The organism is Bartonella sp. AP88XZML (assembly GCF_042195565.1).
Classification (GTDB): domain Bacteria; phylum Pseudomonadota; class Alphaproteobacteria; order Rhizobiales; family Rhizobiaceae; genus Bartonella.
Genome location: NZ_JBHIOQ010000029.1, coordinates 57672 through 173014 on the forward strand (window position 1 = coordinate 57672; position 115343 = coordinate 173014).

Below are 115343 nucleotides of genomic sequence, written 5' to 3' on the forward strand. Positions count from 1 at the left end.
AGTTGCCCTAGCGTAATCTGGTTTTGAAGAACTGCCTGAGCACCAAAAAAGATAATAAAAATAGTGAAAAGATCACCAAAAATATGGCTCATGGCTCCATTGAGAAGATGCAATTTACTGGTTGTAAGGCTTTGATCTAAACTACGAGCTAAAGTTTCTTGCATGCGTATCGTATGAGCAGATTCTTTTACATGTGCTTTAATGGCTTCAAGATTGGTAAAACTTTCAATAAGGCGCGATTTATGGACAGCTTGCAGAGTGAAAGAACGGCGTAATTGGCGGCGCAAGAAGGGACCGACCAACGCTAAAGAACCCATTTGTAAAGGTAAAATGATAAGGACAATGAAGGTCAGTTTCGGACTAATGGAAAAGAGTGCCGCAAGATAAATGATTGCGAACAGAACATTTAGCACAGTTGTGGCGATGGTTCCTGTTAGAAAACCGCGAATTGTATCAACCTCTCCGATTCGCGTGAATAGTTCTCCCACTTGCCAAGTGCGTAAGACAGGCAAGGAAAGACTTAACAGATGGCTGTAAATGCGCCGCCCAAATTCTAATGTAAGCCGATTGGCTAAATAAGCGCCTAGGTAACCTGATAGAGTGCTAAGAGCCGTGCTAAACAGCATAATAGCAACCATCAAGACAACGATAGCATAGAGACTTTCAATACGTTGAAAAGGGAGAATACGGTCGATAATCGCTTGAAAAATAAAAGGATTCACCAAGCCAAGTAAGCGCAAAACAACAGCAACGCAACTGAGTTCGATGACATAATAAATATATTTCTTTGTTGTTCTTGTAAACCAAGAGAATGATACAGGTTTTTCTTGTGAATGACTCATTTGAATTTATGATTTTGTTTAAGAGAAAGAGCGATGGATGTCGCATATTTAAACAGTATTGTAAATAGTATTATATTTGTACAAAATATACATTTTGTATGTATGCAATACAAACAAAATGTATATTTTATTTATACAGTATTTTTATTGTTATTTATACAAATTATATTTGATATTTGCTAAAATGAATAATAATGAATTTTCCACTGTATCTTTGTGATACAGTTATTTTTAACAATAATTAAAGAGGTTTTATATGTTTCGTTCATTTGGTTCTAGTTTTTCTAATGGTTGGTCTCATGTTTCTAATACGTGGTCAAATATTTCATCAATGAATTTTTCAAGCAGTGGATCACGACCTGGGTGTACTGTTGGAGATTATCTCTCTGCAGGATTTTCAATGGGACATAGGGGACATGATATGGGAGTGGTAATTGGTGGAGTTATGGGGGGGGTAACTGGAGGACCAATAGGCGCTGTGGAAGGTTTATGGTTAGGAGGAAGAGTTGGCTCTGGAGTAGGATTTGCCACAGGTATAGGAAATACAGCCTATGGATGTTATCGCTAATATAAAAATCAGCAGATATTTCTAAAATGAACAAGCTTGTAGGCATAATTATGTGTCTACAAACTTGACAGGAAGGTTTAGGTGCATAATTTTACAAAATTATATATTTAATTTGGATTTTTTTTATGAATGAGATTATTAGTATTATTGTAGAATTATTATTTTCTATAGGTGCTTTATTTATATTTTTCTATACATTGTTTTCATATTATAAATCTAAAGGTTATAGTAAAAAGGAAGTTTGGAAAAAAATTTTGTTAAGAATATTTTTGTTCGTTATATTATTTTCTATAATATTTTTTATTTATATACGTTATTTCTATGAACAATGATTATTCATTATTAATTTATAATTATAGATTAATTTGGAAATTTTATTTTTATATTATTTTACTTTATTAACTTTTGTATGATATAATATATATTAATGTTTATTGTTTTTATATATATTTAATTTGGATTTTTTTATGAGTGATATTATTCGTATTATTGCAGAATTATTATCTTCTACATGTGCTTTCTTTATATTTTTCTATACAATGTTTTTACGGTATAAATTTAAAGGTTATAGTAACAAAGAAATTGTGAAAAAAATGTTGTTAAGCACATTTTTGTTCATTATATTTGTTATATTACTTTCTATAACAGTTTTTATTTGTATACGTTATTTATATGAAAAATGATTATTTATTATCTTTATATAATAATGTTTTTGATATTTTATTTTCAATATTTATTTTTATATTTTCATTTTCATTAATTTATAGATACAGTGGTGACAGTTGGAAAAATAGTATAAAGGAAGCAATTAAGACATTTAGTGGGTTCTTTTTGTTATTTTTGGCGTTTTGTTTTATTTATGTTGCGTTTAAATATATTAGATATTAGTATTTATATTTAAGTTATGTTTGATAAAAAATTATTTTCATTTAAATAAGTTTCTATTATTTGTAATAATATATATTTTTTTTATTATTATGAAATTTCTTTATAAAATTGAAATAATCATTTATTGTAAAATACAGATGAATTTATGTGTATTTTATTGTTTATTTTTTTCTGTAACTATATTACATATGCATCATATTTTATGATAAATGTATTTCATCTTTCTTGATGAAGATATATTTTTCTATTTTCATTGGAAAAATAAGCCTGTAAGAAATGCTTAATTTCCTTATTAGAGAAGTCTTCTTTCCTACTTTTATGATGAGATTTCTGAGCATAAAAAATATATGTAAAATCAATTATAGTATTTAAGTTTAGAATTTGAATTCAAATTCAAATATTTTATCTATATGTCACGCGCTAAAAAGAGTCTATAAGTTGCTTTTGGGTGTTTAAAGAACTTGTCAGTAATGCTTATGGCCGTCGAGAGACGATAAATGTTTTGTGCGTTTCTGCACGTCTCAAAATTTATTTTTGAAATAAGCTAATTTAGTAAATGTAACTTACTATACTTCTAACCTCTACTCATTATCTTCAGAAAGAGGAAGTGAGGCGATTTCTGTATCAAGTGCATCCATAAAATCGATAATAAAAGCAGCATTTGTCCCCAAATCTCTTGGCAAATAACGAGAAGCAGAACGCATATCAACAAAAGTTGTATCCCCTTCATCAGTTAAACGAATAACAATATCTAAAATAAAGCCAAGATAAAAAGTTTTTGCTCTCGTTTCGATATAAATTTCATTTTCTTCGCCTTTGAATTCTCGTTGTGCTACAACAGGCCAATCATACGCAGCTAAAACATTAAGAACGGATTCGCGAATACGGTCAGGTGAGCCATCATAACGGCGCCCCGATATTTCTGGCCATTGTGACATCTGTATTGCTGCTTGTTCAGTCAAAACACTTTTGAGCGGTAAAGCATCGCTGGGACGTATTGTGCGAAAAAAAGCCGGCGGGCTTTGTGTATCGGTAGAAATATCGTAAAGAGCCGGTAAGGTAAACCAAAGTCCAAAAAAGAGCATCAATGGTGTCGCAGTTATGAGTGAATAAACGATCCCTTTTAAAGCTTTCATTCCCCCTAGAGCACCATATAACCATAAACTATGAAGTGCTTTAATAGCCAGAAAAAGAGAAATAATTACACAGCCAGTAGAGATACCTATCAAAATTATGAAGTCGCTTATGTTAATGACGGAAAAACGTTGTAAAATGACTGAAAATAATAAAATAAAGAACGACAATCCACCAAATCGAGGGGACCATACTGCTGCTCTTGAAACGAACCGAACATATCTCTTCTTCATGAAGTTTTTCCCCTCAATTGTAAACTATAAGCCAAGTTTTTTCAGAGTGCTATCTTACAAAAAGCTTATGCTCATAAAACAAAAATAAAGCACTTATTTTTGAGGTCAAGGATGCGTAATGTCTTATAAGTTTCCAGCGATTGTTTTGGCACTTCATTGAAGGTAAACAGTATTTCTTCTATAGTTTATCATGTTATTGATGCGAATTTTATGGGAATGTTTGTAAATAAAAAGAAATAAACTCAAATAACAAGTTTTACAATTGTTAGCAGCATATTTTTTAGAGCTTTACTCTTGATTTTTCTCTTCTGATTGCGGGGAGTTTTTTCTGTCAGATAATGCGTATCAAATAGGATATGATGATGTGCAATAGAGATTTCATTATATCTCAATAAAAAATTGAGGGATTTATAATCAGATAAATTTGAATATTCAATTAATAGAGAAAAAAGATAACCATTTTGATAGGCTTCATGTATTTTGTATAGAAAGTAAGGTGTTGTACAAATGAGAGGTTAGTCGGTTTTTATTCATAAAATATACGGCAGGTCGCAGATGAAAGGAAAGCTTCACTTTCTTTTCCCGCAAGGGAAGAAGGGACAAAAGTACGTAAAATAACAAACCCTTCATTCAAATTTTTAGCAACCAAAACTGAATTGGTATTTTTTTTAGGTTTTGATTTTTTGAGTTCTATGATTTGTATTGGTTTTCCAATGATAAGATCGAGTGTCGCATCAGGGGCTGTTCGGTCATTAAGGCTATAGAAAATAATTCCGTTGTGTGTGTAGGCTGCTAGTGACCAAAATTGTCGTGTTTTCAAAGCTTTTAAATGAACAGGTCCATTTTCAAGGTTAAATCTGCAGACTTTAAGAAGAAAGAGGGGATCAGCAGATTGTTGAATAGGATTATCGGGAGTAAAATCGACAAATTGATAAGAGGTTCCAGATTTTTTTAGTGCTGTCCATATATTATCTTGTGCCCAGGTGGGGATCAGAAAGAGAACGCAAATATGAACAATAATAGCGCCAATGATTGCAAGAAGTGCGATATAAATAAATCTAGTCACAATTTATTTGTCCTGATGGGATTTGTTCTATTGATGGCATTGTAAGCGTTTGTAATGCCGTTGCTGAGATGATTGGGGTATCGTATAAAGTAAGAATAAGCCCGAATTCTTTTTGACTAACTGTTGCAAGCCAATTGCCGGTTTGCGGTGTGGGTGAAATATTAATGCGCAATGAGCCATCATGCTCATATATAATATTGTCAGTGTGGAGTTCAAAAGGTATTTCTTTGGATGAAGTATAGGGTTTTAGGGATTTGTCAGCTGTATAAAGGGTAAAAAGACGGGTTTCAGGGATGGTGCCTTTGAGTAAATAATGACAGTGATGATGAAGTGGACGCCCTTGGTTATCTTGCCAAATCTGGAATTGAATACCTTCAGTTCGTCCGAGTGAAACAATGCCTCGTTTGGTCGTGCGGGCGCGGGTATAAGGATCCATATTGGCGGTTCCCATTTTTGGATAAGCACTCCATTTTCCAATTCTAAAGCGTTCAAAATGAGGAAAGGAATTGAGCACATAATCGACACTCAGTGTTCCACATAAAATGGAAAAAGTGAAGATAAAAAAGAAAATGGTGATATTAAAAAACATCAGTGAATATCTTGAATTCAAAATGTTGAATCTCCAGTTGTTTTCATCTTCAAAGAAATTGCAGATGGTTTTTTCAGATCTTTGTTAATCAATCGCACAATATTCAATGTTTCAGGAGAAAGCGTAGAGGGTATTGGAGGAGGAACTTCAGAATCTGCATGGGAAGAAAGTACTGGGGGCTGATAAGGAGGAAGGAGAGAATCTTGAACACCATAGAGCTGTTTGAGCATGATATTTTGATGTGCAGCAAGCATGATGCGATGCCATATCATGGCAGGAACGCCACCCCCAAAAGCACGATTCATCGGTGAAAAGTTATCATTTCCCATCCATACGGCTCCCGTATAATTGCCTGTAAAGCCAACAAACCAAGCATCACGATAAGATTGTGATGTTCCAGTTTTCCCTGAGACGAGAGTCATGGGCAGAGCAGCACGCTTACCAGATCCTCGTGTCGTGACACCCACCATCATTTGGTTCATATAAGCTGTTGATTGTCTGCTGAGAACTCGGTGTAACTTATTTCCGTTATGTTCGAAATCCCACACAACACGACCATCAATTGTTTTGATTTGCGTAAACCCATGACGATTACCCGCTATTCCTCCATTGGCAAAGACATTAAAGCCTGTAGCTTGATCCATGGGGGTCATATTGGAAGTGCCAAGAACCATTGTTTTGTGTGATAAAATATGCGCGTTAATCCCCATATTCTTGATGAGATCTATGATGGGTTGGGTATCACGGTTAAGATATTGATAGGTGAGATACACAGGGACTGTATTAATAGAAAAAGCTAAAGCTGTTGCTAAATCAATTTTTCCCAAATAACGACCAGAATTATTTTTGGGTGTCCAACCTCCCCAATTGATAGGAGCATCTAAAACAATTGTCGAGGGAGACAGTCCGTGTTCCAGTGCGGTTGCGTAAACATAAGGTTTGAATGAAGAACCAGTTTGCCGTCCGCCTTGTGTTGCTCTGTTAAATTGGCTCTTTTTATAATCGAGTCCTCCAACAATTGCGCATACGGCACCGTTATTATCGAGTATAACGGTGGCAGCTTGGGTTACGCGATATTGTTGACCATATTGATGTAAATGATATGCGATTGATTCTTCTGCTGCTTTTTGAATATTCGGATCAAGGGTTGTTTGAATAATTAAACTATGGCTTGGAAGTTGATTGCGCATTTTTTTGACTTCCTCGAATGCCCAATCAAGAAAATAATCTGGCTGATTATTTTCTATTTGGGGAAGTGCCTTAGCAGGGTGGCGATGCGCATTGATAATTTGGCTCTTTGTCATAAAGCCACTATTAACAAGATTAGAAAGGACGACATTGGCACGTGTTTGAGCAGCAAAGAGATGACTATGAGGAGCATATTTTGTTGGAGCTTTAAAGAGTCCTGCTAACATAGCAGATTCACTTAAAGATACATGACGTATGTTTTTTCCAAAATAAAATTTTGCCGCTGCGGCAATACCAAAATTGTTTCCTCCCATATAGGCTCGGTCAAGATAAAGTTGTAAAATCTGCTTTTTGCTAAAATTTGCTTCTAGCCAAAGAGCAAGATAAGCTTCTTTGATTTTACGTGTTATGGTTCTCTCGTTTGTTAAGAATAAATTTTTAGCCAATTGTTGTGTGAGAGTTGAACCACCTTGCACCACACCTTTAGCTTGCATATTTTGTGAAATTGCCCGTGTAAGTCCTTGAAAATCAATACCCCAATGATCAAAAAAACGACGGTCTTCTGTAGCGAGAACCGCTTTAATGACAGTGTCAGGCATTTCTTCAACGGGGACAGAGATTGCCGGCAGTGCACCACGGTGCCCAATGGAATTTCCATAGCGATCTAGAAAAAGAATGGAAAAGTTTTTAGGAGAAGACCAATCTGTTTTGGTCAGTTCAAAAACAGAAATGCCAAAAATGGTAAAAAGAGTAAATCCCATCAACCCTAATGTTAGTATTTCATCGAGAACTTCAACGATAAAACGTTTCCATCCTTGAAGATGAAAATTTTGTGAGACGATTTTTGCCTTTTTCCAGAAAAAACTGTTAGCAGAACGAATGTGATAAAGCGCTGTGTCTAATCGTGCGTCTAATTCAATGAGAGCAGGACTGTGAAATGGCTTACGATGTTGCCTTTTCTTTTTTTTAAAAAAATCAAACATTTAAAGAGAGCCTATGGCAAAGAAATACAACCAAACAAATCTACAATAATTATATGGAGTAGAAGTATTTTTTTGCTATAGTGCTAACAGAGAAAGAGTTTATTTTAGAATTATTCATTTTTCATAAGATAGTGTATTAAGATTTTATTATTTTATTGAATAAATTTTATTCTCATTATTAAAAATATTTTATTTTGAGTTTTTAAAAATTTGGAATAATATTAATGTGTTCTTCTGTAAGATAGAGGATAAATTATTTCCATTTGTGATTTTTAAGTCGACCCAAAAAAACCATTATTTCTTTTATCCTTTATCAAGGAAAAGAAGAGATGGGTTATTGAAATATTTATGATGAAAAAAAAATTCTTGTTTGTAATAATAGCAGCTTTTTTAGGAGCAGATTCTGTTCGAGCTTCTGGGTGTGCTGAAGTAGGTAAGAAGGTTGCCGCGCAAGAGAGCGGGGTTCTCGTCCGTTCAAAACCGGTTGTTCAGGATGGAAAGGACATGTGTGCAATTGTGGTTGTTGTACCAGCCCGTAATGGTGAAAAGTTACGTCGTGTTGAGTTTTTTGTTCCTGCTGATTAGTCTTTAGCAGATGGTGTTGTGATGCGTATCTTAATCGTTGAAGATGATCGGAATCTTCACCATCAATTAGCAGAAGCTGTAAGACGTGCAGGATATGTTTCCGATAGTGCTTTCGATGGTGAAGAGGCTTATTTTTTAGGTAGCACAGAGTCTTACGACGCGGTGATACTTGATATAGGTTTACCGCAGATTGATGGTATTAGTGTTGTTGAAAAGTGGCGTCAAGAAGGGATCTCCATGCCTGTTTTAATGCTAACAGCGCGAGACCGTTGGTCTGATAAGGTGCACGGTATTGATGCTGGAGCTGACGATTATGTTGTGAAGCCATTTCATTTGGAGGAAGTGATGGCGCGCTTGCGAGCATTAATTCGTCGCACTACGGGACATGCGACGAGTGCATTATGTTGCGGAAATGTTTTGTTGGATACAAAGACATCTCGTGTTTTTGTGGATGGTCAATTGATTAAACTAACATCTTATGAATTCAGACTGCTTTCGTATCTCATGCATCATTGTGACAGAGTCATTTCAAGAACAGAGCTTACTGAACATCTTTATGATCAGGATTTTGATAAGGACTCGAATACAGTGGAAGTCTTTGTAGGTCGGTTACGGAAAAAGCTTGGAGTGGATTTGATTGAAACTATTCGAGGAATGGGATATCGCGTGAGAACGCGAGGTGATTAATGAATGTTTTTGAAGAGAATAATTGGTATAGGAGGTTCTTTTTTGTAATTACTCGATCTCTCAGTTTACGTGTTATGATCTTATCAACATTATGGGTTGTTATTTCTCTTTTATCGATTTCTGCAGTAAGTATTTTATTTTATAAGCGTTCGACTGAACAAAGCCTAGAGCGTATCCTTTCTGCTCAACTCTACAGTCTTATTGCAACAGTGACGGTGTCATCAGAAGGTACTTTAAGAGGAGGGGCTGGGATTGATGATATTCGTTATTCTGATCCAACAACAGGATGGTATTGGGAAGTTGTTGCGATATCCCATAATTTAAAAGGAAGATTGACATCCCCCTCATTGGGAACAGGCGAGATATTTACACCAAGTGATGTTGATATACCTTTTAACAATAAATTCTTTCGCTCTTATCGGATAACGGGGAACAATGGTCAAAAGCTACAAGTGATTGAGAGTGATGTTGTTCTTGATAATAAAAATCATATTGCACGTTTTCGGCTTGTTGGGAATATCGATGAAGCTCATGCCCAGGTAAAGGAATTTAAGCGAACTTTGCAAATTTTTCTTTGGAGTTTCGGTATCGGGAGTGTTCTTATTAATATTGCTATTATTTTCTTTAGTTTTCAACCGTTGAAGCTTATTCGACGTGCATTGAATGATATTCGCGAAGGAAGAGTTCATTATGTGAATACGGATTTAGTAAGCGAAGTGATGCCGCTTGTACAAGAGATGAATGCTCTCATTAATAATAATCAGCGTATTATTGAGCGATTTCGCACACAGGTTGGTAATCTCGCGCATTCATTGAAGACGCCTCTATCCGTGATTATGAATGAGACAGATAAGATGCGCGGAGAAAAGGCTAGTTTGTTGAGAGAGCAAACGCAAATAATGCAAGCTCAAATCAATCATTATCTTCAGCGTGCGCGGATTGCAGCACAATGCGATAGTGTTGTCTATCATACGTCTGTTCGCAGTGTGCTTGAACGCTTGGTGCGGGTTATGAAAAAGCTTAATCCTGAAAAACAAATTCAATTTATTATGGATGTTGATGATATTGTTTTTTCTGGAGAGAAGGAAGATTTAGAAGAAATTATAGGGAATCTGATTGAAAATGCTACTCAGTGGTCTCGCGCAAAGGTTTTGATCTCTTGTTGTTTAGAAGAAAATGCTGAAGAAACAGAATATTTTAGTATCTTTGTAGAAGATGATGGTCCTGGTTTAACAGAAGACAAAATTGATGAAGCATTAAAAAGAGGGCGGCGGTTTAATGAAAATAAACTAGGGTCAGGCTTAGGGTTAGCAATTGTTTCAGATATGGTCAGTGAATATGGTGGCAATCTCTTTTTATCACGTTCTGATTTGGGTGGATTGTATGCAAAAGTTTTATTACCTAAGATGGGAGAATAACATATTTTCTCCTTAAGCAAGAAATGTCTATAAAGTTTTTAAAGCAGTATTTTCAGACAATACATCAAAGAGTAGGGAAACATTGTTTTTAGTTTCTTTGTTTAATTGATGTATATAATAGATTAATATTCTCCATGAAAAAATGAATTTTTATTAATTCACATCATTTTTCTCATGAAGAGGATAAAATGTAAGCGAGTTATTCTCTGTTCGTATTGGAAAAAAACGATATGCTCTTATTAATTTCTGCAGCATTTTTTCTGATTTTTCTGGCAAGTGTTCTTTTTCTTTCACTACGTTTTGACGATGAGATAAAAAAAGAATGGAAAGTTCAAACCGTGGATGGTTACAGAAGCCATAAGCGTATGATTGAGTTTAACAAGCTTTATATGCATTATAAAAAAAGAAATATTCTTAAGGCTTTAAGTATCTTGTTTGTTCTCCTTATGACATGGAATATTTATGGGCTGACAGGCAATCCAGAAGTGAAAAGTTATTTTTTTAGCGAATTAATGGATAAAAATCCTCAAACTCTTAGTAAGCAAGAAAAGCTTATTCGTTTACAAGTGCTTTTTTTCCGTGCACCTCATGATGGCAAGCTAGCAGATGCGTTAGCGGTAGGGTATCTCGAAGAAAGCCTTTTTCAAGAAGCAGTGAATACTTATTTAGATGCACTTCGTTTGAATGGAGAAACAGCTCCAAGGCTTGTAGGATACGGTTTAGCATTGGTTGGTTATGAAGGGGGAGTGATAACGCAAGAAGCGCAAAATGCTTTTCAAAAAGCAGCAGATTTAGCGCCAACAGATTTTTATCCACGTTTATTGTTGGCAGATGCATTGCATCAAGCAGGAAAAACTGCGCAGGCAGTGCAATTTTTACAAAGCTTTCTTGATACAATGCCTGAAAATTTTTCAGGACAATCACGTGTTAAAAAAATGATGATTCAGTTACGTGATTTATCGAGTGATCATACAAAGAAAAGAAATCTTGCACCTATGTAGAAGATGTGCAAAGCTCTTAAAAAATAAAATATTGATACTTAGTTATAACGTATTTAAAATTTTTTCGCAGAGTGTCTATGAACAGTCAATCTTTAAAGAATTCTACCTCATGGAAGGTTATTTTAGAGCAGCGAAAAAAAAAGCGCTTACTGATCATATTATTATGTTGTTTGGTTATAACAATTGCAGCAAGTCTCATAGTGTATGCAATGCGTCATGCGGTCAGTTTTTTTAGAATGCCCTCTGAAATTACAAGAGAAGATATTTTAACGGAGCGCCCTTTGCGTTTGGGTGGCTTTGTTGAAAAGGGAACTGTTCAATATGTTGGAGAGAGAGGCGTTGTTTTTTTTGTAACGGATAACAAAAAACATGAAAAAGTAGTTTTCAATGGTGCCTTACCGGATCTTTTTCGTGAAGGTCAGGGGGTGATCGTAGAAGGGCATTTCGATAAACAGGGATTTTTTATAGGGATGCGTATTTTAGCAAAACATGATGAAACTTATATGCCTAAAGAAACAGCTGATCGTTTGAAAAAACATTACATTATGGAGAAATAATTCGATTGTGCTTGTCGAACTGGGTCATATTTTTTTAGCTGCAGCATTTTCAGTAAGCTTATTAGGGGCATTTTTACCTGCTTTAGGTTTTTGGTGGAGAGAGCGTTTGTTAATGCAAACAGTTGTTCCTCTAACATATATTACTTTTACATTACTGCTTTTATCTTTTTTAGTGATAATTTATGCTTATGTTGTATCTGATTTTTCTGTTTTGAACGTTGTTGAGAATTCTCATTCAGAAAAACCGATGCTCTATAAAATTACAGGTGTTTGGGGCAACCACGAAGGCTCTATGTTGTTGTGGGTTTTAAGTCTTGCTTTTTTTAGTGCATTGATGGCTTTTTTTAGCCAACATTTGCCAGAAGATTTTAAGACGCTTGTTTTAATTTGCCAAAGTTGGATTACAACTGCTTTTCTTTTATTTATTCTTTTTGTATCCAATCCATTTTTACGCGTAAATCCACCAGCATTGCAGGGAAATGGTCTCAATCCTCTTTTACAAGATATCGCATTAGCAATTCATCCACCGCTACTTTATTTAGGTTATGTCGGTTTTTCACTTTGTTTTTCTTTTGCCGTTGCGGCATTGATTATGGGACATGTTGATAGAATTTGGGCGCGTGGGATTCGTCCGTGGCTTTTACTTGCTTGGTGTTTTTTGACATTGGGTATTATGGTTGGCTCTTATTGGGCTTATTATGAGCTAGGATGGGGAGGCTATTGGTTTTGGGATCCTGTTGAAAATGTTTCGTTTATGCCTTGGCTTTCAGGAACGGCTCTTTTACATTCTGCTCTTGTTCTCGAAAAACGAGAAATATTGAAAAGTTGGACTCTGTTTTTAGCGCTGCTTACTTTTTCCCTTTCTCTGATGGGAACTTTTCTTGTGCGTTCTGGGCTTTTAGTTTCTGTTCATAGTTTTGCTGTTGATCCAGCACGCGGGCAAGCAATTCTTGCTCTTTTATTTTTTTTTACGGGAGCTGCTTTTCTTCTTTTTGCTTTGCGTATCCCTATTTTAAAAACAGAAAGATTTTTTCAACCAATTTCACGTGAAGGGTTTATTGTTTTAAATAACTTGTTACTGACAACAATAACAGCAACAGTATTGATTGGTACGCTTTATCCTTATTTTATTGAGATATTAACAGGGCAAAAAATTTCTGTAGGGGCTGCTTTTTTTAACCTTACCTGTGGACCGCTAATGGTTTTGCTGTTGTTGTTTGTTCCATTTGGGACAATGATGGCATGGAAACGCGGTGATTTTCTTGCAGTTTTTGAACGGTTGTGGTTTGTTTTTGTATTGGTTGGTATCGTCTGTTTTATAATATTCTATGCGGCATCTGTGCGTGATATTTTTGCAGTTTTAGGGATTGGGCTTTCAGCGTTTGTTTTTTTAGGCAGTTTAGCGGATCTATGGGGAAAGAGTGGATATGGCAAGAGAGCTTTTTCAGTACGCGTTAAGAGATTTCTTGGATTGCCATGGTCTACTTTTGGTGCAGCAATAGCACATATGGGATTAGGCATTACATTATTTGGTATTGTTTGCGTGGTAAGTTTTGGGCAAGAACGTATTTTAATCATGAACGTAGGGGATAGGGTGACGATAGCGGATAAAACGCTTCATTTTGATGCAGTGCATGATGGTGTTGGTTCGAATTATTCGACAATGGAATTTTATTTTAAAATATATGAAAATAAAAACATTGTGGGTCATGTAACAGCCTCAAAGCGATTTTATTCAAGCCAAAATACATCAACAACAGAAGTTGGTCTTAAAAATTATGGCTTATCGCAGCTATATATTGTACCGGGACATATCGATAATCGGGGTCTCGTTGTGCACGTATGGTGGAAGCCTTATGTAATATGTATTTGGTTAGGGGCATTCATGATGGCTATGGGGGGATGTTTTTCTCTTTTGGGGTATTGGTTTCGCATTGGCATGTACAATAGGATAGTGCTTGCTTTAAATTTTTGGAAAAGACATTGAGATGAAAAAAATTCTTTGGATTGTATTTTTTTTAATTGCAACGTTTCCTTTTCGATTAGCAATAGCAGTAGAGCCGGATGAGATTTTAAAGGATAAGATTCTTGAAGCGCGAGCACGCCATATTTCATCGCATTTACGTTGTCCGGTTTGTCAAAATCAATCAATTGATGATTCAGATGCTGCTTTAGCAGGTGATTTACGGCTTTTAATTCGGGAAAGGCTAAAAATGGGCTATAGTAATCAGCAAGTCACTGACTTTCTTGTTGAGCGATATGGTGAATTTATTCTCTTGAAACCACCATTGAATAAAATAACTTGGTTTTTATGGTTCTCGCCTTTGATCATTATTATCATTGGCGTAAGTATTATATTTTTCCACTTCAAACGGAATAATCATGCGTTATGTGAATGAAAAAGAACAGTCAAAAATGTCATTGCATTAAAAAAAATGTTACATAAAAGAAAAAAATCAGATCATCTGCAATAAGCAGACAATCTTATTGTAATTATATTAGGGAATACTGAAACCTTACAAAACTTTAATAATTTAGACAGAAAACGGTAAGGTCTGGTATTTTATAAGTGATCGGAATTGAAATATAGGTATGATTGAATAGGAGCATAGAATAAATGGTTAAAAAGGCTTTCTTTAAAACATTTGTCGCAGTGAGTTTTTCTGCGATATTGGAAAGTGCACTGTTTTTTAGTGGATGTACATCAAGCTTGTGGATGACAAAGGCTCATGCAAGTTCTGTATTTACTTCGTTAATGCAACAACAGGGATTTGCCGATATTGTTGCTCAAGTGAAACCAGCCGTTGTGGCAGTACAAGTAAAGAGCAATAAAAAGAAAGAAGATAGGTTCTTTAGCAACTTTTTTAGTGGTCCAGGACTTGATCAATTACCAGATCAGCATCCTTTAAAAAGATTTTTTAAAGAGTTTTATGATTTTGATAAACCTAAAAATAAATTTCCGCACCAATCGCAGAGACTCCGTCCTGTTGCTTTTGGATCGGGTTTTTTTATTTCGTCTGATGGTTACATTGTGACCAATGATCATGTGATTTCTGACGGAACAAGTTATACTGTTGTTCTTGATGATGGTACAGAATTGAACGCAAAGCTCATTGGGAAAGACCCAAAAACCGACCTTGCCGTATTAAAAGTGAATGATAAAAGAAAATTTTCTTATGTTGATTTTGGTGATGATTCAAAGCTTCGTGTTGGGGATTGGGTTGTTGCTATTGGGAATCCATTTGGTCTTGGTGGAACTGTGACAGCAGGTATTGTTTCTGCACGTGGACGTGATATTGGCACTGGTGTATACGATGATTTTATTCAGATTGATGCTGCTGTTAATAGAGGAAACTCTGGTGGTCCAACGTTTGATCTTAATGGAAAGGTTGTTGGGGTTAATACAGCAATTTTTTCTCCTTCTGGAGGAAATGTTGGGATTGCTTTTGCTATTCCAGCAGCGACTGTAAAACAGGTTGTACAACAACTTATTGAAAAAGGTTCAGTTCAACGTGGTTGGTTAGGTGTTCAGATTCAGCCGGTAACAAAGGAGATTTCCGATTCAATAGGATTGAAAGAAGCCAAAGGTGCTTTGGTTACTGATCCGTTAAAAGGACCGGCAGAAAAGGCTGGTATTAAAGCGGGTGATGTAATTATTTCAGTGAATAATGAAAAAGTTGCTGATGCGCGTGAGTTGGCGAAACGTATTGCAAATATTAAACCAGGAGAAATGGTAACCATAGGGATTTGGAGATCAGGTAAGGAGGAGAGTATAAAGGTTAAACTCGCTTCAATGTCTGAAGATGAAAGTAAGAAAGAGACTTCAAAATATTCAAATGGACAGAGTGATTTAGATGAAACATTGGAAGATTATGGTTTGATTGTTATGCCTTCTGATGATGGTGTAGGGGTTGTCGTAACGGATGTCGATACCGATTCAGATGCTGCAGATAAAGGGATACGCCCTGGTGATATCATTGTGACAGTAAATAATAAACCGGTTAAACGAGTCTCTGATATTATTAACACAATCAAAAATGCTCAGCAGTTAGGACGAAAGGCTATACTCTTACAAGTGCGAACAAATGATCAAAATCGTTTTGTTGCTCTTCCAATTTTCAAAAAATAAGGCTTTAGTTGTAGGACAAATGTTTATTAAATATTTGTCCTACAACATAATAAAATAATGGAGATACGTTTTATGAAGATACTCGTTATTGAAGATGATCATGAGACGGGGCATTATCTCGAAAAAGCATTTTTGGAAGTAGGGCATTCTGTTGATGTTGCTTATGATGGGGATACGGGATATGCTTTAGCAACCACGGAAAATTATGACGTTATGGTTGTTGACCGAATGCTTTTGCATCGTGATGGTCTTTCTATTATTGCTGAATTGCGCGCTAAAGGCAATGAAACACCGGTTCTTATTCTGTCTGCTTTAGGGCAAGTTAATGATCGTGTAACGGGGCTGCGTGCAGGGGGAGATGATTATTTGACAAAGCCTTATGCTTTTTCTGAACTTCTTGCGCGTGTTGAAGTTTTACAACGGCGGAAAAATCCTAAAGAAGCAGAAACTGTTTACTGTGTAGGTAATCTTGAGCTTGATCGGTTAGCACATACGGTAAAACGAGGTGATAGAAACATTCTATTGCAACCACGAGAGTTTCGTTTACTTGAATATTTGATGCGTTATGCGGGGCAGGTTGTTACACGCACTATGCTTTTGGAAAACGTTTGGAATTACCATTTTGATCCACAAACGAATGTCATTGATGTCCATATCTCTCGTTTGAGAGCCAAAATTGAAAAAGATTTTGATGTTCCCCTTCTCCATACAGTGCGTGGAGCTGGATATATGCTGAAAGTACCAGATAACAAAGCATGAATCGTTTGATTAATATAATGCGCACGACGGCGCTAAGGCTTTCAGCACTTTACATTTTATTGTTTGGATTGGTGGCAACAGGACTTTCTATTTATATGACGGCATTTTCTGCTTCATTGTTAACAGAGCAAACTGAACAGGCTTTACATGAAGAATTAAAGTATATTGAAAATGCTTATAATTATGGGGGATTATCCTTATTAATGCGCACTATTGATTATCGTTCAAGACAACCAGGAGCATTTCTTTATCTTGTTACAGATTCTATGGGGCGTATTTTAGCAGGAAATGTAGCACGTATTGAATTAGGTCTTTTGAATCAGAGTGGTTTTATTTCTACCTCTTTTTTGTATTCCCGTTTTGGAGAACATGGCAAAACAAGTGAACATCGCGCTTTGGCGGTTATTGTTGATTTGCCTAATGCTATGAAGATTCTTATAGGACGTGATTTGGATGAGCCAGAACGTTTTGCTGTTGTTATTCGCAAAGCTGTGATCATTGCACTTGCTGCAATGGTTGGAGGCGCTTTACTCATATGGTTTTTTGTTGGCAGGAGAGCTTTACAAAGGATTGATCATGTAACGGCTGCATCACAGCGCTTGATGGATGGTGATTTCAGTGGGCGTTTACCTGTTTCTGGAGTAGGGGATGAGTTTGATCGATTGTCAACCAATCTTAATGTTATGTTAGACCGCATTGAAGAGTTAAATATTGGTTTACGTCAAGTATCAGATAATATTGCTCATGATCTGAAAACGCCGTTAACGCGTCTTAGAAATCGCGCTGAAGAGGCACTTTCAGGAAATAAGACAAAGCTTGAATATCGTCAGGTCCTTGATAGGGTTATTGCAGAGTCAGATCAACTTATTTGTACGTTCAATGCGATTTTAATGATTTCACGTATTGAGGCCAGCAGTGCAATTGAACATCTTGAAATGATGAATATGAAATTGATCATTGAGGATGCTGTTGAGCTTTACGAACCTTTTGCTGAGGAGTCAGGTGTTTTACTTCAGTTGGGAGATATATTTGATAAAGAGCTAAAATTGAATCGTGAGCTTGTTGCACAATCAATTTTTAATCTTATAGATAATGCAATTAAATATGCGCCTAAAGGTGGAAGGCAAGCGAAGGTTTGCTTATCAATGGAATATCGTGATGAACATTTATTAGTTGTTGTGAGCGATAATGGACCAGGAATAGCAGAGGATAAACGTGAAAAAGTGACAGAACGATTTGTTCGTCTTGAAGAAAGCCGCACACAACCTGGGTTTGGGATTGGTTTAAGTATAGCAAAAGCGGTTATGAAGCTTCATGGGGGTGAATTGTTACTTGAAAATGCAAATCCAGGGCTTAGGGCTATTTTGTTATTTCCTTAAAGATATTTTTCTTCACTTTTCTCTTTTCATACGTAACAACTATTTTAAAAGTATAAAGCAATAGAAAGGAAAGAAAAATGCTTTTCAAGGGAGCGCAGACGAAACAAGCTTTTTTTAAAACACAGCTTCTCCCTTTATGTCCTCTCGATAAAAGTGGTTCCCAATGGTTAAAAGACATGGAAGAACAAGCAAGGAAAGAAGGTTTAGAATCGCTTGTTTCCATCATTTCAGAGAGTGGAACGCAGATTGATTTTATCAGTTCGGTTATGACCTTATCTCCTTTTTTGCGTGAGGTTTTAATTGCCAACCCATCATATCTTAGTGCTTTATTAAATGTTGATATAGAAACAAGGCTGAGCGAAATTATAGATGATATTACAGCTATTGATAAGGATGAAGCTATAAATGAAACTTCATTGATGGCTGCTTTAAGGCGCAAAAAACGAGAAGCGCATGTTCTTATTGCTTTAGCTGATTTGGGTGGTGTTTTTACTTACGAAGTTTCATGTGCTTGGTTGACACGTTTGGGCGAAGCAGCATTAAGTGTAGCACTACGTTTTCTATTAAGAGAAGCGCATGATCATGGTAAGATCAATTTATTAAGCCGTGAGAATCCAGAAAAAGACTGTGGTTTAATTATTTTAGGGATGGGAAAGTTAGGAGCAGGGGAACTTAATTATTCTTCTGATATTGATCTTATTGTTTTCATTGATGAAACATCACCTCATATTGGTAATCTTTCTGAAAGTGTTGACATATTTTCTAAAATGGTACGCCGATTAATCCGTATCATTCAAGAACGCACTGCGGAAGGATATGTTTTTCGTCTTGATTTTCGTCTTCGTCCAGATCCAGGATCAACCCCTTTGGCCTTACCAGTAAGGACTGCATTGCGTTATTACGAAGGGCGTGGGCAAAATTGGGAACGAGCAGCCATGATTAAAGCACGTCCAGTTGCTGGTGATAAGAGGGCAGGTTTTAACTTTCTCAAAGAGCTTTTTCCCTATGTGTGGCGGAAATATTTAGATTACGCTGCTATTGCTGATATTCATTCGATCAAACGTCAAATTCATGCGCATAAAAATTATGGTCAAATTGCAGCTTATGGGCATAATATAAAGTTAGGTCGTGGTGGTATTCGTGAGATTGAGTTTTTTGTTCAGACACAGCAGCTCATTGCTGGTGGACGTTTTCCTCAATTACGTGGACGTCAGACAGTTGCAATGTTAGCAGAACTTCACACGCTTGGTTGGATCAGTGAGAAAACGAGAAATAGCCTTATAAAAAGTTATGCTATTCTTCGAAATGTAGAACATCGTATTCAAATGCTTTTCGATGAACAAACACATCTTCTTCCAAATGATACTGCTCAATTCACGAGTGTTGCCTATTTAATGGGTTATCAAGACAGTAACAGTTTTATCCGTGATTTATTAAAAACACTTCAGGTTGTTGAAAAACATTATGCTGCACTTTTTGAGAATGAGCAAGAACTTGGTTTAGAAATTGGTAATTTAGTTTTTACAGGTGAAGAAGATGATCCAGAGACATTAATAACGTTAAGCCGTTTAGGTTTCGAAAGAGCAAGTGATATTTGTCGTATTATGCGCACGCTCCATTTTGGTCGTTATAAAGCAACGCAATCAGCCGAAGCACGCGAGAGATTAACGGAATTAACACCAGCTCTTTTGAAAGCTTTTGGTGGGACAAAACGAGCTGATGAGGCGATGTTGCGTTTTGATGGTTTTTTACAGGGCTTACCTTCAGGAATTCAGCTTTTTAGTCTTTTGCAGTCTAATCCTTCTCTTTTGGATATGCTTGTCCTTATTATGGGGGCTGCTCCACGTCTTGCAGAAATTATTGCACGCAGGTCCCATGTTTTTGATGGAATGTTAGATCCGAATATTCTTTCAGAATTACCGACCAAAACGTACTTAGAAAAACGGCTTGAATATTTTCTTGAAAATGTTCTTTCTTATGAGAAAATTCTTGACCATTTAAGGATTTTTGCAGATGAACAACGTTTTTTGATTGGTATTCGAATTTTAAACGGTACAATTACAGGAGAAAGAGCGGGTTTTGCTTTTACTGCGCTTGCTGATCTTATGATTACAAAAACATTTGCTACCGTTCAAGAGGAATTTTCTCGTCTTCATGGTCGTATTAAAGGGGGGCGTGTTGGCATATTGGGTATGGGGAAGCTTGGAAGTCGCGAATTAACAGCAGATTCCGATGTTGACCTTGTTTTGCTTTATGAACACGATAATGATGCAGAAATATCTGATGGAGAAAAGCCTCTTTATATCTCTCAATATTATACGCGTTTAGCACAGCGCCTCGTTTCTGCTTTATCCACTCTTACAAGCCAAGGTATTCTTTATGTCGTTGATTTAAGGTTACGGCCATTAGGCAATAAAGGACCTATTGCTGTTTCTTTTCCATTTTTTAAAAAGTATTACCGCCAAGAAGCATGGATATGGGAATATCTTGCTTTAACAAGGGCTCGAGGCATTGCAGGAGACCCTGATTTTTTACAAAAGCTAGAAAATGAAGTGTGTGCAATTATTGCTATTTCTCGTGATAAGAAGGAAGTTGCAAAAGAAGTATGTGAAATGCGTGCCTTGATTGCAAAAGAAAAGCCGCCAAAAAATCAATGGGATTTAAAAACGATGTCTGGTGGCATTATGGATTTGGAGTTTATTGCTCAATTTTCTCTTATTACGCATGTCATTGAGTTTCAAATTGGAGCGACGACAGCGGATATTTTAGATCACTTACCAAACAGTTTTCTTAATCAGTCATGTATTGCTGATTTACATTATGCCTATCGTCTTTATACAAATTTGAGTCAAATTATACGGCTTTGCTTAAATGATTCTCTTGATCCCAATGATATGCCACCTGGATTAAGTGACCTTTTGTTGAATAGTGTTGGGGAACCTGATTTGCTTCGTGTTGAAAAATTAATTGCAGAAACTGGGCAATTGGTCTGTTCAGTTTTTTCAAAAATCATGAAACATTAAAATAATTCTATAAGAATAAATAAAAATTATTAATTCCATTTTTATATATTAATTTTTTGTCTTTCATTTCATAGACGCTTGAGATGGTTAGAGTGAAGTTCTCTACTGGTTTTTCAAGTGTGATGAAAAAATTCTCCATTCTAGGTATCATTCTTTATACAAAAAACGATGAGTGATTAATTTAGTGAATCATATTTTTTATGAGCGTTATCTCATTTTTTCAAAAAATTGACATTATAATTATTTATATTATTGAATATAATGATGATCAATATGAAGCTATAAAAGCTGCTATAGATTAATAGTTTCTGGAAATTATAAATAATATTTAAGCTTTATTTAAAACTAATTTTAATTTTTTAACTGTGTCATTTTTGCTATAGATTTTTTCAAAAAATTGTGAAACGATTTACCGTTATTTATGTATCACATTAGCTTTTAGGGGAGCAATTATGATTACAAAGTATTTAGCCTCAACATCTCTATTTTCTTTAATTTCAATTTCTGTAGTACAGGCGTCGGATATCGTTATTCCTGAACAACCTGTTCCTGTTATTCCAGCGCCTGCTTTGTCTTGGACAGGATTTTATCTTGGAGGACAGATTGGTAACTTTTCAGGTAAAACAACTGCAAGTTATTTAAAACATGAGACAGGGATATGGAATCCAATTGGAAAGGAGAATTTACCTAAACTTTCTGGTTTTATCGGGGGAGTTTATGCGGGTTCCAATATTGATATCGATAATAGTTTTATTATAGGTGTTGATACAGATATTATGTGGTCTGGTAAAAAGGATTCTAAAGATGTCAATCTACCGAAAAAAAGTCCAACTGAAGAAACACCAAAACCTATAGAAGAAACAAGTCTAACAAGAGATTTGCAGGAGAATGATTCAACAAGGCGTATTAAAGCTGTACGTCATACTTTAAAACAAAAATGGGCTGGTGCTACACGGGTGAGAGTTGGTTTTGCGATTGAGCGTATGATGCCTTATATTTCCGGAGGGATTGCTTATACGCAGCTTCAGAATATTTTTGCGGCAGTAGCTGATAGCAAAAATGGAGAAGTTGATTTTTCTGATTGGTTGCATGATGAAAAAAAGACCATGATTGGTTATACCCTTGGAGGTGGTATTGATTTTGCAATGACTGATAATGTCATTGTGCGTGCAGAATATCGTTATTCAGATTTTGGCAAAAAGAAGTTCATACAGGATAAATTTGAAATGGGCTACAAAACAAATGATTTCCGCGTGGGTGTAGCTTATAAATTTTAATTTTTTGCAGAATAAAACACTTCAAAAGTCTCATTTTCGAATGAGGCTTTTATTTTTCAGGTATGTTCTAGTAAATATCCTTTACTCAAAAGGGCTACTATTTTATTCGAACAATACTTTGATTTATAAATATAAATTACTTTTTGTCATGTTGAGTGAGAGACCCGAGTGTCATAAGATTTTCTCATTTTAAACCTATACTATATTGAACCAATCAAAACCATGTCTTTTGCACGTCAAAAAGAGGGGGAGTCGTGAGATAAAAAACATTAAAGAAAGAATAAAAATGCTTCTTATGAACTATCTTAAGTGCTAAAGGCTGTTGCTACATTAGGGGGTGGCAAAGTATGAGATTTGATACTAGCTTGCTTTTCCATAAACGTGAAGATGGTGTTGCTAAATGGACTTATCATTACATCATTCATAGGTGCCGTCGGGAAATGGGTTTTGGTGCTTTAAAAGATGCTTTTTAAAACCAACATGTGAATTGGCAAGCTAATGGCATTTTATTTTATTTGAAAGATCTCTCATACAATCAACTTTTCTGTTTTGCGGTATCGTAAAATATTTTATTTAATAACAAAAAGATCGCAAAAAAATTCTAAAGCACGTAAAATTACATCCGCAATGTAACTCAATAATAAAATAATTATAAAGAGTATTATAAAGTGATTTATAGGAAAAAATAGAGAGAAAATTAGGAATTTATTGAGACATAAAAAACATTATTACCTATGTCTGTTATCGAAATATAATCTACTATTTTTTATAACTTTTTTAATGTACGATAATAAATGTCGAGTGAAATAGTAATGGATCATTTCAAATCTATTTACGATAAATCAATCAACATCATTTGTTTATGAATCACAAGTAGGTTGGGTTATTGAAATTATATACTTTAGTTATTATTTGGCTTTTTTAGGCATTGATTTTCAGGTATAGACGCTGAATGAGCTTCTCTATTATTCTATAAAATATCATCATTGTAATAATATAAGGATTTTACGCATTAGATGCTTTTGGAGGAGTGTATGATGAAATTCAAAGCAGGGTTTATGTGTAGAGCTTTGTGAAGTAAATCACATGCGCAATTAGCAGCTGGAACCCGTGAGACAAGAATCCGGATTATTTATAAATCAGATGTGGTAGAATTTTCGTTCTTTAGGGCGGGAAGGAAGAAAACCGATAAGTTTGTAAAAAGCTAGTCACATAAGTGGGGCAGCAGATGGAACTGTCTGAGAAAAATTGATCTATTGACAGAGAAGGTGAAACTTTGTCTTTTAAGGAGAAAAAGGGAAATAAGAATTATGATTTTCAAAGGAATATGAAATAAAAATATTTTCGTTTTTTGTTGTTTTGGCAACTATGAAGGTGTTTAAAGATTAATTGTTTCAGTACATGCAATCTCGTTTTGAAGATTGATAATGCTATAACGTTGTAATTGGCAATGCCATTGATTTTGTAAGCGTTCAATGGAAAATAAATTAAAGCCTGCGGGTGGTTTTTTATCACCAAAAGCTTGTGATGCGGAAGGAACACCAACAATAGGAATTTTTTTAATTGGTCCTTCAATGTAATTCAATGTGGGTAAATGAGTATGTCCGTGAAGAATAAGCTCACAACCGTGATATTTGATAACGTCTAGAAAACGTTTTATATCCCGTAGTTTTTTATGCCAAGACGTTGCCTTTGGAAAGGGGGGGTGGTGAATCATGACGACACGAAAAAGGTTGCGCTGTGCTGCTTCCTTTAAAAAGAGCGGTAAAGTTTGCGCTTGCATTTTACCAAAATAGCCAGAAGCTTGAAAAGGCAATGTCGCAATGGCTGAAGAAGCTGCTATGATGGCAACATCTTTGCGAATGCGCATATAAGGAAAGACGCTTTTTTGAGGGATGTCACCTGTAATCCAAGGTTTAAAAAGAGTGCATGCTTTTTGTAAAGCGCCGCGGACATAGGCATCGTGATTTCCAAATGTTAAAGAAATATCTTGAGGTTTTCCTAGGTTAAGTAGCCAACGATGAGCTTGTACAAATTCTTTATCGAGAGCAAGATTTACAAGATCACCAGAGATCACAAGGTGATCAGGTTTTTTTTTGTTCAAGGCATCTATTACAGTTTCTAGGACATCTGTTGCCATCTGACTCTTACGTTTTTTTTGCCAGTTCAGATAACCGGTAAGACGCTTCCCAGAAAGTTCAAAAAGGGAAGGTTGCGGGAGAGGGGAAAGATGTACATCCGATATATGGGCAAGATAAAACATAAAAGCTCGTAGAGGATTAAAAACGATTTAAAGAATAAACATAAGATAAGTTAGTGCTTAAAGGCAAGAAAGATTGTAAAATGAAAATTAGCTTGCAAAAAAGAACGTCTCAAGCGGAATGTTCCAAATAGAATATCCCTAATAAAATATCATTGTGTTGTAGATTCACATATTTGTAAAAAAACATTTCTCAATGCGTTTGAGCTAACTTCACGACGGTACTCGATATTATAATGGAAAGCTTCTGTGAACTATATAGGGCTTACTGTACACTACCATCTCTACACTTATACAAGGTGCAAATAAAAAACATCATACTATTTTCCCCCAATTTTATGAAAATCCTTGCTTTGCTTTAAGAGGATTCATAAGAGGTATTTCACTCTTTTCTTCAATGGTTTCTATCCATACAGCATCTCTTCTAATAATACGCAAGAGAATGTTTTTTATTGTTTTAATATGAGGATATTAGAAATAAGGAGAATTCCACTGTATTTTGAGTTATAAATCAATACGTTATCTAATTACAAAAGACAAGTAGATACGTAAAAAGATAAGCTGAATTTTAAAACTATTATACGAAATCTCAGACTTTTTAACGGCCTTCATAATACCACATGCTGCTCAACAGTAAAAGGTAAGCAAGCAGTGCAAAAAAACCAGAAAATATCGAAAAATAAAAGGTATTGATTAAACGGGTTTCTGTTGCTTCTTTCAGAACAATTGAATGTGCTGGGGAAGAGGACGGACTTGTTTTTGATTGAATCAGCTTAAATGGAGGAAGATGAATGTTTTCTTTTCCTTCAGGGTGTAAACGTCCGATGTAGCCACCAGTGTGCTTAATAATGGGGGCTAGTTTTTCTTGTGTTGAAATCAAGTCAAACAACTCAAGATTATCGAGCATCCCTACAGAAGAAAGTATTGTTAAACCGCCATTTTTAATGGTAAAAATTCCTGTCTCATCAGTGGTCACAGTTGCAGTAAAAAGGCCTTCTTGCTCTTTGGTCAGAGTAATATTTTCTTTTTTTCCAGAGGGAAAGATTATTTCAGCGGGTTCTGGATGGTCTTTTAGAGTTTGGCGGCGAATTGTTAAATGATGATGGCTGCTGGTCGCACTTAATTTTTCTTCCTCAAGTTCTGGTTCTTTCATGAGCCAATGGGCAATACGACGATAAAGAGCAGCATAAGGACCACCGCCTTCGAAACCTCGTGCCCAAAGCCAACTTTCATCAGAGAGCAACATGCCTACACGTCCTTTATCAACATGCGAGAGAAGTAAAAGTGGTTGTTCATCGGCTCCTTTCATGAGGGCGATTCCGTTATTTATGTTTTGAATAGCAATTTGTCGCAACCACTGCCCCCATTGAGAAGCGGGAAGGTTAAGTGTTGCAAGACCCCTTGTGACAGGATGGCGCTCACCTTCTTTGGTTAATGTGGGGCGAAAAGGTTTTTCAATAATAGTTCCATTGGGCAATGCCGGTAAAATGCTTATTAAAGGTGTTTTCGCAAGTGAGTTTTTTTGGGTAAATTCAGGTCCTGTTACCATCAGCAATGCACCACCCTTTTGTACATATTGGGCGATATAATCATAGTAGATTAAGGGGAGAACAGTAGAGTGCTGGTAGCCATCAAGGATGATGAGATCAAAGTTATTAATTTCTTCAACAAAGAGTTTTCTTGTGGGAAAGACCACTAAGGATAATTGGCTTGAGGGCGTATTATCTGCTTTGGTGGGGGGACGCAAAATAGTAAAGTGAACAAGATCAATATTAGAGTCACCTTTCAAAAGGTCTCGCCATGTCCGTTCTCCATTATAAGGAGCACCTGAAATAAGAAGAACGCGTAAATTTTCTCTGATTCCTTCAATAATTGTTATGGCGCGGTTGTTTTTAAAGCTTAGTTCACCTTTGTGTGGATCAGTTATAACTTGGATAATATTTTTTTCAGCATGAGGAAGGCTAATTTCAGTTTGAAAAATCACGCCAGGAGTCACAGAATAATGGCCAATGTCTTGTCCATTGACGCTTAGTGTAATATTTGCTTTCTGTGGTATTGTTTTTTTGGCGGGGCCTTTATCTTCTACCAAAATGGAGAGCGTTTGTGGTTTGTTGACAAGGGCAAAGCGTGGAGGAGAAATAAACTTGATTTGGCGATCAAATTCATCTGAGTGCCCTGTAATCAGGGCATTGAGAGGTGCTTCATGATGAAGGTCTGATAGGTCAGGAATGTCATGCACTTGTCCATCGGTGATAAAAATGGTTCCTGCATAACGAGAGAGCGGTACATCAGATACTGCTTGTGTTAAAGCCTCAAACAAATTCGTTGAGGGCGCATACTGATTATCAGCAAGTTTTCCAGCTTCAATAAAGCGTGGTTCAAATTGTGGATAATGCGCCAATGCTTGAGTTAATTGCGCGCGCGCTTCATCACTGTCGTTTGTACGTGTTCCAAATGTTTGGCTTTTGCTGCGGTCAATAACAATTCCTACTGTGCTTTTCAGTGGTTCACGCTGTTCTTTTATGATCATTGGATTGAGCAAAGCAAGGATGAGGGCGCTTAATGCCATCAGACGAAATAAAGAACCTTGCCGTTGCGTAACAAGACCAACAACGACAAAAAGAATCGATATTCCACTTAAGAACAGAATCCAAATGAGTGGTAAAAAAGGCTGAAAAGTGAAAAATGATATCATTGCCTTCTTTCTCTTTTAAAGCGTTCCAAGAGTGCTGGAACATGAACTTGATCCGCTTTATAGTTTCCTGTAAGAACATAAAGGACAATATTTAAACCTGCACGAAATGCCCATAGACGTTGCATTGGATCATTGGGAACAAGGGGATATTTCCATGACCCTTTTTTATCGAGTGCCCAAGCACCAGCAAAGTTATTGGCAGTAATGAGAAGAGAACTTACATTATCGCCGCTGGCAAGGGAATTTTTATTTTTTTTGTTTGTTGATGAGGATTCAATCCATAAAGGTGAACCACGGTAGAGACCAGGAAAATCTGGCATAATATAAAAAGAACGTGCAACAACATGATCCGTTGATGCTGGCTCAATGGATGGAATATTTAACTCTTTTAAGATATCTCGTAATCTTTGCGTTTCTGGAGTAGCATCTCCTTCAAGATTAAGATTGCTCTTTATCTGATCGCGCGTGTCAAATAAAATTGTTCCCCCATGTTTCATAAAGTTATTTATTTTTTCAAGGCTTTTGGGGGTTGGTATAGGACTCTTAACATCAATTGGCCAGTAAATAAGAGGATAAAAAGAGAGTTCATCTTTATCGAGATCAAGTGCTGTAACAGAGCCGAGGGTAAGCATTGTGCGCTCTGCGATAAATTGACTTAATGCTTCTAGACCACTTTTACTCGTTGTATCAATTTCATGATTATTGGTTATAACATAGGCAAGATGTGTTGCACCAGCAGCTTGTACACTATCATATTGATTTTCTTTCGTTTGTGCATGAAGAGTTGGATCATATGAAAACAAGGCAATAAGACTTATAAAGGGGAGGAGAAACATATTACGCCGTTTCATGAAAGAAAAAATATCTCCTATCCATAAAATGAGAAAATTGTCAAAGGCGAATAATAAGATGGCTAATCCTAAAAGTGGGCCGATAAGATTTTTTTCTTTTGTATCGTAAGATAAAGGTTTTTTATTAAGAGAAGTTGGCAATGATGATTGTTTCATCAAGTGCGACGAATGAGTTAAGAGATTGAGTGCATAAAAATCGTTTTTGACACCATAAAGTCCTGGGGGAGTATGGTAGGAAGGATGGGGTGGATTTTGAGAGTCAAAGATCAAAGGAACAACATCAGAGGGTGGTACTTGTAATTGTCCGTCAACGGCTATAGTTCGCCAAGGGTTTTGTACCACTGTTCTTTTTTCTCTGTGTGTTAGGTTTGTGTTTTCGTTAGAACCTAATGTGATTAATTTTTGCAGCATTTGTGCAAAAAAGCCAGAAAGAGGAAGGTTAGACCATGTTGGGTCAGGAGCAACATGAATGAGAATGAGGGTTCCTTTACCACGTTTTGCTGCGGTAATAAGAGGAGTTCCATCCGAAAGGCTAAGCCACGTTTTTTCAAAAAGATCTGGGGTTGGTTCTGCGAGGATTTGGCGCGAGACAGTAACATCTCCTGGAAAGGGAAGACCAAAGAAAAAGCTATTTTTTGCAAAAGGGGCAAGCTTTTGTGGTTTTGTCCAAGACATAATACTTCCAAGGGAACGTTGACCTGGGCGTAGTGGTATCGGAAGAAGGTTATCGTAATGTTCTGCGCTACTGAGTTTTTCTCCTGCAAAGCGGATGAGTGTTCCCCCTTTATTCACAAAATCAGAAAGTTTTTTTTCTGCTTTTGGGGGTATGTTAACAATGTCACCCATAATCAAAACAGATGGATTTTGTTTAAGCAAATGATCAATATCCGTTGAAAGTTCTCTTCCACCGGCTGTTATAAGCTGTGTATGACCTTGTAAGGCTTTGATAATGTAATAAAATGGAGCAAGTAAAGGCTGTGCCATTTCATTGGTATCGGGTGAGAGAAGAGCAACACGGCTTATCCTGTTATGGCTGTCTACCAAGAAGGTTGCAGCAGCATGGTTTTGATTGTTTATTTTTATCCAAGCGATATCATTGCGTAGTTCAAGTGGTACATTAAAAGGAACAAGTGCTGTTGTTTCTCCTTCAGAGAAATTGTTCGTAAATTGTCCGAGAAGTTGATTATTTGAATCGTAGAGGCTGAGTATAGCGGGAGTGTTACTGTGTGTTGTTGAGCGGATAATACGCGCGCCCATGTTTCCATTGTTATTTTCTATGGATGTTATGCCGGTTAAATCGGAAATATCAGTCAAATACCACAAGAAGTTTCTAGGTTTTAATTCTTCAAGAAGAGCAAAAGCTTGCTCATCTTCATTTGTTTGTAATCCATCACTTAAATAAGCAATATCAAGAGGTTTTCCTTTGGTTATTTTGCTGAGTTTTTTGAAGGCATGCACGCGGTTGACAGGCCAAGGACGCGGTTGCAAATGCATTAAATGCTGTTTTATAATCTTGGCTGGTTGGGGCTCTATATTGGAGATATTATTTTCAGCCGTTGCAACAAGATAAATATTTTTTTGCTGTTTTTCTGCCTGTGCAAGGAGCATTTCAGCGATAGAGATGCGCTGTTTCCATTCTTTTACAGAAACCCAACCATTATCAATAATGAGTGCAAGGGGTTGAGACCCGGAAAAGCTTATTGGTTTTTGATTCCAAGTGGGGCGTGCTAGAGCTATGATAACAAGTGCCGCTATGGTTAAACGCAACAAGAGCAACCACCAAGGTGTATGTTTTGCTGTTTCTTGTTGATGAGTTGGTTTGGGTAAGAAGCGAAAAGGAGGAAAAAGCTCTTTACGCGGAGATGGAGGAGTTATCCGCAACAGCCACCAAATGACCGGTAGGAACAAAAGCCCTAGTAACAGAAAGGGAGCAGCAAAACTCAAAGTGCCCTCCTTTTTTGCAATGGAGAGTCGCTCATTGTATTTGCAAGATGAAAAATGGTCTCTGTTAAAGGTTGATCTGTTGTACTAACGTGATAAGACCATCCTTGGCGTGCGCAAAAATTTACCAATTCTTGTCGCCTTGCGTGATATAGTTTACAATAGTTCTTACGAAGATCTTCTGCTTTAGTGGAAACATGTTTCTCTTTCGTTTCAGGATCCAAAAATTCTGTGTGACCTGTGTAGGGAAAGCTTTCTTCTGCGGGATCAGAAATTTCAATTAAATGAGCTGTCACCTGTTTTGTAGTTAAAACGGTTAAATGTTGGATGATTTTTTCAGGATAGTCGAGAAAATCACTCATTATAATGACATGTGAAAAGCGTGTAATCGTTGAAAAATCCGGAAATAAATTTTCATCTGAATGATTTTCTAAAGCAAAGGCTATTCGTTCTACGACATTGGATGTCATTGTGGGGGACATTAAGTTGGGAATAGCAATATGTTCGCCACTGCGTGCAAGAAGGGATGCCAAGGTAAGGGTAAGAATAGTGGCATGATTACCTTTAGAGATTTTAGAAAAGCGCGAACAGTAATGCATTGATGCGCTCTGATCAGGACAAAGCCAAACGGTTTGTGTCGTTTGCCATTCGTGTTCACGGAGATACGTATTTTCATCACGCGCTGAGCGACGCCAATCAATGCGGGTAATGGATTCTCCTTCCATATAGGGACGAAATTGCCAAAAGTTTTCCCCATTACCGCTTTTACGTTGTCTATGCCACCCGGTGATCAATGTATTAGCGATATGACGCGCTTGTAAAAGGAAATATGGCATTTTGCCAGTATCCTTATGCAGTTCATTTGCCAGCGACAATGGAGGCTTTTGTAAAACTTTTTTGCCAAGAGCCATTCAAAGAGCATCTTTCACAAGGTTATTGATAATATCTTTTACGGTTATATCTTCAGCACGGGCAGAAAAATTAAGAGCCATGCGGTGTTGTAATACGGGATAGGCCAATGCTTCAACATCATCAAGTGAAGGAGCTAAGCGTCCATAATAAAGAGCACGAGCGCGAACACAAAGTGAAAGGGCTTGTGATGCCCGTGGACCAGGTCCCCAAGAAACATAAGTATTAGCAAGGCTATTGTCTTTATGAGGGCGAGATGAGCGGACAATTTTTAAAATAGCTTCAATCACATTTTCTGAAAGAGGCATTTTGCGAACGATATTTTGAATTTTTTGCAATTTTTTGCCGGATAAAATTGGTTTTGCATTTGATTTTTTTTCTTTTGTTGTTTCTAAAATAATCCGTCGTTCTGTTGTAAGGTCAGGATAGTCAATATCGATTTGCATCAAAAAGCGATCCAGTTGTGCTTCAGGAAGTGGATATGTCCCTTCTTGTTCGAGAGGATTTTGCGTTGCAAGAACATGAAAAGGTTGTGGCAAATCATAACGGTTACCTGCAACAGTAACATGATATTCTTGCATAGCTTGTAAAAGGGCTGACTGTGTCCGTGGGGAAGCACGATTGATTTCATCGGCCATGAGAAGTTGCGTGAAAATAGGACCTTGAATGTATCGAAAAGAACGTTTACCGTCTTTATCGGAATCCATAATTTCAGAACCAATAATATCCGATGGCATTAAGTCAGGAGTGAATTGGATGCGTTTTTCATCAAGCCCTAAGACTGTTCCCAATGTTTCAACAAGACGTGTTTTTGCAAGTCCTGGAGCACCGACAAGAAGGGCGTGACCACCAGCGAAAATAGCGATTAAAGCATATTCGATTACCTGATTTTGCCCAAAAATAACTTTGTCAATTTCTTTTTGTAAAATATCCAATTCTTTGTGTGCCGTATCAATATCATCAATAATGACTTGAGCTTCATGATTGATATTGACCTTTTTTATAGAATTGGATGATGGATCATGTTGACTCATATTTCTTCCTTAAGGCGTTTGTCGCAAAAATGGTAATTTTCTCTGCATGATAATGGATATCTTATTGTTTGTAACAGAAAATGAGAAGAAATGAAGTATCATATGCCGTTTTTTTATATTCGTATATAAGAAGAGAAAAGTTTCTTTGGAAGAAATAGACGTGCTTTATAAGGGATGTCTTAAAAAAATTGTTTTATGAAGAGAGTTTTTTAAAGCAATGAAGACAATTTTTGAAAGGTTAAAGGGTGAGTATAAGACAGAACTTCAAACAGGTTGCGTGGTTACAACAAAGTGATATCCAAACACTTCTTCGTGTTTTGTCTGTGGAGGGGGAAGAGGCGCGTATTGTAGGGGGAGCAGTGCGCAATCAACTGCTAGGGCAGCCTATTAGTGATATTGATATTGCAACAACCTGTTTGCCGCAACAGGTTATTGCACGTGTAGAAGAAGCAGGATTTAAAGCTATTCCTACAGGGATTGCTTTTGGTACAATAACAGTAGTTGCTCATTCATGTTCTTATGAGGTTACAACGCTTCGCTGCGATATTGAAACAGATGGTCGTCATGCAAAAGTGGCATTTGGTCGTGATTGGAAAAAAGATGCTGAACGGCGAGATTTTACGATAAATGCGCTTTATTGTGATGCTGCTGGCAACCTTTATGATGATGTGGGAGGTTTGAGTGATATTGCTAGCCGAACAGTTCGTTTTATTGGGGTTGCAGAAGATCGTATTGGCGAAGATTATTTGCGTATTTTACGGTTTTTTCGCTTTTTTGCGTGGTATGGAGCAGGGCGACCTGATGTGCAAGGATTGAAGGCATGTGTTCGTTTAAAACACGGTTTAAAAAAGCTTTCTTCTGAACGTATTTGGGCAGAAATGAAAAAGCTTCTTGCTGCGTTTGATCCAACGCGTGCTCTTTTATGGATGCGACAAAGCAGAATTTTGCCACTCATTTTTCCTGAAACAGAACGATGGGGTATTGATGCAATTCACGCATTGGTGAAGACAGAACAGGCTCTTGGTTGGAAAGTTGATCCATTGTTACGGCTAGAAAGCCTTCTTCCTCCTGATCCCATGCGTCTTCATGAAATGGCACAGCGCTTGCGTTTTTCTCTTAAGGAAACAACGCGATTAAAAGAATGGGCAGAGTTAGAAATAATAAACCAAAACTGTTCTGATCATTTTGTGCAAAAACTGATTTATTTTCATGGACGACAGCCAGTTTTAGATCAATTATCGTTGTCTGTCGCTGCATCACATCTTGATCATCTGGAAAAAAGTGATGCTTTGCAAAAAGCAGAGGGTTATGTCAAGCTTTATCAATTTGCCAAAAAATGGCAAATTCCAACTTTTCCTATTAATGGTAACGATTTAATAAAGAAAGGTTTTACGAAAGGTGTACTTTTAGGAAAAAAGCTTAAAGAGCTAGAAATGATATGGATTGAAAGCGGATTTTTAATGGATCGTCATGCACTATTAGAAAAAATTGATTTATAATATTTCTGTTTATAAACTCACTGTTGTTTATATTTTTTAAGTCAACATATTAATTTATAATAATCATTATTCATGTGAAATAAGAGTTCACAATATTGTAAGGTTATTTCAAACCTGTTCATATTACACCAATCAAAGTTATTGCCTTACACGCCACAAGTGAGGAAAAATGATTACAGAGAGGAAAAATGTCTCTTATGAATCATCTCAAAGATAAGGATTCTCGAAAATGAGAACGAATAAAGAGAATAGTGATAGCGGTTTGCACCTTGTATGACCATAAAGAGGGGGATGTTCACTGGATTTTTACTATGAGGAGTATTTAATCATTCATAGGTGGTGATATGAGGTGATATGAAATGGATGTGCTAGGCACTAAAAAATGTTTATTTTATCAGCACTTAATTGTTGGAAAATAATAGGCATTATACGCTCTAACTATTCTTTATATGTTGTATTATTGTTTTTCGTGATAATTTATGTTTTTATAGGTTACAGTTTCTTTCATGATAACCAATTTGGCGTAATGCTTCTCCTGTTGTTATGGCTACGCTCATGGCGAGATTTAGAGAGCGTGCCTGTGGTTGCATGGGAATTTTCAATGTGTAATCGGCCGCTTCATGAACATAATCGGGAACGCCAGCTGTTTCACGACCAAAAAGTAAAACATCATTTCTTTGATAGCATATCTGCGTATAGCATGTTTTTGCTTTTGTACTTAAAAGCAACAGGCGGCGTTTAAAGTGTTTCATGGAGCTTATAAAATGTTGCCAATCAATGTGTCGTTCTAAGGAAGCATATTCGAGATAATCCAATCCTGCGCGTTTGAGATTACGATCCGACAGATTAAAGCCTGCAGGTTCAATAATGTGCACATGTAAACCAAAGCAAGCGCTAAGACGTAAAATCGTTCCAGTATTACCAGCAATATCAGGTTGGAAAAGAGCTATATGAAGTGTCATGTTCTCTGTAATATGATTTTTCTTTCGACTTTGTAAAGAAGCACCACCGACTTTGTAAAGAAGCACCACCGACTTTGTAAAGAAGCACCACAATTTATTCGAAAAATATGCTTTGAGAAATACATGTTTTTTACGGTTCATTTTTATTCCCTTTAAATTTCAGGGAAAAAGTTATGTATACAGGTCTGTTTGGGATCAGAGAGAAGCTCCCTATTAGGGGCTTCATTTTATTGAGCAATCCATGAAATGAATTGGCTCATTATGTTGAAAAGTGGGATATTTAATGAGGTTAGATCATCAATTTTAATTAAAATCAACAAAATATGCTTTTTATGCAAAAACAGAAGCGAAAAAAATACTCATGCAACCAGTTGGAATTGAGGGAGGGAGAGATGCTGTAAATGTGTTAAAGAAATAACCGATAAGCTCAACTTGTTTACTGAGATATGGTCATAACAAGACTATGTTTCTTTCTTTAGAAGTGTTTATTTACATGCTATCTCTGATTTTCACGGGCGGGGGAGTAATTTTGATTGATTAATATGAATAGGTTTGAAATGAAAAAACCTTACGGTGTTTAGGGATTTCATTCACTCTGTAAAACGATGAATTATCATTATAAAACAGTTTTTTGTATAAACCATACAAATGGCAGGAGTTTTTTACAGGGATGTTTTTATGGTTGAGGTAACGGAGTGATCAAGCATTGTACAATGGGAGAGGGTATGGTAAAAGGATGTTTTAGCAAAGTGTCTCTTTAAGTTAAGTCCATGGGTGAGCAAACGAGGCGGGATTTTCTGTTTTTGGTAACAGCTGTTGCAGGAGCAGTTGGAATGGGAGCGGTTGTGTGGCCTTTTATCCGTCAGTTGCGTCCAGATGAAGCTGTTTTGGCATCTTCCTCTGTTGAGGTTGATCTGTCTAGTATTGAAGAGGGGATGTCGGTAACGGTAAAGTGGCGAGGACAGCCTGTTGTTATTCGAAATCGTACGGCAAAAGAAATTGCTGATGCGCGCGCTACTGAATTGAGACTTCTAAAAGATCGTCAAGCGCGCAATCCTAATCTTGAAGGTGAAAAGGAAGCAACAGATTTTGCGCGTTCAGCAGGTAAAGGACGTGAAAATTGGCTTATTGTTATTAATCTTTGTACGCATCTAGGCTGTGTAACACTTGGGCAATCGGGTAAATTTGGAGGATGGTTGTGCCCCTGTCATGGGTCTGTTTATGATACTGCTGGAAGAGTGCGGTCAGGTCCAGCTAACTATAATTTGACTATTCCACCTTACCAATTTCTTTCTGATACTTTGCTCAAAATAGGATAAAGTCATGATAAGGTTTCCTCCTTATTGTCCTAAAAGTGCTCTTGTCCGTTGGTTTGATAAGCGTTTTCCTCTTCCTCGTTTTTTTTATAATGCATTTGTGATTTTTCCTGTTCCACGTAATCTTAATTACTTTTACACATTTGGCGGTATTTTAACCATTATGCTTTTATCACAGCTCTTGACTGGTATTGTCTTGGCTATGCATTATGTTCCGGATATTCATTTGGCTTTTGAAACTAGTGAACGATTTCGGCGTGAAGGGCAGTTTGGTTGGCTTTTTCGTCCATGGCATTGTGTAGGCTCTTCGTTTTTTTTTATTGCTGTTTATATCCATTTGGCACGTGGACTTTATTATGGTTCTTATAAAAATATGCGAGAAATGGTATGGGTTACAGGTATTTTTATTTATATCATCATGATGGCAATAGCATTTTTTGGTTCTGTGCTTGTTTGGGGGATGATGTCTATTTCAGCGGCTTCAGTGATTGCAGGGCTTTTAAAAACGATACCTTTGGTGGGGATATGGTTGCATGAGACACTTCTGGGTGGTTATGTCGTAGGACAACCAACGTTGAATCGTTTTTATGTTTTCCATTATGTTTTATCATTTATTTTGCTTCTTTTTGTGGGGCTGCATATTTGGGCAATTCATTGTGTTGGGCAAGGCAATCCAACAGGTCTTGCTATACAATCAGATAAGGAAACAGTTCCATTTTCGCCTTATGCGCTTATCAAAGATATTTTTGCTATTACTGTTTTTCTCATCTTCTTTGCCTGGTTTTTGTTTTATATGCCCGATTATATGGGGCAGGCTGAAAATTATAGTGTGGCAGATCCTTTAAAGGCACCTCTTCGTGTGGTTCCAGAATGGTATTTTTTGCCTTTTTATGCGATGCTTCGTGCTATAACTTTTGATATTGGTATTTTCTCTTCAAACTTTGTTGGTTTTGTTTTATTCGTCAGTTCGATTTGCATTTTAATTTTTGTGCCATGGTTAGACCGCTCTAAAATATGTTCAGCAAGATATCGACCTGTTTATAAAATTTTCTTTTGGGCGTTGGTTATTGATATCGTTTTTCTTGGTTGGTTGGGGTCAAGAGAAATAAGTGACAAAATTCTTTTATGGACACAATTGGCTACGGTTTATTATTTTATATTTTTTTTGGTTATTTTGCCGATTTTGCCAGCGTTTGAAAAAAATTGTTCTCTTCCTTCTTCAATTATGCAAGATTTAAAACAGAAAAAAAAGAGACTATGGTAAATGTTTTTGTCGGGCTGGTTGTTATTGTTGCTATGAGTTTTTCTGCTCAGAGTTTAGCGAGTGATGCCTCTGATCAGGAAGAGGGATTTATTTCTTTTCCTTTACAGGTTCCTAAAAAACAAGAATGGAGTTTTTCAGGTCCATTTGGGCTTTATAATAAGGCGCAATTGAGGCGCGGATTAAAGGTTTATAGACAAGTTTGTTCCAGCTGCCATGGGCTAAAATATGTGGCTTTTCACAATTTAAAAGATCTTGGGTATGATCAAGAACAGATCAAAGCTTTGGCGGAGCAATATGAAGTGCGCGATGGTCCTAATCGAGAAGGAAAATTTTTTAAACGTGCTGGGATTGCAACGGATTATTTTCCTTCTCCCTTTTCACATGAAGAAGAAGCAAGATTTATTTTGAATAGTGCTTATCCTCCAGATTTGACATTGATGGCACGTGCACGTGGGGTATCTTTGCCGTTTCCTGCTTTAATTACTGATGTATTGACTCATTATGATACAGCTGGTCCAGATTATATTACGGCTCTTTTAACAGGATATCAGAAGGCACCGAAGGAGATAAAAATTGCGAATGGTTATTGGTATAATCCTTATTTTATTGCCGGTAATTCTTTAACTATGGCTCCTCCTTTGAGTGATGGTATGGTTTCTTATGAAGATGGGACCCCAGAAATCATTGAACATTATGCGCGCGATGTTTCTGCTTTTTTGATGTGGGCTGCCGATCCTCATATGGAAATTCGTAAAAAAACCGGTTTTCGTGTTATTTTATTTTTAATCATTTTTGCAGGGTTTGTTTATATTTTAAAAAATCGTATTTGGTGTGGTTTAGAAGAAGAATTAGAGAAAGAAATAAAAGACGAAATAAAGAGAAAAAGGTAAAGCGACAAGGCTCAAAAGAGTATAGAGTATAAAGAGCATAAGGAACAAATCTTTTTATGATGCATTGAGGTTTTATAAAGTAAAAGCAAAGTAAAAATGGAGATGTTAAAATGAAAAAAATTGCATGTACTACTCTTATGTCAATTTTGATGGTTTCTAGTACTTATGCTCAGTCTTTTGAAGTGCCTTCAAAACCTGAAATGATCTCTTCGACGGGTATTGTACAGGTAGGGATAGATAAGTCTGTGCGTTATGTGACACCTTTAGCAACGGATTTTGTTGCTTCCAGTCTTATAGGCGCCAATGTATATAATATAGAAGATGAAAATATTGGTGAAGTAAAAGATATTATTTTACGTGAAAATAATATTGCAGGATTTGTTATTGCTGTTGGTGGTTTTCTTGGCATAGGCGAGAGTTATGTGGTCGTTTCTCCAGAAACAATCCAGATGACAAATGATTATGGTAAATGGAAACTCATTACAAATGTGACAAAAGATTCTTTAAAGAACGCTCCAACATTTAAATACGAAGGGCGTTGGACACGCTAATTTTATATTTCTATTCTTTAATGGATCAAGCTGTTGCTATCACAATCATATGCTAGCAACAGTTTTTTTGTTCTAAAAACTCTTGAGAATTTTTGCGACAAGATTCCAAGGAGCTATTACCAAAGTTTTCAAGATAAACTATTAAGACAGAGTGAAGATTTAAGTATTATGTTTAAATAACATGATATCGCCATCTTGCACAATGTATTCCTTTCCTTCATCGCGGGCTTTTCCTGCTTCCTTTGCACCGCTTTCTCCACCCAAAGCAATATAGTCATTATAGCTGATGGTTTGGGCACGAATGAAACCGCGCTCAAAATCTGAATGAATAACACCAGCTGCTTGGGGAGCTTTTGTACCACGCGTAATTGTCCATGCTCGTGTTTCCTTAGGCCCACAGGTGAAGTAAGTAATGAGATCAAGTAAATGGTAACCAGCGCGAATGAGGCGATTGAGACTCGGTTCAAAGAGTCCTAGAGCATTGAGATATTCTGATGCTTCAGCATCACTCAGTTGTGTAATTTCCGCTTCGATAGAAGCAGAGATGATAATGCTTTGCGCATTTTGCTCTGTTGCCATTTTTTCAACTGTTTGGGTAAAGCTATTTCCATGAGCGGTGTCATTTTCGCTTACATTACAAACATAAAGTACAGGCTTGGAGGTTAAAAGATTCAAACTCTTAAGAATGTGGTGTTCATCGGAAGAAATATCTTTGAGTAATAACCGGACAGGGTTTCCCTGTTGCAGTATGTTTAATGCTTTTTCCATAATAGGTAAAATTGTGAGAGCTTCTTTGTCTTTTCCGGTTGCTCGTTTACGGATTTGTATGATTCGTCTCTCAAGACTTTCAAGATCCGCAAGCATGAGTTCGGTTTCAACCGTTGTCGCATCACAAACAGGATCAATACGTCCCTCTACATGGGTAATATCTTCATTTTGAAAACAGCGTAAAACGTGGACAATGGCATCGACTTCGCGAATATTGGCTAAAAACTTGTTTCCTAAACCTTCACCTTTTGAAGCTCCTCGCACAAGCCCCGCAATATCGACGAAGTTAATGCGTGTAGGAATCATTTCTTTTGAACCAGCGATTGATGCAATTTTTTCCATTCGTAAATCTGGAACAGCAACTTCACCGGTATTGGGTTCAATGGTACAAAAAGGATAATTGGCAGCCTGTGCAGTGGCTGTTTTTGTTAATGCATTAAAAAGAGTTGATTTCCCGACATTAGGTAATCCGACAATACCGCATTTAAAGCCCATGAGAGTCTTTCTTTTCTATTGATTTTATGGTCAAGATAAAGCTTCCTTTTTATAGCATATTTTCAGAAGAGTTATAGTCCTTGTCTTGCGATAAGTGAGAAAAAAGTCTAAAGTAGTAGGTATCTACTTTTTTACCTTAGTTCTTCTTACCTTATTGTTCTCCTTAGTTACAAGGATAAGAAAACTTCGAATTAATGTTAATATTGTGCTAAGTTTTTCATGGTATGCAAATCTGCATAAATAATTAATCGGAGAAAATAGAAGAGTGTTATCTCGTTGTGCCTTTTTAATTGCAGCACTTTTGGCTTTGGCTGGATGTGCTACACGTCAGTCAGATATGTCATCGGTACCTTTTCAACAAGTTCGATACATTCCACCAGAAATACAGGCTTTGTATGGTCCTGTAACGAATGAGACCTATTCGTTACCTGCTGTTGATCTTGCGACAATTGATCCAAAATATTGGCGACAAGAGGTGATTTATTATACATCTTATGCGCCTGGAACATTGGTTATCGATACGCAAGAGTGTTTTCTTTACCTTATTGGTGAAAATGGAAAAGCTTTGCGTTATGGGATTGGTGTCGGTAAAGAAGGACTAGCATTTGAAGGTGAGGGGGTTATACAGCGCAAGCGTCGGTGGCCAAATTGGGCTCCTACTGCAGCTATGATGGCTCGAGAACCAGAACGTTATGGTCATCTTGGGAAAGGAATGCCACCAGGGCCCGATAATCCATTAGGTGCGCGGGCACTTTATTTGTTCAAAAATGGGAAAGATACACTTTTCCGTATTCATGGCTCACATGAATCGTGGTCAATTGGGCGTGCTATTTCAAGTGGGTGTATCCGTTTGCTTAATCAAGATATTATCGATCTTTATGATCGTGTTCCCGTTGGTTCGCGTGTTGTGGTATTGCAAAACAATAGGAGTATTCCTACAGTTTATAATCAACAATCAAATGGTTACGATCCGCTACAGTCGACCATTCAGCCAAATGATTTTTTTTAATTTAGGGGAGAAGATTGGAGAGAGCCGTTTGAGTATTTTGGTTTGCTGTTCAATCTTCTCTTTCTCTCAAAAGAGAATAAAAGAGAATATAAGCCTTTCTTTTTCAAAGGTGTATACAAGCTTGTATTCTGTTCTATTTTCTAGCTTCTCACGTTGCCAACAGATTTTGCCTTAAGTTTATAAGAGGATTTTTTTAAGAGTTCTTATTCATATTCTTCACGCGACTGGGACACGCAAGCCAATGGTTCTGATTGTTTTTTATCGTTTGTGAAACTTCATTCATAAAGAGGGATTTATCATCTTTTATAAGGAGAGCGATATTTTTTGCGATTGTCTCTAAGAGAGGGGATAACCATTCTTGATCAGATTTGGTAAAATTTCCCAGGACATGCTGATGAACAAGTTCTTTGCTTCCAGGATGACCAATTCCTATGCGTATACGACAATAGTCAGTACCACAATGGGCATCAATAGACTTAATGCCATTATGCCCATTATTTCCTCCACCAATTTTTATACGAACTTTCCCCGGTGACAGGTCTAGCTCATCATAAATGATGATCAAATTCTTTAAATCTAATTTATAAAATCGCAAAGCTTCACCGATAGCTTGACCAGAAAGATTCATGAAAGTTTGTGGTTTTATAAGAAAAATTTTCTCATTATTTATGAAACCATTGGAGATTTCTGCTTGAAACTTCTTTGACCATGGAGAAAAAGAGAAGGACTGATAAATGGCATCAACAGCCATAAAACCGATATTATGGCGGTTATTTTGATATTGTAAACCAGGATTGCCAAGACCAGCAATAAGCCACATGTGTATCTTCAGTCAAAGTATGAGTAAGGGTAATGTCTCATAAATTAAGGCGGAAAAAATTCCCGCCTTTTGAGTTTTATGAAGTTTCCGTGTCTTCTTCATCATTTTCTTGTTCAGAAGTTTCATCGCTGACATCCATGCCAGCAGGAGCTGCAATGGTTGCAATGGTAAAGTCTCGATCTTGGATGATGGGAGTCACATCTTTTGGCAGTTGCACTGCTGAAATGTGAATAGAATCACCAATAGAGTAGCTGGAGAGATCAATTTCAATAGCTTCAGGAATAGCACTTGCTGGAGCTGTACATTCAATTTCGTGCCGAACAATATTGAGGACACCACCCTTTTTAAGTCCAGGTGCCGTATCTTCATTGAGAAAGTGGACAGGAATATTCACTTCTACAACGGATTTTTCTGAGATGCGCAAAAAGTCTACATGGAGGGGAAAGTCACGCACGGGATCTAATTGATAATCTTTTGGCAAAACCATAATTTTTTGCTTGTCAAGAATAATCGTTGCAATGGTGGTACGAAAGCCACCGGCATGAATTTTGTAGAAAATTTCTTTATAGGGAACTGTTATTGCCAAGGGTGGTTGTTTTTCACCATAAATGACAGCAGGAATAAGACCGTTGCGGCGAAGTTCACGGGAGGACCCCTTACCAACCCGCTCGCGTTTTTCGGCCTTAAGAGTGTAGCTTTTGCTCATAATTTAAGTCCTTTTTACATGATTGGAGATCCTTCAAAAACAGTAATAGTTTTTGCATGGATATGAAGATATGCGCTAACCAACAGCGATCACTCCATTCTGCGTTGCCTCCAAGGGTGTCTACGCAGAAGTTTGTTCTATAGTTCAAACTATTCATAGATGCAAGAGTTGTGGGAAAAATCGATGATTTCTACCGTTAAAAAGGAGGAAATGTTACAAATTACGGTGTGGATGGAGAATCAACCAATATGTGCTGGCGCTGATATGTTCAAAATCAAACACTGGAGATGTTATGAAGGTTGAGATTGCCTTGGGTGAGATGTCAGAGAGTCGTGCTTTGCATAAATCGATGCCAGCACTTCTTGACTTGGAAGAATTATTGGCGACACGTCTTCTTGTACAAGGTAATTCCGGTTCAGGAAAATCACATCTTTTACGCCGTCTTTTGGAGCAAAGTGCTAAGTGGGTGCAGCATTGTGTAATTGATCCAGAAGGCGATTTTGTAACTTTGGCAGATAAATTTGGTCATGTTATTGTAGAGGCTCAACGTAGTGAATTAGAATTGACTCGTATTGCCCATCGCATTCGACAACATCGAGTTTCAGTGGTATTTAATCTTGAAGGCTTGGATACTGAACAACAGATGCGTGCTGTAGGGGCTTTCCTTGGGGCACTGTTTGATGTAGAACGTGATTATTGGTATCCTATGCTTGTCGTTGTCGATGAAGCACAATTGTTTGCTCCAACTGCAGCAGGAGAAGTTTCTGATGAAGCGCGTAAAATTTCTTTGAGCGCTATGACCAATCTTATGTGTCGAGGACGTAAACGTGGTCTTGCTGGTGTTATTGCGACACAACGTTTGGCTAAGCTTGCCAAAAATGTTGCTGCGGAAGCTTCAAACTTTTTAATAGGGCGGACTTTTTTAGATATTGATATGGTGCGCGCTGCTGATCTCTTGGGAATGGAGCGTCGCCAAGCGGAAATGTTTAGAGATCTTGAACGGGGAAATTTTATAGCTTTAGGACCTGCTTTATCACGACGTCCCTTACCAATCATTATCGGTTCTGTTGAAACTTTGGCACGCTCTTCTAGTCCTAAATTAATGCCACTTCCAACAGAGCGGGATGATGTGCAAGAGCTCGTTTTTACTGCTTCACCAGAGGAAATTTTAACGCCATTTAAACAAACACGAGAGCCGATGAGGGAAAAGTCAATGCACGAGATGTTAGAGGAGGTAGTGCATAAAAAACAAGAGTTGTTGGAAGAAAACCCGAGTTTATTTCCTGAACTTTCTGATGTTGAGCGTGACGGCCAAGCAGAACATATTATTCGGGAGATTCTTGAGGATTCTGAGGCTTTTTATCGTTCAACAGCGGTGCTTTATCAAGATTTTTCAGTTCGTTGCCGTATCCATGGTATGTCAAAGGTTCCTTTTAATCTTTCACAATTTCGGCGTAAATTGGCTATTGCTCAGGCTTTTGTTGATGAACAAACGGCTGTCAGTGAACATTGGAAACATATTTTGCAGATATCAGAAAGTTTGGAAGAAGATGTTCAAGGAGTCTTCTTGAACGTGGCACAGGCCGCATTAGGGGGAAAATCATGTCCATCTGATGCATTTTTAGCACGTCTTTATGGGACTCATTCTTTAAGCCGTGTACGCCGACTTTTAACCTACTTTGAAGAGCGTGGACTTATTGTTATTCACACGCATTTTAGTGGTCGACGTATTGTTGCATTTCCTGATCTTGGTGTTGAAACAGCACCAGGAGACCCCAAGGAACCACTTTAACCAAATAAGCTGGAAACCGATTGTTCTGCTGCTGTCCTTGCTATTGCTTCTCCCATAAGGTCGGCAATGGGCAAAACACGAATATTATGGGTTTTCTCAATAGCTTGTGTTGGCATAATTGAATCTGTAATAACCAATTCTTTCATCTCTGAATTGGCAATTCGCTCGATTGCATTACCAGAAAGAACACCGTGCGTGATATAAGCCGTGACACTATTGGCACCATGTTTAAGCAGAGCACTTGCTGCATTGCATAAAGTTCCACCTGAATCAACAATATCATCAAGCAAAAGGCAATCTTTTCCCGATACATCTCCAATGATATTCATAACTTCTGATTCACCGGGGCTTTCGCGACGTTTATCCACAATAGCGAGCAAACTGTTCAAGCGCTTGGCGAGTGCGCGCGCACGCACCACACCACCCACATCAGGTGAAACAACGATAACATTTTCAAGAGAATAATGCACTTTGACATCGCGAGAAATGACAGGAACAGCATAGAGATTATCCGTAGGGATATCAAAAAAACCTTGAATTTGTCCTGCATGAAGGTCCAATGTTAAAACACGATGGGCCCCTGCTTCCGTAATTAGGTTGGCAACAAGTTTTGCAGAAATAGGAGTCCGTGGTCCTGGTTTTCTATCTTGGCGGGCATAGCCAAAATAGGGGATAACAGCTGTAATACGACGCGCAGAAGAACGACGAAGGGCATCAATCATGATGAGTAATTCCATCAAATGATCATTTGCGGGATAGGATGTAGATTGCAAAACAAAAACATCTTGTCCACGTACATTTTCATGCAGTTCTACGAAAATTTCTTGATCAGCAAAGCGCTTTACAGTTGCTTTGCCTAAGGGGATGTTCAAATAATTTGCAACATCTTCAGCTAGGCGTGGATTAGAATTTCCGCAGAAAAGTTTCATAGTAGAACCTCTGAATCATCATGGTGGGAATGCGACACGGTTTTTAATTTCTTTTTATTAAATTGCAAGAGAACAATTACAAAAGCCTTACAATTTTATTGATTATTATTAAAGAGCTATGCAGTATGTTTTCTCTTTTTCCAAAAGTTTGTTACTTTTAGAGCAAAGTTTTTTCTCCATGCGGCAAAGAAATACATATTGATTAAGCTTTTTAGTTATTACTTTATAAAAATACTTTCAATATGGGGAATGTTTCATATTTAAGATGAATGAAGGGGAATAATAAAAAGAAGTATCATCTTGCCTTCAATCATTATAACCAAACATTGAAAATGATCATAGCGAAGGCTATCATATTTTATGGGCTGGTAGATAATTTCGTGAAAAAAGCAAAGTACAATGGGGTTTATTTTTCCATTTTGGTAATTTCCATTTGGGTAAAAAGTTTAGTTTTGCAGTTTTGGTATTGTTCTCAAGCATAAAAGGGGCTCATCTTTTGTTTTTCAGCATAATAGCAGAAATTTGCCGTCCGTAATCGGGTTCGTTGCGGTGTATTGCACGGCGATAGGAGAAAAAACGCTGTTCATCTTGATAGGTACAAAGCTCTACACAAGAAGCATTAACACCTGCTTCTTTGAGTTGATTTATAATAAATGCCCATAGATTAAAATAAAAGCGATTTATTTTGTTTGTTTTTAAAAAATATTTTTGGTATTTGCTGTGGTAATCAATAAATTGGTCGTAAAATTCATTTGTTACTTCATAGTGATAAGGGCCAATACAAGGTCCCAGGACTGCTGTTATTGATTGTCTTTTGGCTCCTTGTTTTTCCATAACAGCAATTGTTTTCTCGATAATTCCATTTAAGCTTCCACGCCAGCCAGCATGAGTTGCAGCGATGACTCTAGCTTGTGGATCAGCAAACAGAATGGGTCCGCAATCTGCTGTAAGAACCCCAATAACGAGTTCTGGGGTGGTTGTAACCAGAGCATCAGCTTGAGGAGGTGCACCGATAGTTGCTTGATGAGCTACGACAACGTTACAGGAATGTATTTGATTAACTGTGACTAAATTTTGTGCTTCAATAGAAAAATAATTGGCAATCAAAAGACGATTCTGTACAATATATTCAAGTTGATCATTTGAACCTTTCCCAACATTAAGACTATGATAAAGATTTTTTGAAACACCACCTTGACGTGTAAAAAATCCATGTTTTATTCCATGGGTGTGTAAAGTAGAAAGATTTTTTGCAAGAATGGGATGAGGGATAGATTTCATAAAAGTTCCTTATGGAGATTATTTAAAGTGAGGATGGAGATGTTCATATTTGTCAATGAATATTTCAGATAATGATGTGTTTATTGACAAAAGCGCCGATCACTAAAATTGGGGAGGTATGGAGATATTTTTATCACTGAAATGTAAAACTTTAAATAATTTTCCCATCTGATCTGGACCAGCGAGCCGTTCGATGTCTTGGCGGATTTTGTCTTGCAAAGGAGCACTTTTGCCAACTCCAAGCTGGTTTGCGCGCTCCAGTAGCCCCATTTTAAAAAGAAATTCTCCTTGCTCTAAGATTTCAGCAAAACAGCCCTGTTCAAGAGCTATGTTTTTTAAAAAAGAAAAATCAACATGGGATGTTAAATCATGTTCACCAGGGGCATCAAAAACATCACGAAATCTATGTTTTGAGAGTGCTTGCAAGGTATCGCCAAAGGCAAGTTTACAAGCACCATAGTCGATAAGTAAAGCAGAACCCGTCACTTGCACTAAATGGTGGCTGATTTGTTGCATGAATTGATGCCGTAAGGGGGCATGTTCAAAAATTGTTCCGTCAGGCACTTTAGAACAATAGGTTTGTAGACAAGAAGAGGGAAGTTTATGCGGGGCAGCAATAAAGATGAAATCTCCATTTTGATTGACTGTAATGCGGCGCTCTTTCCATTCTCCATTGATTTTAATATATTGGTTGATAGGGAGTGTATCGAGAAATTCATTAGCAATGAGGAAGAGAGGTTTTGAAGGAATTTGATTAAAATTTTCAATGCTATGGATTTGTTTTTGATAAGAGCAAAGGCGCTTTTTTTGTTCTTTTGCAAGTTTTTTGCTTATTTCGATCAGAAAAATTTCAGCAGCATTAAATGCTCTTGTAGAAAGCTTTTGGATAGTTCGCAAAATGTCATCCATCAAAGTTCCACGTCCTGGACCTATCTCAGCGAGGATAAAAGGATGAGGATAACCTTGAGCTTTCCAGCTTGCAAGAGTCCAAATGCCAATCATTTCTCCAAATAATTGGCTTATTTCAGGTGCTGTAATGAAATCACCAGCACGTCCGAAAGGTGTTTGTGTTTGATAATAACCAAATTGAGGATCTGTAAGTGCCAACGTCATATATTGGCTAACAGTGATTGGTCCATTAAGGACAATAATTTCTTTAATTTTTTCTTTGAGATTGGCCATTTTCTGTCGGTTTATATTTAAAGGCGTGGAGAAGAAGATAAAACCCTACAAGAAGCATGGGAAGAGATAAAGCCATGCCATAGGTAAAACCAGTAGAATGGAAAAGAGTCGAAAACCATTCTGGATCTTCTTGAGGCGCACGGTAAATTTCAGAAATGCTGCGTGTTACTGCGTAGCCTATAATAAATGTTCCTGATACAGTACCGGGACGTTTTAATGCTTTGAACCCAAAAATAAGAAGACACAGGATGATGAAGAGAAGAAATCCTTCCATAAATGCTTCGTAAAGCTGGCTTGGATGGCGCGGTAAATAGTAAGGATCGAGAGGAAAACAAACAGCCCAAGGACGTGTAGTAATATTACCCCATAATTCTTGGTTAATGAAGTTGCAGATTCGTACAATGCCGATACCAATAGGAGCACCTGCAGCAATGATATCAAACATGGCTCGTATGTTAATACGATTTTTACGGGCAAACCAGATCATAGCAATGATAATACCAATAAGACCGCCATGAAAGGACATTCCCCCATCCCATACGGCAATAATAGCACTTGGATGATTAAAATAGTAAATGGGATCCCATACAAGAACTTGTCCTAAACGCCCTCCGACAACAACACTTATGGCAGACCAGACAACAAAATCTCCGATCTTTTCTTTATCCATAGGAGGATAGTTTCTATACCATAGAGATGTTTCTTTTAATAATTTTTGCGCATACCACCAAGCAAAAAGAATACCCAGCACGTAACCAAGTCCATACCAATGAAGTGTTATGGGACCTAGCTGGATAATAACAGGATCAAGAAAAGACGGAAAAGCAATGGCTGGACAAGACAAATTGTTCATGAGTTAAGCATCTTACATTATACGAGATGAATATGAAGTGACTCTGATGATCAGAAATGACAGATGAATACACAATGGTCAAGTCAGTAGGGAGGCTAGTCAGAAAGGGGGGTAGATTTCCACTGATTTATCGCGGTAAAAAATATGGTGATAAAAGGAATATTAAAAAATCTTAAACAAAATCATTATGAAAAATCTGCACAGTATGTAAAATATAGAGTAAAAGGAACAAATTACAGTATCTAAATGTTATGAGAATACGCTATTATGAGAATACGCTATAATGCGTGCGTCAATAATTAAAATTTAAGGAAAAAGGTTATGCGTAATGGATCAAATCGTATTCTTGATGAATTAGCAAAATTAGCAACGGATGCTGCTGACGTTGCGCAAGGCATACGACGTGAAGCTGGAACAGCTTTTCGTGTGCAGGCTGAAAAGATAGCAAACAAACTTGATCTTGTTTCTCGCGAAGAGTTTGAGACTTTTAAGGAGATGGTGCTGAAAATCCATGCTGATAACGCTGATTTGAAAAGACGCCTTGATGATTTAAAAAAAGATGATTAAAAAAACGCAGACACAAAAAAGTAAAATAGTTTAAAAAAAAGAATCTTCAAAAAAATATCCCCAATTTTTCAATATGATGCGTGAAACTAAAAAATGCTTAATCTTGAGTCTGTTAGAGCGGAGCATTTGTTTATTTTTGATTTTTTTTGGGGGTAAAATACATTTTTTTGAATCAGGGGGGCTGGCGCTATGAAATTGTATCAATACACTGAAAAGACTTGATGATTCGTTTTATGACTATCAGGTTGCCCTAAACAGCGCGATTGTGTTCTGGGTGTTTGTGTACTGTCGATGTTTTTATGTGTATTTGTTTGGTGTAAAGGTTCTGATTGTAGCAAAATGTTGTTACAGTTTAGACGGTTTATATTCTGTTGACAATGTTTTAAGATGATTGAGGATTGTGATGAGGCTTGCATTTTGCGCCACAGAAAGAAAAGAGCACCCTGTCGACTTTATCGAACAGATTGCCTGTGAATATGATTGGTCGTTTGAGCGGTATGCAGAAGATGAAATTAGCGTTTGTGTGGAAGGAAAACGCGCAAACTATCGTCTTGCTTTTTCATGGATGGAAGAGCATGAAGCACTTCATTTAGCTTGTTCGTTTGATCTTTCTATTAAAAATGCTCGAACAGCTGAAATACAGCGCTTATTGCTAGCAATTAATGAAAAGTTGTTGTTGGGACATTTTGATTACTGGCAAAGAAATAATTCAGTTATTTATCGACAAGGTCTTCTTTTGGCTGGTGGGATGCATCCATCTCATATACAGGTTGAAACATTGTTGATACATGCACTTAAAGCCTGTGAAAGCCATTATGTTGCATTTCAGATGGTTGCTTTGTCGGGAGAAAGTGCTTACAAGGCACTACAGTACACTTTGTTTGAAACTGTAGGGAATGCCTAAAATATACAGTCTGTTATTTTTACAGACGGTTTGCTGAAATATTGCTCATAGGGGGACATCAAGAATAGCGCGCACTCCCCCGAGTGGGCTCTCATCTAATTGTATATTACCACCATGGCTACGTGCTATGTCTTGAGCAATAGAAAGACCAAGTCCTGTTCCACTTGCATCTTGATTTCGCGCTTTATCAAGTCGAAAGAATGGCTTAAAAACTTCTGTGCGCATATCTTCATGAATTCCAGGTCCATTATCATCGATTATCAATATAAAAGATTCTTGTTGAGAGTTAGCGGTTAGTTTAACAGTCGTGCCGTAACAAAATGCATTTGATACAAGATTGCTGACCAAGCGTGTAAAAGCACGGGGACGTACTTGTATTTCTGTAGGACCTTCAATAGTGTAAGAAAATTGACGTTTGTGAAGACGAGCATCGGTGGAGAATTTTTGCATAAGAGCATTTAAATCAAAAGTCTTGACACTTTCACTTCCTTCACCACGAGCAAAAGCAAGATAATCTTCTAACATATTTTGCATGTCACTTACATCTTGCTCAAGCGGTTTAATATCAAAGTCAGTATTTACTAATGCCAGCTGAAGTTTAAAGCGTGTAAGAATGGTTCTTAAATCATGACTTACTCCTGAGAGCATCATGGTACGTTGTTCAATTTGGCGTTCAATACGTTCACGCATGCGTAAAAAAGCGATGCCTGCACGACGGACTTCATCAGCTCCTTGTGGTTGAAATCCTTTTGGTAAAGGACGACCGCGTCCAAAGCTTTCTGCTGCTTCAGCCAATTGTTGAATCGGTTTGATTTGATTGCGTAAAAAGTAAATTGCTATCAGCAATAAAACAAGAGCTGTTCCTACCATCCAGCTTAAAAAAATAGCAGTATTGGAAGCATAGGCTTGGCTGCGTGGAGCAAAGACGCGTAAAATGTTGTGACCAAGGTGGATACGGATTTCAACAAGATCAGAATCTCCTACGGTATCGATCCAGAAGGGACGGTTAATTTGGCGGGTGATTTCTTCACTTAAAAAATAGTCAAGAATTGCAAAAAATGGCTTAGGTCCTGGAGGGGGTAAGGAGGTAGGAGATAGAATAGAAATATTTAATCCCATACGTTGTTGTGCAATACGCTTGATATCTTCATAGTTATCTTGTTGGGGATATGTTTCAAGAATATCAATAATGGCTGAAATATCATGCACGACAGCCGTTGAAAGACGCTCGGTTACCATTTGCCAATGTCGTTCCATAAAGACATAAGCAATGACCGTTTGCAGAAGCACCATGGGAGCGATGATAATGATCAAAGAGCGAGCATAAAGCCGTTTAGGCATTTTTTTCGTTAACCATCGAAGAAAAAATCTTAAAGGTTTGATCATTCTTGTGCCTATTCAATAGAGAGTTTATACCCTATTCCTCGCACGGTTTGGAGCCATATAGGCAGTGCTGGGTTTTTTTCGATTTTACGACGAAGGCGGTTGATCTGCACATCAATGGCACGTTCACTTATATTGCTGTCATCGGTTGCGAATTTATGGCGCGGAATTGTATCGCCTGCATTTTCGGCAAACATGACCATCATTTCTTGTTCTTTATCTGTTAATTTAATAATTTCTCCTCCTTTTTTGAGTTCGCGTCGTGAAATTGAAAATATATAAGGACCAAAAACTATTTGCTCAATTTTAGGTTGGTGAGGGGGAAAACCACGTCGTAAAATGGCGTTGATGCGAAGGAGAAGTTCACGAGGGTCAAACGGCTTAGCCAGATAATCATCTGCCCCTGCTTCTAATCCACGGATACGATTGTCTATTTCTGATAAAGCTGTTAACATAAAGATAGGGACATCTTTTGTTTGGCGGAGTGAATGAGTGAGATCAATACCGTTTTCGCCAGGCATCATGACATCAACAATAAGAAGATCAAAATCTAAACTTGCTAACAGTCGTCTTGCTTCATTCGCATTAGCTGAAACTGAAACACGAAATCCATTTTTAATGAGAAACTGAAATAAAAGATTGCGAATACGTGTATCGTCATCAATCACAAGAAGGTGAGGGGCATCGTCACACAAAACTTGAACGTGATTGCTCATTCTTAAAAAACCTTGATAAAAATTTAGTTTACACAAAATGCAAGTTTACATAAGTTGTATAAAGCTGTCGAGCAGCACCTTTACCTTAAAGGAAAGAAAGTTTTATTTATAAATTTAAAAAAGTTATTTTTGAAAAGGATATTATGGGTAGTCTTAATATACATATTATTCCAGTTACGACATTCCAACAAAATTGCACTTTGCTTTTTGATAGTGAAAGTAAAACGGGGGTCCTCGTTGATCCTGGTGGTGATTGGCCACGAATTCAAGACGTAATCGAAAAGAATGGTGTTATCGTTGAGGCTATTTGGATAACACATGGTCATTTTGATCATGTAGGAGCAGCAATGCAAGTGAAAGAAGCGCTTAATGTAAAAATTATCGGTTCACATCGCGATGATAAGCCTGTGATGGATGCCGTGAGCGAAAGCGCAAAAAATTATGGCATCACTGATGCTTGCATCTGTATTCCTGACCAATGGTTAGAAGATGGTGAGTGCGTTCATTTTGCTGGACATGTGTTTAAGGTTTTTCACACCCCAGGACATTCCCCTGGTCATGTTATTTATTTCAATGAAAAAGAGCGCTTAGCCCTCTTGGGTGATGTTCTCTTTCGTGGTTCTATTGGACGTACGGACTTCCCCTTCTGTTCTTATGAAAAATTGATGCAATCTCTTCGAGAAAAAGTTTTACCCTTAGGCGATGATGTTTGTTTTATCTGTGGGCATGGTCCCAAAAGTAGCATAGGCTATGAGCGCCAAAATAATCCTTTTCTTCAAGATTTTAATATATGAGCAAATAAAAAAAACGCTTTGAAGCGTTTTTTTTGCCATTTAAGACTTTTTAGTAGGGCAGAACAGAAGTTAATTTATTGGGGCATAACAAACGTGTTCCAAACCATTACGGTCTCGGAAAGTTCCTGTTTTAGGGTTGAAAGAACGGTATTTTTTCTTGCAATAGTTAAGCCAATCAGATTCTAATGATTGTTGTACTGGCTCATATTCCACCGTTTGCGGAGCTTCATAAATTATCTGTTCCTGTGGAACCTGTTGATATACAATTTGATGCTGTGGTGCGGTTTGATAAACCACTTGTGGCTGTTCTGATTTTTTAAAAATTTTGCCGAGAAGTGCACCTGCTGCAAGAGCAAGAATGCCCATTGCTAAAGCTTCTCCTGAGTTATTTATATTAATACTACTGTGTTTTGTCTTTTTGCGCTCGACATAATGATATGTCTTGTGTTCAACATGATGGTGTTGTTGTGCTCCCCATTTATGGCTAACATAATGACGCGTGTGGGGATTATCAAAAGAGTGATGTTCACTATGAGAAAAATGGGAGCTAAAATTGTGAGACGGTAAACCAGCCTCCCTTCTCATGTCATAGTTATGATACCATGCCATATCTGCAAGCGTTGGATTTAATGGCATCAAAACGGTTGCAGTAGACATTGCTGATAATACCGCTAATCTGATCACTTTTTTCATAATGATGCTCCTTGTGTAAATTCGTATTTTTCACATCCTACACGTTTCAAACTGAATAGAGCCTGAACAATTTTGGACTTTATTGTGACAAAAAAATAAAAATTCATTTAGTTAAAACATTGCCGGTACAGTAAAATAAAATCATGACAGAATTTTGATTTCAATTAATGTACTCTTCTTAAGGTTAATTAAGCAGCTTGTATTTAGAGCACCAGATTTTTTACTATTGGTTATAAATTATTTATTGATGAGTACTTTTTTATTGCTTGATACAATATGAATTGAACAATAGGTGTATGAACAAAAGTTATCGTTTTTTATTATAGGCTTATGGTGCTAAGATAGAACCTTATTTGTGTGATTGAATACAGTCCTGTTTGACTACTCTCTTGTGAGGCTAAATATTGAGTTCGATATCATATTATAACTGTATAAATATAATATATTGCGGGAACTTTTTTGATATATGGGAAACATTCTTGTTGGGATATGGCTGTTAGTTTGACAGTATTGGCATGACAAAATGCATTTGACACAATATTGCTGATGAGACGCGTGAAGGCACGTGGACGTGCTTGTATTTGTGTAGGGCTTTCAATGGTGTAGGAAAATTGGCGTTTGTGAAGATGTGCATCGGTAGAGAATTTTTGCATAAGAGCATTTAAATCAAAAGTTTTAACACACTCACTTTCTTCACTACGGGCAAAAGCAAGGTAATCTTCTAACATATTTTACATGTCGCTCACATCTTGTTCAAGCTGCTTAATATCAAAGTCAGTATTTGCTAATGTTTGCTGAAGTTTAAAACGGGTGAGAATGGTTCTTAAATCATGGCTTACACCCGAAAGCATCGTGGTGCGTTGTTCGATATAGTTAGAAGATGGTGAGTGTGTGTATTTTGCTGGACATGAGTTTAGGGTTTTACATACACTGGGGCATTCCCTTGGTCATGTTATTTATTTCAATGAAAAAGAGCACTTAGCCCTTTTGGGTGATGTTCTCTTTCGTGGTTCTATTGGACGTACGGACTTCCCCTTCTGTTCTTATGAAAAATTGATGCAATCCCTTCGAGAAAAAGTTTTACCCTTAGGCGATGATGTTTGTTTTATCTGTGGGCATGATCCCAAAAGTAGCATAGGCTATGAGCGCCAAAATAACCCTTTTCTTCAAGATTTTAATATATGAGCAAATAAAAAACGCTTTGAAGCGTTTTTTTTTGCCATTTAAAACTTTTTTAGTAGGACGGAACAGAAGTTAATTTATTGGGGCATAACAAATGTGTTCCAAACCATTACGGTCTCGAAAGGTCCCTGTTTTAGGGTTAAAGGAACGGTATTTTTTCTTGCAATAGTTAAGCCAATCAGATTCTAATGATTGCTGGAGTGGCTCATATGCCACTGTTTGCTGCACTTGATAAACTCTTTGATTTTGCGGAACTTTTTGATAAATTACCTGATTTTGTGGTACTATTTGATAAACCACTTGTGGCTGTTCTGGTTTTTTTAAAATTGTACCAAGAATCGTACCTGTTGCAAGACCAAGAATACCCACCGCTAAAGCATCTCCTGAGTTATCTATATGAATATTACTGTGTTTTGTCTTTTTGCGCTCGACGTAATGATATGTTTTGTTTTCAACATGATGATAATGGTGGTGGTGATGATGATGTTGTTGTTGTTGTTGTTCCGTCTTACTCTGTTTGGCTACAGACCTTTCATGTTTGGCTTTAAATCTTCTCTTGTCGTCATCAGAACTCTTGTGGAAATCATCAACAAACTTTTGGAAATCATCAGATAAAAAGCTACGTTTTTTATCAGAACAATGGGAGCGAGAAAAACCGCAAGGCAGAATATCAGCTTTCTTCCTCATTTCCCTTATCGCATCATCTGTTTCTTTACGCATCTTCCTCATCATATCATCTATTTCTCTCGAGATAGAGTCACTACGATTCCATGCCATATCCGCAAGCGTTGCATTTAGCGGCATCAAAACGGTCACAGTTGACATTGCTGATAATACCGCTAACCTGATCACTTTTTTCATAATGATGCTCCTTGTGTAAATTCGTATTTTTCACATCCTACACGTTTCAAACTGAATAGAGCCTGAACAATTTTGGGCTTTATTGTGACAAAAAAATAAAAATTTATTTAGTTAAATCTATCGCGGAGACAGTAAAATGAAATCATAACAGAATTTTGATTTCAATTAATGTACTCTGCTTGAGGTTAATTAATAAGTTTGTATTGAGAGTCCACGATTTTTTACTATGGAATATAAACTCTTTATTTAGGGATAATTTTTTATTGTTTGGTACAATATGAATTGAACAATAGGGATATGAATAAAAGTTATCATTTTTTATCATAGGCTTATGGTGCTATGATAAAGTCTTATTTTACTTTATTTGTGTTATAGGACAGTGTCCTATTTGAATATTTTCTTGTAAGGATAAATAATATTGAGTTAGATATCAGAGTATAACTGTATAAAGATAATATATTTTAGAAATTTTTTATAAAATGTTTCCACTCATGTTGTTTTAGACAAATTGAAGCACCCTTGATGTTGGAGGTTGTCTATTTTTCGGATAACGCTGTTTGCTTTTGAGCTTTCGTCTTTTTTTAGAAGAGCTGAAGATTATTTTATGCGGTTTGAAATTTTTTGCTCCTTCATTGATTGCGTTTTTTTCGTTTTATTGTTGCTTGATTAGGGGTGTTTTTACGAGATTTTCCTTTTTGATTTTCCAAAATACCAGTGTCCATGGTTGGTCCCATGTGTGCAAGGTCTGGTTTGGAGAAAAGACTTGGTTGTAATACGCGCTCATGGGTGGATTGTTCGCTATGATGTGTTAAGGGATTTTCCGCGAGTTCTAGTTCTATCTTTTGTAATTGTTTGATTTCATCGCGAAGGCGTGCTGCTTCTTCAAAATTAAGATCAGCAGCTGCTTCATGCATTAATTTTTCGAGGTGTTTAATATGAGATGCTAAATTGTTGCCAACCATATTTTTTTTCTCGATGACATCAGGGATATTTGTACGAATATGGTTGTTTTCATAGCCTGAATTGAGAATATCTCCGATATTTTTTTTGATACTTTTCGGTGTGACATGGTGTTCTTCATTATAGGCTATTTGTTTTTGTCGACGTCTTTGTGTCTCCTGTAAGGCTCGTTTTATGGAACCAGTGATCGTATCTGCATAGAGGATAACACGGCCATCTACGTTACGTGCAGCACGTCCGATTGTTTGTATGAGGGAAGTTTCAGAGCGCAAAAAGCCCTCTTTATCGGCATCTAGAATGGCAACAAAACCACATTCTGGAATATCTAAGCCTTCTCGGAGCAAGTTGATACCGATGAGGACATCAAAGGTGCCAAGCCGAAGATCGCGTAGAATCTCAATGCGTTCTAATGTATCAATGTCAGAATGCATATAGCGTACACGAATACCTTGTTCGTGGAGATATTCCGTTAAATCTTCGGCCATACGCTTTGTGAGAACTGTCACCAATGTACGGTAGCCTTTTTGAATTGTTTTACGAATTTCATTCACAACATCATCGACTTGATTTTTGGCTGGACGAACCTCTGTTGGTGGGTCAACAAGCCCTGTGGGGCGAATAACTTGTTCTGCAAAAGTACCGTGAGATTGTTCTATTTCCCACCGTCCAGGTGTTGCGGAGACAGCAATCGTTTGTGGGCGCATAGCATCCCATTCTTCAAAGCGCAAAGGACGGTTATCCATACAAGAAGGGAGGCGAAAACCATATTCTGCTAAGGTTGCTTTTCTACGAAAGTCACCTCGGTACATGCCACCAATTTGGGGAATGGTTACGTGGCTTTCATCGATAAAAACAAGAGCATTATTTGGAATGTATTCGAACAAGGTTGGTGGTGGTTCTCCGGGTTTTCGTCCCGTTAAAAAGCGTGAATAATTCTCGATTCCAGAGCATGAGCCGGTAGTTTCCAACATTTCTAAATCAAAAATTGTACGTTGTTCTAAACGTTGTGCTTCTAAAAGACGTCCAGCCGCATTTAATTCATCGAGGCGTTGAACGAGTTCCATTTTGATCGATTTCATCGCTTGGTTAAGTGTTGGGCGTGGTATTACGTAGTGTGAGTTGGCATAAATTTTAATCGATTGAAGATCGCCTGTTTTTTGACCCGTTAGAGGATCAAATTCTGTAATTGTTTCCACTTCATCACCAAAGAGCGAAATACGCCAAGCACGATCTTCGAGGTGGGCAGGGAAAATTTCGATTGTATCCCCTCGAACACGAAAGGAACCACGAATGAAATTGATATCTTGTCGATAATACTGTTGAGAGACTAAATCAGCCAAGAGTTTTCGTTGATTGAGTTTGTCCCCTTTTGCTATTTGGAAGGTCATAGCAGTATAAGTTTCTACTGAACCAATCCCGTAGATACAGGATACAGATGCGACAATAATGACGTCATCACGCTCTAAGACAGCACGTGTTGCAGCATGGCGCATACGGTCGATTTGTTCATTAATTGAGGATTCTTTTTCAATATAGGTATCAGAGCGTGCAACGTAGGCTTCTGGCTGATAATAGTCATAATAGGAAACAAAATATTCGACGGCATTATGGGGAAAAAAACTTTTAAATTCCCCATAAAGCTGCGCTGCTAGAGTTTTATTGGGAGCTAATATTAAAGCTGGACGCTGTGTTTTTTCAATGATATTGGCCATTGTATAGGTTTTTCCTGAGCCGGTAACACCCAAAAGCACTTGTGTACGTTCATTTTTTTGAATTCCCTCAACCAGAGTTTTAATGGCTTGAGGTTGATCCCCCGCTGGTTTAAAAGATGTTTCGAGTTGAAATGGAATGCCACCTTCAGATTTTTCAGGACGAATAGGGCGGTGAGGTGTCCATAATGCACCATTCTTAAAAAGAGGATTGCCTGAAGCAATAAGAGCAGAAAGAGCTTCTACTGTTGCAGTAACACCATTTTTCATTGTTGTATCCTTTGATAGAAAAGTGCTGGTGATTTTAAAGAAAATACTAATTTTTACAATTTCATTACGACAACAGCAAAACGTTATTGAACAGATTTGTTTTGGTTTATTGGAGCCTTCATTAGGATATTGATCAAGTTTTTTCTATGAGACAACTTCTTCGAAGTATTTCTTTGGAGGGAGCATATTTGTGGTTGTTCGTGAACACTATTGCATTTTTACCATAATGATATTCAAGAGGGCATAAGTTATTATGGCTGTTATGGAGAATAATCGGTACGTTTGGGCATTAAAGACATTGTATATGTGTGATAAAGATCATTTCCATCTTTAAATGAAAGATAACGAGATGACACCCAACCTATTTGAGTGTTATATCGGATATGGCACCAATTTCCTTCACAGTTTTTAACAAAAACTAATTCTCCAGCAGAGATTAAGCCGCAAAGTGCATACTGAGTGCTGGGACCTGTTCTAAAATTAAGATTTCTCGTAACAAAAGCATCTGCTGCCTCTGATATTGTTGTGGCTAAAAAGAAAGAGCCAAACATAAAAAAAATGACGATTTTTTTCATTTTTCTGTAAAGAATTTCTTTAGAGATTTTCTATCCTTCTCTCTTCATATTCCATATAATTTCTTTTACTAGATTATGATAAAACAGAAAAAAATACAATTCTTTCTTCTTTAGGATACTTTAAAGAGAAGAGTGAAGTTTAACGTTTTAAACACCAAAATGAGATGTTTTAATCACTATTTGTGCATGTTTTGTTTCCTTTATTTATTTTTGTATGGAAAACAGCGATACTGTACTATATAATAAAAAAGATCGTAGTTTTCGGATTCCAAAAGTAATTTTGGAAGCCGTTTTTTGTATTTTTATTAAACCTTCCGTGTAATAGAAAGGGACGGATTATGGAAAAAGTTCCGATGACTACAGCTGGTTTTGAGAGTCTTAAAGAAGAGTTGCGTTGGCGTCAACAACAGGAGCGTCCGCGAATTATTGAAGCAATTTCTGAGGCGCGTGCGCATGGTGATTTATCTGAAAATGCTGAGTATCATGCAGCTAAAGAAGCGCAAAGTCATAATGAGGGGCGTATAAATGAGCTTGAAGATTATATCGCACGAGCAGAAGTTATAGATGTCTCGCGTCTTTCAGGTGACAAAATAAAATTTGGCGCAACCATTAAACTCTTGGATGAGGACACTGAAGAAAAAAAAGTGTATCAGATCGTAGGAGATCAAGAAGCTGATGTAAAGGTTGGTAAAATCTCTATTTCTTCGCCTATCGCACGTGCACTTATTGGCAAGCAAGAAGGTGATGTGATTGAGGTGAATGCACCAGGTGGTGCGCATAATTACGAGATCATTAAGGTTCAGTACATCTAAATAACATATGGATTATTATGCGTGTATCTTTGGACGAAACTGAGATTATTGCGCCTCACTTGAAAAGGCGTTTATCGGGAGTAACATCTACGATTATTCAGCTTATTCCACTGCAACGCGAACAAGGTGTGCGTATATCCACTTTGGGGTTTGGTTTACCACGAACTTTGCCAACTCTTGCCTTTAGGGACCTTTTCGGACTTTGGAAAAGTCCGAAAGGGAAGCCATTTCGTATTTGGCATGCACGACGCAATATTGAGATGCTTTGCGGGATCTTTTTGCGCGATGTTTTGCGAATGAAGCTGAAACTTATCTTCACATCGGCTTCACAACGTCATCATAAGCCTTTTACCAAATGGTTGATTCGCTGTATGGATAGGGTTATCGCTACCAGTACACGTACGGGCGTCTATTTAGAAGTGCCTCATAAGGTTATTATGCATGGGGTGGATGTGAGGCGTTTTACTCCACCACACACTCTTGATGATTGCTTTTCTTCGACAGGATTTCCAGGAAAATATGCGGTAGGATGTTTTGGGCGTCTGCGCTACTCAAAGGGAACAGATTTATTTGTTGATGCCATGATAGCATTATTGCCTGACTATCCTGAATGGACAGCACTTATCGCTGGTCGTACGACAGAGCAATATTATCATTTTGAAAAAGAATTACGCCAAAAGATTGCTAAGGCTGGTCTGGATGATCGCATTATTTTTCTTGGTGAGATTCTGGACATCCCTTTATGGTACCGTCGTTTAACACTTTATGTTGCACCCTCTCGTACAGAAGGTTTCGGTTTAACACCATTAGAAGCAATGGCATCACAGGTTGCGGTTGTAACGAGTGATGCAGGAGCTTATAAAGAATTGGTTGTAGAAGCGACAGGAACAGTTGTAAAAGCAGGAGATGGAGCGGCTTTAACGGCAGCAATTGAACCTTATTTTGCTGATGTAGAAAAAACATTGGCAGCCGGAAAGAAAGCTTTAACCCATGTTCGTACGCACTTTCCTTTGGAAAAGGAGACAGCGGAGATTGGGCGTGTCTACAAAGAACTGTTTGCAGAAAAAACACTTTGATATGATATCAAAAATCTTCTTGAGGGATGATAAAAGTATTTTTCTTAAAGGTTTTTCATAGTCATCAAGAAAACAGCTCAATGATATAAATGTTATTTTACAAAATTTATATGTCTTTAGTAGAATGCTATAAGAAGTTCTCAAAATTTTGGATAAAAGATTAAAAATGTATACGCTTGAGAGCGATGTAGTTTATGATAAAGCATACTAGGAGAGAGGGAAGCTACTTTTATTCATTGATATTTTATAATAAGAAAATAATGCTTTAACTCAAGTCTGGGGATTTATGCACTATCTTATACGGTGTCGTACTGATATTGTTCGTTTTGTAAGACTTAAATAGATAGCAAAAAAACGTTTTCTTGTCTTAAAAAGATAATGATGGTATCTCCATGAATAAAATAGTCGTACATATTTTCAATAAATTCATAATAAGATGGATTTAAGATCAATATATATGATTTTTATAGATAAATTACCTTTTCAATTTGAATAAGAGCTTTGAGTACCGTAAGATTTTCTCATGTAAAATCTGTTGATATTAAATTAATGAGAGCTATCTTCTTGCACATCACAATTGGAAGAAGGCATGTGGTGGATAAAAACTATTGAAGACAGGGTGTAAAGAGATTTCTTATAAATTGTCTGAAATGCAGGCTGTTACGATATTAGCAGAAAGAAAATAATATGGTGGTACTAATTTATATCTTATTTTGTAGTAGCGACTTGCACCTTATTATTATTTAAGTAAAAATGATGGTGCCCATTTTATATCTTTCATAAGGGCTGTCGTGAAATGGGGGTGATGAGTATTGTGAGATGTTTTTTACAAGCTTGTGAGTTCGTAATATAATAGCATTTTATTTTCTATAAGGGTGTAACTCTATTAAAAAGAAAAACACTTTTATCAGCAAATGTTCATATTTTTGCATGAGAGATTATTCGTAAAAAAGAATGTTCTATGCGTCCACTTTATTTGATAAAGAAGATCAATAAAGTGAAGTTTTATATGTTATGGCTTTGAGAATATCGGTATTTGATTGTTTTTGTTGAATTATTTTTATATCATTGATATGATGTTTTGTATGAAATTTTAGGAAATCTTCAGTAGATTGGGTGAGGAGTGAATATTATGACGCATACTGTTCTCGCCTTTTTATCTTGTCAATTTTTTATCATGGTAGCATAAAATACTCTATACATTAGAATTGTTCACGCCAGAAAGCGGGAATAAAAAGGACGAATATTGTTATGATTTCAAGGCGTCCAGCTAACATTAGAAAACTTAAAATCCATAAAGCATGATCGTTGATTGTAGAGAAATTACCAGTAGGGCCAATAATATCTCCAAAGCCTGGACCAACATTTGAAAGTGCGGTTAAGACCCCCGTAAAGGCAGAGGTAAAGTCAAGACCGGTTGTAAGCAAAAGTGCAGTGCCGATAACAAGGCAAAACATATAAAGACAGACAAAAAACAAAACGGCTTGAGCAACATCATTTGATATATTTGAGTGATCGTAGCGCGCTTTTACAACGACATTAGGAGAAAGAAGTTTTTCTATATTTGTTTGTGTAATACGCCAAAGAATAATGAGGCGATTGATTTTCATGCCACCAGAAGTAGAACCAGCACATCCGCCTGTAAAAGAAACAATAAAGAAAATTCCAAGCGCAAACGCTCCCCAAAGTTGATAATCTTCAGCGCTGTAACCGGTGGTGCTAATAATGGATGAAAGGTGAAAAATGACATCAAGAAAAATCAAGTAGAACGCGCGATGATCATAAAACCGTAGCCATGCCGCTAAAGCAAAGCTGAAAAGGAGAACGATATGGAGAAAAACAATCACTTGTGGGTCAAGGAAGCGTTTGGAGTGTCCAGGAAGGACTAATTTAACATAAAGTACGAAGGGTAGAGCAGAAAGCAACATGAAGATTGTTGAAATAATTAAGATGGCTGGTGTATCAGAAAAATAGCCAAAAGAAGCATCATGCGTTGAAAAACCAGCTGTTGCTACTGTACTCATTGCATGGTTAATGGCATCAAATAAATTCATGCCTGCAGCAAAATAAGAAAGCATACAAGCCAATGTTAACCCAACATAAGCGATGATAATTCCGTTAGCAATTTGGTTGATGCGAGGCAATATTTTTTCAGATTTATCAGATGATTCCATATGAAAAAGCCGCACGCCACCCACACGCAGTGAAGGCAAAATTAAGAGGGCTAAACCGATAAAACCAATGCCCCCAATCCAGCATATAAGAGAACGCCATAATAAAATACTTCGCGATAAATTATCAAGATCAGAAAGGACTGTGGAGCCTGTTGTTGTAATTCCAGAAACAGATTCAAAAATGGCTCCTGCTAGAGAAATGGGAAGAGGAGAAAGATAAAGAGGTAAGGCACCTACGATGCTTCCTGTAAGCCAAAGACAAACAGTGAGCATAAAGCCAAGCCGTGCTGAAAAACGACAAGTAGCTCCCTTAGTTGCTAGAAGAATCAGCGTTGCTAACATGGTGGTTATGGCACAAGAATAGAGAAAGCTTATCCAATTACGATTGTTGTCGTGCAAATCCACAAAAATTGGCAAAAGCATTGCTCCTCCCATGATTAAGGCAAAACGTGCACAGACATTGATAATAAATTGAAAAATGATCGTTCCCTATCTTTGTATCTCTTTTTATTATGGTTTTGTGCTCATAAGAAGTTACATTTTTCTCTTTATAGGATAAGGATTAATTCTTAACATTAGCGTGCCTTGATGAATTAGTAATCAGACCTTTTCATAAAACTTGAAAAGAAGTATACATAACATAATTAGGGCTCTTGAAAAATATTTTTTTAAAAGGCTGCATTCCGTTATCATTTATAGAATAATTAAGTTATAATAAAGTGAAGGGGATTTAATGGTACAATCGCATATTCGTCTGCTGATTATTGGCTCAGGTCCGGCTGGTTATACAGCGGCGATCTATGCAGCAAGAGCAATGCTTAAGCCTGTTTTGGTGACGGGCTTGCAGCAGGGGGGGCAATTGACAATTACAACTGATGTTGAGAATTATCCAGGTTTTGCAGATCCCATTCAAGGACCATGGTTGATGGAACAAATGGCGAAACAAGCTGAGAATATGGGGACAAAAATTGTCTATGATACAATTATAAAGGCTGATTTGTTGAAGTATCCTTTTGTCTTATATGGGGATTCAGGAACACAATATTCTTGTGATGCACTGATTATTGCAACAGGAGCTCAAGCGCGCTGGCTTGGTTTAGAAAGTGAACAGACCTTTATGGGCGGAGGTGTTTCTGCTTGTGCTACATGTGATGGCTTTTTTTATCGTGATAAGGACGTTATTGTCGTGGGAGGAGGAAATACGGCTGTTGAAGAAGCACTTTATTTATCGCATTTGGCTAAAAGTGTAAGCGTGGTTCACAGGCGGGGGCAGTTTCGGGCAGAAAAAATTTTGCAAGATAGGTTGCTGGCTTGTAATAATGTACGTGTTCTTTGGGATCATGTGGTTGAAGAAATTGTGGGGCTGCCAGCTCAAGATTCAATGGGCGCTGTTGTAACAGGGGCACGTCTGAAAAATGTTAAGACAGGTCACGAGATGAAAGTGAATGCAGAGGGCATATTTATTGCCATTGGGCATGATCCTACTGTTTCTCTGTTTGAAGGACAGCTGAAACAAAAACGAGGCGGCTATTTATGGACAGCACCGGACTCAACAGCAACAAGCATTGCTGGTGTTTTTGCTGCTGGGGATGTGACAGATGAAACATTCCGCCAAGCTGTAACAGCTGCGGGAAGAGGATGTATGGCAGCGTTGGAAGCAGAACGGTTTTTGGATATACCCAAGCGTTAGTCACTCATTGAGAACATAGAGAATATAGAGGTAGAATTAATTGTGGCGCCACCGTTGGATTGGGATAAGTTAAGGGTTTTTCACGCTGCAGCAGAAGCGGGATCTTTTACGCATGCTGCTCAAAAACTTCATTTATCTCAATCAGCCGTTTCACGACAGGTTTCGGCTTTAGAACAAGAGGTTGGGGTATCCTTATTTCAACGTCATGCGCGTGGTTTGATTCTTACAGAACAGGGAGAAACTCTTTATCGTACAGCTCATGATGTTTTGATGAAGCTTGAAAGTGTGCGTTTGCAATTAAGTGAAAGCTATGCAAAACCAACGGGGCACTTGCGTGTGACCTCGACCTTTGGAATGGGGGCAGGGTGGATTGCAGAGCGTATGCCAGAATTTCTTAGTCTTTATCCTGATATGCAGGTTCAGCTTTTGCTTTCCGATGAAGAGCTTGATTTGACAATGTGTCATGCGGACTGTGCTGTTCGCTTGCATCAACCCAAACAACCTGATCTTATACAAAGAAAACTCTTTACAATTCATATGCATGTTTATGCTTCGGAAAAGTATATTGCAAATTATGGAAAGCCGGAAAAATTGTCTGATCTCGATGAGCATCGTATTATTTCGTTCGGTGAACCTGTTCCACCTTATTTGTCTGGTTTAAATTGGTTGGAAAAGGCTGGTAGAAGTGATGGATCATTGCGCGTTTCAGTTTTACAAATCAACAATATCATCTCAATAAAGAATGCGCTTATGCGTGATCTTGGGATTGCTGTGCTTCCTGATTATATCGTCAATAATGATGAGCATTTAGTGCGTCTTTTTCCTGATATGGTTGATATTCCTTCTTTTGATACTTTTTTTTGTTATCCTTATAATTTAAAGAATTTGGCAAGGTTAAATGCTTTTCGAGATTATATTTTTTTAAAAGCTCGCCAGTGGTCTTTTTAATATTAATATCTTAATTTATAAGGAATAATTAGCTGTGCGGGTAAATATTTTTGAAAAGAGGGATAAATGTTTTTTATGAATACTAGCAACCATGAGGGTTATTATATATTGAAAAATGGACAATCGTGTGATGGTGTAGTTAACATTTTTACTATTTAATTAAAGAGAGTGGTACATGATGGAGACAAATTTAAAGCTATGTGTTTATTGCATAGCAGATACGCTTAAGTCTTTGTTGTGCTTTTCCTTATAAAATGACATAGAATATTATCTCTTGATTATGTTGCCTCCCAGTTTCGTTTTCTTGAGTGTTCCCTTACGAAGATCTATCAGATTGATTTTATCTCTGAGGATTTTCCAAATTTGCCGGACATATGTCCGGCTTTTTTTTAATTTTTGAAAGAGTCCCTAGAAATTGCAATATATGGGAAGATGATAAAGAAAAAATTTCGAAACTGGTGGATATCCAACAATTTTTTAAGAATACTAAAATTCAATGAGGAGTTTGAGAGGGGGTATTCTATTGTACTGTAAAAGTCTGTCTTTTAGGGGCGTGATATAAAATATTTAAAACCTTATACATGAAGTGCTTTTTATTAGAATGTGAGGTGAATATTTAAGGCAGGTCTTGTTCATAAAGCCTATGAAGTAAATCAAGTAGTTATTAAATAGAACTTAAAGGAAACTGGATTGTTTACACAACGATGGGAGGTGGCTTCTTCTTCGTTTTAGGACGAAGAAGAAGCTGAGAAATAGAAGAGATTTTATTGTAAGGGCCTTTGATTATAAGGGCAATTGTGTTTAAAAGTGCTCGGTCTTTTTTAGAGTTATAAATTGAATGGAGAAAGTAGAATAGGCTTGTCATCTCTTATGATAATAGACCGATTCATTTATTTGATAGCTAAATTTTTTTGATCTTTATCTACAGCATCTATTTTTGTGTTTATTCATAGATATTTTTGCTGAATCGATAGATTTAGACCATGACACAGTTTCAGATATTTTCTCGGATATACTAACATTCGGCAAAAAACAATCACAAGAGATGATATTAAAAATTTTAAATTAAACTGTTGCAAAAACGCTGTATACGTATACAAGCTTTTTCAAGTAATTCTTCTGATGTTGCATAAGAAATACGAAAAGCTGATCCAAGTCCAAAAGCAGATCCTTGGACGACAGCAACAGCTTCTGTTTCTAGAAGCGCTATGGCAAAGTCTTCATCATTCGTAATACGTTGACCATTGGGTGTTTTCTTTCCAATAAGTCCGGTGCAAGAAGGATAAACATAAAAAGCACCCTCAGGCGTTGGACAGTGAATGCCAGGAGCTTGATTTAGCATGGAGACAACGAGATCACGGCGTGCTTGAAAAATATTTTTATTTTTAGCAATAAAGTCTTGTGGCCCGTTGAGTGCTTCAACCGCAGCCCATTGTGAAATGACACTTGTTCCAGATGTTTGCTGTCCTTGAATGGTATCCATGGCTTTAATTAATTCTTGTGGTCCGCCTGCATAACCGATTCTCCATCCCGTCATCGCATAGGCTTTAGAAACACCATTCATTGTGAGTGTACGCTCATAAAGCGCTGGTTCTACTTGAGCTGGAGTCACAAAGGTAAAACCCTCATATGTGAGATGTTCATATATATCATCGGAAAGGATATAAACATGAGGATATTTTACTAAAACATCTGTGAGTTTTTTCAATTCATTATGTGTATAAGCGGCACCTGATGGATTTGAAGGAGAGTTAAAGATGAACCATTTGGTTTTGGGGGTAATGGCAGCTTCTAGCTCTTGTGGTTGGAGTTTATAAGAAAATTCGGCTTTTGTTTCTAAAAAGACAGGCGTACCATCGTTGAGTGCGACCATTTCTGGATAACTAACCCAATAAGGGGATGGAATGATGACCTCATCTCCTTTATTCAAAGTTGCCATGAATGCATTAAAGAGAATTTGTTTTCCACCAGTACCAACAATAATTTGTTCTGGTTGATAAAGAAGGTTATTTTCTCTTTTAAACTTTGCAGAAATTGCTTGGCGCAATTCTGGAATTCCAGATATGGGAGGGTATTTTGTTTTTCCCCTTCGAATAGCTTCAATAGCCGCGTTTTTGATGTTGTCTGGGGTATCAAAGTCTGGCTCTCCAGCACTTAAAGCAATAACATTGCGCCCTAATGCTTTTAAATGACGGGCCTTTTGAGAAGCAGCAATTGTTGCAGAAGGTTTGATACGAGACAGTTTGTCGGCAATAAAAGCCATAATTTTAAATCCTTATATTATATCAACAAATGGTTATTGCTTTAAGGATATTCTATAAGAGATTATATTGTATGCAATAAAAAACTTCCAAAATACTCTTACACGGGCTTTATATTCTTCTTTTTTGAGATATTTTACAAGATAATCTCTTCGTAGATTTTATGAAAGTTTTTGAGGAAGTATAAAAGAGGTTTGATGAATTGTGCAAAGGAGATAAACAGTCTTTTATTTTAACAAGGTAAAATAATGCTTTATACAAAATAAGAAATCTTCGTCTCTACAGACGAAGATTTCTAAATAAAATATTGCAGAATTTAAACTTTAAAGTGCTGCAAGGTTACCAGCGGCAAATTTTCCTGAACGACGATCTTGAAGAACATCATAAGAGATTTTTTGCCCTTCATTAAGACTGTTTAGACCTGAACGCTCGACGGCAGAAATGTGTACAAATACATCTGCACTACCATCACTAGGCTGAATGAATCCGAAACCTTTTGTTGTATTAAACCACTTAACTGTTCCTGTAGACATAGGAAACTCCTTAGAATATATAATTATATTGAGCATTGAAGCTTTTATTCCTTCAATACGGTTGTAGATCGAAATTAGGTGGGAGAAGTTTCGTCGAAAGTGCAGATTGCACAGGAAAGAAAGTCACGTAACCGAAAATTCGATGAAACCTCTATAAAAGTTTTTAGAACAAAAAGCAAGTCTTAATCAATTTTTATATAAAGAAAAAATAAGAAAACAGTGTACATTTTGCTAAGTAGAAAAAAATTCAACTAAAATAACTTTGTAGTGAACGTACCTCAAGGTGCCTTTTTTTGAGTGCTTTGATCGCTTCTACGACGGCTTCGGCTCCAGATATTGTTGTATAATAGGGAACATTTTGCATGAGTGCTGCATAACGTAATGATTTTGAGTCTGAGATGGCACTGGCAGTGCTAGTTGTATTAAAAATCAATTGAATTTGGCGATTACGAATAGCATCTTCAATATGGGGGTGTCCCTCTAGAACTTTGTTGATTTTTTTTGCTTCAACGTGGTGTTCGGTGAGAAATTTTTGTGTTCCACTTGTGGCGACAACAGAAAAGCCAAGCTCAGTTAAACGTTTTACAGGATTTAAGATGCGTTTTTTATCTTCATCCCTTACAGAAACGAACAAAGTTCCCTCTTTAGGGAGTTTTACACCAGCTCCAAGTTGGGCTTTAGCAAAAGCAAGCGAAAATTCATAGTCAAGACCCATAACTTCACCGGTTGAGCGCATTTCTGGACCAAGAAGTGTATCAACACCTGAAAAACGAGCAAAAGGAAATACTGCTTCCTTGACAGCAATATGTTGTTTTTTCTGCAAAGAAGGTAATCCACCATAAGCTTGAAGAGCATCATGAAGCGTTTCTCCTGCCATAATACGTGCAGCCATTTTAGCAATAGGGCGACCAATCGTTTTTGCAACAAATGGGACAGTACGTGAAGCACGGGGATTGACTTCTAAGACATAAATGGTGTCATCTTTTATAGCATATTGTACATTCATTAAGCCGCGAACATGAAGTGCTTGTGCTAATGCTTTGGTTTGGCGCTCTAATTCAGTAACTATTTTATTTGAGAGCGTATGGACTGGTAGAGAACATGCTGAATCACCAGAGTGGATACCAGCTTCTTCAATATGTTCCATAATACCAACGATTAGTGTTTCTTTGCCATCACATAGACAATCAACATCTACTTCAATTGCTTCTGTTAAATAGGTATCAAAGAGAAGCGGATTTTTACCAAGCAATATATTGATTTGTCCTGTTGTGTCGTTAGGATAACGGACTTTGATATCTTCTGAAATTAATTCGGGGACACTCTCAAGTAAATAATTTTGTAAGCTACGTTCATCACGGATAATTTGCATAGCACGTCCTCCTAAAACATAAGAGGGACGTACAACCAAGGGAAAGCCTAGTTCGTGGGCAATGAGGCGTGCTTGTTCAATGGAGTGGGCAATACCATTTTGAGGTTGTGTTAAATTAAGTTTAAATAACAGTTTTTGAAAGCGATCTCTATCTTCTGCTAAGTCGATAGCGTCAGGTGAAGTACCTAGGATGGGGATGTTGTGTTTTTCTAGAGCGCTTGCCAATTTCAAGGGTGTTTGTCCGCCAAATTGGACGATGACTCCAACCAAATCTCCTTTTTCCTGTTCTGCTTCTAAAATAGCGATAACGTCTTCTGTTGTTAAAGATTCAAAGTAAAGGCGATCAGAGGTATCATAGTCGGTTGAAACTGTTTCAGGATTACAGTTAATCATAATCGCTTCAAATCCTGCATCACGCAGTGCAAAAGCAGCGTGGCAGCAACAGTAATCAAATTCAATACCTTGCCCAATGCGGTTTGGTCCACCGCCTAAAATAGCAATTTTTTTGCGTTCAGAAACGTGTGCTTCCGAGTGCTCTACACCTGCAAAGGGAACTTCATATGTTGAATACATATAGGCTGTAGGAGAAGAAAATTCAGCGGCACAAGTATCAATCCGTTTGAAGACGTGTTTAACATTCAGTGATTTGCGTAAAGCTGCGATATAATCGGGTTCTTTCCCTGTAAGGGAGGCTAATCGCGCATCTGAAAAGCCCATAGCTTTTAACATACGTAAGTTATCTGCGTCTTGGGGTAATCCATGAATGCGGATACGCTGTTCCATTTCAATGATGGAGGCTATTTGTTCTAAAAACCACGGATCAATTTTGCTAATTTGGTGAATCTCATTTAAGGGTAAGCCTGTGCGCATGGCTTGAGCAATATAGCGTAGACGATCAGGGCTTGGTATGGCAATGGCGGAGCGTATAGAACTTTTTTCATCCCCTTCAGCATGCTCTGGAATCACAATTTCATCAAGCCCCGTAAGCTCTGTTTCAAGTCCACGGAGTGCTTTTTGTAACGATTCTTGAAAAGTGCGTCCAATTGCCATGACTTCTCCTACAGATTTCATCGCAGTTGTGAGGACAGGTGATGAACCGGGAAATTTTTCGAACGCAAAACGAGGAATTTTTGTCACAATATAGTCAATAGAAGGCTCAAATGATGCTGGTGTTGCACCACCCGTGATATCATTTTTTAATTCATCAAGTGTATAACCAACAGCCAGTTTAGCCGCTACTTTAGCAATGGGAAACCCCGTTGCTTTTGAGGCAAGCGCTGAAGAGCGAGAAACACGCGGATTCATTTCAATAACAATGAGGCGCCCATTTTCAGGATTGACAGCAAACTGTACATTGGATCCCCCCGTTTCAACACCAATTTCACGCAAAACAGCAATCGAAGCATTACGCATACATTGATATTCTTTATCGGTTAAGGTGAGAGCAGGTGCTACAGTGATCGAATCACCGGTATGAATCCCCATCGGATCAATGTTTTCAATAGAACAAACGATGATACAATTGTCGTTCTTATCACGAACAACTTCCATCTCATATTCTTTCCACCCTAAAACACTTTCTTCAATTAATACTTCTGTTGTTGGTGAAGCTTCAAGCCCACGTTCAATAATTTCATAGAATTCAGAGCGGTTATAAGCAATTCCACCACCAGTTCCACCAAGGGTAAATGAAGGACGAATAATAGCTGGAAGCCCGACAACATCAAGAGCTTGAACTGCTTTTGCTGTTGCATGGGCGATATAATGTTGTTTGCGATCAGCTTCGGTATGTCGCCAGTTGCGCTCAAGTTCTTCGAGTGCTTTGTCAAGCGCAGCACCAGAAAGCTTGGCTTTAAGTTCAGCACACGTTTTTGCGTGTTGTTGGCGATTTTCTTCTTTCAGTTCTGTTGCATTGGCTAACATAGAGCGTGGCGTTTCCAAACCGATTTTTGCCATCGCTTGGCGGAATAAAGCACGATCTTCAGCTTTATCAATAGCATCAGCATTGGCTCCTATCATTTCAACATGATAGCGGTCTAAAATACCCATACGCTTTAATGATAAAGCAGTATTGAGGGCTGTTTGTCCTCCCATAGTGGGTAAAAGGGCATCGGGACGCTCGTGGGCAATAATTTTGGCAACTATTTCAGGAGTAATGGGCTCTATATAAGTTGCATCAGCTAGATCTGGATCTGTCATAATCGTGGCAGGATTAGAATTTACCAAAATAATTCGGTAACCTTCTTCTTTTAATGCTTTACAGGCTTGAGTGCCTGAATAATCAAATTCACATGCCTGACCAATGATAATAGGTCCTGCTCCGATGATAAGAATAGATTTTATATCTGTGCGTTTGGGCATGACTTTTTCCTATGACAAATATCTATGTGCGATTGTTGCGGGCAAAATATTTCAGTTCTGAGGCTACAATCATTTTATAAGTTAAGTGACAAAGAAAGTAAGCATTAAAATACCTTTTCCATGCTTTTTTTCATAAAATTGAAGATAAATTTCTTTTTTGAGTTGAGTCATCTCATCAGTCTATCAAAAGTATGACCTTTGATAAAAAAATAATAACAGTGCTCCAACAAATTAGAATATTCAAGCATACGTGGAGCATAAAAAGCCAGAACATCTTTCCAATCCATTGCCGGCATATTTTGTGTTTTATGACGTTTTTTGCTTAAGAGAGCACGCGCTTTTTCTGTTGCTTGTAAAACATAAGCCATTATTTATGGTTCGATGGGATTTCGTAAAATGAAATGGGAAGCTTATCGTGTTTTTCCGTAAAATACTGCCGTTTAGAGCTGTGATATAAGGTATGAAAATTTACCACATTAAGGTGTTTTTTGTTAGAGTGTATGATAGAATTCAGGACAGGATTTGTCTGTAGAGAGCTTATGAAATAAACCATATAAAATGGTTTCAGTTGGAATCTGTTATATAAAAAGCAAGATTGTTGATAGATCGGCTCTGGTCGAAGTTTCTGTTTTAGGGTAGGAAGACAGTCAATCTATGTATCTTTCCATTTCATAAAAGGGTGAGAGTGTATTTTAATACAATGGCTAAGGATATAATTTCAGAATGATTTTGTTTGTTTTTAAAAGATAGTGAATACTCTCCTTTTACTTTATTGATGATGTTCAAGACTTATTTAAAATATAAAGAAGGCTAAAATGCTGAACATTTCCCAAACAAGAGTATTCTGTTTGAAAGATGTATCAATAGGAAAGCTTTTGGTGGCTAGGTCTCAAAAAGGGATTTGTCATATAGCGTTAGGAGACACTATAGAGCAATTATTACAGGAGTTTACGATACGCTTTGGTGATGCACAACAAGTTGTAGGTGACAATACATTTAAGAGAGAAGTTGCCCATATTATAGCCATGATAGAAACACCTAAGCTGGTAAAAAAATATAATTTTCCCTTAGATATAAATGGTACAGTTTTTCAACGACAAGTATGGGCAGTATTATGTGATATACCATGTGGTGAAACAATTTCCTATGAGATCTTAGCGTGCCGTATTGGTATGCCGAAAGCTTTTCGTGCCGTTGCTAATGCCTGTGCACGTAACGAATTGGCTGTTATCATTCCTTGTCATCGTGTTGTGCGTAAAAATGGTTTTATTTCAGGGTATCGTTGGGGGGACAAACGGAAACAGATTTTACTACAACGAGAACAAAATGGAGAAATTTAACTTTGTGTGATGGGCATTATAATCGTTACAGTTGTTCCTTTCATTTCTTTTGAAGTAATTTCAAGTTTTCCTTTGTGGAGTTCTAGCAAGGAGCGTGAAATGGCTAAGCCAAGACCTGAGCCCGTATGAGATTTAGTAAGCTGATTTTCAACTTGTTCAAAAGGTTGCCCAAGTTTTTTAATTGCTGATTGGGGAATACCAACACCTGTATCTGTAATTTTAAAAATAAGATTATTTTTTTTCTTGAAAGCGCAGACATCAATATTTCCACCAGAAGGCGTAAATTTAACGGCATTAGAGATGAGATTAAGGAAAATCTGTTTCATTGCACGACCATCAACTTCAGCATGAAGTTCTGGGGTAATGTTTGTTGTAACAACAATATTTTTTTCTTGAGCTTGAGGCGTTAATGTTCGTACTGCTTCACTAATGATGGGCTCAAGATCGGTATTTTTACAATCAAGCGTAAATCTTCCTGCTTCGATTTTTGACATATCAAGGATGTCATTGATAAGGGTTAGAAGATGGGTTCCTGAATTGTAAATATCATGCATATATTCCTTATAGCGTTGTGAACCAAGAGGACCAAAAGTTGATTGCAACATGATGTCTGAAAAACCAAGAATAGCATTCAGAGGCGTGCGCAATTCATGAGACATATTGGCTAAAAATTCTGATTTAGCCTTATTAGCACTTTCGGCGCGTTCTTTTTCTGCTTTCAAACTTTTATTAAGTTTTTCAACTTCTGTTGCGCGTTGTTGAGCACTCCCTCGCGCGCGCTTGAGTTCTTGAATGAAAGAAAAAAGACGCCTTTCACTGTCTTCAAATTTTTCCTGTTGTTGTTTAAGCTCAGAAATATCAGTACCAATACAAACCAATCCTCCATCTTGGGTTCGTCGTTCGTTAATTTTGAGCCAACAACCATCTGCCGTTTGGCGAATACTGGTTAAGTTACCAGTACCATCATCTTTAAGGGGATATTCACTGAGTGCAGGGCGTGCCATGGCTTCGACGGTTGCACGTTGGATACCTGATTGTAGAATTTGTTTAGGAATAGCGGCATATTCGCAAAATTTGCTGTTGGACATGACTAAACGTCCTTCAGCATCCCACAAGACGAAAGATTCTGAAATGTTTTCAATCGCATCACGGATACGAAGGTCGGCTTGCGCCGTTTGTTCAGCCAATTGTTGCTGTTCACTAATATCGAAGGAAATACCAACCAAATGGGGTTCTTCTTCTTCAGTCACTTCGGCACGAATGCGCATCCATACATAATGACCATCAGCATGACGCATAGGAACGTTAATATCGATATGCTTTTTTTTACCGCTCATTAATTCCTGAGCAAGGTCAAAAAAATTCGCATCATTTGGATTGATAATGGCGCTAATTTGGGAAATTGAGAGCAATGCATCTTGAGGGACATAGCCGAGCATTTCGTACATTGCTCGTGACCAGTAGACGCGTCCACTTGCCATATTCCAATCCCATAGTCCACAGCGTCCACGCATCATTGCCATATCAATACGGTTTTGAATTTTTTCTGAAACAAGATCTGTTTTGCGTGCTCGTACAATTTGGTTATAATAAGCATAAAGAAGAGCGAGGATAACGCCACTAGTTCCAATGAACATGGTTATATTTAACGAGAGAGCTTTCCGCCATTCCATGTAAATATGTTGCATTTTTTTACTGATGAATACCCCATATTGTCCATTTTCTGTTTGCTGAAAGGAAGCAAGAGCAGGAATATCTTTTCCTATTGTAATTTTCATGATTCCAGCATGTTTTCCTAGAGCTTGTAAAGTAATGCTTTCAGAGGTAAAATCCTGTAAGGGTTTTCCTAAGACAATCTCGGAACTTGATGAAGCTAGGACATTGCCTTTTTGATCGACAATAGCAATAACAGCGCTGGTTTTTATAAAACCTTTGTTACGAAAATTGGTTAGGATATTTTGTAAATGATTATGAGAAAGAGCAGCAGCTTTTCCTTGTCGAGTGGCGGCAAGTAAGTCACGGTCGATTGTATTGGTAATATGAGAAGCTAAGAGAGTGATGGTAGAATGCGTGTTTTTATCAATTGTGTTGCGCCAATCATAGATTGATAGGAAACGGATTGCTGCTAGTATAACAAGAAATGCAAGAATTACAAATGGGAGTGAACGTCGCAGCCAAGGTTCAATAAAAAGAAGTTTTTTATAGGCAGAACCAGAAAATAGATTGGTACGCTCTGTCCGCTTCTTGCGACTTTGAGCGCTTGATTTTGAATCAGCATACACCTCCCTTGGCGCATTATATGCGTCCAATTTAGCCATCTCGCGTTCCTTTAATTCTGGAATAATGTGATTTAAAAACTGCTTCGATATTCATAGTAACCCCATCGAGTGCAATGAATCAAAACAGGAGTCTTCTGTCCAGTCTTTTTTTTAAAAAAAATAATTTTACTTTTATGATTTTGGAATATGAAAAGAAAAAAGTACTTTAAACGTGATCTATAAACAGGCTTAGATTGCCTGTTTATAGATTTAATGATGATCGAATAGTTTATAGAATTTATTTTAAAAAATATTATAGCATATTGATTTAAAATATTTTTTTGTTTCAAGTGAGCAGACGGTTGATGATATCAGCAACATCGCTTGATAATTTTGGCGCAGCAGCAATCATTTTTAATTCAGTTTCAAGTTTTTGTTGTCGAATAGGTTCTAATTGTCGCCAAGAGCGCATCATTGTTAATAATCGTGAAGCAAGCTGTGGATTTTTTTTGTCAATTTCCAAAATGACTTGGCAAAGAAAATGATAAGACGCTCCATCCATCCTATTAAAGCCCGTGAGATTGTTAGAGGCAAAAACACCGATTAGGGAACGTACACGATTAGGATTATCTTGTGAAAAAAGCGGATGTTGCATGAGCTTTTGAACATTCTCGAGTGTTGATGTGCCAGCAACCATTGCTTGAATAGAAAACCATTTATCCATGACCAAAGGGTCATGCTGATAGCGGTTTTCAAAATCATTTAAGGCATTTTGTGCCTGCTCACTTTCATTAAAACGCTTCACGAGAACAGCGATACTCGCCATACGGTCAGTCATATTATCAGCTGTTGCATACTGTATAGCAGCTCGATTTGGATTGGCTTCAGCAATGGAAAGGTAATCCAGTATGATATTCTTTAATGCTCGCTTTCCAGCTTGTGCTGTGTTTGGTGAATAGGGCTCTTGGGTTTGCATTTGTCCATAGAATTTTGTTAAGAGCTCTTGATGAGTTTGTGCAAGTGAAGCTAAAAACTGATGGCGGACATAATGAATACGATCTGGATCAATATTTTTACCGATTGTATGAGCAAGCTCAACTTCACTAGGTAAATTTAAACAGAAGGCACGAAATTCAGGCTCTAAGGTTTCATCTGTTATGATCGTTTCAATCAGCTTTAGCAAAGCAGAAGGGAGTGTTGCTTTTTCTTGTGTTTTATCTTGAATGCTGTGAATCAAAGCTTGCGTCATTAAATGATTAAGAGATTGCCAGCGATTGATGTGATTGTCATCATGTTGTGCAAGAAAAATAAGTTCTCTTTCATTGAATGGAGTGTGTAGAATGATTGGTGCTGAAAAGTCTCGCAGCAGTGATAAAACGGGTTTTTCATGCAGTCCCTTTAATGTAAACGTTTGGCTTTCCTTGGATAAAAGCATAACATTTGATTGAATATCTGTATCTGCTTCATAGGTGAGGTTTTCTCCGTTAGATCCTAACAAGCCAAATACGATAGGGATAAGCATAGGCTTTTTTGTATTTTGTTGTGGGGTTGCGGGAATATGTTGCTTTGTATGAATTGTTAAAACACCATCGCTATAATGACTATCGATTTCTACATTGGGTGTTCCTGCTTGTTCATACCATAGCATGAATTGGGAGAAGTCTTGACCAGACACTTCAGCAAAACAGGTAATAAAATCTTCAATTGTACAAGCTTGTCCATCATGACGTTGAAAATAAAGATCAGTGCCTTTACGAAACAGAGTAGGACCTAAAATAGTTCGTATCATGCGAACAACTTCAGCACCTTTTTCATAAACAGTTGTGGTGTAAAAATTATTAATTTGGCTATATTGACGAGGACGTACAGGATGCGCAAGAGGTCCTGCGTCTTCTGCAAATTGCGTCGCTTTTAATGCTTTTACATTTTCAATTCGCTGTAGGCTGCGTACATTTTGATCTGATGAAAATTCCTGATCACGATAAACAGTGAATCCTTCTTTTAAACAGAGTTGAAACCAATCGCGACAGGTAACACGATTACCGCTCCAATTATGGAAATATTCATGTGCAATGACACGTTCAACATTTCTATAATCCTGATCGGTTGCTGTTTCAGGATCGACAAGAACATATTTATCATTAAAAACGTTAAGGCCTTTGTTTTCCATTGCTCCCATGTTAAAGTCGGACACAGCAACAATATTGAAAACATCAAGATCATATTCGCGTCCGAAACATTGTTCATCCCAACGCATGGAACGTTTAAGAGCATCCATTGCATAGGTTGCGCGTTCGGTTTTTCCTTTTTCTACATAGATACCAAGCTCGATACGTCGTCCAGATACAGTTGTAAAATGGTCTTCTAACTTATCAAGATCTCCACCTACTAAAGCAAAGAGATAAGATGGTTTGGGATAAGGATCTTCCCAAATGGCAAAATGGCGATTATTCTCTAAAGTTCCTGTTTCCACCAGATTACCATTTGAAAGCAAGATTGGGATTGTTTGGGTATCTGCTTCAATTTTCACTCTATAGGTAGAAAGAACATCTGGGCGGTCGTAAAAATAAGTAATACGACGAAAACCTTCCGATTCGCATTGTGAGCAATAAACACCATTTGAAAGATAAAGCCCCATAAGTTGGCGGTTGCTTTCAGGATTCAGTTCCGTAACCAATTTCAATGTAAAAGGAGCCGTTGGTGGCGTTGTAATTTCTAAACGTGAAGGCGTCACTTTATAAGTGTTTGGGGCTAATATCTCATCATTAATAGAAACAGAAATTAAAGTAAGATCATCACCAGAAAGAACAAGAGGTGCTAATTCTTTTGTATCGTGACGGGATTCAATAGACAATATGGCTGTAACATAGGTTTTTGTCGGTGCTAATTGGAAAGAAAGTTGTGTTTTAGGGATAACGTAAGGGGTTGGTTGGTAGTCTTCCAAACGATAAATAGATGTTATTGGCTGTTTCATAGTTTTTTCCCATTTGTATTTTAAGAGTTAAAGAAGGGTGTGTTAATTTTAGAAGCAATATAGGATTAAAGAATTACAAAAGGCTGTCGAGGCGATTTTTTACTTCTAAGAAGTCTATCCATGTAAGCTTCTTTTGACTAGGGGTTCTAAGAAGGTAAGCTGGGTGGAAAGTTGGCATAACAGGTATTTTTATATTATCCTCGCTTTCATAGATATGCCATTTCCCTCTTGTTCGGATAATCCCATTTTGAGATCCAGTAAGAAACTGTGCAGCAACGCCTCCCAGTGCTATAAGAACACGAGGACGCGCTAAATAAATGTGCCGTTCAATAAAAGGGCGGCACAAGGCAACTTCTCTTGGTGTTGGTGTACGATTTCCTGGTGGACGCCAAGGAATAGTGTTGGCAATGTAAACATTATTTCTTGTTAAGCCAATTGATGCGAGGATTTTATTAAGCAACATCCCAGCTTTTCCCACAAAAGGAATTCCTTGTATATCCTCGTCTCGTCCTGGTGCTTCGCCTATAAGCATCAGGGGGCTTCCTGCTGTTCCATCTGAAAAACAGGTATTTTTTGCTGTCAATTTTAATGAACAGCCATTAAATGCAAGGAGAGCAGATTTTAATTCATCAAGTGTCTTTGCACTTTTTGCACTCTCTATAGCTGTGGATTCATTTTGTATAGTCCTAGAGTTATGCAGCTGATGATGATCTAATTTTACGGTTGGAGATGTTTTGGGAGATGCTTGTTGATTATGAGAAATGTTAACAACAGGCGTTAATTTTCTCTCTGAACAAGCAGACTGCTTAAAACGATCAATAGGAAAATCTGTCAGAACGGCATCCGCACCACTTTCTTTATAAAAGTTTAAGAGTTCTTCATAGGAAATTGAGCAAGGCGTTTGATTTAACATTTTACTTTTTCTAATGATCTAGCGATTATAGATCAAACAAAATTATCCTTCAAGTTTTATTAAATGTATTCGCTAGCCATTAATGTATAAGAACGCTGATAGGCTTCTCTCTTTTCACAAAAAAGGCAAATCGTAAAATGCGAGTGTTCGCGATTATATGCATCTTTAAATGTATAATTTGTTTAAATTGCGCTATTTTAACTTTTTAAACAGACTAAACTCACTCATAATAAAAGAATTTTTTACTGAATGCAAGTGGTGTGATAATATTTTTTATCATTATATTCTATATTCAATACTTAATGAAAGTGAATTTTGTAGTATTTTATTTATAAAATTAAGTATAAATTTTATATTATTATATTTTTTAATAACTTTTATTAAAAATATTAAATATATTAATTGAAATATATAAATATTACTTTTATATAAGAAAATACTAAGACGTTATAAACTATTTTTACAATGGGTTAAAAGCAATGTGTGGATATATGCTTTTGCTTTTTTTACAGCTGAAATGAGAGGTTCATTTAATGCTAAATGCGCTGCAATAGCGCTTGAGAGAATGCAACCTGTTCCTCGCATTGTTCCTTTTAAACGTGGAGTAGAGATATTTATGACTTCAGTTTTGTCAATGAAGCTATCAATTGCAAGAGGACCTTCTGCATGTCCCCCTTTTACTAAAATAGAGCGAGCTCCCAATGACAAAAGTTTTTTTGCTTGTTGTATTGCTTGCTTATCATGAGATGCCAATGGACTTTGGCTAAGAAGAGCGAGTTCTTCTCTATTCGGTGTTAAAAGATCAACATGAGGAAGCAGTTTATCGATCATAGTGTCGATGATTGTTTCCGTTATTAGTTTTCCTCCTGATGAAGCGACAAGTACAGGGTCCAAAATAACTGGAACATGGGGATAGTCTTTGAGTACGTTACAGATTACTGCTATAATTGCTTTTGTCCCCGTCATACCGATTTTTATTGCGCTTATTGGATTTGCTTCTAGGGCAGCACGCATTTGCGCAGCGACGAGGTCTCCACGCATTGGAATGATTTCGACAACGCGATTATCATCTTGTACGTTAACACAAGTAATTGCTAAATTTGCTTTTATTTGAAAATGCGCAGTGGTTTCTATATCACGAACAATACCAGCACCTCCTGTTGGATCAGTGCCCGCAACAATAAGAATGGAAGGTATCAACGCCATGTTTGTGTCACTTTTATCCACTGCTGTACACGTTCTTCAGGTTTTTTATGGAGGATAATATCAGTCACAACAGCAGCACTATTTGCTCCTGCTTTTAAAACACCAACTGCGCGTTCTGGTGTTAAACCACCAATACCCACCAAAGGTAAAGCACCAATCCGCTTTCTCCATTGTTTGATTTTCTCTAGTCCTTGCGGCATCCATTTCATTTTTTTTAAGATTGTCGGATAAATAGGACCAAGTGCAATATACTCAGGATTAGCAGAGAGTGCGGTATCCAATTCATATTCATCATGTGTACTAAGACCAACTTTTATACCACTTTTACGAATTGCGTGAAGATCAGCATTGCTCAGGTCTTCTTGTCCCAGATGAATAAAATTACACTTTTCATCAATTGCTATTTCCCAATGATCATTAATAATTAATTGTGCTCCCAATTTATTGCATATGTTTTTTGCACGCTTAATATGTTGACGGATTATTTGTTGATTTTCATGTTTCATACGCAATTGTACGAGCTTGATACCAAGAGGAAGCAAACGTTCAATCCAATCAGCGTTATCAACGATGAGGTAAAATGGATCCAGTTTCATGAAAATACCGCTTTTCCAATGATTGGTGTTGAAGGGACTGCTACATTGCGTGCTTCGATCATGCCAGCTTTATATCCCATACGTCCTGCTTGAACAGCTTTAGAAAATGCTTCAGCCATTAAGACAGGATCAGCTGCTTTAGCAACTGCGGTATTAAGCAGTACTGCATCATAACCTAGTTCCATCGCAATGGCGGCATGTGATGGGCGTCCAATGCCGGCATCAATAACAAGAGTAGCATCAGGAAGGTAAGCACGGATAGAACGCAATCCATCAGTATTATGAGGTCCTTTGGCAGAACCAATAGGAGCACACCAAGGCATAATAACACGGCAACCAATGTCGAAAAGTTTTTCAGCAACAATGAGATCATCCGTTGTATAGGCAAAAATTTTGAAACCTTCATTGTTTAAAATTTGAGCAGCTTCGATTAAGGAAAAAATATTTGGCTGTAAGGTGTCTGAATTACCGATAATTTCGAGTTTAATCCAAGCTGTTTTAAAAAGATCTCTTGCTAATTGCGCTGTGGTTACGGCTTCTTTAACAGTATAACAACCAGCAGTATTAGGAAGCACTGTTACCCCAAGATCTTGAAGAAATTGCCAAAATTGTCCGCCTTGTTTTCCTCCTGCAGTTTCACGGCGCAAGGAAACAGTTACAATTTCCGTATTCGATTTATGAATAGCATCACGAAGGATTGCTGGTGAAGGATATTGCGCTGTACCTAATAGAAGACGGGAAGAGAATTGTCGTCCATAAAGATTCAGCATAATTTTAGCCTCCTTGCATTGGGCTTAAAATTTCAATTTTATCTCCTTCATGCAAGACAAATTGGCTTCGTGCATCTATAGGAACAACTTCAGCGTTAACAGCAGTTGCAAGCCAATTCCCTTCATACCCCAATTCTTCAAGCAAGAGACCGAGAGTCATAACTTCTGTTTGGACTGTTTCACCATTAACAAATATTTGCATGCTTTATTCCAATGCCAATTTCATTGCTCGTTTTGCCATTTCTGGAGACAACAGAAAACCATGTCTATAAAATCCATTAATAGAAATAAAGTTACCATCTTTATGCACAGAAGGGAAGTTATTAGGATAACATGGACGAACACCAACGCCAGATTCAATAATTTCTGCTTCAGCAAAAGCAGGATGTAAAGTATAAGCCGCGTTGAGCAGTTCCATCATTGATCTTACAGAGATTGCACCATCAAAGTCACTTTCAATCATCGTTGCACCAATCATAAAAATATTATCTTGTCGAGGTACAATGTAAAGAGGAAACCGTGGGTGAAGAAGACGAATTGGACGCGAAATTTTAATATCGGTGCAGCGCACGAGAAGCATTTCACCGCGTACGCCCCGTATATTTTTATCTTTTCCTAAACGTGCTATTCCTGTCGCATCAATAACAATATCAAAATTTTTTTCAGCCTTCTCTACATCAACAAAACAGGCTCCATTGTTGAGAAGCTTTTCTTTTAAAGCCATAAGTGCTTTGCGAGGGTCAATATGGGCTTCATTTTCATAAAAGAGTGCACAGTTAAAACGTTCAGCAAGATCTGGTTCAAGATGAGCTATTTCTGTATTATCTATGGTTTTGTGATTATGCGTACGCACAGAAAATCGTTCAAGCTCTCCTCTATCTCGTGTAGGTGCAACCACTAAAGTGCCTTTTTGTATGACAAGGTTGGGGAGCGTTTTACGCCACCATTGTATAGCTTGTACACCAAGATCTTCAACAATTTGTTCTGCACTTTCCCTTTCACAGTAAGGTGCGAGCATTCCTCCTGCATACCAACTAGCACTTCCTATAGGTGAATGAGAGGGGGCTGATACAGTAACAGAAGCACCTTTTTGCTTTAACATAAAGGCAGCTGTTAAGCCGCCTACACCTGCACCTTTGATAAGAATGTTCTTCAACTATTTACTTTCTTTTTTTGAGGAGGAACAATTTCCATATAAAGGTCACCATTTTTCTGATATTTTTCGGCCATGGCGATCATACCTTCCCCTTTTGTTTTTCTTATTGCGGCTGCCTCACGAATATCATGGGAAATACGCATAGAACAGAACTTTGGTCCACACATGGAACAAAAATGCACCAATTTATGGGCTTCTTTAGGCATTGTCTCATCATGAAAGGCACAGGCTGTTTCTGGATCAAGAGAAAGGTTAAATTGATCATGCCATCTAAAATCAAATCGTGCACGCGAAAGAGCATTATCGCGCAATTGTGCTCTAGGCAAACCTTTGGCAAGGTCTGCGGCATGAGCAGCAATTTTATAAGTAATCACACCAGTTTTTACGTCATTCCTATCGGGCAGTCCTAGGTGTTCTTTAGGTGTTACATAACACAACATAGCAGTTCCAAACCATCCAATCATAGCGGCACCAATTGCTGATGTAATATGGTCATAACCAGGAGCAATGTCTGTTGTAAGAGGTCCCAAAGTATAAAAAGGCGCCTCATGACAAAGATCTAATTGTTGCTCCATATTTTCTTTAATTTTGTGCATTGGGACATGCCCAGGGCCTTCAATCATAACCTGTACATCTTTTTTCCAAGCAATTTTTGTCAATTCTCCCAAGGTTTTAAGCTCTGCAAATTGGGCTTCATCATTGGCATCGGCAATAGAGCCAGGACGCAATCCATCCCCCAATGAAAGAGAGATGTCATACGTTTTTGCAATATCACAAATTTCATCAAAATGTTCATAAAGAAAACTTTCTTTATGATGATGCAAACACCATTTTGCCATAATAGAACCACCTCGTGAAACAATACCTGTTACCCGATCAACGGTCAAAGGGATAAAAGGTAGTCTTAATCCCGCATGAATGGTAAAATAATCAACCCCTTGCTCTGCTTGCTCAATAAGGGTATCACGGAAAATGTCCCATGTTAAGTTTTCGGCAATACCCTGTACTTTTTCGAGTGCTTGATACAGAGGAACAGTCCCGATGGGAACAGGGGCATTTCGAATAATCCACTCACGAATATTGTGAATGTTTCGACCTGTTGAGAGATCCATAACTGTATCTGCTCCCCAGCGAATGGCCCAAACCATTTTATCAACTTCTTCTTCCATAGATGAAGTCACTGCTGAATTGCCAATATTGGCATTAATTTTAACACGAAAATTACGTCCAATAATCATGGGTTCGCATTCTGGATGATTAATGTTTTGTGGGATAATGGCGCGTCCACAAGCAATTTCATTGCGAACAAATTCCGCAGTATAAATTTCTGGTATTGATCCAGCAAATGTTTCATTTGATGGTACATTCTGCCGTTCTTCTACTGCTAATCCTTCATTTTCTCGTATAGCCACATATTCCATTTCTTCGGTAATAATGCCTGCGCGTGCGTAAGCCATTTGTGTAATTGCTTTGCCATTTTTTGCTCGTAAAATAGAACGTTTTTGCTTAAAGGCTGGTGTAAGGTTTTTATCAGAAGTCAATCCATTATCTTCAGGTTTAACTAATCGTGCAGGATAAGTTTCAGTATCATCCCGCTTAGAGAGCCAAGGCAAGCTAATTGCTGGCAGGCCTTTTGTAATATCAATGATCATATCTTTATCTGTGTAGGGGCCAGAAGTATCGTAGACGTTTAAAGGTTTTTCACCACTGCCATCAGCCAGTGAAATTTCACGCAATGGTACGCGCACATCAGAAAAGAGAAGGCTCTGTTGATAAATTTTGCGTGAAGCGGGAAAGGGGCTACAACTGATTGATGGAGTATTTTTCTGCACAAACTTTTTCCTTATAGACACAGAGTTCAAAAATAGGTTGCGATGTTAATGGAGTTATGATGTTAATGGAGATGTATTCAAATTATCAATTACGAGCATTCAGAAGAATAGGGATAGTATTGCTTTATAGCAAAGAAAACCCAATACATCTCAAGAAAAATTATTTTGAAAAACTAAAACAATATCTATTCTAATATTTGCATGCCTCCTCCCACTTGAAGTATTTTTGTTAATACGAATATGGTTGGCTTAAATATCTATATTGTCAATCATAAAAATATATTTTAAACAATTTTGGTTTGTTTTTAAGAGTGAAAATAGATATTATGAAGTGATAAACTATGATATTGAAGCTTTTATAAACCAGAATAAAGTTAAAAACGGACTATCAGGGAAAAGTAGATAGTTTATGGCTCTGATTGAGATTTTTTTCATATTAAAATAATAACTCAGAATACCATAAGATCCTCTCATCATATATCTTTTCATATAAAAACATTTCCTTGCACGTCATAAATGGGAGCGTATGGGGCAAAGCACTTGAAGAAAGGAAGCCAAATGTCATTTAATGAACATTCTAAGATGTGAGGCTGTCAAAACGTGGGGGACAACAAAATGTATGATGGATTCCACTTGTATCTTCAAAATCTTAAAGCTGATGATCTATAATGGCTTGCTATTGTATCATGGACGTGCGCTGTCGTAAAATGAAAGGAGTATATTTTGAGCAATATTTCTTAAAAAGTGCGTAATATGCAATATCATTATATTTTGTTTGGGGCATTCTATTCTTCATGAGGGGGATGTTCCCATTAAGAATGCGATAAACAAAAGCGTGAAACAATACCTAATCTTTATTATTAAAAATAATATTGTCTTGAATTAAGAAGAACACCAATAATTGCAAGATGTTGTTTAGAATGATTTATTGTTCTTGCAAAAAAAATATACATATAATAATATATAGAGGTAGATGTGTTAACTGTGGGAGGGGAAAAGTTGGTTATGGGGCGTTTAAAAAACAAGGATATTGTTCATAAAAATTGGGGGAGAGGCTAGGTTATGCTTTTTAATTTTTTCCGGATCGGATACAACCTTCAAATTTTGTGAAGGTGTGTGATATTGAATATTTCAAAGTATTTTATTTCCAGTTTAATGAAAGTGTGGAGCAAATGTCCATATTGAATATATTCTCTGTGATACATTTAGATTGAACAAAAGCTTATTCAAAAAAAACATTGGTGCTAATCTTGTGACACAATTTCAGAAATAAATTGAATAAAATAGAACAAAGTATGTGCGTGGGAATAAAAACATAATGAAGCATATAAAAAATTTGAAGCTAATTTTTAAAATTTTAATACAAATGATAGCTAAAAGATAGAATTTCTTTGTTTAAAATATATGGTATAAAATATCGACGAGATAGATTTAAGCTATTGAAAAAAAAGATAATGTTTAAGTCAGAAACTTTCTATGTGGATGATAAGTTATTACATTCAGTAATGGTTATATGAAATCCATAATAAGGAAAAATTTGAATAGTATTTATAAATTTTGCAACAAGATGCAAGATTTAAAAAATAATTATATAACAACAGCAAAGCAACAAAACAAGATATTAAGTAACATAAGATGAGTTAGTTAGATTATACATTAGAAGAGAAAGCATTAATACTAATGTTATGAAAAGCGTCTGGTGAATTTAGGTTATAAAATTGGAAGGAGTGAAGAGAGATAAAATACGTAAATAAGGATGGTGCAGTGGTTATGATGTACCAATCAACAGCGGCAGCACATTTTAGTGCACAGAACGAGAAGTTGTTAGAAAAACTATGAAAATAATGGGGGATTTAAAATGTCTAATATTTACGATTGGTCTCTAAAGGCTGATGAAAATGCTTATTCAGATAGTATCATTAATTGGGCAGAAGGACAGCCGCCTAGTTCTGTTAATGATAGTGCACGGGCGATGATGCAGCGCGTGCGCGAATATCTTGCAGATAATGGTGGATCTATTAATTCAAGCTTTATAGTAAATTTGGAAGATAAAACAACATTAATTACCTTAAAGACAGTTTCGCCTATAAAGAAATACAACAATGATATCGTCATACGTTTTAAAGCTTGTGGTGTAAATATTGGCGTGACAACAATAACTGTTAATAATATAGGAGAAAAGCTTATCTATAAAGCCACTGATACGGGGGTTATACCATTAGAAGGTGGAGAATTTCAAACAGATGGCATTTATGAAATGGTATACAATAATGGTGTTTTAATAAAAGAGCATGAGGGTTGGTATTTATTAAACCCTACACCACCTAAGATAGAAAGTTTCCCCTCTGGATTCATTGCAACATTTGCTATGCAAAATGTGCCAAATGGTTGGCTTTTATGTGATGGTAAGGCCTATAAGCGTGAAGATTATCCGCAGTTATTCGAGGCAATAGGTGATAAATGGGGAAAAGACAGCAATAAAACTTTTAAAGTTCCTGATTTTAGAGGTATGTTTTTACGCGGCTTTGATAATGGTCGGGGTTTAGATGGTGGTAGAAAGTTTGCAGATGAACAACAAGATAGCATAAAATCACATACGCATATTGGGAGTATTGAAAACGCAGGCGAGCATGCGCATAATTTTGAGTATCAAGGGGTAGGATGGCCCGTTGGTGATATTGGGAGACTCCCGAATCATTATACTTATAATGCGACCCTGAAAGGGAGAACAGCTTCTGCTGGTGCACATACACACAAGGTAACTCTTTCCCATACGGGTGAGGCAGAAACGCGCCCTGTTAATACAACCGTTGTCTATGCTATAAAATCATGAGTATGTTTAAGTAATAATAATAATCTATACACCTTGATAATTTTGTTAACGCGGAGCAATTCCGCGTTATTTTCTATGCATATGAAAAGGAAATCTATATTGTTAATAGGATACTTGAGAGAGTGAAAAAACAATTTTAAAATGATTGAAAGAAAGAGTTAAGGATATAATTTATTATAAAAAAAAGAAAATCATAACTTTTTTATAATTGTACGATAACATAGGGAAAATGTGTAAAAATCATTTAAACTGTGCCGTGAAGAGATCTGGAGATATATTTTTTCATAAGGTGTTTTGATAGGGGAAGGTAGTAAAATTATTCAACCTGAGGCATAAAAAAGTACAATATTTTTAGCGTTTTTTGTGCAAAAATAGCATAACCCTGTATGAGTTAATTCATCTTATAAAGATATTTTTCACCTTGTTGTCGATTTCATTTCTTTGCATTGCCATGGTAGGAGGCTTTATCTGTAAATGATAGTGTACCCCTTTGAGTGGAATCATCGTTATGCTTGTGAAGCAGCAGAGCAACGCTATTTCTATACTCTCTCCTCATCCCTATATTCCGTATTGTTTTTGCATTAGGGGGCTTACAAGAAGCGTTATTGAGTTTATTTTAAAGTTTTTATTCAATAGGTTAATTCTTTATGATATGCCAATAAACAATTTTTTAATAGAGAGAGAAAAGTAAAAATATCATTGTAAATCAATATTTATTTATAAAAAAAGCTAAAGTATATGTGTTATAAAGAAAACATTACCATTAAAGCTACAAATAAATCTTTTATGGAGGGGAGAAAGGTACTTGATTTCTATATAGTCCTTAGAAGATATAAATAATACACCCGTTATTATAACAAAGGCATTTGTATGTATTTCTTGAATCATTTTTATAAAGATAAAAGTGATAGAAAGAGTGAGAAAACGCATATTTATGTTGTATAAATTCGTATTATCTAAAAATTTGATAACAAAACAAAACTTCACATGTTTTTAGTTACGTAAAATCTTGAAAGATTTTAAACTGGTATTTTTTTCAAAAAATATCTTTAGGGTAATTGGTCTTCTTTTTTTATGATAGATGACAAAAAGGAATTCATATAAAAATAAAAAAGATTCTTGAATATTTGCGTGTTTTATTTTGCTATGGACTTTAGTTTTTAGATTGAAGCCGATAGCTTAGAGATCTAATTTCATAGGAGGATGTCGTTTGAGGGAGTATAAAAGGGATATCTTCTTTAGGTAATTCAGAAACGTTTAAAGAACAATGATAAACATTGCGGAGATTTTGTGTTGTCAAAACATTAGTTGCATTTCCTTCGCAATAAATCTTACCTTCCTTGAGCAAGATCATGTTATCTGCATAATGTGCCGCGAGATTGAGGTCATGAAGAACAGCAAGAACACCGCCACCAGAATGAGCAAATTGTTTAGCAATATCCATAACGATGATTTGATGTTGAATATCGAGGCTAGCAATAGGTTCATCTAATATCATCCAGCGAGGAATCCCATTATGAACAGGTTTCCAGACTTGGCAAAGTACACGGGCAAGTTGCACTCTAGCTTGTTCTCCGCCTGATAATTGGTGATAATACAGGTTGCCATAATCAGAAAGGTCAACGCACTCTAAAGCTTTCTGGATAAGATTTTGCAATTCGGCTTTGGCAATGCTAAATTGGTTTACAGAAAGGCCAAGCCCTACAACTTCATGGACTAAGAATGGAAATACGAGCGTTGTTGATTGTGGTAGTACAGCGCGCATTTTTGCCATTACATGAGTTTTTGTTTGGCATACATTATAACCATTTAAGGTTATTTTTCCACTGTAAGGAATTTCACCACTCAGAGCTTTGATAAAAGTACTTTTTCCTGATCCATTAGGACCAATAATAATGGTAAAAGCACCACTTTTAGCTTGAAGATTAATGTGTTTAAGAATCTGCTTCTTTCCGCGCTGAACACAAATATTTGTCGCTTCAATCATGAAAAGTCTGTTCCTCGTTTGCATATAAGGATCCATAGAAAGAAAGGTGCACCAAAAAGTGCTGTTACAATCCCAATCGGCAATTCTGCGGGGGCAACAATTAAGCGTGCAAACATATCAGCAAAAATAAGTAATGCTGCTCCCAAGAGAGCAGAGCAAGGAATGAGATAGCGATGATCAGGACCAATGAGCTGACGTAAAATATGAGGAACAATAATACCAATAAAACCAATACCACCACTGACAGCAACAGCACTGCCGCACATAAGAGCAACAAGAGGAATAGCAATATTTTTGACGCGTTGAATATGGAAACCAATATGGCCAGCAACAGCTTCTCCAAGAGCAAGGGCATTAAGTGCTCGTGATAAAAAGGGAGAGAAAAGAAGACCAATAACGATAAAAGGGAGAACGAGCCATACTTTCAACCATGTAGCGCCCGCAAGAGAGCCCAGACTCCAAAAAGTGATATCACGCAGTTGTTGGTCATTTGCGACAAAAATCAATGTTCCGACAACAGCACTGCTTAATGCACCAAGAGCAATGCCAGCAAGCAGCATGGTTGCAATAGAGGTAAAGCTGTTATGCGTTGCTATTATGTAGAGAATAATCGTTGATAAAAGTCCACCAAAAAAAGCACCTATGATAACTTTATAAGGCTCTAGAAAAGGTGCAAAAGAAACAGGAAAAGCAATGCCGACAACAATTGCTAAGACTGCTCCAAGTCCAGCACCTGCTGATACACCTACAATTCCGGGATCTGCAAGAGGATTACGAAAAAGCCCTTGCATAAGAACACCGGAGACAGCTAAAGCTGCTCCAATCAATAATCCCAAGATAACACGGGGAAGCCTTATGTCGATGAGCACGAGGTAATCACGCGTTTTACTACTTACCGAAAAATCTTGTGTAAGCATCACATGGAGGAGATCAACGAAAGAAACCTTTGCTGCACCATTCAAGAGCCCACCAAAAATACTGAAAATAAGGAATATTATTAAGCTTAATAATAAAATCTTCCCCTGTTTTGAACGGTTTATTTTTTTACCTTCTTTTTCTTTAGGTAAATGCATCCTGGATGTACCGTCTACCATTTTTATCAGCTCTTACCGTTTTGATGTGCACCATAAAGTATCTCAATAAGTTCTCTTGATGCGTCTGCAGTACGTGGACCAAATCCCAAAAAATACATAGCATCCATCTGTTTTATGGCATGATTTTTCGCTGCAGTTGTTGCTTGAACTGCCGGTATGGCTAAAATCTTATCAATGCTGGTTGATCTTGCACCATGTTTTACAAGCAAAATAACATCAGGATCTGATTTCAATAATGCTTCGCCGTTGAGAAGTTTATATCCTTTATAATCGGTGATAGCATTGATAGCGCCTGAAAGTTTGATCATACTATCAGCTGCAGTACCTGTTCCAGATGCCATGACGCGTCCATTTTGCACAGAGAAAACAAAAAGAACACGCTTTGGTGTTGTTACTTTCGCCAAAAGCGCATCGTTGTCTAAAAAATTACGCTTCAATTTCTCAATTAACGCCGCGGCTTGCACTTCCCGATGAATGGCTTGACCAACGAGGCGAATCTTTTCTATCACATTTTCACGGGAGTAGTCTTCTGGTATGATCACCAGAGGTATCGATGTTTTTTTGAGAATATCAATTGTTGAAGCGGGACCACTTCCTTCAACAAGCAATATACCCTCTGGAGCAAGTGATAAAACCCCCTCAGGTGAAAGAGCACGCATATATCCAAGCACAGGAAGCTTGAGCGCTTCTTGTGGGTAGACGCTTGTACTATCACGGGCGACAAGTTGATCTTGGGCTCCCAATGCATAGACAATTTCTGTAAGTGCTCCGCCGATAGAAACAATTCGAGCATTTTCAGGAAAACGCGTTGCAGGTTCAGCAATTACTTGTTTAGAAAAACAAGTAAGAGAGAGCAGTAAACACATAAGAAAAAGGTTTGATAACCTATGTAAAAGAGATATGAACATGTCTAACCTTATCTTAGTTACTGCTGTTTTCTTGGCATGATGGCAAACTATTCAATAAAGAACGCCAATCTTCACGTTCTTTTTGACCCTCCTTGCGTACGCCAAAGAATTGAATAACCATCTCATCATCTTTATCGAAAACTTCAAGTGAACTGACATAACCATCACGGGTAGGTTTGCGAACATGCCATACTCTAGCAATTCCGGACGTGAGTAAATGAAGGTCAAATCTTGGATCAAGAACATTAAGCCAAGGTCCCATTTGCTTAATATTTTTTACAGTCCCACTAAAAATTTGAATACACCCTTTATTCCCAACAAAACACATGATTGGCAGTTCTTGTTGTGCGACTTGGTTAAGCATTATTTCAACAGCATTTACCTGTAATTCATCGGCAAATTCATTACCAACATATTTTACAGCATGATGTCGATTAATTTTAAATTCGGAAATAATTTTGTGAAGTTGGTGTACATCTGTCATTTTGCGCCAACGATCCCGAAAACTCTCAATATCCAATTCTGTTATGTCACATTGGGCTGGGAGAAAAACGGGAAGAATGTTAAGAACAGGAGACTGATCTTCAAGAAGGAGCTTTTCAACAAGTTTATTCCACTCTTCCATATTTGTCATATCTTTAGAATAGACCTTTAAAATAGCAACGCCATGTTGATCAAAGAATTGCAGACTTTTTGTAGGTTTTCCAAGAATAACGACATCATATTCAAAACCGAACTTCCATTGTTTTGTAAAAATACGCAAATCAATTTCACCAAGTGTGATAGGAATATGTTCGTTTTGAACAATTTTTTCAAAACGTCCCGTTATTTCGTGAACAGCATATTCATTGCGAGTTAAGACCATGACGGTTCCAAGTCGAGGTGCATTTTCTAAGAGAGTAGCAACATCAGTTTGTAGCCTTTTTGCTTTTCCAATGGTACAATAAGCCGCAATAAGCTCTGCTTCAGATATACCAATCGAAACCGCAAAATCGCGGTTTCGCATTTCTTTTTTTTCTTCACGCAAACGAAGAATCATTTCAGCTGTATGTGCCATGAATTTACCTTATGTTACTTAACTCAAAAACTAACTTTCAAATTTTACAATTCCAAGGCAATAAATTAAATTCTTTTAAGAGTTCAATCTATCACAAAATAACACTCTATCGCCAACAGCTGAGCAATCAAAAAACGATAAAACAGAAAGAATTAAAACTTTTCTACCAAATCTTTGTAATTTAAAAGATGTTGAAAATAGAAACACAATAATTAATCCTTTTATCAATACGATTTTATTGACCGAATAATTAACAGAAGTGACTAAAACTTTTGTACAAACGACACCTTAAAGTTACGACCAGGCTGGCTATAATAATCTTTTGGTGTTGAACTTTTACCTGAAGGAAGTTCAGATACATTCCAATATTTTGTATTGAAAAGATTATAAACACCGGCTCTTAGAATAGGTCCCGTTTCACCGAATGGTTTCCACCACCCTGTCATATCAACGACATGATATCCTGGAATTTTTTGGTAATCAGATTCTCCGGCTACTTTGTCACGTTTAGCTGCCAAAGTAAGGATAATATCGCTTCCCCAAACCTCTTTTGCATATCCTAATCCGATAACTGCTTTCAAAGGAGGAATTGAGTTAAGATACTCCTTTTTATCAAGATCTTTTCCTTGTGAATAAGCAAGAGCAACATTGCTATGAAAACCATTTTTAAGAACTAAATGGGCTTTTGTTTCAACACCAAAAATTTGCACGTGAAAACGATTCATGTAATGCCGACGCGCAAATCTAAATTCCTCTGATGGCCCTCTATCCTCAGTATCTATGAAATTCTTATATTGATTGAAAAAGGCATTGAAGGAACCACCGAAATTTACATTTCCATACCGTAGACCAACATCATACCCATTGCTTGTTTCTGGTTGAAGATCAGGATTCCCTTTCACATAATAAGCAGAAGGTTTGATATAAGAGACGTAAAGTTCTGAAATACGTGGTGCACGAAAAGCCTGTGCCCACTGAGCATAGAGCGTTACTTGATTACGAACATCCCACTCCACGCGTAATTTAGGAGAAAAGCGTGAACCACTTCTTTCTGGAGGGAATTTATCAGAAATCAATGCTTTCTCATAAGAAGGTGTTTTCTGAGGAACATATTTGTACCAATCATACCGGATTCCCGGTATTACACGAAAACGATCATCAACCAACCCAATTTCATCTTCAAAAACAAAACCTAAATTGTAACCATTTGTGTCTGGTGAATCTGATCGATTAGCAGGAACAAAAAGACATCCCCGAGCGTATTCTTTTATATGACAGTTGTCTTTACCTAACAAATAGTGATGAAATTTAGATGACGAAACATTCATTACAAACTTTAACGTATGGTTTATAGTGCCAAAATCCACTTTTTTAAGGGCATCAGCATTGAAACCATAATTGATATTACGCAAGAAATTATCTCTCAAATAATCCCCTTTGGGTGCTGAAACACGAACGCCTGTCATAACGTAACGACTTGATTGCCTTTGCCAATAAAGCTGCCCATTAAACACATCAAGAACTGCATCACCATTACCATTATAATTATAAGAAAGAGAAAAGCGCTCACGAAGTTTATTATCCTGCTCATAAACGGAACCTGGAGCGTATCTTTTAGACGAATTTAATTCATGTGTGTTACTATTATGACCAAAACGCTCTGCGGTAAAACCAAGGCGGTGATTATCACTCAAATATTGATGAATTTTAAAAAGCAAGTTATTTTTATCAAAGTGAGAAGGGTTTTTGCGCGTGCGTTCTTCATACCCTTCTACTGTTCCCATATTTTTGCGCTCATGACCTTCTACATAAGATCCTTGAAAAAGTAAAAATGTCCGGTAATTACGCACAGCAAAAGTTTGATCGATGCGCCAGCTGTTATCAACAGAATTATAACCACCTTTTATAAGGCTTCCCCAATTCTTTTCTTCCACGATCAGGTCTTCAGGATCAAGAGTACGCAACGCAATGATTCCCCCTAAGGCGCCAGAACCATAAAGACTAGAATCTGATCCTTGAATAGTATCAAACGTAGAAAGAGCATTGAAATCAAAAGTTGTGTTTCCACCTCCACCACGGAATATATCATTAAACCATGGAAGAGAAATACCATCCATTGTCGTAAGAACACGGTTTGCATCTAAACCCCGAATAACGAAACTGTTATTTTCTGAGTTATAGGATACGGAAGGATTAAGACGACTCACATCATAAACATCAGTTATTTGTCTTTCATCAATATTCTTGTTGGTCTTACGATCAGTCAGAATGGTTATTGAATTTGAAGCATCTTCTATTTTTTTTCCTTTAATAAGGATTGGTTTAAGTTCAGTGACAGCACTTCCATCTTTATTTTGTGCAAAAACAAATGAAGGTATACAGACCGATAATGCACTTAAAATTACACAGCTTTTATAGATATTTTTTCGTCTTATTTGCATAACACATCATAACCCTTTTAACCATCCCCTCTCTGTTTTGAAATTTTTTTAATACAAAAAGGCTGGACTCACTGATTAAAACTTGCCAGCCAAGTAGGAATGATTTTGACAACGGCACAAAATCATTAGAAGACCATATTAAACATGACAAAATCAGTCAAGAAAAAAGTTGCAATTTCAAAATAGCCTGTTTTAATGAGATTGAACACCAATATTAAGCTTAAAATAGTGGCAGAAGAAACGATGAATTTTGCAAATACGAAACAATTATTAACTCTTTGGATTGGTGCATTTATTGGGGCTTTCTTTTTGCATGTATTATTAGCAGCACAGTTTTATTTTCAAAGTACTGGTATAAGTAATGGTTTGCTCTCGTCGGAGATTATGCTGAATTTTGTGCAAGAAACTGTATATCCGGATGTTGATACAGATTTGCCAGATATTCATAGAGAGTCGGATATTAATACAGAGCAAGAAGTATTACAGTCTGATCTCCTAGAGCAGGAGTCAGAAGGATTGGAATCCGTGGATGAAGTTCAATCGGAAGAACCTCAGCATATAGTAGAACAAGATGACTTAAAGCCTTTGGAAGAACCCCTACCTCAAAAAGTGGAGCATAAAGCGTTTATCAAAAAAACAATACCGATGCCAAAGGCTGTAGTAAAGCGCTCCAATGCAAAGGCGGTACGTTCTTCTTCCATCAACAAGGGCGGTGGTACAGCAGGGCTTGAAGATATGTTGTTAATGGAGTGGTTAGCAAAGGTACAGTCACAATTAGAAAGGCAAAAAAATTATATTGTGGGACAGCGCACCAATCGTACAAAAGGAACGGTGAAGTTAGAATTTATGGTGCATGAGCAGGGGAGTATTTTTTCTAGTCGTGTAGCAGTCTCTGCTGGTGATCCGGAACTTGATCGATTAGCGATGGCAGCCCTTCAACGCGTTGGTTCTTTTCCACCACCACCACCATCAAAAGTGAATAAAACAATTAGAGTATCCCTAATATTTAGCTGATTTTTTATGCGGGGCGCTTTTCTTATAATATATTGATTTATAATGATTGTTTATAATTTTGATGAAAGTTCAAATATAATTTATTCGAATTTTTTTGATGTTGAATCAATCAAAACCATCTGCTTACTTATGATACAAGTTGAGGAGGAGCATGAATAAAAAACTTCTAAAAAGCAGTGAATATACTTCTTATGAGTGCTCTAAATGAAAGGGCTTTTGCAACATTGGGAGTTAAGGGATGATAGAGCTATAGGTTTTATTAATTAAAGGTTAATCGTGTCTAATCGATTTTTATACCATTCGTGAGAGGATTTTCGTAAGTACTTTTCAGATACACCGTTGTGAAATGGACTTAGAAACATTAAAATAAAACAATAATATAAATAAGAAAAACATACTATTTGGGGATGCTCTGTTTTGTGTAAAGGATGTGAGCTTATATGTAAAAATGAGAAAAAAGCAAAGATTCATCTTTATTATTAAAAGATATTGACATATTTAAAAGTCGTAAAACCGAATGAAAAGGGAAGGGGCAGAAGAGAATTGTTTGTCTTTAAGGCTTTCTAACTCAATGTGTCTCTCTTTCTGTTATCAGAGATAATCTAAACGATATACACAATAATGCGCCCCTATTGGGTATAGAAATATTGTAAGCAGAAAAAATAGTCTTAAAATAAGCTGTTTCACAAGATTTGAATATTGACTAATAAGCAACAGTAAAAGGATGAGCTATTTGTTTCACTCTTCTCTTATATTTGTAATCTCTATGATATTGTCATCTATGTTGAGAAGAAATGAATTATTTGTACTACCTGTTGATTTATAATGATAATTCATCATTTCGAATTTATTAATACTGAATCAATTAAAATTACTTTCTTATACGTCCTAAGAAAGTGGGTATGGTACTATTTAAAAAGGAATAAAAACACTTCTTATCAACGCTTTCAAATGCTATTTGGGAAGTTAAGGCATATTATTTCCGTCGACCAGAAAGCAAGTCGGTTTTTATATCTATTTTCCCAGTGAGTCTTGCTTTGTAGACACCATAATTTTCCATGACACGCATCACGTAATTACGTGTTTCTGTATAAGGAATACGTTCAATCCAATCAATGACGTTATCGAGAGATTGACCTCGAGGATCGCCATAACGTTTTATCCATTCATTGACTCGACGGGGACCCGCATTATAGCCAATAAGAGTTAGTATATAGGATCCATTAAAACGTTCCAATTGTTCATTGAGAAAATGGGTGCCTAATGTCACATTATAACGCGCATCACTGCTAAATCTTTTAGGAGACCATGCGATTGAGTATTTTTTTGCTAGTGCTTCTGCAGTTGTAGGAAGCAATTGGAGTATCCCTTGTGCACCTGCTTGTGATATGGCTGTTGGATTAAATTCGCTTTCTTTGTGTGCAATGGCATAGATAAGCGATTTTTCTTCTACAGAAATATGAGCAGAGTCTGGTATAGCTCCCAGAGGATGAGAGAGTGCTCCGACATTTTTTCCTAGGAAAGCAGCCATTTTTCCGATTCTGAGGCTGGTATAATAGTCACCATTTTTTTCTGCCATAACAGCCAGAAGAGCTAATTCACCGGGGCTTTCTATTTTTTTTCCGAGTTCTCTATAAAAAACTTTAGCAAACTCAGCATATCCAGCTTCTTCAAGACGTTGAATTGCTTTGATCGCTTTTCGTGCACTAAAATGTTGTCGCTCAGCGATTGTTGGTTTAGGAAAAGAGATATTAATTTTTTTTTGGTTGAGTCGCGCAGCGGCTAATTGACCATAATACGTTGCGCCAAAATGAGCGGCGCGATGAAAGTATTGCTGGGCATTTTGATGTTCTTTTAGCGCTTCTGCTGTTCGTCCCATCCAGTAATATCCACGTGATGCATAAAAAGGTAAAGAAGAGAGTTGAGGAATACGTGAAAAATGCTGCATTGCCAACTTAGGGTTATGAAGAAACCGTAGTGCATACCATCCTGCGTGAAATTCAGCATCGACGGCTAATGCAGATGTCATACCAGTGTGCCTTGCAACGAGTTGATAAGCTATTTGGGGTTTGTTTAAATCAAGCATTTCACGAGAAAGGGCGCGTTGCTCTTTCCACAATGATTGAGGGTTCATAAGATGGAATGCATCTTGTGATGTTTTCATCATGAGTGTTGCGGCTGCATCATATTGTTCTGTTCGCCGCAGATGGCGCATTCGAGCAAACTGGAAGAGAGGATCTTTTTTCCATGATCTCTCTACAGCTTTTAATTTTTGTGTAGCTCTAGGATCATTTTTTTCAACGGCTACAAAAGCATCAAAAAGAGATTGAGCATGGGCTAATTTTGCAACGCGTGCCGCTGAATCAAAACGATGTGCATACAACATAAACTGCATGCGTTTTAAATGATCAATAGGTTTTAAGGCAGCACTTGCATTTTTAAGAACAAATACTTCTTCTTGTGCATTAAGCCGTGTTTTATGCCACCATGGTGCAATAATGTGTTGAGCACGGGTGATTTGTCCCGTTGCAATGAGTGCTTTAGCAAAGAGAGCCATGCCTTGTGCTGTAAGGGGGGGATGATGAGAAAATTTTTGGATAATGGCGTGTGTGATATTGGTTTCGTTAAGAAAAGCACGTTCAGCATTGCGTTGCATCGTTTCTATACCAGGCCATCCTTTTAGCATGTTAATTGCATTAGATATTTCAGAGCTTGGTATATTATTTTGCTTTGATAGTCCTAGCGCCCATGTCAAAATATAACGATCAAGGCTATGTTTTTCCATTGAATTACGAAGATTTATTGTTTTTGCAATATTGTTGTTTGCTAGTGCATCTAATCCAGCTTTTAGTTGTTTGAGTGTCGCAGTATTGTGCGATGTCGTGTGTCTCTGTTGAAGAGGTTCTTGAGCTTCTTGTTTTATGGCAATGGGGGTAGGACGTGTCGAAGGGATTGGTACTTTCCCATGTAAAAGCGGTGTTTGTGCAAGTGCACTTGAAAATAAAATTCTTATTGCCAGTATAAGTGCAGTAAAGGTTGATACGAAAAGAGAGGTGGAAAATACACGCATAGAGAAAAGACCTTGAGACCTTGCTTTTTGTAAAAACTTAAGGATTTATAGAACACAAGCATGAAAAACGCGTTAATATAGACGGCTTATTTTAAAGAAATGTTTAACATTTAAGGAGGGACATTTTCATCTTATGGGGGCTTTTTTTGAAATTCATCTTGCTTCAATGATAGAGCAAGATTATGCTCTATTTAAAATTTATAAAAGGCGATTATAAAAAAAATAAAAGCAAACATTATAGGGAGTTTATCATGCTCAAGGGAGCTATAACTGCGCTTATCACACCGTTTGATAACAAGGGCGCGATTGATGAGAAGGCGTTTTGTGATTTTGTTGAATGGCAGATCACACAAGGGATTAACGGTGTAAGCCCTGTTGGGACAACAGGTGAATCAGCAACGTTAAGTCATGAAGAACATAAGCGGATTATAGAATTGTGTGTTGAGCAGGTTGCAAAGCGTGTTCCTGTTGTTGCTGGAGCGGGATCAAATAGCACAAGTGAGGCCGTAGAGCTTGCACAATACGCGCAAAAAGCTGGTGCAGATGCAGTTTTGGTTGTCACTCCCTATTATAATAGACCAAATCAATCTGGTTTATACAAGCACTTTTCTTCCATTGCCAAAGCTGTTTCTATTCCAATTATAATTTATAATATTCCTGGTCGTTCTATTATCGATATGGCTGTAGAAACGATGAAAGACCTTTATCAAGATTTTAACAATATCATTGGTGTTAAGGATGCAACGAGCAGAATTGAGCGCGTTAGTGAACAAGGTGAAAAGTGTGGAAAAGATTTTGTGCAGCTTTCCGGTGATGATTGTACGGCGTTAGGTTTTAATGCACATGGAGGTATGGGGTGTATTTCAGTTTCCTCTAATGTTGCTCCAAAGCTTTGTGCAGAGCTTCAAGCCGCTTGTTTTCGTGGTGATTATAAAACAGCACGAGAATTAAATGATCGCTTGATGCCTCTTAATCGTGCTGTATTTATTGAACCTAGTCCAGCAGGTATTAAATATGCTGCTGCAAAATTAGGATTTTGTGGTGATACTGTGCGTTCTCCTATTGTTCCATTAACAGAAAGAACAAAGAAGATTATTGATGCAGCCCTCAGTCATGCTGGTCTTTTAAAAGCATAAAATGATATTGACAAAGCCATGAATAAAAAAAAGAACGCGCCCGTACGGAAAATAATTGCTGACAATCGTAAAGCACGTTTTAATTTTGAAATCCTTAATAATCTCGAGGCTGGTCTTGTCCTTCAGGGAGCGGAAGTGAAGTCCTTACGTTCTAATCATGCCAATATTGCTGAAAGCTATGCGAGTTTTGAGAATGGGGAATTATGGTTAGTAAACAGCTATATTCCTGAATATACGCAGGCTAATCGTTTTAATCATGAACCACGACGTTTGCGCAAATTATTACTTTCAAAACGTGAGATGGCACGTTTTTTTAATGCAACGTCTCGTGAAGGAATGACACTTGTTCCTCTCAAACTTTATTTTAATGAACGAGGGCGCGTTAAGTTGGAGATCGCTCTAGCGCGAGGGAAAAAGCTTCATGATAAGCGCGAAACGGAAAAAAAACGCGATTGGGGACGTGAAAAAGCAAGACTTTTAAAAAGGTATGGCTAATGGATGCGATCTAGATATTCTTTATTCATAGCACTGTTTAAAACAGTTTTAGCATTGATTTAAGTATGTTTTTGCTGCTTGAAAGATTTGATGAAACATGGCGTCTGTCAAACGTCCAGTATTTGTATTATAACGAGAACAGTGATAGCTCGAAAAGATGCGTAATCTGCCGATGTTATTGATTTCGCCGTGTCCAAAAGGGTGAGCTAAAACTTTTGCATTAAGGGCACGTATCGTTGAATGGTGCGCAATGGTGCCTAAGGTAATAACGGCTTTAAGTTTGGGAAGATTTGTTAAAAGAGGTGAGAAGAAATAGCGGCACGTGTTAATTTCTGCACCGGTGGGTTTATTTTCTGGTGGAACACAACGAACAGAGTTAACAATTGCTGCATCAATAAGTTCAAGAGTATCGTCTGCTCTTTCTTCAAAGGTTCCTTGGGCAAAACCAAACTTTTTTAAAGTTGAATAAAGTAAGTGCCCAGCATAATCACCAGTAAATGGACGTCCAGTTCGATTTGCTCCGCGTAATCCAGGAGCAAGCCCAACAATAAGAAGGCGTGTTGTATCTGGCCCTTTATAAGGAAAGAATGGGCGCACCGGTGCGTTATACCAACTTGGTTCTTTTGCACGCCAGCCAGCGATAAATTGATGAAGCCTCGGACATAAATTGCAATTTTTGGGTGGTTCTGGGCACAGTGATGTTAATTGGCTATTCATGGTGTTAGGCATCAATCGTTTTTCTATTTTTTGAGTCTTTATAGCGTATATGACGGGTTATGTTTTGATAAACAATCTATAATGAATATAAATAAACTTTTTTAGAAGAAAGTTTAATATAAACTTATTGCTCATTATTGTGTAAAGAGAGGTCATTTTTCAGTAATTTATTCGATGAATAAGAGTGCGATACACATGACGTTCAAAGAAAAAAGTTCTCTCTTTAGATGAAGATATTATCATAAAAAGTATGTATAAGGCTGCTGTTATTGCAAAGGGTTTAAACAGCAGGTATTCCTTTTAAAAGGATAAGGACTCCAGACAAGTATTTTGTCAAGAAAGACCTCCCTTTGTTTGAAGTCAATCTATTGGAATGCTTTTAAAAGAAATTTTGATAACGAGCATGGATAGGTTATACATTTTTATAAATTTTCCAAGAATTTTTTTAAATAAGTTCTTTAATCAAAAAATATAAAAGTTTGTGTTGTTTTTCTTGTGTTTTATTTTGATTATTGTATATACTCCTTTATCCGCTATTATTTTTTTATTTGAGAAAGAGGCATAAATGGCCCGCGTAACGGTAGAAGATTGTATTGATAAAGTTGACAACCGCTTTGAATTGGTACTTTTAGCAGGTCATCGGGCGCGTCAGATTTCACAAGGAGCGCAGATTACGGTTGATCGTGATAATGATAAAAATCCAGTTGTTGCTTTGCGTGAAATAGCAGAAGAAACATTGTCGCCTGCTGATTTAAAGGAAGACCTTATTCATTCGCTGCAAAAGCATGTGGAAGTAGATGAGCCAGAAATGGCAAGTGGATTTATTACCCATTCAGGTGAAGCTGAAAGTGTTTTTAATACGTCGTCGCAAGAAGAAGGTACTTCATTTGATCATATGTCAGAAGAAGAGCTTTTAGCGGGTATTGAAGGTTTGGTTGTTCCAGAAAAAAGTGACGATTATTAATTGCAGCAATTTATGTTAAAGGGGTAAAGATACTTTGTCATGTGAGGAGCAATTATTTTTCGTGTCTTTTATTAATAGGACGTGTTCAATAAAGATTAGGGGTGTGAAAAGATAAAGGATATGCTCGTATGATGCGTCAGTGTGAGCTTGTTGGACGTGTTCAACGTTACAAGTCTGACGTAGATGAGGCTCTTTTAAACAGGGCCTATGATTATGCAATGAAAAAGCATGCACATCAAAAGCGTGCGTCAGGTGATCTTTATTTTTCTCATCCTTTAGAAGTTGCTGCTATTTTGACAGATATGCGGTTGGACGAGGCAACGATTGCTGTTGCTCTTTTGCATGATACAATTGAAGATACAAGCGCTACACGAGCAGAAATTGATCAGCTTTTTGGTTCTGAAATTGGAAAGTTGGTTGAGGGGCTTACAAAGCTTAATAAGCTTGATCTTGTATCAAAGAAAGCCGTACAAGCAGAAAATCTTCGTAAACTTCTTATAGCTATTTCTGATGATGTTCGTGTTCTTTTAGTCAAACTTGCTGATCGTCTTCATAATATGCGTACCCTTGGTGTTATGCGTGATGATAAACGTCGGCGAATTGCTGAGGAGACGATGGATATCTATGCGCCACTTGCAGGTCGTATGGGTATGCAGGATATGCGTGAGGAATTAGAGGATCTCTCTTTCTTTTATTTAAATCCAGAAGGTTATCGTACGATTACCAATCGACTTTCTGAATTATTGAAACACAACCGTGATTTGCTTTCCACAATTGAAAATGAATTGACAAAACTTTTTTTCGAGCATGGCATTAAAGCAGATGTTAAAAGCCGTCAGAAAAAATCTTATTCAGTCTTTCGCAAAATGGAAAGTAAAGCATTATCTTTTGAACAATTATCGGATATTTTTGGATTTCGTGTGATTGTTGAGTCCGTGAATGATTGTTATCGTGCTCTTGGTGTCATTCATACGACATGGCCAATGGTTCCTGGTCGTTTTAAAGATTATATCTCTATACCAAAGCAAAATGATTATCGTTCTATTCATACAACAATTGTTGGTCCTTCAAGACAACGTGTTGAGTTGCAAATTAGAACGGCTGCTATGGATGAAGTTGCTGAATATGGGGTTGCTGCTCATTCCATATATAAAGAGCACGGTTCCAATTATTCGACTGTGAAGTTATCAAGTGAAACGAATGCCTATGCATGGTTGCGTCAAACGATACAATCTTTGTCTGATGGAGATAATCCAGAAGAGTTTTTAGAACATACAAAACTTGAGCTTTTTCAAGACCAAGTTTTTTGTTTTACGCCGAAAGGTCGATTAATTGCTTTTCCTAAAGGAGCTACGCCTATTGATTTTGCTTATGCCGTCCATACAGATATCGGTGATTCTTGTGTTGGTGTAAAAATCAATGGTCGTATTATGCCTTTAATGACCAAATTAAAAAATGGTGATGAGGTTGATATTATTCGCTCACACGCTCAAATTCCGCCAGCAGCATGGGAATTTCTTGTTGTCACGGGTAAAGCACGTTCAGCTATTCGACGAGCAAGTCGTGCAGCGGTACGTAAACAATATTCGGGTTTAGGATATCGTATTCTAGAGCGTTCATTTGAATATATGGGAAAGCAATTTTCAAAAGACCTTTTGAAGAAAGTTTTGCCACGTTTAGCACGTAAAGATGTAGAGGATGTATTGGCTGCTGTTGGGCGTGGAGAGCTGTTTTCCGCTGATGTGATTAAAGCGGTTTATCCTGATTATCAAGATCACCGTGTGGTACAAAAGTCATCTTTTAAGCCTGGGGAAGAAGGTTGGTTTAATATTGAAAATGCTCAAGGTATGATTTTTAAAGTTCCAGAAAATGAAAAGAATGGAATGGTCGAGAATCATCAATCTAAAGCCTTGCCTATTAGAGGAACCCGTGGAGATATACCCGTACGTTTTTCACCGGAAGGAGCAGTACCTGGAGATCGGATTGTTGGTATTATGCAGCCAGGAGCTGGGATTGTTATTTATCCAATACAGTCTTCAGCTTTGATGGCGTATGATGATCAGCCAGAACGATGGATTGATGTCCGCTGGGATATTGATGCCCAAATGAATGAACGTTTTCCTGCACGGATGAATATTTTAGTTGTAAATAGTCCTGGTTCTTTGGCTGAAATTACACAAATAATTTCTGCTAACGATGCCAATATCCAAAATTTATCTTTTATCCGTACAGCACCAGATTTTACAGAAATTATGATTGATTTGGAAGTGTGGGATTTAAAACATTTGAATCGTATTTTTTCTCAGTTAAAAAAGGCAGGTTCAGTAAGTACAGTACGGCGGGTTCATGGATAAAAAGAAAGATTTTGCAATGAATACACAAGATGTCATTGATATTTTTAAACAAGCAGATGCTATTCTAAAAGGGCATTTTATTTTAACATCGGGGCGCCATAGTGCGACTTATATGCAAAAAGCGAAAGTATTCATGCATGCTGACTTGACGGAAAAGTTATGTCGTGGATTGGCTGAAAAAATCAAAAAATCTATCGAGGGAAAAATTGACTATGTTGTTGGTCCCGCAATTGGGGGTCTTATTCCTTCCTATGAAACTTCACGTCACCTTGGTGTTCCTTCTCTTTGGGTAGAGCGTGTAAATGGCATCTTTGAATTGCGTCGTTTTGAAATCAAGAAGGGTGCACGGGTTGTTATTGTTGAAGATATTGTAACAACGGGTCTTTCCATTCGTGAGACTGTTGAAGCGCTTGTTACAGCAGGAGCAGAGGTATTGGCCAGTGCATGTATCCTTGATCGTTCTGGTGGTAAGGTCAATGTTGGAGTTCCATTGATTGCGCTTGCTGAATACGAGATAACCTCTTATGCTAGTGATGCACTTCCTGCAGAGCTTTCTGTTCTTCCCGCGATTAAACCAGGCAGTCGAAATATTTAATTGTCGTTCTATTTTTTTGTGCAAAAGCTTAAAAAGATTAATTTGGATGATATAGATTATTTCATCATCAAAAGATGTATATTGAGAGTCATATGCTTTTTCGTCGTCGAAAACCAATAGATTTTGTAACGCGTATTCGACTTTGGTTATGGCCACGTCGTTCATTTTCTCGCTCATTTTGCTACATACATAAACGTATTTTGCGTATATCAGCAACACCGCATGAAGTAGCATTAGGGGTTGCTGTTGGCGTTTTTTTAGCTTGTTCACCTTTCTTTGGGTTGCATATTATTTTGGCAATATTTTTTTCTTGGCTTTTGCGTGCAAACTTTGCTGCCGCAATCATTGGGACAATTTTTTCTAATCCACTCACATTTTTATTGATTGTCATGGCTGATTATAAAGTAGGGTATTTTTGTTTATCACTTTTTAGCGATGTCAAAGAGATTTCTCTTTCGCAAATTCGTGCTCTATTTAATGGTTTGACATTGTCAAATCTCTCTCTCCTCTTTAAAGGCGCATGGGATACAATTATGAGTCCTATGATTTTAGGGGGAACTCTTTTAGGTATTGTTTTTGGTGGTTTATCTTATATAGGTGTTTACAGAGCAACGGTTCGTTTTAAACAAAAGCGATATCAAAAGATTATAAAAAAAGGCGTTTAAAGAAGCGCTCATCGTAAGAAAGATCGGGTAATATCTTATGATTATTGGTCTTGGAAATGATCTGGTTGATATACGACGTATTGAGAAAATGTTGGTTCGTTATGGTGAGCGTTTTATCCAACGGATTTTTACGGATATTGAAAGAAATAGATCTGAAAATCTCAAAAAAAGCTCCTCTTCCTATGCAAAAAGATTTGCTGCGAAAGAAGCATGTGCTAAAGCCTTAGGAACGGGAATCGCTTGTGGTATCAATTGGAAAGACATGGGGGTAGTTAATTTGCCATCTGGTAAACCAATAATGCAATTAACAAATTGTGCGCAAATGCAACTTCAAAAGTTATTACCTCCTCATCATGATGCAGTTATTCATCTTAGCATAACAGATGATTTTCCTTGGGCACAGGCATTTATTATTATCGAAGCACTTCCACGTGGATAGATGGCGTGAGAGATTGTGCTTTTGTTATTTGAATATTATGATGAAAAAAATTATATCTGTGATGAGAAGGCAGTTGGTGATGATCCCAAAAGATAAAGTGCATAAAAAAGAAAAAAAAGGTGGGCTTCTTGAATTTATTTCTGTTTTAATACAGGCTTTGCTTTTAGCAGCGTTTATTCGGACACTTTTTTTCCAGCCGTTTAGTATTCCTTCCGGTTCAATGCGTCCTACTTTGTTGGTGGGAGATTATCTGTTTGTTTCTAAGTATGCATATGGGTATTCTCGTTTTTCCATCCCCTTTTCTCCTCCTCTTTTTTCTGGACGGATTTGGGCATCTCAACCTCAACGTGGAGATGTGGTCGTTTTTCGCTTACCAAGTAATCCGAAGATTGATTATATAAAACGCGTCGTTGGGCTACCAGGTGATCGTATACAAGTCCGTCAAAGTGTCCTTTATATTAATGATGAGGCTGTTTCACGTCACTTTATGGGGGAGATTGATAATTCTGATATAACGGAAGTGAACTATCCTGTTGAGGTTTATCGCGAGACAATGCCTAACGGTGTCAGTTATGATACACTTGATTTAGCTTTCATCCCGAAAGTTGATGATACAGAAGTCTTTGAAGTTCCTCAGGGACATTACTTTATGATGGGGGATAACCGCGACAATTCAGATGATAGTCGTTTAGATGTAGGCTATGTTCCAGAAGAAAATCTTATTGGTCGCGCGAGCGTGATTTTCTTTTCTATCAGTAATGGTTCAAGTGCTTGGCAGATTTGGCGTTGGCCATTTGATGTGCGTTGGAAACGTTTGTTTTCTTTCATAAATACGGTTCATGATTTGCCGCTTATCAAGCAAGGAAACAACGATGAAACGTCTCATGATTGATCAGCTTTTCAAGCTGACGGGGCATCGTTTTAAAGATGAAGAGAGGTTAAAGAAGGCATTAACACACTCGAGTGTACAAGATTCGGAACAGGGGAATTATGAACGACTAGAGTTTCTAGGGGATCGGGTTTTAGGGCTTTTGATTGCAGAGATGCTGTATCAACTTTTTCCTCAGGCAAGTGAAGGTGAATTATCAGTCCGTTTAAATCATCTGGTCAATGCACAGACATGTGCTGATATTGCGCGTGAAATGAGACTTCCTGATATGATCCGTGTTGGTTTTGAGATGAAAAATTTTGAGGGGCGTCGACTTATCAATATGCATGCAGATGTCGTGGAAGCTTTGATTGCCGTAATATATCTCGATGGAGGATTGGAAAGTGTTCGCCCTTTTATTCAAAAATATTGGCAAAGTAGGGCAAAGAAAATGGATGCTGGTCGACGTGATGCCAAGACAGAATTACAGGAATGGGCGCATATCCAAGGCAATGCACAACCACATTATCAGGTTATAAAACGTTCAGGTCCAGATCACGATCCTGTTTTTATGGTAGAGGTCAGTATTTCTGGGTTTGCTTCAGAGATTGGGCAGGGAAGCTCCAAAAGATATGCTGAAAGAATGGCAGCTGAAAAAATTTTGCGACGAGAGGGTGTATGGAAAACAGTGGGAAAAAATAATCATGAGTGACGTTATGAAAACGCGTTCTGGGTTTGTTGTGCTTATTGGGATGCCTAATGCCGGTAAATCGACATTGGTTAATCAATTGGTTGGAACAAAGGTTTCAATTGTAACACATAAGGTACAAACAACACGAACTTTAATCCGCGGTATTGTCTTTCATGATGATGTGCAAATTGTGTTGGTCGATACACCGGGTGTTTTTCGTCCCCATAAGCGCTTAGAACGAGCCATGGTCTCTGCTGCTTGGGGAGGGGCTAAGAGCGCTGATGTTCTGCTTGTTTTAATTGACGCTCAAAGTGGTCTTTCGGATGAAGTTGATATGATGTTAGATATTGTAAACAATATGAAACAAGAAAAAGTTCTTGTTCTTAATAAGGTTGATACAGTTGTTAAATCATCTCTTCTAGCGTTAACCACTAAAATAAATGAACGTGTAAAGTTTGCGCAAACATTTATGATTTCTGCTCTAAACGGTTCTGGTTGCAAGGATTTACTTCATGCGTTGAGTAACATGATGCAGGAAGGACCATGGTATTATCCGGAAGATCAAATTTCTGATATGCCTATGCGTCATCTTGCTGCTGAAATTACGCGTGAAAAACTTTTTCTTCGTCTTCATGATGAACTTCCTTATTCCTCAACGGTTGAAACAGAAAACTGGGAAGAGCGTTCAGATGGTTCCGTTAAAATTAATCAAGTTATTTATGTCGAGCGTGAGAGTCAGAAAAAAATTGTCTTAGGAGCAAAAGGCGATACAATTAAAGCGATTGGTCAAGCAGCACGTAAAGAACTCATGGAAATTATGGATCAAAAGGTTCATCTTTTTCTCTTTGTGAAAGTGCGCGATAATTGGGATACCGATCCAGAACGTTATCGTGAAATGGGATTGGATTTTTTAAAATAAGATTTTTAAAAATAATTAAAGTAAAATGAAGTGGAAAGAACAAGCCGTTATACTTGGTACGCGCCAATATGGTGAAACAAGTGTTATTCTTGAGATTATGACACGTGAACATGGTCGTTATATGGGAGTGGTAAAAGGGGGGCGCTCGCGTCGCATGGCAGCTCTTCTTCAACCTGGAAATTTTGTGGAGGCTGAATGGTGGGCTCGTTTAGACGAACATTTGGGACTTTTTCGGCTTGAAGCTCTTGATTTACATGCGGCACGATTAATCTGTCTACCAGAAGCACTTTATGCTTTGCAATTGATAGCTTTTCATTTGCGGCTTCTTCCCGAACGTGATCCGCACCCCATTTTATATGATATTTTACACCTTTTTATGCAGAATTTTGATGAACCATTTGTAAATGCAGAATTGCTTGTACGTTTTGAAATGCGGCTTCTTGAAGAACTTGGTTTTGGTCTTGATTTATCTTGTTGTGCTGCAACAGGTCGTCAGGAAAGGCTTCATTACGTATCACCAAAATCTGGTCGGGCTGTCTGTGAAGAAGCAGGAGAACCTTGGAAAAAAAAACTTCTTATTCTACCACAGTTTCTTGTACAAAGAATGACTCGTCCTGCTGATTTTAGTGATATAATAAATGGTTTTATACTGACGGGTTTTTTTCTTATGCGTCATGTCTGGGAGCCACGAGATATAAAGCAGCCGTCAGTGCGCATGAATTTGATACAATTGTTTGAGCGCCAATTTGGTGTACAGGCATTAATTTGTTGATCTGATGATAATTGAATGGGAAAATGAGAATTTTAAAGACAATTGCTGAAGTTCGCCAATATACTTCAGAGGAACGACGTTTAGGTTTTTCGATTGGTTTTGTTCCAACAATGGGGGCATTGCATGATGGTCATCTTGCATTAGTACAGTATGCAAGAGCAATGTGTGATCGCGTAGTAGTTTCTATTTTTGTCAATCCAAAGCAATTTGGACCTCATGAAGATTTTTCTCAATATCCAAGAGATTTGAAGGGCGATTGTGCTTTGTTAAAAGAAGCAGGTGTTGAATGTGTTTTTGCTCCTTCTGTAGATGAAATGTGGCCACCAGGAAATGACACAATTGTACAAGTGAAAAAATTATCACGTATTTTGATGGGAAAATTACGTCCAGGGCACTTTTGTGGTGTAACAAGCGTTGTTGCTAAACTTTTTAACATTGTCCAACCAGATAAGGCTTTTTTTGGGGAAAAAGATTTTCAACAAATTTTAATTATTCGGCGTATGGTTGAAGATTTGGCTTTTCCTATTGAAATCGTTGGAGTTCCTATTCTACGGGAGTCAGATGGTGTAGCTTGTTCTTCACGCAATCAGCTTTTAACATTAGAAGATCGTAAAGCTGCCAAAATTCTTCCTGAAAGTGGAAAAGCTGCTGAAAAGCTTTACCATGAAGGTGAACGGTCGGTTGATAAATTATGCAAAACTGTTCATGATATTTTACAACAAGAAACGCGTGCAATCATTGAAGCGATAGATTTACGGGATATGGAAAATTTATGCGTGATTAGAGGAACATTGAATAAACCAGCAGTTTTACTTCTTACTGTCCGCTTTGGTGAGGTAAGGCTGATTGATCAATATATATTGCAAGAGAAGGGTGGAAAATGAGTGTACATAAAACCGTAAAGCGTATAACATCTTCCGAAATACGTGCAAGAAAGGGACAACAGCCAATTGTTTCTTTAACAGCTTATCAAGCTTATACTGCGCGGATTGCTGATCCATATTGCGATATCCTTTTGGTTGGTGATAGCGTTGGGATGGTTGTGTATGGGTTTGAGACAACGCTTCCTGTTAATTTAGATATGATGATTTTACACGGGAAAGCCGTGGTGCGTGGATCTCAAAAAGCTCTTGTGGTTATTGATATGCCTTTTGGTTCTTATGAAGAAAGTCCAGAACAAGCTTTTTTTAATGCATCGCGTATTCTTGCTCAAACGGGGTGTGGTGCAGTTAAGCTTGAAGGGGGTGTTTATATAGCAGAAACAATAGATTTTTTGTGTAAACGTGGCATTCCAGTGATGGGGCACATTGGTCTTACACCCCAGGCGGTGAATCGTTTTGGTGGCTTCAAAACACAAGGACGCAAGGAGAATGATTGGCAAAGAATTGAAGCAGATGGAGCAGCGATTGAAGAGGCAGGTGCTTTTGCTGTTGTTTTAGAAGGGATTGTCGAACCTTTAGCGGTGAAACTGACAAATAAGCTTTCTATCCCTACGATCGGTATAGGGGCGTCTAATCAATGTGATGGACAAGTATTGGTTATGGAAGATATGTTGGGCTATGGTTCTCATGTGCCAAAATTTGTACGCCGTTATGGAGACCTTGAACAAGCCATGGAAACTGCAATAAAGAATTATGCAGAGGATGTCACATCTCGTGCTTTCCCAGCGGATAATGAAGTTTATAAACTAAAATAAACTTCAGTTTAAGATGAAAGGTTTGACAAGAGAACATTTGTTGTTTTGATAATAAATGTGCATTATTTAATATATTTTGTATACAATTTGAGCTGTGATTTTTTCCATTTCTTGAATGGAGTCACGCCTCTCATGCAAAACAGAACGCCATTGGGTCGCTAATTCACGTGCTTTTTTAAAGAGAGCTTTCTTAAGGCACCCAATCCTATTTCGCGACGGCGTTCGTGAATAATATAGTGGTAAGTCCCTTATGAAGTGTATAAAATTTATAGAGCACTCCCGTCTTTACGCTTCATAAGAAAGCAAGCCGGCATCATCACACACTTTGCCAATTTTCAATGCTGCGACAGCGCTTAGCACTTGAGATGGTTCATAAGAAGCATTTTAACTCTTTCTTTAAAAAATTTTACCCACACGCCAGCCCCGCTTGTGGTGTGCAAGAGAATGATTTTGATTGATTCAATATAAACAGATTTGAAATGAGTGAAGCTTACGATATTAGGAGCTCTCATTCAAAATGAAAAAACAATGAATTATTATTATAAGTCAGTGTGATGAGTCTGTAATGACAAGGAATCAACAATGCGAAGAGTCTATAATCTTTGGGCATCTAAGTCATTAAAGCGCGTTAAAAATGCGTTTTCAATGTGTTGTGTAGAATAAGGGGATAAATTAAGATCATCGGGTAGAATATTATTGGGAGAGCCAAAATAGTGAAGGGCTTCTTCTGTATTAAATCCAGCAAGCGTAATCGCTTCATAATAGGCAGCAATACGGTCGGCTTGTTTAATTTTTTTTAAAAGTTTTTGAGAAAGATCAACGGGAAGAGAAAAGCGCATGTGGATAGCATCTTGGATGCGCTTTTCAACGCGTTCATATTGTTTTCCTATGACAGCTTTAAAAGGGGAAATCATATCGCCGATGACATATTCTGGAGCATCATGAAGAAGGGTATAAAGACATTCATTGCTTCCCGATTGTGGAAAAAGTTTTTGAAATATTTGTTCAACCAAAAGTGAATGTTGTGCAACAGAATAGGCATGCTCTCCTCGTGTTTGACCGTTCCAACGTGCTACGCGAGCAAGTCCATGGGCAATATCTTCAATTTCAACATCAAAAGGAGAAGGGTTGAGAAGATCAAGTCGCCTTCCAGAGAGCATTCTTTGCCAAGCGCGGGCTTCTCCATTTTTTAATAATTCAGCTTTAGCCATGAGTGTTTTCTATAGTATTTTCAGGAAAGGTAAAATTCATATTTTCAGCAATGCTTATAGTGACAGGAATGTTTTTTACAGTAAAGGGGATGTTATGATCCATAGCATCTTTGACGTGGTCAATACGCATTAAAGCAAGAGCCTCATTTTCTACACATGTTCCCAAGTAGCCAAGCACTTTTGTTCCTGCTTCAATGCTAGATTGAGGGGTTAATTTACACTGGCCTTTTACAATAAAAATACGGCGACGTGCTGCACGGCGGTGGTGCATTCGTGAAACAATTTCTTGTCCAATATAACATCCTTTATTGAATGCAAGTCCATTGATTTGATCGTAATTAATATCATGAGGAAAGACTTTGCCAATTTCATAGTCTTGATCACTTTCCGCAATTGCATAACGGATACGCAATTGATTCCATGTGTCATGATATTCTGAAGTCAAAAAAGGTTTTTTGCCATAGATTCGTATTATTTTTTCTTGTTGTGGGAAGCGTTTATCAACAAAACTTGAATCAAAATTTAAAGCATCTGATTCATTATTCAAAGAAACTGTAACAAGCTCTTGGAATGGTTGTGTAATTTCTACTTTTTTGCGCAGCTTATAGAGCAACAGACGCTTATGGAGCGTATCAGCTAAAGGCATTCTGATATCAATCAAGTAACCATCTTCTTTTTTTCCGATAAGAAAATCAGCAAGAACCTTTCCTTGTGGGGATAAAAGGGCTCCAGGGAAAAGTTCCTGTGGACTGATTTTTTTTACATCTGTCGTGATCAGGGATTGTAGAAAATCTGTTGCTTCTTCACCTGTAATTTGAATAAGCCCGCGGTTTTTTAAGCAAATGGCATTTTGTTTTTCAATCATGGTTCTTGCCTTTCTGCTCAAAGTTACATAATCGATAAGTGAGCAATATGTAAGGAGCGTGGTTATGTTTAAAACATTTGATACAATTTTTAAAGGTGCAACACTTGTGAATCATGATGGAAGAAGCAAGCGTGATATTGGTATTACAAATGGTCGTATTGCTGAAATAGGCGACCTTACATGTGCATCGGCTAGTGAGGTCATTGATTGTACGGGGCTTCATATTTTACCAGGAGTTATTGATAGCCAAGTGCATTTTCGTGAGCCAGGAAATGAATATAAGGAGGATTTGGAAAGTGGCTCGTATTCTGCTGTGTTAGGGGGTGTTACGGCAGTTTTTGAAATGCCTAATACCAATCCATTGACAACATCAGAAGAAACATTAAGCGATAAGGTTCAACGCGCATTTCATCGAATGCATTGTGATTTTGCATTTTGGGTTGGAGGAACGCGTGAAAATGCTCATGAACTATCTGAATTAGAAAGACTTCCTGGTGCGGCTGGAATTAAAGTTTTTATGGGGTCCTCTACCGGTGATCTTTTGGTTGATGATGATGAAAGTGTACGCCTTATTTTGAAGAATACACGCCGTCGTGCGGCTTTTCATTCTGAAGATGAGGCGAGGCTCAAAGAGCGTAAAATATTGCGTATTGAAGGGGATGCATCGTCACATCCGATTTGGCGTGATGAAGTTGCGGCATTAAAATGTACGCAGCGTTTGGTAAAAATTGCTCATGAGACGAAGGCTCGGATTCATGTGTTACATCTTTCGACAGAAGAAGAAATTGATTTTCTAAAAAAACATAAGGATGTTGCAACAATTGAAGTGACACAACATCATTTGACGCTCACGGCTGATGATTATAAGAAGTTTGGTACATTAATTCAGATGAATCCGCCTATTCGTGAGCCGCGCCACCGTGACGCTCTTTGGTACGGTGTTCAACAAGGAATTATTGATGTCTTAGGTTCAGATCATGCGCCTCATACTCTTGAAGAAAAACTTCAACCTTATCCCTCTTCACCTTCAGGTATGACAGGCGTGCAAACAACAGCAGCAATTATGTTGACACATGTGAATGCAGGAAAAATATCTCTTGAACGTTTTGTTGATCTCACTTCACATGGCCCTAGTCGTATTTTTGGTATAAGTTGTAAAGGGCGCATTGCTGTTGGGTTTGATGCTGATTTAACCATTGTTGATCTTAAGCGAGAAGAAATTATTACGAATAGCTTAATTGGTTCGCGTACCGGTTGGACACCTTATGATGGTCAAAAAGTTAAAGGTTGGCCTGTTGGGACTATTATCCGTGGTATGCGCGTTATGTGGGAAGGTGAAATTGTTACACCTTC

The 115343-nt window shown here is 37.4% G+C and carries 92 protein-coding genes and 2 pseudogenes (2 of these 94 cut by a window edge); 46 read left to right on the forward strand and 48 right to left on the reverse strand.

Annotation, left to right across the window (positions count from 1 at the left end; genetic code table 11):
• Positions 1-842 carry the 5' portion of a peptidase domain-containing ABC transporter gene (locus tag ACFIK2_RS02355; RefSeq protein ID WP_375676862.1) on the reverse strand. 826 nt of this gene lie to the left of the window's left edge, so the window shows 842 of its 1668 coding nt (coding positions 1-842); its start codon is at positions 840-842; its stop codon lies off the left edge, out of view.
• Between the two features lie 256 nt (positions 843-1098).
• Here ACFIK2_RS02355 and ACFIK2_RS02360 point away from each other — a divergent pair, with 256 nt between their 5' ends.
• Complete coding sequence (locus ACFIK2_RS02360; protein ID WP_375636207.1) at positions 1099-1410, forward strand: hypothetical protein; 312 nt, start codon at positions 1099-1101, stop codon at positions 1408-1410.
• 1469 nt (positions 1411-2879) lie between these two features.
• On the opposite strand, the gene ACFIK2_RS02365 is transcribed toward ACFIK2_RS02360, so the two are convergent.
• The 4 genes from ACFIK2_RS02365 to ACFIK2_RS02380 form a co-directional block, all read right to left on the reverse strand.
• Positions 2880-3665, reverse strand: a complete 786-nt coding sequence (locus ACFIK2_RS02365; protein ID WP_375636209.1) for a DUF1499 domain-containing protein — start codon at positions 3663-3665, stop codon at positions 2880-2882.
• A gap of 526 nt (positions 3666-4191) precedes the next feature.
• Complete coding sequence (locus tag ACFIK2_RS02370; RefSeq protein ID WP_375636211.1) at positions 4192-4731, reverse strand: hypothetical protein; 540 nt, start codon at positions 4729-4731, stop codon at positions 4192-4194.
• Positions 4724-5320, reverse strand: coding sequence for a DUF1214 domain-containing protein (locus ACFIK2_RS02375; RefSeq protein ID WP_375676863.1), 597 nt, complete (start codon positions 5318-5320; stop codon positions 4724-4726). The genes ACFIK2_RS02370 and ACFIK2_RS02375 overlap by 8 nt, the downstream gene beginning before the upstream one ends.
• 17 nt (positions 5321-5337) lie before the next feature.
• Entirely contained in the window at positions 5338-7491 is a 2154-nt protein-coding gene (locus tag ACFIK2_RS02380) for a transglycosylase domain-containing protein (RefSeq protein WP_375634261.1), read from the reverse strand.
• A gap of 348 nt (positions 7492-7839) precedes the next feature.
• Between ACFIK2_RS02380 and ACFIK2_RS02385 the strand changes: the two genes are divergently transcribed.
• The 13 genes from ACFIK2_RS02385 to ACFIK2_RS02445 all read left to right on the forward strand — a co-directional run bounded on the left by ACFIK2_RS02385 (position 7840) and on the right by ACFIK2_RS02445 (position 22779).
• Positions 7840-8076 (forward strand): hypothetical protein, encoded by a 237-nt coding sequence (locus tag ACFIK2_RS02385; protein ID WP_375634259.1) that lies wholly within the window; start codon positions 7840-7842, stop codon positions 8074-8076.
• A 21-nt stretch (positions 8077-8097) separates the two neighbouring features.
• Entirely contained in the window at positions 8098-8763 is a 666-nt protein-coding gene (locus ACFIK2_RS02390; RefSeq protein WP_375634257.1) for a response regulator transcription factor, read from the forward strand.
• Entirely contained in the window at positions 8763-10181 is a 1419-nt protein-coding gene (locus ACFIK2_RS02395; protein ID WP_375636213.1) for an ATP-binding protein, read from the forward strand. Before ACFIK2_RS02390 ends, ACFIK2_RS02395 begins: the two co-directional genes overlap by 1 nt.
• A 230-nt stretch (positions 10182-10411) precedes the next feature.
• Positions 10412-11182: a tetratricopeptide repeat protein gene (locus ACFIK2_RS02400; RefSeq protein WP_375634253.1), complete on the forward strand. Its 771-nt coding sequence runs from the start codon at positions 10412-10414 to the stop codon at positions 11180-11182.
• A 77-nt stretch (positions 11183-11259) separates the two neighbouring features.
• Positions 11260-11739, forward strand: a complete 480-nt coding sequence (ccmE, locus tag ACFIK2_RS02405; protein WP_375634251.1) for a cytochrome c maturation protein CcmE — start codon at positions 11260-11262, stop codon at positions 11737-11739.
• A 7-nt stretch (positions 11740-11746) separates the two neighbouring features.
• Entirely contained in the window at positions 11747-13726 is a 1980-nt protein-coding gene (locus ACFIK2_RS02410; RefSeq protein ID WP_375634249.1) for a heme lyase CcmF/NrfE family subunit, read from the forward strand.
• A 1-nt stretch (position 13727) separates the two neighbouring features.
• Positions 13728-14138 carry a cytochrome c-type biogenesis protein CcmH gene (locus tag ACFIK2_RS02415; protein ID WP_375634247.1) on the forward strand — a complete coding sequence of 137 codons (411 nt, stop codon included), beginning with the start codon at positions 13728-13730 and terminating at the stop codon, positions 14136-14138.
• Positions 14139-14356: 218 nt separating this feature from the next.
• On the forward strand, positions 14357-15868 hold the full coding sequence (locus ACFIK2_RS02420) for a Do family serine endopeptidase (RefSeq protein WP_375611163.1): 1512 nt from the start codon (positions 14357-14359) through the stop codon (positions 15866-15868).
• Between the two features lie 72 nt (positions 15869-15940).
• Entirely contained in the window at positions 15941-16627 is a 687-nt protein-coding gene (locus tag ACFIK2_RS02425; RefSeq protein WP_273791552.1) for a response regulator transcription factor, read from the forward strand.
• Entirely contained in the window at positions 16624-18006 is a 1383-nt protein-coding gene (locus ACFIK2_RS02430) for an ATP-binding protein (protein WP_375634245.1), read from the forward strand. Before ACFIK2_RS02425 ends, ACFIK2_RS02430 begins: the two co-directional genes overlap by 4 nt.
• A 77-nt stretch (positions 18007-18083) precedes the next feature.
• Entirely contained in the window at positions 18084-21029 is a 2946-nt protein-coding gene (locus ACFIK2_RS02435; protein ID WP_375634243.1) for a bifunctional [glutamine synthetase] adenylyltransferase/[glutamine synthetase]-adenylyl-L-tyrosine phosphorylase, read from the forward strand.
• 452 nt (positions 21030-21481) lie between these two features.
• Positions 21482-22306: an outer membrane protein gene (locus ACFIK2_RS02440; RefSeq protein ID WP_375634241.1), complete on the forward strand. Its 825-nt coding sequence runs from the start codon at positions 21482-21484 to the stop codon at positions 22304-22306.
• Positions 22307-22653: 347 nt separating this feature from the next.
• Positions 22654-22779, forward strand: a complete 126-nt coding sequence (locus ACFIK2_RS02445) for a hypothetical protein (protein ID WP_375617587.1) — start codon at positions 22654-22656, stop codon at positions 22777-22779.
• A 905-nt stretch (positions 22780-23684) separates the two neighbouring features.
• On the opposite strand, the gene ACFIK2_RS02450 is transcribed toward ACFIK2_RS02445, so the two are convergent.
• The 5 genes from ACFIK2_RS02450 to ACFIK2_RS02470 all read right to left on the reverse strand — a co-directional run bounded on the left by ACFIK2_RS02450 (position 23685) and on the right by ACFIK2_RS02470 (position 31996).
• Positions 23685-24569 (reverse strand): metallophosphoesterase family protein, encoded by an 885-nt coding sequence (locus tag ACFIK2_RS02450; protein WP_375634238.1) that lies wholly within the window; start codon positions 24567-24569, stop codon positions 23685-23687.
• 595 nt (positions 24570-25164) lie between these two features.
• Positions 25165-27261: a glutamine amidotransferase gene (locus ACFIK2_RS02455; protein WP_375634236.1), complete on the reverse strand. Its 2097-nt coding sequence runs from the start codon at positions 27259-27261 to the stop codon at positions 25165-25167.
• A complete protein-coding gene (locus tag ACFIK2_RS02460; protein ID WP_375634234.1) occupies positions 27258-30056 on the reverse strand; it encodes a DUF4159 domain-containing protein in 2799 nt (932 codons plus the stop codon). The genes ACFIK2_RS02455 and ACFIK2_RS02460 overlap by 4 nt, the downstream gene beginning before the upstream one ends.
• Complete coding sequence (locus tag ACFIK2_RS02465; RefSeq protein ID WP_375617591.1) at positions 30053-30964, reverse strand: DUF58 domain-containing protein; 912 nt, start codon at positions 30962-30964, stop codon at positions 30053-30055. The genes ACFIK2_RS02460 and ACFIK2_RS02465 overlap by 4 nt, the downstream gene beginning before the upstream one ends.
• On the reverse strand, positions 30965-31996 hold the full coding sequence (locus ACFIK2_RS02470; protein ID WP_375634232.1) for an AAA family ATPase: 1032 nt from the start codon (positions 31994-31996) through the stop codon (positions 30965-30967).
• Positions 31997-32241: 245 nt separating this feature from the next.
• On the opposite strand from ACFIK2_RS02470, the gene ACFIK2_RS02475 reads away from it, so the two are divergent.
• Positions 32242-33495, forward strand: coding sequence for a CCA tRNA nucleotidyltransferase (locus ACFIK2_RS02475; protein WP_375634230.1), 1254 nt, complete (start codon positions 32242-32244; stop codon positions 33493-33495).
• A gap of 485 nt (positions 33496-33980) precedes the next feature.
• On the opposite strand, the gene ACFIK2_RS02480 is transcribed toward ACFIK2_RS02475, so the two are convergent.
• The gene (locus tag ACFIK2_RS02480) at positions 33981-34457 is read right to left on the reverse strand and encodes a tRNA (cytidine(34)-2'-O)-methyltransferase (RefSeq protein WP_375634307.1); all 477 of its coding nucleotides are present in this window, start codon (positions 34455-34457) and stop codon (positions 33981-33983) included.
• A 770-nt stretch (positions 34458-35227) separates the two neighbouring features.
• Here ACFIK2_RS02480 and petA point away from each other — a divergent pair.
• The 4 genes from petA to ACFIK2_RS02500 all read left to right on the forward strand — a co-directional run bounded on the left by petA (position 35228) and on the right by ACFIK2_RS02500 (position 38478).
• On the forward strand, positions 35228-35776 hold the full coding sequence (petA, locus tag ACFIK2_RS02485; RefSeq protein WP_375634228.1) for a ubiquinol-cytochrome c reductase iron-sulfur subunit: 549 nt from the start codon (positions 35228-35230) through the stop codon (positions 35774-35776).
• A gap of 4 nt (positions 35777-35780) precedes the next feature.
• The gene (locus tag ACFIK2_RS02490; protein WP_375634226.1) at positions 35781-37037 is read left to right on the forward strand and encodes a cytochrome bc complex cytochrome b subunit; all 1257 of its coding nucleotides are present in this window, start codon (positions 35781-35783) and stop codon (positions 37035-37037) included.
• Positions 37031-37927: a cytochrome c1 gene (locus ACFIK2_RS02495; RefSeq protein WP_375634224.1), complete on the forward strand. Its 897-nt coding sequence runs from the start codon at positions 37031-37033 to the stop codon at positions 37925-37927. Before ACFIK2_RS02490 ends, ACFIK2_RS02495 begins: the two co-directional genes overlap by 7 nt.
• 110 nt (positions 37928-38037) lie before the next feature.
• Positions 38038-38478, forward strand: coding sequence for a PRC-barrel domain-containing protein (locus ACFIK2_RS02500; RefSeq protein WP_375634222.1), 441 nt, complete (start codon positions 38038-38040; stop codon positions 38476-38478).
• Between the two features lie 159 nt (positions 38479-38637).
• Here the strand turns inward: ACFIK2_RS02500 and ychF are convergent, their stop codons facing one another.
• Complete coding sequence (ychF, locus tag ACFIK2_RS02505; RefSeq protein ID WP_375634220.1) at positions 38638-39741, reverse strand: redox-regulated ATPase YchF; 1104 nt, start codon at positions 39739-39741, stop codon at positions 38638-38640.
• Positions 39742-40006: 265 nt separating this feature from the next.
• Between ychF and ACFIK2_RS02510 the strand changes: the two genes are divergently transcribed.
• Positions 40007-40750, forward strand: coding sequence for a L,D-transpeptidase (locus ACFIK2_RS02510; RefSeq protein WP_375634218.1), 744 nt, complete (start codon positions 40007-40009; stop codon positions 40748-40750).
• Positions 40751-40943: 193 nt separating this feature from the next.
• On the opposite strand, the gene pth is transcribed toward ACFIK2_RS02510, so the two are convergent.
• On the reverse strand, positions 40944-41570 hold the full coding sequence (pth, locus tag ACFIK2_RS02515; RefSeq protein ID WP_375634216.1) for an aminoacyl-tRNA hydrolase: 627 nt from the start codon (positions 41568-41570) through the stop codon (positions 40944-40946).
• Between the two features lie 76 nt (positions 41571-41646).
• On the reverse strand, positions 41647-42276 hold the full coding sequence (locus ACFIK2_RS02520) for a 50S ribosomal protein L25/general stress protein Ctc (RefSeq protein ID WP_375617601.1): 630 nt from the start codon (positions 42274-42276) through the stop codon (positions 41647-41649).
• A 292-nt stretch (positions 42277-42568) separates the two neighbouring features.
• On the opposite strand from ACFIK2_RS02520, the gene ACFIK2_RS02525 reads away from it, so the two are divergent.
• The gene (locus ACFIK2_RS02525) at positions 42569-44068 is read left to right on the forward strand and encodes a helicase HerA domain-containing protein (RefSeq protein ID WP_375634214.1); all 1500 of its coding nucleotides are present in this window, start codon (positions 42569-42571) and stop codon (positions 44066-44068) included.
• Here the strand turns inward: ACFIK2_RS02525 and ACFIK2_RS02530 are convergent.
• The 4 genes from ACFIK2_RS02530 to lgt form a co-directional block, all read right to left on the reverse strand.
• Positions 44065-44997, reverse strand: coding sequence for a ribose-phosphate pyrophosphokinase (locus ACFIK2_RS02530; RefSeq protein WP_375606345.1), 933 nt, complete (start codon positions 44995-44997; stop codon positions 44065-44067). The two genes, ACFIK2_RS02525 and ACFIK2_RS02530, sit on opposite strands and share 4 nt — an antisense overlap.
• Positions 44998-45486: 489 nt before the next feature.
• Complete coding sequence (gene pgeF, locus ACFIK2_RS02535; protein ID WP_375634212.1) at positions 45487-46278, reverse strand: peptidoglycan editing factor PgeF; 792 nt, start codon at positions 46276-46278, stop codon at positions 45487-45489.
• A gap of 102 nt (positions 46279-46380) precedes the next feature.
• A complete protein-coding gene (locus tag ACFIK2_RS02540) occupies positions 46381-47460 on the reverse strand; it encodes a class I SAM-dependent methyltransferase (RefSeq protein WP_375676864.1) in 1080 nt (359 codons plus the stop codon).
• Positions 47435-48313 carry a prolipoprotein diacylglyceryl transferase gene (gene lgt, locus ACFIK2_RS02545; RefSeq protein ID WP_375676865.1) on the reverse strand — a complete coding sequence of 293 codons (879 nt, stop codon included), beginning with the start codon at positions 48311-48313 and terminating at the stop codon, positions 47435-47437. The genes ACFIK2_RS02540 and lgt overlap by 26 nt, the downstream gene beginning before the upstream one ends.
• Positions 48314-48634: 321 nt before the next feature.
• Here lgt and ACFIK2_RS02550 point away from each other — a divergent pair, with 321 nt between their 5' ends.
• Positions 48635-48880, forward strand: coding sequence for an accessory factor UbiK family protein (locus tag ACFIK2_RS02550; RefSeq protein WP_273791228.1), 246 nt, complete (start codon positions 48635-48637; stop codon positions 48878-48880).
• Between the two features lie 403 nt (positions 48881-49283).
• On the forward strand, positions 49284-49784 hold the full coding sequence (locus ACFIK2_RS02555) for a YbjN domain-containing protein (protein ID WP_375634206.1): 501 nt from the start codon (positions 49284-49286) through the stop codon (positions 49782-49784).
• 45 nt (positions 49785-49829) lie between these two features.
• On the opposite strand, the gene ACFIK2_RS02560 is transcribed toward ACFIK2_RS02555, so the two are convergent.
• Complete coding sequence (locus tag ACFIK2_RS02560; RefSeq protein WP_375676866.1) at positions 49830-51170, reverse strand: ATP-binding protein; 1341 nt, start codon at positions 51168-51170, stop codon at positions 49830-49832.
• A gap of 8 nt (positions 51171-51178) precedes the next feature.
• On the reverse strand, positions 51179-51883 hold the full coding sequence (locus tag ACFIK2_RS02565; protein ID WP_375612976.1) for a response regulator: 705 nt from the start codon (positions 51881-51883) through the stop codon (positions 51179-51181).
• Positions 51884-52026: 143 nt separating this feature from the next.
• On the opposite strand from ACFIK2_RS02565, the gene ACFIK2_RS02570 reads away from it, so the two are divergent.
• Positions 52027-52677: an MBL fold metallo-hydrolase gene (locus tag ACFIK2_RS02570; RefSeq protein ID WP_375612975.1), complete on the forward strand. Its 651-nt coding sequence runs from the start codon at positions 52027-52029 to the stop codon at positions 52675-52677.
• 69 nt (positions 52678-52746) lie between these two features.
• Here ACFIK2_RS02570 and ACFIK2_RS02575 read toward each other — a convergent pair whose 3' ends face one another.
• On the reverse strand, positions 52747-53370 hold the full coding sequence (locus ACFIK2_RS02575; protein ID WP_375638077.1) for a BA14K family protein: 624 nt from the start codon (positions 53368-53370) through the stop codon (positions 52747-52749).
• Positions 53371-53840: 470 nt separating this feature from the next.
• Positions 53841-54239: pseudogene (locus tag ACFIK2_RS02580) on the reverse strand (sensor histidine kinase); the annotation flags it as partial.
• Positions 54240-54243: 4 nt separating this feature from the next.
• Here ACFIK2_RS02580 and ACFIK2_RS02585 point away from each other — a divergent pair.
• Positions 54244-54555: pseudogene (locus ACFIK2_RS02585) on the forward strand (MBL fold metallo-hydrolase); the annotation flags it as partial.
• 69 nt (positions 54556-54624) lie between these two features.
• On the opposite strand, the gene ACFIK2_RS02590 reads toward ACFIK2_RS02585, so the two are convergent.
• From ACFIK2_RS02590 to ACFIK2_RS02600, 3 genes are all read right to left on the reverse strand, one after another.
• Positions 54625-55413, reverse strand: coding sequence for a BA14K family protein (locus tag ACFIK2_RS02590; protein ID WP_375676867.1), 789 nt, complete (start codon positions 55411-55413; stop codon positions 54625-54627).
• Positions 55414-56042: 629 nt separating this feature from the next.
• Positions 56043-58352, reverse strand: a complete 2310-nt coding sequence (gene uvrB, locus ACFIK2_RS02595; RefSeq protein ID WP_375676868.1) for an excinuclease ABC subunit UvrB — start codon at positions 58350-58352, stop codon at positions 56043-56045.
• 260 nt (positions 58353-58612) lie between these two features.
• Positions 58613-58927: an SH3 domain-containing protein gene (locus ACFIK2_RS02600; RefSeq protein WP_375612971.1), complete on the reverse strand. Its 315-nt coding sequence runs from the start codon at positions 58925-58927 to the stop codon at positions 58613-58615.
• A gap of 338 nt (positions 58928-59265) precedes the next feature.
• Here ACFIK2_RS02600 and greA point away from each other — a divergent pair, with 338 nt between their 5' ends.
• The gene (gene greA, locus ACFIK2_RS02605; protein ID WP_007347010.1) at positions 59266-59739 is read left to right on the forward strand and encodes a transcription elongation factor GreA; all 474 of its coding nucleotides are present in this window, start codon (positions 59266-59268) and stop codon (positions 59737-59739) included.
• Positions 59740-59756: 17 nt separating this feature from the next.
• The gene (locus ACFIK2_RS02610) at positions 59757-60815 is read left to right on the forward strand and encodes a glycosyltransferase family 4 protein (protein ID WP_375642832.1); all 1059 of its coding nucleotides are present in this window, start codon (positions 59757-59759) and stop codon (positions 60813-60815) included.
• Positions 60816-62017: 1202 nt separating this feature from the next.
• Here the strand turns inward: ACFIK2_RS02610 and ACFIK2_RS02615 are convergent.
• Positions 62018-63412: a TrkH family potassium uptake protein gene (locus ACFIK2_RS02615; RefSeq protein ID WP_375634194.1), complete on the reverse strand. Its 1395-nt coding sequence runs from the start codon at positions 63410-63412 to the stop codon at positions 62018-62020.
• 310 nt (positions 63413-63722) lie between these two features.
• Here ACFIK2_RS02615 and trxB point away from each other — a divergent pair, with 310 nt between their 5' ends.
• Complete coding sequence (gene trxB / locus ACFIK2_RS02620; protein ID WP_375634193.1) at positions 63723-64679, forward strand: thioredoxin-disulfide reductase; 957 nt, start codon at positions 63723-63725, stop codon at positions 64677-64679.
• A 42-nt stretch (positions 64680-64721) separates the two neighbouring features.
• Positions 64722-65627: a LysR family transcriptional regulator gene (locus ACFIK2_RS02625; RefSeq protein ID WP_273791217.1), complete on the forward strand. Its 906-nt coding sequence runs from the start codon at positions 64722-64724 to the stop codon at positions 65625-65627.
• A gap of 1060 nt (positions 65628-66687) precedes the next feature.
• Here ACFIK2_RS02625 and ACFIK2_RS02630 read toward each other — a convergent pair.
• From ACFIK2_RS02630 to ACFIK2_RS02645, 4 genes are all read right to left on the reverse strand, one after another.
• Complete coding sequence (locus tag ACFIK2_RS02630) at positions 66688-67890, reverse strand: pyridoxal phosphate-dependent aminotransferase (protein ID WP_375634192.1); 1203 nt, start codon at positions 67888-67890, stop codon at positions 66688-66690.
• 321 nt (positions 67891-68211) lie between these two features.
• On the reverse strand, positions 68212-68421 hold the full coding sequence (locus tag ACFIK2_RS02635; RefSeq protein ID WP_012754908.1) for a cold-shock protein: 210 nt from the start codon (positions 68419-68421) through the stop codon (positions 68212-68214).
• Between the two features lie 247 nt (positions 68422-68668).
• The gene (carB, locus tag ACFIK2_RS02640) at positions 68669-72154 is read right to left on the reverse strand and encodes a carbamoyl-phosphate synthase large subunit (RefSeq protein ID WP_375634189.1); all 3486 of its coding nucleotides are present in this window, start codon (positions 72152-72154) and stop codon (positions 68669-68671) included.
• 167 nt (positions 72155-72321) lie between these two features.
• Positions 72322-72522, reverse strand: a complete 201-nt coding sequence (locus ACFIK2_RS02645; protein WP_375634312.1) for a hypothetical protein — start codon at positions 72520-72522, stop codon at positions 72322-72324.
• A gap of 447 nt (positions 72523-72969) precedes the next feature.
• On the opposite strand from ACFIK2_RS02645, the gene ACFIK2_RS02650 reads away from it, so the two are divergent.
• Entirely contained in the window at positions 72970-73494 is a 525-nt protein-coding gene (locus tag ACFIK2_RS02650) for a methylated-DNA--[protein]-cysteine S-methyltransferase (protein ID WP_375620707.1), read from the forward strand.
• Here ACFIK2_RS02650 and ACFIK2_RS02655 read toward each other — a convergent pair.
• From ACFIK2_RS02655 to thiC, 9 genes are all read right to left on the reverse strand, one after another.
• Positions 73491-75812: an ATP-binding protein gene (locus tag ACFIK2_RS02655; RefSeq protein WP_375634187.1), complete on the reverse strand. Its 2322-nt coding sequence runs from the start codon at positions 75810-75812 to the stop codon at positions 73491-73493. The genes ACFIK2_RS02650 and ACFIK2_RS02655 overlap by 4 nt on opposite strands.
• A gap of 286 nt (positions 75813-76098) precedes the next feature.
• Positions 76099-78726, reverse strand: coding sequence for an aminopeptidase N (gene pepN / locus ACFIK2_RS02660; RefSeq protein ID WP_375634185.1), 2628 nt, complete (start codon positions 78724-78726; stop codon positions 76099-76101).
• Between the two features lie 73 nt (positions 78727-78799).
• Positions 78800-79639: a uracil-DNA glycosylase family protein gene (locus ACFIK2_RS02665; RefSeq protein ID WP_375634182.1), complete on the reverse strand. Its 840-nt coding sequence runs from the start codon at positions 79637-79639 to the stop codon at positions 78800-78802.
• A gap of 447 nt (positions 79640-80086) precedes the next feature.
• The gene (locus ACFIK2_RS02670; RefSeq protein ID WP_375634300.1) at positions 80087-80845 is read right to left on the reverse strand and encodes a hydroxymethylpyrimidine/phosphomethylpyrimidine kinase; all 759 of its coding nucleotides are present in this window, start codon (positions 80843-80845) and stop codon (positions 80087-80089) included.
• Entirely contained in the window at positions 80836-81441 is a 606-nt protein-coding gene (locus ACFIK2_RS02675) for a thiamine phosphate synthase (protein ID WP_375634178.1), read from the reverse strand. Before ACFIK2_RS02675 ends, ACFIK2_RS02670 begins: the two co-directional genes overlap by 10 nt.
• Positions 81438-82211 (reverse strand): thiazole synthase, encoded by a 774-nt coding sequence (locus ACFIK2_RS02680; RefSeq protein ID WP_375617625.1) that lies wholly within the window; start codon positions 82209-82211, stop codon positions 81438-81440. Before ACFIK2_RS02680 ends, ACFIK2_RS02675 begins: the two co-directional genes overlap by 4 nt.
• A 4-nt stretch (positions 82212-82215) precedes the next feature.
• Complete coding sequence (gene thiS / locus ACFIK2_RS02685; protein WP_273791115.1) at positions 82216-82413, reverse strand: sulfur carrier protein ThiS; 198 nt, start codon at positions 82411-82413, stop codon at positions 82216-82218.
• A gap of 3 nt (positions 82414-82416) precedes the next feature.
• A complete protein-coding gene (gene thiO, locus ACFIK2_RS02690; protein WP_375617626.1) occupies positions 82417-83367 on the reverse strand; it encodes a glycine oxidase ThiO in 951 nt (316 codons plus the stop codon).
• Positions 83364-85199 carry a phosphomethylpyrimidine synthase ThiC gene (thiC, locus tag ACFIK2_RS02695; protein ID WP_375617627.1) on the reverse strand — a complete coding sequence of 612 codons (1836 nt, stop codon included), beginning with the start codon at positions 85197-85199 and terminating at the stop codon, positions 83364-83366. Before thiC ends, thiO begins: the two co-directional genes overlap by 4 nt.
• A gap of 1858 nt (positions 85200-87057) precedes the next feature.
• Between thiC and ACFIK2_RS02700 the strand changes: the two genes are divergently transcribed.
• On the forward strand, positions 87058-88032 hold the full coding sequence (locus tag ACFIK2_RS02700) for a tail fiber protein (RefSeq protein ID WP_375611203.1): 975 nt from the start codon (positions 87058-87060) through the stop codon (positions 88030-88032).
• Positions 88033-89185: 1153 nt separating this feature from the next.
• Here ACFIK2_RS02700 and ACFIK2_RS02705 read toward each other — a convergent pair.
• The 5 genes from ACFIK2_RS02705 to ACFIK2_RS02725 form a co-directional block, all read right to left on the reverse strand.
• A complete protein-coding gene (locus tag ACFIK2_RS02705) occupies positions 89186-90019 on the reverse strand; it encodes a heme ABC transporter ATP-binding protein (RefSeq protein ID WP_375634176.1) in 834 nt (277 codons plus the stop codon).
• On the reverse strand, positions 90016-91113 hold the full coding sequence (locus ACFIK2_RS02710) for a FecCD family ABC transporter permease (protein ID WP_375617630.1): 1098 nt from the start codon (positions 91111-91113) through the stop codon (positions 90016-90018). The genes ACFIK2_RS02705 and ACFIK2_RS02710 overlap by 4 nt, the downstream gene beginning before the upstream one ends.
• Before the next feature lie 5 nt (positions 91114-91118).
• Positions 91119-92021, reverse strand: a complete 903-nt coding sequence (locus tag ACFIK2_RS02715; protein WP_375634174.1) for a hemin ABC transporter substrate-binding protein — start codon at positions 92019-92021, stop codon at positions 91119-91121.
• A 13-nt stretch (positions 92022-92034) separates the two neighbouring features.
• Entirely contained in the window at positions 92035-93078 is a 1044-nt protein-coding gene (locus ACFIK2_RS02720; protein WP_375634304.1) for a hemin-degrading factor, read from the reverse strand.
• Positions 93079-93341: 263 nt separating this feature from the next.
• Positions 93342-95519 carry a TonB-dependent hemoglobin/transferrin/lactoferrin family receptor gene (locus tag ACFIK2_RS02725; protein ID WP_375676869.1) on the reverse strand — a complete coding sequence of 726 codons (2178 nt, stop codon included), beginning with the start codon at positions 95517-95519 and terminating at the stop codon, positions 93342-93344.
• Between the two features lie 243 nt (positions 95520-95762).
• Between ACFIK2_RS02725 and ACFIK2_RS02730 the strand changes: the two genes are divergently transcribed.
• Complete coding sequence (locus ACFIK2_RS02730) at positions 95763-96533, forward strand: energy transducer TonB (RefSeq protein ID WP_375661839.1); 771 nt, start codon at positions 95763-95765, stop codon at positions 96531-96533.
• A 976-nt stretch (positions 96534-97509) separates the two neighbouring features.
• Here ACFIK2_RS02730 and ACFIK2_RS02735 read toward each other — a convergent pair.
• On the reverse strand, positions 97510-99603 hold the full coding sequence (locus ACFIK2_RS02735; RefSeq protein ID WP_375676870.1) for a lytic transglycosylase domain-containing protein: 2094 nt from the start codon (positions 99601-99603) through the stop codon (positions 97510-97512).
• A 251-nt stretch (positions 99604-99854) separates the two neighbouring features.
• Between ACFIK2_RS02735 and dapA the strand changes: the two genes are divergently transcribed.
• Complete coding sequence (gene dapA, locus ACFIK2_RS02740; RefSeq protein ID WP_375612952.1) at positions 99855-100739, forward strand: 4-hydroxy-tetrahydrodipicolinate synthase; 885 nt, start codon at positions 99855-99857, stop codon at positions 100737-100739.
• Between the two features lie 18 nt (positions 100740-100757).
• Positions 100758-101234, forward strand: coding sequence for an SsrA-binding protein SmpB (gene smpB / locus ACFIK2_RS02745; protein ID WP_012231306.1), 477 nt, complete (start codon positions 100758-100760; stop codon positions 101232-101234).
• A 48-nt stretch (positions 101235-101282) separates the two neighbouring features.
• Here smpB and ACFIK2_RS02750 read toward each other — a convergent pair whose 3' ends face one another.
• On the reverse strand, positions 101283-101951 hold the full coding sequence (locus tag ACFIK2_RS02750; protein WP_375634305.1) for a uracil-DNA glycosylase: 669 nt from the start codon (positions 101949-101951) through the stop codon (positions 101283-101285).
• 565 nt (positions 101952-102516) lie between these two features.
• Here ACFIK2_RS02750 and rpoZ point away from each other — a divergent pair.
• From rpoZ to panB, 11 genes are all read left to right on the forward strand, one after another.
• Positions 102517-102915, forward strand: coding sequence for a DNA-directed RNA polymerase subunit omega (rpoZ, locus tag ACFIK2_RS02755; protein ID WP_375617635.1), 399 nt, complete (start codon positions 102517-102519; stop codon positions 102913-102915).
• A gap of 128 nt (positions 102916-103043) precedes the next feature.
• A complete protein-coding gene (locus tag ACFIK2_RS02760; RefSeq protein WP_375634164.1) occupies positions 103044-105269 on the forward strand; it encodes a RelA/SpoT family protein in 2226 nt (741 codons plus the stop codon).
• 16 nt (positions 105270-105285) lie between these two features.
• Positions 105286-105864, forward strand: coding sequence for an orotate phosphoribosyltransferase (pyrE, locus tag ACFIK2_RS02765; RefSeq protein WP_375617711.1), 579 nt, complete (start codon positions 105286-105288; stop codon positions 105862-105864).
• Positions 105865-105956: 92 nt separating this feature from the next.
• The gene (locus ACFIK2_RS02770) at positions 105957-106529 is read left to right on the forward strand and encodes a DUF2062 domain-containing protein (RefSeq protein WP_375617637.1); all 573 of its coding nucleotides are present in this window, start codon (positions 105957-105959) and stop codon (positions 106527-106529) included.
• A gap of 37 nt (positions 106530-106566) precedes the next feature.
• Complete coding sequence (acpS, locus tag ACFIK2_RS02775) at positions 106567-106968, forward strand: holo-ACP synthase (protein ID WP_375654946.1); 402 nt, start codon at positions 106567-106569, stop codon at positions 106966-106968.
• A 79-nt stretch (positions 106969-107047) separates the two neighbouring features.
• On the forward strand, positions 107048-107860 hold the full coding sequence (gene lepB / locus ACFIK2_RS02780; protein ID WP_375640607.1) for a signal peptidase I: 813 nt from the start codon (positions 107048-107050) through the stop codon (positions 107858-107860).
• Entirely contained in the window at positions 107841-108548 is a 708-nt protein-coding gene (rnc, locus tag ACFIK2_RS02785) for a ribonuclease III (protein WP_375634160.1), read from the forward strand. Before lepB ends, rnc begins: the two co-directional genes overlap by 20 nt.
• On the forward strand, positions 108541-109446 hold the full coding sequence (gene era / locus ACFIK2_RS02790; protein ID WP_375676871.1) for a GTPase Era: 906 nt from the start codon (positions 108541-108543) through the stop codon (positions 109444-109446). The genes rnc and era overlap by 8 nt, the downstream gene beginning before the upstream one ends.
• Positions 109447-109471: 25 nt before the next feature.
• Positions 109472-110218, forward strand: coding sequence for a DNA repair protein RecO (gene recO, locus ACFIK2_RS02795; RefSeq protein WP_375617640.1), 747 nt, complete (start codon positions 109472-109474; stop codon positions 110216-110218).
• A 23-nt stretch (positions 110219-110241) separates the two neighbouring features.
• Positions 110242-111102, forward strand: coding sequence for a pantoate--beta-alanine ligase (gene panC / locus ACFIK2_RS02800; protein ID WP_375634313.1), 861 nt, complete (start codon positions 110242-110244; stop codon positions 111100-111102).
• A complete protein-coding gene (gene panB / locus ACFIK2_RS02805) occupies positions 111099-111914 on the forward strand; it encodes a 3-methyl-2-oxobutanoate hydroxymethyltransferase (RefSeq protein ID WP_375634156.1) in 816 nt (271 codons plus the stop codon). The genes panC and panB overlap by 4 nt, the downstream gene beginning before the upstream one ends.
• A 593-nt stretch (positions 111915-112507) precedes the next feature.
• Here the strand turns inward: panB and ACFIK2_RS02810 are convergent.
• Entirely contained in the window at positions 112508-113125 is a 618-nt protein-coding gene (locus ACFIK2_RS02810) for a YfbR-like 5'-deoxynucleotidase (RefSeq protein ID WP_375634154.1), read from the reverse strand.
• On the reverse strand, positions 113118-113990 hold the full coding sequence (locus tag ACFIK2_RS02815) for a YgfZ/GcvT domain-containing protein (RefSeq protein ID WP_375634152.1): 873 nt from the start codon (positions 113988-113990) through the stop codon (positions 113118-113120). Before ACFIK2_RS02815 ends, ACFIK2_RS02810 begins: the two co-directional genes overlap by 8 nt.
• A 64-nt stretch (positions 113991-114054) precedes the next feature.
• On the opposite strand from ACFIK2_RS02815, the gene ACFIK2_RS02820 reads away from it, so the two are divergent.
• On the forward strand, positions 114055-115343 hold the 5' portion of the coding sequence (locus tag ACFIK2_RS02820; protein ID WP_375634150.1) for a dihydroorotase. The gene runs 40 nt beyond the window's last position; the window shows 1289 of its 1329 coding nt (coding positions 1-1289); the start codon lies at positions 114055-114057; its stop codon lies off the right edge, out of view.

Excerpts from the sequence above, each read along its gene's own strand:
- ACFIK2_RS02360 (WP_375636207.1), top strand. The coding sequence starts at position 1,099 with ATGTTTCGTTCATTTGGTTCTAGTTTTTCTAATGGTTGGTCTCATGTT.
- ACFIK2_RS02365 (WP_375636209.1), bottom strand. The coding sequence starts at position 3,665 with ATGAAGAAGAGATATGTTCGGTTCGTTTCAAGAGCAGCAGTATGGTCC.
- ACFIK2_RS02375 (WP_375676863.1), bottom strand. The coding sequence starts at position 5,320 with ATGTTTTTTAATATCACCATTTTCTTTTTTATCTTCACTTTTTCCATT.
- ACFIK2_RS02380 (WP_375634261.1), bottom strand. The coding sequence starts at position 7,491 with ATGTTTGATTTTTTTAAAAAAAAGAAAAGGCAACATCGTAAGCCATTT.
- ACFIK2_RS02385 (WP_375634259.1), top strand. The coding sequence starts at position 7,840 with ATGATGAAAAAAAAATTCTTGTTTGTAATAATAGCAGCTTTTTTAGGA.
- ACFIK2_RS02390 (WP_375634257.1), top strand. The coding sequence starts at position 8,098 with ATGCGTATCTTAATCGTTGAAGATGATCGGAATCTTCACCATCAATTA.
- ACFIK2_RS02395 (WP_375636213.1), top strand. The coding sequence starts at position 8,763 with ATGAATGTTTTTGAAGAGAATAATTGGTATAGGAGGTTCTTTTTTGTA.
- ACFIK2_RS02400 (WP_375634253.1), top strand. The coding sequence starts at position 10,412 with ATGCTCTTATTAATTTCTGCAGCATTTTTTCTGATTTTTCTGGCAAGT.
- ccmE (WP_375634251.1), top strand. The coding sequence starts at position 11,260 with ATGAACAGTCAATCTTTAAAGAATTCTACCTCATGGAAGGTTATTTTA.
- ACFIK2_RS02415 (WP_375634247.1), top strand. The coding sequence starts at position 13,728 with ATGAAAAAAATTCTTTGGATTGTATTTTTTTTAATTGCAACGTTTCCT.
- ACFIK2_RS02420 (WP_375611163.1), top strand. The coding sequence starts at position 14,357 with ATGGTTAAAAAGGCTTTCTTTAAAACATTTGTCGCAGTGAGTTTTTCT.
- ACFIK2_RS02425 (WP_273791552.1), top strand. The coding sequence starts at position 15,941 with ATGAAGATACTCGTTATTGAAGATGATCATGAGACGGGGCATTATCTC.
- ACFIK2_RS02430 (WP_375634245.1), top strand. The coding sequence starts at position 16,624 with ATGAATCGTTTGATTAATATAATGCGCACGACGGCGCTAAGGCTTTCA.
- ACFIK2_RS02435 (WP_375634243.1), top strand. The coding sequence starts at position 18,084 with ATGCTTTTCAAGGGAGCGCAGACGAAACAAGCTTTTTTTAAAACACAG.
- ACFIK2_RS02440 (WP_375634241.1), top strand. The coding sequence starts at position 21,482 with ATGATTACAAAGTATTTAGCCTCAACATCTCTATTTTCTTTAATTTCA.
- ACFIK2_RS02445 (WP_375617587.1), top strand. The coding sequence starts at position 22,654 with ATGAGATTTGATACTAGCTTGCTTTTCCATAAACGTGAAGATGGTGTT.
- ACFIK2_RS02450 (WP_375634238.1), bottom strand. The coding sequence starts at position 24,569 with ATGTTTTATCTTGCCCATATATCGGATGTACATCTTTCCCCTCTCCCG.
- ACFIK2_RS02455 (WP_375634236.1), bottom strand. The coding sequence starts at position 27,261 with ATGATATCATTTTTCACTTTTCAGCCTTTTTTACCACTCATTTGGATT.
- ACFIK2_RS02465 (WP_375617591.1), bottom strand. The coding sequence starts at position 30,964 with ATGGCTCTTGGCAAAAAAGTTTTACAAAAGCCTCCATTGTCGCTGGCA.
- ACFIK2_RS02470 (WP_375634232.1), bottom strand. The coding sequence starts at position 31,996 with ATGAGTCAACATGATCCATCATCCAATTCTATAAAAAAGGTCAATATC.
- ACFIK2_RS02480 (WP_375634307.1), bottom strand. The coding sequence starts at position 34,457 with ATGACACTTCATATAGCTCTTTTCCAACCTGATATTGCTGGTAATACT.
- petA (WP_375634228.1), top strand. The coding sequence starts at position 35,228 with ATGGGTGAGCAAACGAGGCGGGATTTTCTGTTTTTGGTAACAGCTGTT.
- ACFIK2_RS02490 (WP_375634226.1), top strand. The coding sequence starts at position 35,781 with ATGATAAGGTTTCCTCCTTATTGTCCTAAAAGTGCTCTTGTCCGTTGG.
- ACFIK2_RS02495 (WP_375634224.1), top strand. The coding sequence starts at position 37,031 with ATGGTAAATGTTTTTGTCGGGCTGGTTGTTATTGTTGCTATGAGTTTT.
- ACFIK2_RS02500 (WP_375634222.1), top strand. The coding sequence starts at position 38,038 with ATGAAAAAAATTGCATGTACTACTCTTATGTCAATTTTGATGGTTTCT.
- ychF (WP_375634220.1), bottom strand. The coding sequence starts at position 39,741 with ATGGGCTTTAAATGCGGTATTGTCGGATTACCTAATGTCGGGAAATCA.
- pth (WP_375634216.1), bottom strand. The coding sequence starts at position 41,570 with ATGTGGCTTATTGCTGGTCTTGGCAATCCTGGTTTACAATATCAAAAT.
- ACFIK2_RS02520 (WP_375617601.1), bottom strand. The coding sequence starts at position 42,276 with ATGAGCAAAAGCTACACTCTTAAGGCCGAAAAACGCGAGCGGGTTGGT.
- ACFIK2_RS02525 (WP_375634214.1), top strand. The coding sequence starts at position 42,569 with ATGAAGGTTGAGATTGCCTTGGGTGAGATGTCAGAGAGTCGTGCTTTG.
- ACFIK2_RS02530 (WP_375606345.1), bottom strand. The coding sequence starts at position 44,997 with ATGAAACTTTTCTGCGGAAATTCTAATCCACGCCTAGCTGAAGATGTT.
- pgeF (WP_375634212.1), bottom strand. The coding sequence starts at position 46,278 with ATGAAATCTATCCCTCATCCCATTCTTGCAAAAAATCTTTCTACTTTA.
- ACFIK2_RS02540 (WP_375676864.1), bottom strand. The coding sequence starts at position 47,460 with ATGGCCAATCTCAAAGAAAAAATTAAAGAAATTATTGTCCTTAATGGA.
- lgt (WP_375676865.1), bottom strand. The coding sequence starts at position 48,313 with ATGAACAATTTGTCTTGTCCAGCCATTGCTTTTCCGTCTTTTCTTGAT.
- ACFIK2_RS02550 (WP_273791228.1), top strand. The coding sequence starts at position 48,635 with ATGCGTAATGGATCAAATCGTATTCTTGATGAATTAGCAAAATTAGCA.
- ACFIK2_RS02555 (WP_375634206.1), top strand. The coding sequence starts at position 49,284 with ATGAGGCTTGCATTTTGCGCCACAGAAAGAAAAGAGCACCCTGTCGAC.
- ACFIK2_RS02560 (WP_375676866.1), bottom strand. The coding sequence starts at position 51,170 with ATGATCAAACCTTTAAGATTTTTTCTTCGATGGTTAACGAAAAAAATG.
- ACFIK2_RS02565 (WP_375612976.1), bottom strand. The coding sequence starts at position 51,883 with ATGAGCAATCACGTTCAAGTTTTGTGTGACGATGCCCCTCACCTTCTT.
- ACFIK2_RS02570 (WP_375612975.1), top strand. The coding sequence starts at position 52,027 with ATGGGTAGTCTTAATATACATATTATTCCAGTTACGACATTCCAACAA.
- ACFIK2_RS02575 (WP_375638077.1), bottom strand. The coding sequence starts at position 53,370 with ATGAAAAAAGTGATCAGATTAGCGGTATTATCAGCAATGTCTACTGCA.
- ACFIK2_RS02590 (WP_375676867.1), bottom strand. The coding sequence starts at position 55,413 with ATGAAAAAAGTGATCAGGTTAGCGGTATTATCAGCAATGTCAACTGTG.
- uvrB (WP_375676868.1), bottom strand. The coding sequence starts at position 58,352 with ATGAAAAATGGTGTTACTGCAACAGTAGAAGCTCTTTCTGCTCTTATT.
- ACFIK2_RS02600 (WP_375612971.1), bottom strand. The coding sequence starts at position 58,927 with ATGAAAAAAATCGTCATTTTTTTTATGTTTGGCTCTTTCTTTTTAGCC.
- greA (WP_007347010.1), top strand. The coding sequence starts at position 59,266 with ATGGAAAAAGTTCCGATGACTACAGCTGGTTTTGAGAGTCTTAAAGAA.
- ACFIK2_RS02610 (WP_375642832.1), top strand. The coding sequence starts at position 59,757 with ATGCGTGTATCTTTGGACGAAACTGAGATTATTGCGCCTCACTTGAAA.
- ACFIK2_RS02615 (WP_375634194.1), bottom strand. The coding sequence starts at position 63,412 with ATGCTTTTGCCAATTTTTGTGGATTTGCACGACAACAATCGTAATTGG.
- trxB (WP_375634193.1), top strand. The coding sequence starts at position 63,723 with ATGGTACAATCGCATATTCGTCTGCTGATTATTGGCTCAGGTCCGGCT.
- ACFIK2_RS02630 (WP_375634192.1), bottom strand. The coding sequence starts at position 67,890 with ATGGCTTTTATTGCCGACAAACTGTCTCGTATCAAACCTTCTGCAACA.
- ACFIK2_RS02635 (WP_012754908.1), bottom strand. The coding sequence starts at position 68,421 with ATGTCTACAGGAACAGTTAAGTGGTTTAATACAACAAAAGGTTTCGGA.
- carB (WP_375634189.1), bottom strand. The coding sequence starts at position 72,154 with ATGCCCAAACGCACAGATATAAAATCTATTCTTATCATCGGAGCAGGA.
- ACFIK2_RS02645 (WP_375634312.1), bottom strand. The coding sequence starts at position 72,522 with ATGGCTTATGTTTTACAAGCAACAGAAAAAGCGCGTGCTCTCTTAAGC.
- ACFIK2_RS02650 (WP_375620707.1), top strand. The coding sequence starts at position 72,970 with ATGCTGAACATTTCCCAAACAAGAGTATTCTGTTTGAAAGATGTATCA.
- ACFIK2_RS02655 (WP_375634187.1), bottom strand. The coding sequence starts at position 75,812 with ATGGCTAAATTGGACGCATATAATGCGCCAAGGGAGGTGTATGCTGAT.
- pepN (WP_375634185.1), bottom strand. The coding sequence starts at position 78,726 with ATGAAACAGCCAATAACATCTATTTATCGTTTGGAAGACTACCAACCA.
- ACFIK2_RS02665 (WP_375634182.1), bottom strand. The coding sequence starts at position 79,639 with ATGTTAAATCAAACGCCTTGCTCAATTTCCTATGAAGAACTCTTAAAC.
- ACFIK2_RS02670 (WP_375634300.1), bottom strand. The coding sequence starts at position 80,845 with ATGGCGTTGATACCTTCCATTCTTATTGTTGCGGGCACTGATCCAACA.
- ACFIK2_RS02675 (WP_375634178.1), bottom strand. The coding sequence starts at position 81,441 with ATGAAACTGGATCCATTTTACCTCATCGTTGATAACGCTGATTGGATT.
- ACFIK2_RS02680 (WP_375617625.1), bottom strand. The coding sequence starts at position 82,211 with ATGCTGAATCTTTATGGACGACAATTCTCTTCCCGTCTTCTATTAGGT.
- thiS (WP_273791115.1), bottom strand. The coding sequence starts at position 82,413 with ATGCAAATATTTGTTAATGGTGAAACAGTCCAAACAGAAGTTATGACT.
- ACFIK2_RS02700 (WP_375611203.1), top strand. The coding sequence starts at position 87,058 with ATGTCTAATATTTACGATTGGTCTCTAAAGGCTGATGAAAATGCTTAT.
- ACFIK2_RS02705 (WP_375634176.1), bottom strand. The coding sequence starts at position 90,019 with ATGATTGAAGCGACAAATATTTGTGTTCAGCGCGGAAAGAAGCAGATT.
- ACFIK2_RS02710 (WP_375617630.1), bottom strand. The coding sequence starts at position 91,113 with ATGGTAGACGGTACATCCAGGATGCATTTACCTAAAGAAAAAGAAGGT.
- ACFIK2_RS02715 (WP_375634174.1), bottom strand. The coding sequence starts at position 92,021 with ATGTTCATATCTCTTTTACATAGGTTATCAAACCTTTTTCTTATGTGT.
- ACFIK2_RS02720 (WP_375634304.1), bottom strand. The coding sequence starts at position 93,078 with ATGGCACATACAGCTGAAATGATTCTTCGTTTGCGTGAAGAAAAAAAA.
- ACFIK2_RS02725 (WP_375676869.1), bottom strand. The coding sequence starts at position 95,519 with ATGCAAATAAGACGAAAAAATATCTATAAAAGCTGTGTAATTTTAAGT.
- ACFIK2_RS02730 (WP_375661839.1), top strand. The coding sequence starts at position 95,763 with ATGAATTTTGCAAATACGAAACAATTATTAACTCTTTGGATTGGTGCA.
- ACFIK2_RS02735 (WP_375676870.1), bottom strand. The coding sequence starts at position 99,603 with ATGCGTGTATTTTCCACCTCTCTTTTCGTATCAACCTTTACTGCACTT.
- dapA (WP_375612952.1), top strand. The coding sequence starts at position 99,855 with ATGCTCAAGGGAGCTATAACTGCGCTTATCACACCGTTTGATAACAAG.
- smpB (WP_012231306.1), top strand. The coding sequence starts at position 100,758 with ATGAATAAAAAAAAGAACGCGCCCGTACGGAAAATAATTGCTGACAAT.
- ACFIK2_RS02750 (WP_375634305.1), bottom strand. The coding sequence starts at position 101,951 with ATGAATAGCCAATTAACATCACTGTGCCCAGAACCACCCAAAAATTGC.
- rpoZ (WP_375617635.1), top strand. The coding sequence starts at position 102,517 with ATGGCCCGCGTAACGGTAGAAGATTGTATTGATAAAGTTGACAACCGC.
- ACFIK2_RS02760 (WP_375634164.1), top strand. The coding sequence starts at position 103,044 with ATGATGCGTCAGTGTGAGCTTGTTGGACGTGTTCAACGTTACAAGTCT.
- pyrE (WP_375617711.1), top strand. The coding sequence starts at position 105,286 with ATGAATACACAAGATGTCATTGATATTTTTAAACAAGCAGATGCTATT.
- ACFIK2_RS02770 (WP_375617637.1), top strand. The coding sequence starts at position 105,957 with ATGCTTTTTCGTCGTCGAAAACCAATAGATTTTGTAACGCGTATTCGA.
- acpS (WP_375654946.1), top strand. The coding sequence starts at position 106,567 with ATGATTATTGGTCTTGGAAATGATCTGGTTGATATACGACGTATTGAG.
- lepB (WP_375640607.1), top strand. The coding sequence starts at position 107,048 with ATGATCCCAAAAGATAAAGTGCATAAAAAAGAAAAAAAAGGTGGGCTT.
- rnc (WP_375634160.1), top strand. The coding sequence starts at position 107,841 with ATGAAACGTCTCATGATTGATCAGCTTTTCAAGCTGACGGGGCATCGT.
- era (WP_375676871.1), top strand. The coding sequence starts at position 108,541 with ATGAGTGACGTTATGAAAACGCGTTCTGGGTTTGTTGTGCTTATTGGG.
- recO (WP_375617640.1), top strand. The coding sequence starts at position 109,472 with ATGAAGTGGAAAGAACAAGCCGTTATACTTGGTACGCGCCAATATGGT.
- panC (WP_375634313.1), top strand. The coding sequence starts at position 110,242 with ATGAGAATTTTAAAGACAATTGCTGAAGTTCGCCAATATACTTCAGAG.
- panB (WP_375634156.1), top strand. The coding sequence starts at position 111,099 with ATGAGTGTACATAAAACCGTAAAGCGTATAACATCTTCCGAAATACGT.
- ACFIK2_RS02810 (WP_375634154.1), bottom strand. The coding sequence starts at position 113,125 with ATGGCTAAAGCTGAATTATTAAAAAATGGAGAAGCCCGCGCTTGGCAA.
- ACFIK2_RS02815 (WP_375634152.1), bottom strand. The coding sequence starts at position 113,990 with ATGATTGAAAAACAAAATGCCATTTGCTTAAAAAACCGCGGGCTTATT.